The organism is Flagellimonas meridianipacifica (assembly GCF_003001695.1).
Lineage (GTDB): Bacteria > Bacteroidota > Bacteroidia > Flavobacteriales > Flavobacteriaceae > Flagellimonas > Flagellimonas meridianipacifica.
Genome location: NZ_PVYX01000001.1, coordinates 1,960,828 through 2,076,170 on the forward strand (window position 1 = coordinate 1,960,828; position 115,343 = coordinate 2,076,170).

109 protein-coding genes, 1 tRNA gene and 2 riboswitches (2 of these 112 only partly in view) are annotated in these 115,343 nt (G+C 39.4%); of the genes, 84 read left to right on the plus strand and 26 right to left on the minus strand.

What is annotated here, in order from left to right:
• Positions 1 to 1,616, plus strand: partial view of a sodium-translocating pyrophosphatase gene (locus CLV81_RS09015; protein ID WP_106144684.1) — the 3' portion only. 781 nt of this gene lie to the left of the window's left edge; the window shows 1,616 of its 2,397 coding nt (coding positions 782-2,397); its start codon lies beyond the left edge, outside the window; the stop codon is at positions 1,614 to 1,616.
• 90 nt (positions 1,617 to 1,706) lie between these two features.
• On the opposite strand, the gene CLV81_RS09020 is transcribed toward CLV81_RS09015, so the two are convergent.
• The 4 genes from CLV81_RS09020 to CLV81_RS09035 all read right to left on the minus strand — a co-directional run bounded on the left by CLV81_RS09020 (position 1,707) and on the right by CLV81_RS09035 (position 5,372).
• The gene (locus tag CLV81_RS09020; RefSeq protein ID WP_106144685.1) at positions 1,707 to 2,411 is read right to left on the minus strand and encodes an energy transducer TonB; all 705 of its coding nucleotides are present in this window, start codon (positions 2,409 to 2,411) and stop codon (positions 1,707 to 1,709) included.
• Between the two features lie 117 nt (positions 2,412 to 2,528).
• On the minus strand, positions 2,529 to 3,143 hold the full coding sequence (locus CLV81_RS09025) for a deoxynucleoside kinase (protein ID WP_106144686.1): 615 nt from the start codon (positions 3,141 to 3,143) through the stop codon (positions 2,529 to 2,531).
• A 97-nt stretch (positions 3,144 to 3,240) separates the two neighbouring features.
• Positions 3,241 to 3,918: a response regulator transcription factor gene (locus CLV81_RS09030; protein ID WP_106144687.1), complete on the minus strand. Its 678-nt coding sequence runs from the start codon at positions 3,916 to 3,918 to the stop codon at positions 3,241 to 3,243.
• Positions 3,915 to 5,372 carry a sensor histidine kinase gene (locus CLV81_RS09035; RefSeq protein WP_106144688.1) on the minus strand — a complete coding sequence of 486 codons (1,458 nt, stop codon included), beginning with the start codon at positions 5,370 to 5,372 and terminating at the stop codon, positions 3,915 to 3,917. Before CLV81_RS09035 ends, CLV81_RS09030 begins: the two co-directional genes overlap by 4 nt.
• Before the next feature lie 123 nt (positions 5,373 to 5,495).
• Between CLV81_RS09035 and CLV81_RS09040 the strand changes: the two genes are divergently transcribed.
• The 24 genes from CLV81_RS09040 (at position 5,496) to CLV81_RS09155 (ending at position 37,109) form a co-directional block, all read left to right on the plus strand.
• The gene (locus CLV81_RS09040) at positions 5,496 to 6,392 is read left to right on the plus strand and encodes a GLPGLI family protein (RefSeq protein WP_106144689.1); all 897 of its coding nucleotides are present in this window, start codon (positions 5,496 to 5,498) and stop codon (positions 6,390 to 6,392) included.
• A 9-nt stretch (positions 6,393 to 6,401) separates the two neighbouring features.
• On the plus strand, positions 6,402 to 9,086 hold the full coding sequence (locus CLV81_RS09045) for a TonB-dependent receptor (RefSeq protein WP_106144690.1): 2,685 nt from the start codon (positions 6,402 to 6,404) through the stop codon (positions 9,084 to 9,086).
• Between the two features lie 169 nt (positions 9,087 to 9,255).
• Entirely contained in the window at positions 9,256 to 10,512 is a 1,257-nt protein-coding gene (gene metK, locus CLV81_RS09050) for a methionine adenosyltransferase (RefSeq protein ID WP_106144691.1), read from the plus strand.
• A gap of 73 nt (positions 10,513 to 10,585) precedes the next feature.
• A complete protein-coding gene (locus CLV81_RS09055; protein WP_106144692.1) occupies positions 10,586 to 12,520 on the plus strand; it encodes a CocE/NonD family hydrolase in 1,935 nt (644 codons plus the stop codon).
• 90 nt (positions 12,521 to 12,610) lie between these two features.
• Positions 12,611 to 12,723: riboswitch (SAM riboswitch) on the plus strand.
• Positions 12,724 to 12,875: 152 nt separating this feature from the next.
• On the plus strand, positions 12,876 to 14,150 hold the full coding sequence (locus CLV81_RS09060; RefSeq protein WP_106144693.1) for an O-acetylhomoserine aminocarboxypropyltransferase/cysteine synthase family protein: 1,275 nt from the start codon (positions 12,876 to 12,878) through the stop codon (positions 14,148 to 14,150).
• A gap of 21 nt (positions 14,151 to 14,171) precedes the next feature.
• Positions 14,172 to 17,558, plus strand: coding sequence for a bifunctional aspartate kinase/homoserine dehydrogenase I (gene thrA / locus CLV81_RS09065; protein WP_106144694.1), 3,387 nt, complete (start codon positions 14,172 to 14,174; stop codon positions 17,556 to 17,558).
• 2 nt (positions 17,559 to 17,560) lie between these two features.
• Positions 17,561 to 18,727 (plus strand): trans-sulfuration enzyme family protein, encoded by a 1,167-nt coding sequence (locus tag CLV81_RS09070; protein ID WP_106144695.1) that lies wholly within the window; start codon positions 17,561 to 17,563, stop codon positions 18,725 to 18,727.
• Between the two features lie 43 nt (positions 18,728 to 18,770).
• Positions 18,771 to 19,181, plus strand: a complete 411-nt coding sequence (locus CLV81_RS09075) for an RrF2 family transcriptional regulator (protein WP_106144696.1) — start codon at positions 18,771 to 18,773, stop codon at positions 19,179 to 19,181.
• Between the two features lie 166 nt (positions 19,182 to 19,347).
• Positions 19,348 to 19,971 carry a phosphoadenosine phosphosulfate reductase domain-containing protein gene (locus tag CLV81_RS09080; RefSeq protein WP_106144960.1) on the plus strand — a complete coding sequence of 208 codons (624 nt, stop codon included), beginning with the start codon at positions 19,348 to 19,350 and terminating at the stop codon, positions 19,969 to 19,971.
• Positions 19,972 to 19,977: 6 nt separating this feature from the next.
• Positions 19,978 to 22,068, plus strand: coding sequence for a HEPN domain-containing protein (locus CLV81_RS09085; RefSeq protein ID WP_106144697.1), 2,091 nt, complete (start codon positions 19,978 to 19,980; stop codon positions 22,066 to 22,068).
• Position 22,069: 1 nt separating this feature from the next.
• Positions 22,070 to 22,870: a uroporphyrinogen-III C-methyltransferase gene (gene cobA, locus CLV81_RS09090; protein ID WP_106144698.1), complete on the plus strand. Its 801-nt coding sequence runs from the start codon at positions 22,070 to 22,072 to the stop codon at positions 22,868 to 22,870.
• A gap of 9 nt (positions 22,871 to 22,879) precedes the next feature.
• Positions 22,880 to 23,941, plus strand: a complete 1,062-nt coding sequence (locus CLV81_RS09095; protein ID WP_106144699.1) for an NAD(P)/FAD-dependent oxidoreductase — start codon at positions 22,880 to 22,882, stop codon at positions 23,939 to 23,941.
• Between the two features lie 128 nt (positions 23,942 to 24,069).
• A riboswitch (SAM riboswitch) is annotated at positions 24,070 to 24,174 on the plus strand.
• A gap of 67 nt (positions 24,175 to 24,241) precedes the next feature.
• Positions 24,242 to 25,243: a homocysteine S-methyltransferase family protein gene (locus CLV81_RS09100; RefSeq protein ID WP_106144700.1), complete on the plus strand. Its 1,002-nt coding sequence runs from the start codon at positions 24,242 to 24,244 to the stop codon at positions 25,241 to 25,243.
• 18 nt (positions 25,244 to 25,261) lie between these two features.
• Positions 25,262 to 27,943, plus strand: a complete 2,682-nt coding sequence (gene metH, locus CLV81_RS09105; RefSeq protein WP_106144701.1) for a methionine synthase — start codon at positions 25,262 to 25,264, stop codon at positions 27,941 to 27,943.
• A 3-nt stretch (positions 27,944 to 27,946) separates the two neighbouring features.
• Complete coding sequence (metF, locus tag CLV81_RS09110; RefSeq protein WP_106144702.1) at positions 27,947 to 28,900, plus strand: methylenetetrahydrofolate reductase [NAD(P)H]; 954 nt, start codon at positions 27,947 to 27,949, stop codon at positions 28,898 to 28,900.
• A gap of 19 nt (positions 28,901 to 28,919) precedes the next feature.
• The gene (locus CLV81_RS09115; RefSeq protein ID WP_106144703.1) at positions 28,920 to 30,023 is read left to right on the plus strand and encodes an acyloxyacyl hydrolase; all 1,104 of its coding nucleotides are present in this window, start codon (positions 28,920 to 28,922) and stop codon (positions 30,021 to 30,023) included.
• A gap of 30 nt (positions 30,024 to 30,053) precedes the next feature.
• Positions 30,054 to 30,854 carry a head GIN domain-containing protein gene (locus CLV81_RS09120; protein WP_106144704.1) on the plus strand — a complete coding sequence of 267 codons (801 nt, stop codon included), beginning with the start codon at positions 30,054 to 30,056 and terminating at the stop codon, positions 30,852 to 30,854.
• A 4-nt stretch (positions 30,855 to 30,858) separates the two neighbouring features.
• Positions 30,859 to 31,938 (plus strand): serine hydrolase domain-containing protein, encoded by a 1,080-nt coding sequence (locus tag CLV81_RS09125; RefSeq protein WP_106144705.1) that lies wholly within the window; start codon positions 30,859 to 30,861, stop codon positions 31,936 to 31,938.
• Between the two features lie 59 nt (positions 31,939 to 31,997).
• Positions 31,998 to 32,228, plus strand: a complete 231-nt coding sequence (locus CLV81_RS09130) for a thioredoxin domain-containing protein (protein ID WP_106144706.1) — start codon at positions 31,998 to 32,000, stop codon at positions 32,226 to 32,228.
• A gap of 35 nt (positions 32,229 to 32,263) precedes the next feature.
• Positions 32,264 to 32,989 (plus strand): hypothetical protein, encoded by a 726-nt coding sequence (locus CLV81_RS09135; RefSeq protein WP_245911965.1) that lies wholly within the window; start codon positions 32,264 to 32,266, stop codon positions 32,987 to 32,989.
• Between the two features lie 3 nt (positions 32,990 to 32,992).
• Positions 32,993 to 33,256, plus strand: coding sequence for a DUF2024 family protein (locus CLV81_RS09140; RefSeq protein ID WP_106144707.1), 264 nt, complete (start codon positions 32,993 to 32,995; stop codon positions 33,254 to 33,256).
• Positions 33,257 to 33,308: 52 nt separating this feature from the next.
• On the plus strand, positions 33,309 to 33,917 hold the full coding sequence (locus CLV81_RS09145) for a MarR family winged helix-turn-helix transcriptional regulator (protein WP_106144708.1): 609 nt from the start codon (positions 33,309 to 33,311) through the stop codon (positions 33,915 to 33,917).
• A gap of 72 nt (positions 33,918 to 33,989) precedes the next feature.
• Complete coding sequence (locus CLV81_RS20855) at positions 33,990 to 34,709, plus strand: response regulator transcription factor (RefSeq protein ID WP_106144962.1); 720 nt, start codon at positions 33,990 to 33,992, stop codon at positions 34,707 to 34,709.
• Between the two features lie 63 nt (positions 34,710 to 34,772).
• On the plus strand, positions 34,773 to 37,109 hold the full coding sequence (locus CLV81_RS09155; protein ID WP_106144709.1) for a TonB-dependent receptor domain-containing protein: 2,337 nt from the start codon (positions 34,773 to 34,775) through the stop codon (positions 37,107 to 37,109).
• Here the strand turns inward: CLV81_RS09155 and gldA are convergent.
• Positions 37,102 to 37,995 carry a gliding motility-associated ABC transporter ATP-binding subunit GldA gene (gene gldA, locus CLV81_RS09160; RefSeq protein WP_106144710.1) on the minus strand — a complete coding sequence of 298 codons (894 nt, stop codon included), beginning with the start codon at positions 37,993 to 37,995 and terminating at the stop codon, positions 37,102 to 37,104. The two genes, CLV81_RS09155 and gldA, sit on opposite strands and share 8 nt — an antisense overlap.
• Before the next feature lie 364 nt (positions 37,996 to 38,359).
• Here gldA and CLV81_RS09165 point away from each other — a divergent pair, with 364 nt between their 5' ends.
• The 5 genes from CLV81_RS09165 to CLV81_RS09185 all read left to right on the plus strand — a co-directional run bounded on the left by CLV81_RS09165 (position 38,360) and on the right by CLV81_RS09185 (position 43,069).
• The gene (locus CLV81_RS09165) at positions 38,360 to 39,190 is read left to right on the plus strand and encodes a prephenate dehydratase (RefSeq protein ID WP_106144711.1); all 831 of its coding nucleotides are present in this window, start codon (positions 38,360 to 38,362) and stop codon (positions 39,188 to 39,190) included.
• A complete protein-coding gene (locus CLV81_RS09170) occupies positions 39,187 to 40,329 on the plus strand; it encodes a pyridoxal phosphate-dependent aminotransferase (protein ID WP_106144712.1) in 1,143 nt (380 codons plus the stop codon). Before CLV81_RS09165 ends, CLV81_RS09170 begins: the two co-directional genes overlap by 4 nt.
• Positions 40,330 to 40,332: 3 nt before the next feature.
• Positions 40,333 to 41,193, plus strand: a complete 861-nt coding sequence (locus CLV81_RS09175) for a prephenate dehydrogenase (protein ID WP_106144713.1) — start codon at positions 40,333 to 40,335, stop codon at positions 41,191 to 41,193.
• Positions 41,194 to 41,201: 8 nt separating this feature from the next.
• A complete protein-coding gene (locus CLV81_RS09180) occupies positions 41,202 to 42,284 on the plus strand; it encodes a bifunctional 3-deoxy-7-phosphoheptulonate synthase/chorismate mutase type II (RefSeq protein WP_106144714.1) in 1,083 nt (360 codons plus the stop codon).
• A 110-nt stretch (positions 42,285 to 42,394) separates the two neighbouring features.
• Complete coding sequence (locus tag CLV81_RS09185) at positions 42,395 to 43,069, plus strand: head GIN domain-containing protein (protein WP_106144715.1); 675 nt, start codon at positions 42,395 to 42,397, stop codon at positions 43,067 to 43,069.
• A gap of 55 nt (positions 43,070 to 43,124) precedes the next feature.
• Here CLV81_RS09185 and CLV81_RS09190 read toward each other — a convergent pair whose 3' ends face one another.
• Complete coding sequence (locus CLV81_RS09190) at positions 43,125 to 43,565, minus strand: hypothetical protein (RefSeq protein ID WP_106144716.1); 441 nt, start codon at positions 43,563 to 43,565, stop codon at positions 43,125 to 43,127.
• A gap of 98 nt (positions 43,566 to 43,663) precedes the next feature.
• On the opposite strand from CLV81_RS09190, the gene rsgA reads away from it, so the two are divergent.
• The 8 genes from rsgA to rlmN all read left to right on the plus strand — a co-directional run bounded on the left by rsgA (position 43,664) and on the right by rlmN (position 52,891).
• A complete protein-coding gene (rsgA, locus tag CLV81_RS09195; RefSeq protein ID WP_106144717.1) occupies positions 43,664 to 44,611 on the plus strand; it encodes a ribosome small subunit-dependent GTPase A in 948 nt (315 codons plus the stop codon).
• Between the two features lie 2 nt (positions 44,612 to 44,613).
• Positions 44,614 to 45,066, plus strand: coding sequence for a D-aminoacyl-tRNA deacylase (gene dtd, locus CLV81_RS09200; RefSeq protein WP_106144718.1), 453 nt, complete (start codon positions 44,614 to 44,616; stop codon positions 45,064 to 45,066).
• 218 nt (positions 45,067 to 45,284) lie between these two features.
• Positions 45,285 to 47,063, plus strand: a complete 1,779-nt coding sequence (locus tag CLV81_RS09205) for a DUF3857 domain-containing protein (RefSeq protein WP_146129867.1) — start codon at positions 45,285 to 45,287, stop codon at positions 47,061 to 47,063.
• A 2-nt stretch (positions 47,064 to 47,065) separates the two neighbouring features.
• Positions 47,066 to 49,012 carry a transglutaminase domain-containing protein gene (locus CLV81_RS09210; RefSeq protein WP_106144720.1) on the plus strand — a complete coding sequence of 649 codons (1,947 nt, stop codon included), beginning with the start codon at positions 47,066 to 47,068 and terminating at the stop codon, positions 49,010 to 49,012.
• A gap of 3 nt (positions 49,013 to 49,015) precedes the next feature.
• Entirely contained in the window at positions 49,016 to 49,342 is a 327-nt protein-coding gene (locus tag CLV81_RS09215) for a nucleotide pyrophosphohydrolase (RefSeq protein ID WP_106144721.1), read from the plus strand.
• Positions 49,343 to 49,408: 66 nt separating this feature from the next.
• The gene (locus CLV81_RS09220) at positions 49,409 to 50,638 is read left to right on the plus strand and encodes a 3-phosphoshikimate 1-carboxyvinyltransferase (RefSeq protein ID WP_106144722.1); all 1,230 of its coding nucleotides are present in this window, start codon (positions 49,409 to 49,411) and stop codon (positions 50,636 to 50,638) included.
• An 85-nt stretch (positions 50,639 to 50,723) separates the two neighbouring features.
• The gene (gene queA / locus CLV81_RS09225; RefSeq protein ID WP_106144723.1) at positions 50,724 to 51,773 is read left to right on the plus strand and encodes a tRNA preQ1(34) S-adenosylmethionine ribosyltransferase-isomerase QueA; all 1,050 of its coding nucleotides are present in this window, start codon (positions 50,724 to 50,726) and stop codon (positions 51,771 to 51,773) included.
• A gap of 77 nt (positions 51,774 to 51,850) precedes the next feature.
• Entirely contained in the window at positions 51,851 to 52,891 is a 1,041-nt protein-coding gene (rlmN, locus tag CLV81_RS09230; protein ID WP_106144724.1) for a dual-specificity RNA methyltransferase RlmN, read from the plus strand.
• Between the two features lie 3 nt (positions 52,892 to 52,894).
• Here rlmN and CLV81_RS09235 read toward each other — a convergent pair whose 3' ends face one another.
• A complete protein-coding gene (locus CLV81_RS09235) occupies positions 52,895 to 53,389 on the minus strand; it encodes a DOMON domain-containing protein (RefSeq protein ID WP_106144725.1) in 495 nt (164 codons plus the stop codon).
• 99 nt (positions 53,390 to 53,488) lie between these two features.
• Here CLV81_RS09235 and CLV81_RS09240 point away from each other — a divergent pair, with 99 nt between their 5' ends.
• From CLV81_RS09240 to CLV81_RS09255, 4 genes are all read left to right on the plus strand, one after another.
• Positions 53,489 to 54,466 carry a polyprenyl synthetase family protein gene (locus CLV81_RS09240; protein ID WP_106144726.1) on the plus strand — a complete coding sequence of 326 codons (978 nt, stop codon included), beginning with the start codon at positions 53,489 to 53,491 and terminating at the stop codon, positions 54,464 to 54,466.
• Positions 54,467 to 54,585: 119 nt separating this feature from the next.
• Positions 54,586 to 55,146 carry an RNA polymerase sigma factor gene (locus CLV81_RS09245; protein ID WP_106144963.1) on the plus strand — a complete coding sequence of 187 codons (561 nt, stop codon included), beginning with the start codon at positions 54,586 to 54,588 and terminating at the stop codon, positions 55,144 to 55,146.
• Between the two features lie 10 nt (positions 55,147 to 55,156).
• Positions 55,157 to 55,888, plus strand: coding sequence for a hypothetical protein (locus CLV81_RS09250; RefSeq protein ID WP_106144727.1), 732 nt, complete (start codon positions 55,157 to 55,159; stop codon positions 55,886 to 55,888).
• A gap of 78 nt (positions 55,889 to 55,966) precedes the next feature.
• Positions 55,967 to 57,037, plus strand: coding sequence for a porin family protein (locus CLV81_RS09255; protein WP_106144964.1), 1,071 nt, complete (start codon positions 55,967 to 55,969; stop codon positions 57,035 to 57,037).
• A 58-nt stretch (positions 57,038 to 57,095) separates the two neighbouring features.
• Here CLV81_RS09255 and CLV81_RS09260 read toward each other — a convergent pair whose 3' ends face one another.
• On the minus strand, positions 57,096 to 57,341 hold the full coding sequence (locus CLV81_RS09260) for a zinc-ribbon domain-containing protein (protein WP_106144728.1): 246 nt from the start codon (positions 57,339 to 57,341) through the stop codon (positions 57,096 to 57,098).
• Between the two features lie 24 nt (positions 57,342 to 57,365).
• Entirely contained in the window at positions 57,366 to 57,896 is a 531-nt protein-coding gene (locus tag CLV81_RS09265; protein WP_106144729.1) for a DUF4442 domain-containing protein, read from the minus strand.
• A 144-nt stretch (positions 57,897 to 58,040) separates the two neighbouring features.
• Between CLV81_RS09265 and dnaG the strand changes: the two genes are divergently transcribed.
• Positions 58,041 to 60,014, plus strand: a complete 1,974-nt coding sequence (gene dnaG, locus CLV81_RS09270; protein ID WP_106144730.1) for a DNA primase — start codon at positions 58,041 to 58,043, stop codon at positions 60,012 to 60,014.
• 54 nt (positions 60,015 to 60,068) lie between these two features.
• Here the strand turns inward: dnaG and CLV81_RS09275 are convergent, their stop codons facing one another.
• Together CLV81_RS09275 and nadE are read right to left on the minus strand one after the other, a co-directional pair.
• Positions 60,069 to 60,698: a response regulator gene (locus tag CLV81_RS09275; RefSeq protein WP_106144731.1), complete on the minus strand. Its 630-nt coding sequence runs from the start codon at positions 60,696 to 60,698 to the stop codon at positions 60,069 to 60,071.
• Positions 60,699 to 60,861: 163 nt separating this feature from the next.
• Complete coding sequence (gene nadE / locus CLV81_RS09280; protein WP_106144732.1) at positions 60,862 to 61,650, minus strand: NAD(+) synthase; 789 nt, start codon at positions 61,648 to 61,650, stop codon at positions 60,862 to 60,864.
• 66 nt (positions 61,651 to 61,716) lie between these two features.
• On the opposite strand from nadE, the gene gldB reads away from it, so the two are divergent.
• Both gldB and gldC read left to right on the plus strand, forming a co-directional pair.
• Positions 61,717 to 62,709, plus strand: coding sequence for a gliding motility lipoprotein GldB (gene gldB, locus CLV81_RS09285; RefSeq protein WP_106144733.1), 993 nt, complete (start codon positions 61,717 to 61,719; stop codon positions 62,707 to 62,709).
• Entirely contained in the window at positions 62,710 to 63,045 is a 336-nt protein-coding gene (gldC, locus tag CLV81_RS09290) for a gliding motility protein GldC (protein WP_106144734.1), read from the plus strand.
• A 2-nt stretch (positions 63,046 to 63,047) separates the two neighbouring features.
• On the opposite strand, the gene CLV81_RS09295 is transcribed toward gldC, so the two are convergent.
• Positions 63,048 to 63,353, minus strand: coding sequence for an antibiotic biosynthesis monooxygenase (locus CLV81_RS09295; RefSeq protein ID WP_106144735.1), 306 nt, complete (start codon positions 63,351 to 63,353; stop codon positions 63,048 to 63,050).
• A gap of 74 nt (positions 63,354 to 63,427) precedes the next feature.
• Between CLV81_RS09295 and CLV81_RS09300 the strand changes: the two genes are divergently transcribed.
• Entirely contained in the window at positions 63,428 to 63,814 is a 387-nt protein-coding gene (locus CLV81_RS09300; RefSeq protein ID WP_106144736.1) for a GTPase, read from the plus strand.
• Here CLV81_RS09300 and yihA read toward each other — a convergent pair.
• Positions 63,811 to 64,419 (minus strand): ribosome biogenesis GTP-binding protein YihA/YsxC, encoded by a 609-nt coding sequence (gene yihA / locus CLV81_RS09305; protein WP_106144737.1) that lies wholly within the window; start codon positions 64,417 to 64,419, stop codon positions 63,811 to 63,813. The two genes, CLV81_RS09300 and yihA, sit on opposite strands and share 4 nt — an antisense overlap.
• Before the next feature lie 2 nt (positions 64,420 to 64,421).
• Positions 64,422 to 65,186, minus strand: coding sequence for an alpha/beta fold hydrolase (locus CLV81_RS09310; RefSeq protein ID WP_106144738.1), 765 nt, complete (start codon positions 65,184 to 65,186; stop codon positions 64,422 to 64,424).
• Positions 65,187 to 65,437: 251 nt separating this feature from the next.
• Between CLV81_RS09310 and CLV81_RS09315 the strand changes: the two genes are divergently transcribed.
• The 22 genes from CLV81_RS09315 (at position 65,438) to CLV81_RS20560 (ending at position 89,359) form a co-directional block, all read left to right on the plus strand.
• The gene (locus CLV81_RS09315) at positions 65,438 to 65,893 is read left to right on the plus strand and encodes a division/cell wall cluster transcriptional repressor MraZ (protein WP_106144739.1); all 456 of its coding nucleotides are present in this window, start codon (positions 65,438 to 65,440) and stop codon (positions 65,891 to 65,893) included.
• A complete protein-coding gene (gene rsmH / locus CLV81_RS09320) occupies positions 65,886 to 66,788 on the plus strand; it encodes a 16S rRNA (cytosine(1402)-N(4))-methyltransferase RsmH (protein ID WP_106144740.1) in 903 nt (300 codons plus the stop codon). The genes CLV81_RS09315 and rsmH overlap by 8 nt, the downstream gene beginning before the upstream one ends.
• A gap of 28 nt (positions 66,789 to 66,816) precedes the next feature.
• Positions 66,817 to 67,134, plus strand: a complete 318-nt coding sequence (locus tag CLV81_RS09325; protein ID WP_106144741.1) for an FtsL-like putative cell division protein — start codon at positions 66,817 to 66,819, stop codon at positions 67,132 to 67,134.
• Positions 67,134 to 69,143 carry a penicillin-binding protein gene (locus CLV81_RS09330; RefSeq protein ID WP_106144742.1) on the plus strand — a complete coding sequence of 670 codons (2,010 nt, stop codon included), beginning with the start codon at positions 67,134 to 67,136 and terminating at the stop codon, positions 69,141 to 69,143. Before CLV81_RS09325 ends, CLV81_RS09330 begins: the two co-directional genes overlap by 1 nt.
• The gene (locus CLV81_RS09335; RefSeq protein WP_106144743.1) at positions 69,140 to 70,603 is read left to right on the plus strand and encodes a UDP-N-acetylmuramoyl-L-alanyl-D-glutamate--2,6-diaminopimelate ligase; all 1,464 of its coding nucleotides are present in this window, start codon (positions 69,140 to 69,142) and stop codon (positions 70,601 to 70,603) included. Before CLV81_RS09330 ends, CLV81_RS09335 begins: the two co-directional genes overlap by 4 nt.
• A 4-nt stretch (positions 70,604 to 70,607) precedes the next feature.
• Entirely contained in the window at positions 70,608 to 71,828 is a 1,221-nt protein-coding gene (gene mraY, locus CLV81_RS09340; RefSeq protein WP_106144744.1) for a phospho-N-acetylmuramoyl-pentapeptide-transferase, read from the plus strand.
• Positions 71,829 to 73,163 (plus strand): UDP-N-acetylmuramoyl-L-alanine--D-glutamate ligase, encoded by a 1,335-nt coding sequence (gene murD / locus CLV81_RS09345; RefSeq protein WP_106144745.1) that lies wholly within the window; start codon positions 71,829 to 71,831, stop codon positions 73,161 to 73,163. It abuts the gene before it with no gap.
• Positions 73,164 to 73,167: 4 nt separating this feature from the next.
• On the plus strand, positions 73,168 to 74,373 hold the full coding sequence (locus tag CLV81_RS09350; protein ID WP_106144746.1) for an FtsW/RodA/SpoVE family cell cycle protein: 1,206 nt from the start codon (positions 73,168 to 73,170) through the stop codon (positions 74,371 to 74,373).
• Positions 74,360 to 75,448, plus strand: a complete 1,089-nt coding sequence (murG, locus tag CLV81_RS09355) for an undecaprenyldiphospho-muramoylpentapeptide beta-N-acetylglucosaminyltransferase (protein ID WP_106144747.1) — start codon at positions 74,360 to 74,362, stop codon at positions 75,446 to 75,448. The genes CLV81_RS09350 and murG overlap by 14 nt, the downstream gene beginning before the upstream one ends.
• Positions 75,445 to 76,797, plus strand: a complete 1,353-nt coding sequence (gene murC, locus CLV81_RS09360; protein ID WP_106144748.1) for a UDP-N-acetylmuramate--L-alanine ligase — start codon at positions 75,445 to 75,447, stop codon at positions 76,795 to 76,797. The genes murG and murC overlap by 4 nt, the downstream gene beginning before the upstream one ends.
• A complete protein-coding gene (locus tag CLV81_RS09365) occupies positions 76,787 to 77,506 on the plus strand; it encodes a cell division protein FtsQ/DivIB (RefSeq protein WP_106144749.1) in 720 nt (239 codons plus the stop codon). Before murC ends, CLV81_RS09365 begins: the two co-directional genes overlap by 11 nt.
• Positions 77,507 to 77,509: 3 nt before the next feature.
• Entirely contained in the window at positions 77,510 to 78,835 is a 1,326-nt protein-coding gene (gene ftsA / locus CLV81_RS09370) for a cell division protein FtsA (protein ID WP_106144750.1), read from the plus strand.
• 44 nt (positions 78,836 to 78,879) lie between these two features.
• Positions 78,880 to 80,835, plus strand: coding sequence for a cell division protein FtsZ (gene ftsZ, locus CLV81_RS09375; RefSeq protein WP_106144965.1), 1,956 nt, complete (start codon positions 78,880 to 78,882; stop codon positions 80,833 to 80,835).
• Positions 80,836 to 80,937: 102 nt separating this feature from the next.
• Entirely contained in the window at positions 80,938 to 81,390 is a 453-nt protein-coding gene (locus CLV81_RS09380; protein WP_106144966.1) for a GatB/YqeY domain-containing protein, read from the plus strand.
• 7 nt (positions 81,391 to 81,397) lie between these two features.
• Positions 81,398 to 81,471: transfer RNA gene (locus tag CLV81_RS09385), tRNA-Arg, on the plus strand.
• A gap of 226 nt (positions 81,472 to 81,697) precedes the next feature.
• Entirely contained in the window at positions 81,698 to 82,516 is an 819-nt protein-coding gene (locus CLV81_RS09390) for a LytTR family DNA-binding domain-containing protein (RefSeq protein ID WP_106144751.1), read from the plus strand.
• A 155-nt stretch (positions 82,517 to 82,671) separates the two neighbouring features.
• A complete protein-coding gene (locus CLV81_RS09395) occupies positions 82,672 to 83,946 on the plus strand; it encodes a M20 metallopeptidase family protein (RefSeq protein WP_146129868.1) in 1,275 nt (424 codons plus the stop codon).
• Positions 83,943 to 85,613, plus strand: a complete 1,671-nt coding sequence (locus tag CLV81_RS09400) for a S41 family peptidase (protein WP_106144753.1) — start codon at positions 83,943 to 83,945, stop codon at positions 85,611 to 85,613. Before CLV81_RS09395 ends, CLV81_RS09400 begins: the two co-directional genes overlap by 4 nt.
• Before the next feature lie 104 nt (positions 85,614 to 85,717).
• Complete coding sequence (locus CLV81_RS09405) at positions 85,718 to 86,182, plus strand: VOC family protein (protein ID WP_158259106.1); 465 nt, start codon at positions 85,718 to 85,720, stop codon at positions 86,180 to 86,182.
• A 272-nt stretch (positions 86,183 to 86,454) separates the two neighbouring features.
• Positions 86,455 to 88,218 (plus strand): tetratricopeptide repeat protein, encoded by a 1,764-nt coding sequence (locus tag CLV81_RS09410; protein ID WP_106144755.1) that lies wholly within the window; start codon positions 86,455 to 86,457, stop codon positions 88,216 to 88,218.
• 169 nt (positions 88,219 to 88,387) lie between these two features.
• Positions 88,388 to 89,158 (plus strand): methyltransferase family protein, encoded by a 771-nt coding sequence (locus tag CLV81_RS09415; RefSeq protein ID WP_106144756.1) that lies wholly within the window; start codon positions 88,388 to 88,390, stop codon positions 89,156 to 89,158.
• Between the two features lie 60 nt (positions 89,159 to 89,218).
• The gene (locus CLV81_RS20560; protein ID WP_158259107.1) at positions 89,219 to 89,359 is read left to right on the plus strand and encodes a hypothetical protein; all 141 of its coding nucleotides are present in this window, start codon (positions 89,219 to 89,221) and stop codon (positions 89,357 to 89,359) included.
• An 89-nt stretch (positions 89,360 to 89,448) separates the two neighbouring features.
• On the opposite strand, the gene CLV81_RS09420 is transcribed toward CLV81_RS20560, so the two are convergent.
• Positions 89,449 to 91,323, minus strand: coding sequence for an outer membrane protein assembly factor BamB family protein (locus CLV81_RS09420; protein ID WP_106144757.1), 1,875 nt, complete (start codon positions 91,321 to 91,323; stop codon positions 89,449 to 89,451).
• A 20-nt stretch (positions 91,324 to 91,343) separates the two neighbouring features.
• Entirely contained in the window at positions 91,344 to 92,378 is a 1,035-nt protein-coding gene (locus CLV81_RS09425) for a hypothetical protein (protein ID WP_106144758.1), read from the minus strand.
• Between the two features lie 376 nt (positions 92,379 to 92,754).
• On the opposite strand from CLV81_RS09425, the gene CLV81_RS09435 reads away from it, so the two are divergent.
• The 4 genes from CLV81_RS09435 to CLV81_RS09450 all read left to right on the plus strand — a co-directional run bounded on the left by CLV81_RS09435 (position 92,755) and on the right by CLV81_RS09450 (position 98,314).
• A complete protein-coding gene (locus CLV81_RS09435; protein WP_106144760.1) occupies positions 92,755 to 95,751 on the plus strand; it encodes a tetratricopeptide repeat protein in 2,997 nt (998 codons plus the stop codon).
• Between the two features lie 189 nt (positions 95,752 to 95,940).
• Entirely contained in the window at positions 95,941 to 96,462 is a 522-nt protein-coding gene (locus tag CLV81_RS09440) for a hypothetical protein (protein WP_106144761.1), read from the plus strand.
• A gap of 40 nt (positions 96,463 to 96,502) precedes the next feature.
• Complete coding sequence (locus CLV81_RS09445) at positions 96,503 to 97,075, plus strand: hypothetical protein (RefSeq protein WP_146129869.1); 573 nt, start codon at positions 96,503 to 96,505, stop codon at positions 97,073 to 97,075.
• Positions 97,076 to 97,192: 117 nt separating this feature from the next.
• Positions 97,193 to 98,314: a glycoside hydrolase family 26 protein gene (locus CLV81_RS09450; RefSeq protein ID WP_146129870.1), complete on the plus strand. Its 1,122-nt coding sequence runs from the start codon at positions 97,193 to 97,195 to the stop codon at positions 98,312 to 98,314.
• 6 nt (positions 98,315 to 98,320) lie between these two features.
• Here the strand turns inward: CLV81_RS09450 and CLV81_RS09455 are convergent, their stop codons facing one another.
• The 10 genes from CLV81_RS09455 to CLV81_RS09495 all read right to left on the minus strand — a co-directional run bounded on the left by CLV81_RS09455 (position 98,321) and on the right by CLV81_RS09495 (position 105,289).
• The gene (locus tag CLV81_RS09455; RefSeq protein WP_106144763.1) at positions 98,321 to 99,223 is read right to left on the minus strand and encodes a DUF5777 family beta-barrel protein; all 903 of its coding nucleotides are present in this window, start codon (positions 99,221 to 99,223) and stop codon (positions 98,321 to 98,323) included.
• Positions 99,213 to 99,764 carry a YceI family protein gene (locus tag CLV81_RS09460; RefSeq protein ID WP_106144764.1) on the minus strand — a complete coding sequence of 184 codons (552 nt, stop codon included), beginning with the start codon at positions 99,762 to 99,764 and terminating at the stop codon, positions 99,213 to 99,215. The genes CLV81_RS09455 and CLV81_RS09460 overlap by 11 nt, the downstream gene beginning before the upstream one ends.
• Positions 99,757 to 100,194, minus strand: coding sequence for an OB-fold protein (locus CLV81_RS09465; RefSeq protein WP_106144765.1), 438 nt, complete (start codon positions 100,192 to 100,194; stop codon positions 99,757 to 99,759). The genes CLV81_RS09460 and CLV81_RS09465 overlap by 8 nt, the downstream gene beginning before the upstream one ends.
• 127 nt (positions 100,195 to 100,321) lie before the next feature.
• A complete protein-coding gene (locus CLV81_RS20565) occupies positions 100,322 to 100,495 on the minus strand; it encodes a hypothetical protein (RefSeq protein ID WP_158259108.1) in 174 nt (57 codons plus the stop codon).
• Positions 100,496 to 100,536: 41 nt separating this feature from the next.
• Positions 100,537 to 102,591 carry a lamin tail domain-containing protein gene (locus tag CLV81_RS09470; RefSeq protein WP_146129871.1) on the minus strand — a complete coding sequence of 685 codons (2,055 nt, stop codon included), beginning with the start codon at positions 102,589 to 102,591 and terminating at the stop codon, positions 100,537 to 100,539.
• Between the two features lie 149 nt (positions 102,592 to 102,740).
• Positions 102,741 to 103,037: a hypothetical protein gene (locus CLV81_RS09475; RefSeq protein ID WP_106144767.1), complete on the minus strand. Its 297-nt coding sequence runs from the start codon at positions 103,035 to 103,037 to the stop codon at positions 102,741 to 102,743.
• 12 nt (positions 103,038 to 103,049) lie between these two features.
• Positions 103,050 to 103,895 carry a DUF5777 family beta-barrel protein gene (locus CLV81_RS09480; RefSeq protein ID WP_106144768.1) on the minus strand — a complete coding sequence of 282 codons (846 nt, stop codon included), beginning with the start codon at positions 103,893 to 103,895 and terminating at the stop codon, positions 103,050 to 103,052.
• 11 nt (positions 103,896 to 103,906) lie between these two features.
• Positions 103,907 to 104,317, minus strand: coding sequence for an OB-fold protein (locus CLV81_RS09485; RefSeq protein WP_106144769.1), 411 nt, complete (start codon positions 104,315 to 104,317; stop codon positions 103,907 to 103,909).
• The gene (locus CLV81_RS09490; protein WP_106144770.1) at positions 104,314 to 104,877 is read right to left on the minus strand and encodes a YceI family protein; all 564 of its coding nucleotides are present in this window, start codon (positions 104,875 to 104,877) and stop codon (positions 104,314 to 104,316) included. Before CLV81_RS09490 ends, CLV81_RS09485 begins: the two co-directional genes overlap by 4 nt.
• Before the next feature lie 25 nt (positions 104,878 to 104,902).
• The gene (locus tag CLV81_RS09495) at positions 104,903 to 105,289 is read right to left on the minus strand and encodes a hypothetical protein (RefSeq protein ID WP_146129872.1); all 387 of its coding nucleotides are present in this window, start codon (positions 105,287 to 105,289) and stop codon (positions 104,903 to 104,905) included.
• Between the two features lie 201 nt (positions 105,290 to 105,490).
• Here CLV81_RS09495 and CLV81_RS09500 point away from each other — a divergent pair, with 201 nt between their 5' ends.
• The 12 genes from CLV81_RS09500 to CLV81_RS09555 all read left to right on the plus strand — a co-directional run.
• Complete coding sequence (locus CLV81_RS09500; protein ID WP_106144772.1) at positions 105,491 to 106,606, plus strand: LytR/AlgR family response regulator transcription factor; 1,116 nt, start codon at positions 105,491 to 105,493, stop codon at positions 106,604 to 106,606.
• A gap of 160 nt (positions 106,607 to 106,766) precedes the next feature.
• Positions 106,767 to 108,383 (plus strand): glutamate synthase-related protein, encoded by a 1,617-nt coding sequence (locus tag CLV81_RS09505; RefSeq protein WP_106144773.1) that lies wholly within the window; start codon positions 106,767 to 106,769, stop codon positions 108,381 to 108,383.
• A gap of 98 nt (positions 108,384 to 108,481) precedes the next feature.
• The gene (locus CLV81_RS09510; protein ID WP_106144774.1) at positions 108,482 to 109,024 is read left to right on the plus strand and encodes an outer membrane beta-barrel protein; all 543 of its coding nucleotides are present in this window, start codon (positions 108,482 to 108,484) and stop codon (positions 109,022 to 109,024) included.
• A gap of 8 nt (positions 109,025 to 109,032) precedes the next feature.
• The gene (locus CLV81_RS09515; RefSeq protein ID WP_106144775.1) at positions 109,033 to 110,985 is read left to right on the plus strand and encodes a thiamine pyrophosphate-binding protein; all 1,953 of its coding nucleotides are present in this window, start codon (positions 109,033 to 109,035) and stop codon (positions 110,983 to 110,985) included.
• 1 nt (position 110,986) lies between these two features.
• Positions 110,987 to 111,196 carry a hypothetical protein gene (locus CLV81_RS09520; RefSeq protein ID WP_106144776.1) on the plus strand — a complete coding sequence of 70 codons (210 nt, stop codon included), beginning with the start codon at positions 110,987 to 110,989 and terminating at the stop codon, positions 111,194 to 111,196.
• A gap of 3 nt (positions 111,197 to 111,199) precedes the next feature.
• Entirely contained in the window at positions 111,200 to 111,607 is a 408-nt protein-coding gene (locus CLV81_RS09525) for a hypothetical protein (RefSeq protein WP_146129873.1), read from the plus strand.
• Positions 111,607 to 112,638, plus strand: coding sequence for a Rieske 2Fe-2S domain-containing protein (locus CLV81_RS09530; RefSeq protein WP_106144778.1), 1,032 nt, complete (start codon positions 111,607 to 111,609; stop codon positions 112,636 to 112,638). Before CLV81_RS09525 ends, CLV81_RS09530 begins: the two co-directional genes overlap by 1 nt.
• 1 nt (position 112,639) lies before the next feature.
• On the plus strand, positions 112,640 to 113,431 hold the full coding sequence (locus tag CLV81_RS09535; RefSeq protein WP_106144779.1) for a hypothetical protein: 792 nt from the start codon (positions 112,640 to 112,642) through the stop codon (positions 113,429 to 113,431).
• Between the two features lies 1 nt (position 113,432).
• On the plus strand, positions 113,433 to 113,882 hold the full coding sequence (locus CLV81_RS09540) for a YHS domain-containing (seleno)protein (RefSeq protein ID WP_106144780.1): 450 nt from the start codon (positions 113,433 to 113,435) through the stop codon (positions 113,880 to 113,882).
• 55 nt (positions 113,883 to 113,937) lie between these two features.
• Positions 113,938 to 114,591 carry a LysE family transporter gene (locus tag CLV81_RS09545; RefSeq protein ID WP_106144781.1) on the plus strand — a complete coding sequence of 218 codons (654 nt, stop codon included), beginning with the start codon at positions 113,938 to 113,940 and terminating at the stop codon, positions 114,589 to 114,591.
• Between the two features lie 6 nt (positions 114,592 to 114,597).
• A complete protein-coding gene (locus tag CLV81_RS09550; RefSeq protein ID WP_106144782.1) occupies positions 114,598 to 115,083 on the plus strand; it encodes a hypothetical protein in 486 nt (161 codons plus the stop codon).
• Positions 115,071 to 115,343 carry the beginning of an NRDE family protein gene (locus CLV81_RS09555; protein ID WP_106144783.1) on the plus strand. It continues 450 nt past the right edge of the window, so only the first 273 of its 723 coding nucleotides appear in the window; the start codon lies at positions 115,071 to 115,073; its stop codon lies off the right edge, out of view. Before CLV81_RS09550 ends, CLV81_RS09555 begins: the two co-directional genes overlap by 13 nt.

The following is a 115,343-nucleotide window of genomic DNA, read 5'->3' on the forward strand; positions in this document are numbered from 1 at the left end:
CTTCATTTGATGGTCTTGGGGCAGTATATTTGCCTTTGGCATTGGCTGCCGTTGGAATCGTAATGTCTATAATCGGTACTTTCTTCGTTCGTGTAAAAGATGGAGGAAATCCGCAAACCGCATTGAATATTGGAGAGTTTGGTTCTGCAGGTCTAATGTTGGTAGCTTCTTACTTTTTGATAACTGGAATGTTACCTGAATCTTGGGTAGAAGGTGGAAAAGAATTTACCTCAATGGGTGTTTTTTGGGCAACTATTGCTGGTCTAGTGGCAGGTCTTGCCGTTGGTAAGGTAACAGAGTACTACACAGGAACAGGTACCAAACCAGTGAATTCCATTGTACGTCAGTCAGACACCGGAGCCGCTACAAATATTATTGCAGGATTGGGCGTAGGAATGATGTCGACTGCAATTCCAATCATCCTAATTGCAGCTGCAATTTTGGTTTCACATTATTTTGCTGGACTTTATGGTATAGCAATCGCTGCGGTTGGTATGCTTGCCAATACAGGTATTCAGTTGGCTGTTGATGCCTACGGACCTATTTCTGATAACGCTGGAGGTATTGCCGAAATGGCTGAGCTCCCAAGTGAAGTACGTGAGCGTACGGATAAATTGGATGCTGTTGGAAATACCACGGCGGCAATTGGAAAAGGATTTGCGATTGCATCAGCGGCGCTAACAGCTTTAGCGTTGTTTGCTGCCTTCATGAAAACTGCCGGGGTTACTTCAATTGATGTATCTCAACCGGATATTATGGCCGGACTTTTAATAGGAGGGATGCTGCCTTTCGTTTTTTCAGCTCTTTCAATGAATGCGGTAGGTAGAGCGGCTATGGCCATGATTGAAGAAGTACGTCGTCAGTTTAGGGATATTCCTCAATTGAAAGCAGCTTTAGAAGTAATGCGAGCTGTAGATTCAGATATGTCAAAAGCAACTGACGCTCAAAGAGCAACTTTCGATGCAGCGGATGGCGTTGCTGAATATGACAAGTGTGTTGCAATTTCAACCACAGCTTCCATTAAGGAAATGGTATTTCCAGGTCTTTTGGCCATTGCTGTGCCGGTTGCCGTTGGATTCATTGGTGGTGCTGAAATGTTGGGTGGCTTATTAGCTGGTGTTACCACTGCTGGTGTATTGATGGCCATTTTCCAATCCAATGCGGGAGGTGCATGGGATAACGCAAAGAAGACCATTGAAAGTGAAGGAAGAAAAGGTTCTGATGCGCACAAGGCAGCTGTTGTTGGTGATACCGTAGGTGATCCATTTAAGGATACTTCAGGACCATCTTTGAACATCTTATTGAAATTGATGTCTGTGGTTGCTTTGGTTATTGCACCAAGTTTGGTGAGTCTTTCTCCGGCTGATGAGGTTAGCATGATAAAAGCTGACGGAACCACCATTTCGATAACTACAGATGGTATGAAAGAATCAAAGCAGATTGAAAAACAATTGAAAGTTGAAATCAGCAATACAGTTGACGGTTCTTTTAAGGCTGTGGTAACTTCTACTACTGAAGTTGGAGAAGAGGTTGAAAAAGAGGTAAAAGAGTTTACCGCTGCAACCAAAGAAGAATTGGAAGAACTGGTTGATGAGTATAAAAGTTCGAAGAACTAAGGGTATACCTTTTTTAGATAAAATTAAAACCACGCTTTAAGCGTGGTTTTTTTATGGATTGTGTTGTCATATCGAGCGAAGTCGAGATATCTATTGCAACTTAAAAGTAATAGGAATAGCAAAAGGAACCTTAACGGGTGTTCCTCGCTGTTTCCCTGGTGTCATTTGGGGTAGTTTTGAGATTATCCGTTCCGCTTCCCTTTCCAAAAGTTGATGGGGTCCGCGCATGCGTACATTTCCAATACTACCGTCTTTTTGAATGGTGAATATCACATTCACCCTGCCATGCAATTCCATTTCTTGGGCCAGTTTAGGGTATCTAAAGTTCTTGCGAACATGTTTTTGCACCATTTCCTGAAAGCAGACACGTTTGTCATCGGCGTTTTCACAACCTGGAAATACAGGAACATCTTCGATGCTAACCCAGGGCACTTCATCTGGAATATCATCATCAATTACCTCGATATCACTCACATCTGCTATTTCGGTGTCTTGGTCCGGTTCATTAGATTCTATGACCGTTTCGACAATATCTTCCTCATCAGGGACGATTTCAATTACCGGAGGAGTCTGAATTTTTGGTGGGGGTGGAGGGGGTAGTTTTTGAATGGTAATGGGTACTTCCTCAATCAATTCATCGGTAATCTCTAACTGAGCAAATTCATCATAAGAAGGATAGTACGTTTTCCATTCCAACGCCAAATAAATCAAAGCAAGAATAGCTGCTAGACCAATGGCGAAATAAAGATTGGAGTTTCGCTCCAACTGAAGTTCACGACTTTTTTTAGTTTCCATAATACATTATTTTGTTGTTAACGTATTATGAACTTATAAGTAATTCAGTGTAACAAAAACCCTAATTGAGTGAAAGCTACTTTCTATTGAGTAAATGGAATTGAATTAGGAAATAACTCAAAACAAGCCGTGCAGTTCAGCATCAATCCTGTTGATGACTTCTCCCAAATGTTCTGGATCATCAACGAAATTTAGGTTGTCGACGTTGAAAACAAGAAGTTTGCCTTTTTCATAGGTATCCACCCAAGCTTCATAACGTTCATTCAATCGGCTTAGGTAGTCTATGGAGATGGTATTTTCGTACTCTCTGCCCCGTTTGTGAATCTGGTTGACCAAATTTGGAATTGAACTTCGCAAGTAAATAAGAAGGTCTGGTGGTTGAACCAAAGTTTCCATCAACTCAAAAAGACTTTTGTAGTTTTCAAAGTCCCTATTGGTCATTAAACCCATTGCATGTAGGTTCGGAGCAAAAATATGGGCATCTTCATAAATGGTACGATCTTGAATCACATTTTTACCACTTTCCCTAATCTTTAAAATTTGACGGTACCGACTATTTAGAAAATAAATCTGCAGGTTGAAGCTCCATCGCTCCATCTGGGTATAAAAATCATCCAAATAGGGATTGTCCACTACATCTTCAAAATGGGCGTCCCATTTATAATGCTTTGACAATAAATTGGTTAAAGTGGTTTTTCCTGCTCCAATATTTCCGGCGACGGCAATGTGCATCCTAGGTCGGGTTTAAAAGTTTTTTAAAAAGTCGGAGGTCGCAATATACAAAGTATATTGAGTTGGAGGAAAGATTTCAGTTGAAATGAAGCTTAGCTTAACAAATCAATTTATAGCCCAATCCACGGATGTTGATTATCTGTATGTTTTCGTCCTTTTTCAACTTTTTTCTGAGCTTTGTGATAAAAACATCCATGCTTCTTGCATTGAAAAAATCATCATCACCCCATAGTTTTTTGAGAATTTCCGAACGGTCCAAAACATCATTTTGTTTTTGGATGAGATGGTACAACAATTCTGCTTCTTTATGTGTCAAACTTTGCTCTTCTTCTCCAAGAATCAAAAGTTGTTTCGTATAATTAAAGGTAAACTTGCCCAGAAGTATATTGTCCTTTTGTTGTTTTCTGGATCTATGTAGAAGCGCATGAATCCGGACAATGAGTTCTTCCATGCTAAAAGGTTTTTTTAAGTAATCATTTCCACCTATTTCAAAGCCATTGACCACATCCTTGGTTTGTGATTTGGCCGTTAGAAAAATAATGGGTATTTCCATATCATTTTTTCGAATTTCCTCGGCCAAGGTAAAACCATCTTTTTTTGGCATCATGATATCCAATACCAAAAGTTCGGGTTTGTATTCTAGATAACTGTGGTATGCTTTGGTTCCATCTTCACACAGAATAACTTCAAAGTTTCGGGTCTCCAAGCTTTCTTTCACAATTTGTCCCAGGGCCGGCTCATCTTCGGCCAACAATATTTTGATTGGACCACTCATAGTATAATTTTGAAAATGGTATGGGTTGGGTCTGGAACCAAGAATAGACTTCCAGCATGCTTTTCAATTATCTTTTTGGAGTAATAAAGACCTATTCCAAATCCTTTTACATCATGACGATTTCCCATAGGGATACGATAGAACTTATCGAATATCTTGTCCCTTTGTTGTTTCGGAATTCCCTTGCCATCATCAGAAACAGTGATCTCAATTTGGTCTATTGTTGAGTTCAGAGCCAATTCAATACGATTTCCTCCATACTTAACTGCATTGTCCAATAAGTTGGTGATGACATTTTCAAAATGGAAAGCATCAATTTCTTTGATGAGTTTGTTGGAATTGCTCTTGAAAGCAAGCTCTTTGTCCGTGATTAGTTTGAGTCTATCCAAAACGTTATCCAATAAAGCAACTAAATCATGAGGTTCCTTTTCAAGTTCAATACGGTCGTTGTCCAAAGTGGCAGTTTCCAGTAGCTTTTCAACCATTGAATTGAGTTTTTTTAACTGCTGTTGAGAAATCTCGAGATACTTTTCTGTTTTTTGTGTATCCCGTAAGGCATTGAAATTTTTTATCCCTTCAATAGCGGTTGAGACTGTAGCTATGGGGGTTTTAAACTCGTGGGTAATGTTACTGATTAAATCATTCTTTATTTCGGATAGCTGCTTTTGTTTTTTGATGGTCCTTAAAAGATAGAAAAGACTGTAAACAATACATCCTGAAAGGAGGAAAGACAGTACAATACCCATTAGACTCTTTTTCAATACCGAAAGAACGGGATTGTTATGTTTTAATTCAAGTTTTTGATAATCAAGTAGATAATTAGATTTTGAAACAGTGGTAATGGCATATTTCTTGGCATTTCCTCTTGAAAAACTGTTCAATAAAGAGTCATCCTCAAAATGGTTCAATTGATAAGCCAAATCAATTTCCTTTTGTTTCAAATCTTGGTTCAGCAGGCTGTCCAGTTTTCCAAGATCTAGGGTTTGAATTGAAGCAGATGTAATTAATCGATTGAACAACTTTCTAAAAGAACCAGAGCTGTCCCTCATCTTCTGTCTAAAAAAATGCATTCTGGGAAATCTTCGAGGTGGTCTACGCCGGCGTATTCTAATTTTTGCGCTATCTATTCTCTCCAACATTTTTCCAATGGCAACTTTACCATCATTTGGCGGAACATCAATGTTGATGATGCTATCACTTTGAATAATACTTACAAAATCACCTTTTTTTTGGATGTTTAGGGTGTCGGTATCCAAAAAGGTGAAAAAATCAGCTTTGGCCAAATTGGCATAATAGGCCTCAACACTTGAATCAAAACTATTTTGCACCTCATTTTTGAGAGCCAACTTATTCGTTTTGTAATTACCGATATTCCAATACACCTGTATGGCAATTGTCGCCAAAATGGTAAACGAAATTAGGTACAGGATATAACCAAATTTTTTGTTTTCCATATTCCAAATCTATTAATATGAATTGAGGTTTTGGGCCGGTTAACACACGTTAACACTAGTTAACCAAGCATCTTGCGATTACATTTCATATTTGTGACAAGTTCAATCAAGAAAAACAAAAAGATGAAAACTAAAAGACTTGTTATAAGCTTAATCCTGTTGAATTGTCTGATGTGCGCCGCACTGGCTCAGGATTTTCAGGGCAAGGCATTTTACCAAACAAAAACCAATGTTGAAGTAAATCTTGACGATCGTGAAATTCCCGAAGCGATGAAACAACGTATACGAGAACGTATTAAAAACAGAACGGAACAGAGTTTTGAACTCGAGTTTGATAGGACAACCTCTGTATATACCCAAGAAAAGAAACTTGAAGCTCCAGGAACACAATCCGGTGTTAGAATGGCTTTTGCCGGTATGGGTGGTGGAGAATACTATAAAAATATCCAAAATCAAACCTATGCCAACCAGACCGAAATGTTTGGAAAAATGTTCTTAATAAAGGATAGTTTGAATACTTGGGAATGGAAATTGGGTGCTGAAACAAAGCAAATAGGCAATTACACATGTTATAAAGCTACGGCCATTAGGCAAATGGACGAAGAAATGGTGACTCGCATGCGTCGTGTCTTTGATGGAAACACTGATTCAAGCAAGGAAAAAACCAAAGATTCTACTTCTCAGGGCAACGGCAATTCCATTTTAGCTAGAATTGAAGAACCTGAAAACGTGGAAATAATCGCGTGGTACGCTCCAGAAATACCTGTTAGTCAAGGCCCTGGGCCATATTGGGGTCTGCCAGGCCTTATTTTAGAGGTCAATGACGGTAGAACTGCGATTCTGTGTTCTAAATTGGTTCTTAATTCCCAAGAGAAACTAAAAATCGAAGCGCCTAGTAAGGGTAAGGAGGTAACCCAAGAAGAGTATGACCGTATTCTGGCTGAGAAAATGGAGGAAATGTCAGAACGGTTTCGTTCAGGGGGGCGTGGAAACGGGGCAAGAATCATGATTCGGGGATAAGTATTTCAAATGAATTTGAAACATATTTTGCTGCCAATTTGTTTGGCCTGGTCGTGTATTGCTTTCAGTCAAGGATTGACTGTTTCTGGAAAAGTAACCGATAGCCTGCAAAACCCCTTGGATGTAGCCAACGTAGTGGCCATTAATAAGAAAACGAACACTCTTGATGGTTTCGGAATAACAACACCGGAAGGAAAATTCAAAATCAACGTAAAAAAGAATACCGAATACACCCTAAAAATTAGCTTTTTGGGTTTTGAAACCAAGGAAATCCCAATTCAAACCCAAGAGGAGGACATTTATCTGGATGTAGCCTTGTCTTCTAAACCTGAAAACTTGGATGAGGTCGAATTGATCTACGAAATACCAATTACCATACAAGGGGATACTATAGTGTACAACACGGATTCTTTCGTATCCGGTACGGAAAAAAAACTAGCCGATGTCCTCAAGAAGCTTCCAGGAATAGAGGTCAATGACGATGGTGAAATTGAAGTGGAGGGAAAGGCAGTGACTAAAGTCATGGTAGAGGGTGATGATTTTTTTGATGGAGATTCAAAACTGGCTTCAAAAAATATTCCAGCCAATGCTCTGGATAAAGTAGAAGTTCTTCGTAATTACAACGAAGTTTCACAATTAAGCGGTCTTATGAACAATCAGGATAATATTGCCCTAAACATTAAGCTGAAAGAGGGCAAGAAAAAATTCTGGTTTGGCGAAATCACGGGTGGTCTTGGCCCGGATGAGCGATATGTGGCCCATCCTAAATTGTTCTATTACAGTCCCGAATTCAGTCTAAACGTTCTAACTGATTTGAATAATGTCGGAGAGGTTCCTTTTTCCCTTAGAGACTACTGGAATTTTACTGGGGGTGCTAGAGGTAATATCCGACCAAATACAGGTACTTTATTTAATACAAGTACATCGGGGCTTGGTTTGAGCATTACCCAAAACAATAGGGCAAGTTCCATAGACAGTAGGTTTGGTGCGGTCAATTTTAGTTATAAGCCATCAAATTCTTGGCGAGTGTCGGGGTATGGGATATTCTCCAATACGAATACCTTGTTGGAAACCATGGCTAGGCGAACCTTCATATCAACCAATGAAATTGAAAATACACAAACCGTTGCTGATCAAAGTACCAGTTTGGGTTTGGCAAAATTTACTTCCAATTATAAGCCCTCCAATAAATTACAGTGGGATTATGAGGTTCTGGTACGGACTGTTGATGATGAAGAAGATGTCTCCACACTTTCCGTAGCTGATATCAGTGATACAATTTTTGAGAATCAAGAACAAAATCCATTGACAGTAACTCAAAACTCAAATTTGTACTATACGCTGAACGATAAGAACATTTTTGCCCTAGAAACTCAATATGAATATTCTGATGAGGATCCATTCTATAATGCGATTCGTGATGTGCAGCCTTTTGTGGGAATTGTTCCCGTGGATATGCAGCAGAATAGTTTCAATATTGGGCAAAGACAATACACCCAAACCAATCGAATAGATGCAAAGCTGGATTATTTTTGGGTGTTGGGACCAAAAAGTAATCTTAACTTTACTTTTGGAACCATCCAAAGTAGTCAACGATTCAACTCTTCCATTTTTCAGGTTTTGGATTCTGGGGACCAAAACACCTTTGGGAACGAAGAGCTGGGAAATACCGTAAAATTTAGCTTTTCAGATTATTATCTGGGAGTTCATTACAAGTTGATTTCAGGTAAGTTCACCTTTAACCCGGGCTTTCATATACACGATTATACGGCAAGAAATGAGCAATTGGGTACAGAAGTGGTGGACACTATGTTCAATATTGTGCCTGATGTGTTCATAAACCTTCAACTTAAACAATCGGAAAGCCTTAGATTCACCTATACCATTCAACGTGAGTTTTCGGATATCAATCAATTTGCAAGAGGGTATGTGTTTACTAATTATAATGCTTTATACCAAGGTAATAGGGATTTGGAAAGTGCCCTGTTTCATACAGCGCAGCTAAACTTTTTTAGCTTCAGCATGTTCAATCAGCAGAATATTTTTGCCAATCTCGTTTATTCCAAACGAATTGATGCATTTAAAACTAATACCGGAATTGTCGGAATCAATCAGGTGAATACAACAATTAATTCAAATTTGGATGATGAAACTTTAAGCGGAACAGGAAATTATCAAAGGACATTTGGTAGAATAAAAGTTAGTGGTCGAAGTACTTTGGCATATACCAATACCTTTAATATTGTGAATGATATGCCACAAAATTCAAGGTCATTCACTCAGGATTATGAGGCATCTTTGGGTAGTAGTTTTCGGAAAGCCCCTAATTTGGAGTTAGGATATCGATATACAGTGAATCGCTATAATACTTGTGGAATTGAGACCACATTTTTCACCGATAGACCATTTGCAAGATTGGATATAGCGTTCCTCAATGGTTTTGTTTTATTGGCGGATTACGATTATTATTTCTACAGAGATAGAAATCAAACCATTGAAAACGAGTATGGCTTTTTAAATGCCTCCCTATCGTATCAAAAACCAGAAAGTAAATGGGAGTTTAGTATTCAGGGGACGAATTTGACCAACAATCAGGATTTGAATCAAGATACATTCAACGATTTATTTTTTAGAACTACAGAATACTCCGTTCAACCTAGATATATCCTGCTTAAGGTAAAATATGATTTATAGTGTACTTAGAATTTGGAATAGTTTTTTTGCAGGTTTTGGCTTTTACCATATTTTTGCCACGCAAAATGAGGAAAGATTTGACTGATTGCAACCTCGAAAAAAAATGCTAAAAAGTGAAGTGTACTTCTTCAGGGCATTCGTCAAATCTTTCAAATAAAACAAATTCTGAATGCCATATTTATTTACATCCGAATCCGTAAGCGAAGGACACCCAGACAAAATCGCAGACCAAATCAGCGACTCCCTTTTAGATAATTTTTTAGCCTTTGACCCTGAAAGCAAAGTAGCCTGCGAAACACTGGTGACCACCGGACAGGTAGTACTTGCAGGGGAGGTGAAAAGCAACACCTATTTGGATGTTCAGCATATTGCCCGTGATGTAATCAATAAGATAGGATATACAAAAGGTGAGTATCAGTTTAGCGGGGATTCATGTGGTGTAATCTCTTTGATTCATGAACAATCACAGGATATCAACCAAGGAGTTGATAGAGGCAACAAAGAAGAACAAGGTGCTGGGGACCAAGGAATGATGTTTGGTTATGCCACAAAGGAAACTGAGAACTATATGCCTTTGGCCCTAGATATCTCACATAAGATTTTACAAGTTTTGGCGGATATGCGTAAGGATGGAAAGGAAATTTCATATTTGCGTCCGGATGCCAAGGCCCAGGTTACTATTGAGTACTCAGACGATAACGTTCCACAAAGAATCGATACCATTGTAGTTTCTACCCAACATGACGAATTTGATTCCGATGAAAAAATGTTGGAGCAAATCAAAAAAGATATCATCGAGGTGGTTATTCCCAAGGTAAAAGCGCTTCTTCCTTCAGAAATTCAAGATTTGTTTACTGATGGCATTACCTATCACATCAATCCAACAGGAAAGTTTGTTATTGGTGGCCCTCACGGCGATGCAGGACTAACTGGGCGTAAAATTATTGTGGATACCTATGGAGGAAAGGGTGCCCATGGAGGTGGGGCTTTTAGCGGAAAAGACCCAAGTAAAGTAGACCGAAGTGCCGCCTATGCAGCGCGACACGTTGCCAAAAACTTGGTTGCCGCTGGGGTAGCCAATGAAATTTTGGTTCAAGTAAGCTATGCCATCGGAGTAGTAGAACCAACATCCCTTTTTGTGGACACCTATGGTACAGCCAATGTGGATATGAATGATGGGGAAATTGCAAAAAAGGCTTCGGAATTGTTTGATATGCGGCCATTCGCGATAGAGGAGAGGTTAAAGCTTAGAAACCCAATGTACCTGGAGACGGCTGCTTATGGTCATATGGGAAAAACCCCGAGGACAGTTACCAAGGTTTTTGAATCCCCTTACAATGGGAAGGTAGAAAAAGAAATAGAACTTTTTACTTGGGAAAAATTGGATATGATTCAAGAAGTAAAAGCTGCTTTTGATTTATCCTAGATACGCTTTTTCTCAGCCTAATAGGAATTAGATTTCTTTGTAGTTTTAGGCAACTCAAAAATTCAATTTGAACATGAAGTTTACTTTGCGCTTTTTTCTTACACTACTTTTAGTTTCAGCTGTTATCTCTTCTTGTAAGAAAACCATCCAAAAAGGGGTTGTAGAAGAAAATTATGTTGCCCAAAATTATACGAAAAAAGAAGTCGATATAGAAATGCGGGATGGTGTGAAATTGCACACTACCATCTATTCTCCCAAGGATACCTCCAAAGAGTATCCCATCTTGATGCAGCGAACTCCATATAGCTCAAGACCCTACGGCGAGGATCAGTTCAGGAAACAAATCGGTCCCAATATTCATTTAATGCAAGAGGGAAATATCATCGTGTATCAAGATGTGCGGGGTCGGTGGATGAGCGAGGGGCATTACGATAATATGAGAGCCTATATTCCCAATAAGCAATCGAATGAAGACGTGGATGAAAGCTCGGACACGTATGATACCATTGAATGGCTCGTGAACAATGTGGAAAACAACAATGGAAAAGTTGGGGTTTGGGGCATTTCTTATCCTGGTTTTTACGCCACATATGCCACTGTGGATGCCCATCCTGCCTTAAAAGCTGCTTCACCCCAGGCATGTATTGGAGACTTCTTTTTTGATGATTTTCATCATAACGGGGCTTATTTGTTGAGTTATTTTAGGGCAACATCCCTCTTTGGGACTCCTAGGCCAAACAACGATAGTCCCATTGACACGGCTTGGTATACCCTACCAGATATCGGGACTGAAGACCAGTATCAGTTCTTCTTGGATTCAGGGTCTTTGGAGAACCTGAATTCCTTTTTTGAATATGAAACTGCCGACACACCAAAAATAAGACCGGAAGGTTTGACAGATGATTTTTTCTGGAATGAATTGAAAGAGCACCCCAATTATGATGAGGTGTGGCAAAGTAAAGGACTCATTCAGCACTTAAAGAATGTGAAGAGTCATGTAGCAACCATGATAGTTGGAGGATGGTTTGATGCAGAGGATTTATATGGCCCCTTGGAAACCTACAAGAACATCGAAAAATATAACGAAGGAAATTACAATACCATGGTTTTTGGACCTTGGGACCATGGCGCTTGGGCGAGGAGAAAGGGTAGAAACGCTGTTGGGAACTATTATTTTGGGGATTCAATTTCCGAGTTTTTCCAAGAAAAAATTGAAACCAAGTTTTTCAACCACTTTCTAAAGGGTGAAGGTGATGGCAACACGGGTTTGCCCGAAGCCTATGTTTTTGATTCAGGTAGCAAAGAATGGGCTACTTTGGAAACATGGCCACCCAAGCAAAGTGTAAAAAAGACATTCTTCCTTTCAGAAGATCAAAAATTGACCGAAGGGCATGATGGTACTTCGGGGATAAAATTCATTAGTGATGTGAAAAAACCGGTGCCTTATTCTGAGGATATAAAAACTGTTTTCACTCCAAGAAAATACATGACGGATGACCAAAGGTTTGCTGCACGTCGTTCTGATGTGCTGGTTTTTGAGACCAAGGTAATGGAAGAGGACTTCACTCTGGCGGGAGATATTTTGGCCAAATTAAATGTGGCCACTACAGGTACAGCGGCAGATTGGATAGTTAAAGTGATAGATGTACATCCTGAAGATGTTGAAACCAACGAAGAAATGCAGGACCATTTGAAACTATCTAATTACCACCTAATGGTGCGCAGCGAAGTGATGCGAGGTCGTTTTCGCAACAGCTTTTCAGAACCTGAGCCTTTTCAGCCAAATAAAAAGACCGAAGTAAACATCAAACTACAAGATGTTTTCCATACCATAAAAAAAGGTCATAAACTCCAAATTCAAATACAGAGTACTTGGTTCCCATTGATAGATTTAAATCCGCAGACCTATGTGGATAACATTTTTAAGGCCAAGGAAGAAGATTTCAAGACACAAACACATACTGTCTTTACAGATTCCAGTATTGAATTTTCGGTTTTAGAACCTTAAAAAGGTCGATTTGTTATTTTTTCGATAAAGATTAGGATTTTAGAAAAATCTAACTTAATCTTTGTATCACAAGTTCAAACACGTATTGAATAGTTATCAAGAAAGGTGGAGGGAATAGACCCTATGAAGCCTTAGCAACCCTTGTTACTTTACAAGAAGGTGCTAAATTCTATCCTTGTCCTGAACTTGTTTCAGGATCTCAGGACGGCAACGACCGAAACTGGAATAGGAATAGATAACATCAATCGATTTTTTCGATTCACTTTCTTATAACTTTTTGATTTTGCTTTTCTACTTCGTTTGTAGGGAAGGTTTGGCTTTTTTAATCGATGGAATTAATTAAAAAACTAAAATCATGAGTGAACACAAATTAGCGACCAATGCATTGCATGCAGGTCATGACACAAACCATACACAGGGTACTAGGGCTGTACCTATTTACCAATCTACCTCCTACGTATTCAATGACACGGACCATGCTGCAAACTTGTTTTCGTTGGCGGAATTAGGTTTCATTTACACCCGTCTAAATAACCCTACAAATCAAGTTTTACAAGAAAGACTTGCCGCCATTGAAGGAGGTATAGGCGCTGTGGTTTTCGCTTCTGGAACAGCAGCTATTTCCACAGGATTAATGACGCTTTTAAAAGCGGGAGACCATATTGTAGCGTCAAGCAGTTTGTATGGGGGAACATTCAACTTATTGAATGTGACATTGCCTAGATTGGGGATTACCACAACTTTTGTGGATGCTTCGGACCCGTCTAATTTTGGAAAGGCGGTGCAGGATAACACAAGGGCCTTTTTTGTGGAATCCTTGGGTAACCCAAAATTAGACGTTCTGGATTTAAAAGGAATTTCCAAGGAAGCAAAAGCGGCCCAAGTCCCTTTTATTGTGGACAATACGGTTGCGACTCCTGGCTTGTTGAATCCAATTGAACATGGAGCAAACTTGGTGATTCATTCACTGACGAAGTACATCAACGGTAATGGTACGGCCTTGGGAGGTGCTATAATAGATGCAGGTACCTTTGATTGGACCAATGGTAAATTTCCCGAGTTTACTGAGCCTTCAGCAGGATACCACGGTCTAGTATATAGTGAGGCATTGGGAGCTGCGGCATTTACATTTAAACTAATTTTAGAAGGTCTACGTGATTTTGGAGGGGCTCTAAGCCCTACTAACGCATTTCAGATTATCCAAGGATTGGAAACTTTACCCGTCCGAATCAAACAACATAGTGAAAGTGCTTTGGCATTGGCGCAATGGTTGCAGGATAGGGAAGAAGTAGCTTGGGTAAATTATCCTGGGCTTAAAGGAAACAAGTATTACGAATTGGCCCAAGAATATTTGCCCGACGGACAAAGTGGTTTGGTGACCTTTGGCGTGAAAGGAGGCTTTGAAGCAGCCAAAAAATTGACGGATGCTACGCGAATATTCTCTTTGTTGGCCAATATTGGAGATACCAAATCCTTGATTATCCATCCAGCGAGTACAACACACCAACAGTTGACGGAAGAGGAACAAGCAAGTGCTGGAGTCACACAGGACTTGATTCGTTTGTCTGTGGGGTTGGAAAACTTAAATGACCTTAAAGCCGATTTGGAACAAGCTTTTCAGGCTATATAACAATTAAATAAACAACGCTGCATGCTTCATCATTTGGATATAAAGAACTTTGTTACCCATTCGGGAAGTGAACAGGACATAAAGCTGTCTTATGAGGTCTTTGGCTTGCCACTGCACTCTGCTCCCATAGTACTGGTAAATCATGCGCTGACAGGAAACTCCAATGTTACTGGGGATACTGGTTGGTGGTCAGATTTGATTGGGGACGGCAAGTGTATTGATACCCTAAAATATACGGTTCTTGCTTTCAACATTCCTGGAAATGGCTATGATGGTTTTGTGATTGAAAACTACAAGGATTTTGTTGCTGGGGATGTTGCGAAAATCTTTCTATTCGGGTTGGAACAGCTAAAAGTTGAACGCCTTTTTGCAATTATTGGGGGTTCTTTAGGAGGAGGTCTGGCTTGGGAAATGGCTACATTGAACCCCGGAATTACCGAGCATTTGATACCGGTCGCTTCAGATTGGAAGTCTACGGATTGGTTGATAGCCAATTGTCAAATCCAAGAGCAAATTCTAACAAATTCCAAAGAGCCTGTCCATGATGCTAGAATGCATGCCATGCTTTGTTACAGAACTCCCGAATCTTTTAAAGAACGCTTCAAAAGAACGACGAACGAGGAACTTCAGGTATTCAACGTTGAAAGCTGGTTAATGCATCACGGCAAGAAGTTGCAAGAAAGATTTCAACTATCTGCCTATAAGCTGATGAACCAATTGCTCAAAACCATTGACATCACCCGAAACGGGGAAGCTGCTTTTGAAAAACTGGAGAACAGCGATACGCAGATTCATATCATAGGGGTAAATTCAGATTTGTTTTTTACCGCGGAGGAGAACAAGGAGACTTATAGGAAATTAGCATTGGCAAACACCAATGTCACCTATGGAGAGGTTCAGTCCTTGCATGGTCACGATGCTTTTTTGATGGAGTTTCAACAATTGGAAAAACTTTTAGAGCCCGTTTTCAATCAAAACAAGAAAACAGAGCGTCCTAAAATTTTGAAATTCGGTGGCAAATCATTGGCAAATGGAAAGGGATTGGAGCATGTTCTGGACATTGTGAAAAATAGGGCAAATGACGAGGAGAACATAGTAGTTGTGCTTTCTGCAAGAGGAAAGGCAACAGACGAACTGGAGAAAATGTTGAGGAACGCTTCAAAAGGTAAGGACTATGAAGAAGATTTCTCTGATTTTTCTAGTTATCAGCAAAATGGTTTAGGTAATATTGATATTACTGCAGAGTTTAAGGCAATCAAAAGGATTTTGGATGGTGTTTCGCTCACAGCGGATTACAGCCCCAAAACTAAAGATGAGCTTTTGTCATATGGTGAGTTGATTTCTGGAAAAGTAGTGACGGGCTTGCTTGTTTCAAAAGGGATTAATGCACAATTGTTGGATTCACGGGAACTGATAAAAACAGATGACGCCTTTACCAATGCAAAAGTAGATCAACATCAATCTAAAGAAAATACGATTCGGGTTTTCCAAAATCTGGACCAAGATGTGTTACCGATTGTTACGGGCTTTATCGCTTCCAATCACAATGGAGTGACCACTACCTTAGGTAGAAATGGCACCAATTATACTGCAGCTCTGTTAGCCAACTTTTTGGACGCTCAGGAACTCATAAATTATACCCATGTCGATGGAATATTTACAGCTAATCCCGATTTGGTATCAGAAGCCAAGCTTATCGATTCCATTTCATATGAAGAGGCCAATGAGCTTGCAAATTTTGGAGCTACTATTCTCCATGCAAAGACTATCGTACCTCTAATTGAGAAAAACATTCCGCTGACTATTAAGAATACATTCAACTTGGATAGTCCAGGTACTCGGATTGAAGCGAACCCCAGTGATGAAGGTATCAAATCGCTTTCCATACAGGAGGACATGTCGTTGGTCTATTTGGAGGGTAGGGGACTACTTGGTAAAGTAGGTGTTGATGCGCGAATTTTTAAAACCTTGGGACGGAACAATATCAATGTCGGGATAATTTCGCAAGGTTCTTCCGAACGGGGAATCGGTTTGGTGGTGGATGCCTCGAAGGCTCAAAAGGCAAAAAAAGTGCTTGATGAGGAATTTGAAACAGATTATAGTTTTCAGGATATCAGCCAAATTTCTGTAAATAAGGATGTTTCAGTCATTTCCATAATAGGAATGGATTTGGGGAACTTTCATAAACCCTTTAATGCTTTAATAAAAAATCAAATAACTCCACTGCTTTTCAATAATACGGTTACAGGACGGAATGTGAGTTTGGTGGTGGAAAAATCCGACTTGCATAAGGCATTGAATGTAATCCATGGACAAATTTTTGGGGTATCCAAACGAATCAATTTAGCTGTTTTTGGTCATGGTAATGTGGGAGGTACATTGATAGACCAAATTTTAAACTCAGAGGAAAAAATAGAATCAAGGAAGGGAATTGATCTAAAGATTTTTGCGGTTGCCAACTCCAAAAAGGTCATATTGGATTCCAAGGGAATAGACAAGCAATGGAAAGAAAAACTAAAGCAACACGGTGAAGCATATACCATAGAAGATATAATTGAATATGCTGAAAACAATCATTTGGAGAATTTAATTGCTGTGGACAATACGGCCAGTGAGGCTTTTGTATCCCAATACGAAAAGCTTATCGAGCATGGCTTTGATTTGGTTTCTTCCAACAAAATCGCCAACACTTTGGATTTTGATTTTTACAAATCCATCCGAAACAACCTTGGGGAGAACAAAAAACAGTATTTGTACGAAACCAATGTAGGTGCCGGTTTACCTTTGATAGATACCATTAAATTATTGCACCTTTCTGGTGAGAATATCACCCGTATTAAAGGAGTTTTTTCAGGGTCTTTGAGTTATATTTTTAACACATTTTCCGAAGTGGATGTTCCCTTTTCTCAAGTGGTGCTTGAAGCAAAGGAAAAAGGGTATACCGAACCTGATCCGCGTGAAGATTTATCCGGGAACGATGTGGGTAGAAAATTATTGATACTGGCTAGGGAATTAGATCTGCAAAATGAGTTTGGAGATATAGACATCAATAACTTGATACCAAATGAATTACAAAATCTAGCCCCAGATGCATTTTTAAGTAAAGTGTCGACGATGGATGAAACCTTTTCGAAAATAAAGGACCAACAATTGGATGGGCATGTGTTACGGTATATAGGTGACTTACATGGAGATTTACAAAAGGAGAAGGGAATTTTGGAAGCAAAATTGGTTTCGGTTCCCAAAGAAAGCGCACTAGGTCAAGTTAATGGCTCCGATTCCATAATAGAGATTTATACAGAATCGTATGGTGAGAACCCATTGGTCATTCAGGGAGCGGGAGCAGGTGCAGCAGTGACAGCAAGAGGGGTTTTTGGTGACATTTTAAGAATAGCTGAAAAAGCATAGTGATGAAGAACAATAAATTCGAAACAGAAGCGGTAAGAACGCAGTTGGAACGAACCCAGTATTTGGAGCATTCATCTCCACTATATCTTACCTCCAGTTTTGTGTTTGAAGATGCCGAAGATATGCGTGCCTCATTTGCTGAGGAAAAGGACCGGAATATTTACTCCAGATATTCTAACCCAAATTCTTCAGAATTCATCGAAAAGGTTTGTAAAATGGAAGGCGCGGAGAGCGGTTTTGCCTTTGCTTCAGGGATGGCGGCAGTTTTCTCAACTTTTGCAGCATTACTGGATAGCGGTGACCATATCATTTCTGCAAAGAGCATATTTGGTTCTACACATAGTTTATTCACCCAATTTTTTCCAAAATGGAATATATCCACAAGTTATTTTGATATAGACAATTTGGAAAGGGTTGAAGAATTAGTACAATCCAATACCAAGGTAATTTATGCCGAATCGCCCACCAATCCTGGAGTGGATATCCTGGATTTGGAAGCTTTAGGAATCATTGCTAAAAAGCATGGTCTGATTTTAATAATAGATAATTGCTTTGCGTCTCCGTACTTGCAGCAACCCATAAAATTTGGTGCGGATTTGGTGATTCATTCTGGAACAAAGTTGATGGATGGGCAAGGACGCGTTTTGGCGGGTATTACTGTTGGAAGCTTCGAACTCATTGACAAGATTTATCGATTTTCCAGAATCACAGGCCCAGCCCTTTCTCCATTCAATGCATGGGTCTTGTCCAAAAGTCTAGAGACCTTGGCACTTCGTGTTGATAGACATTGTTCCAATGCTTTGCAATTGGCTACTTTTTTGGAAGACCATTCCAAGGTTAACTGGGTTAAATATCCGTTCCTTAAATCTCATCCCAAATATGAACTGGCCAAAAAGCAAATGAAAGCAGGTGGGTGTGTGGTTGCTTTTGAAGTTAAGGGAGGACTGGAGGCTGGGAAAAAGTTTTTTGATGGAATACAGCTCTTGTCCTTATCGGCAAACTTAGGAGATTCCAGAAGCATAGTGACCCATCCAGCATCCACAACACACAGTAAATTGAGTGCGGAAGAAAGGGAATCTGTGGGCATTTCAGATGGGATGGTACGTGTTTCGGTTGGATTGGAACATGTTGATGACATTATACGGGACATAGAACAAGCTCTGGGATAGTTTCAGAAATAGGGTACTAGCTAATTTTCCCTATATTCGTGAGATGCTCTCCAAGAAGACAAAATACGGTCTTAAAGCCTTAACATATCTAGCTTCAATAGATAGTAAGACCCCTGTTCAAATCGCCGAGATTGCAAAACACGAAAACATTTCACAAAAGTTCTTGGAAAGCATATTGCTTACACTTCGCAGAAATGGGTTTCTTGGCTCAAAAAAAGGGAAGGGTGGAGGATATTACTTAATTAAAGACCCGAAGGATATTCAGATGACCTCCGTAATGCGCGTCCTTGAGGGACCTATAGCAATGATTCCCTGCGTAAGCCTTAACTTCTATGAAAAGTGTGATGATTGTCCGGATGAAAACAAATGTTCCGTTCATAAATTAATGCTTCAGGTTAGGGATAGCGCTTTGGAAGTTTACAGAAACAATACCCTGGCAGATCTTATTTCTTAATAGAATTTCCTAAGATTACAAGTTTCACTGAGAATTTAATAAACGCATCGTCATTTATTTAATAATCTATTAAAACTATAGGGTAAAAGTAATTTTATCGATGTTTTAACGATTTACTCTTAGAATTACCTCTATTTTTGATTATCCTAGTAAATCCATGGGAAAAATGAAATTAGACATAGATATCGAATATTACAATCGCCAATTTCGTGGCATACCGCCAGAGGAGATTATTCAATGGGCTACTGGATTGTCCGAAAAAAGAATTGTAACAACCAGTTTTGGTAAGTATTCAGCAGTATTACTAAGTACTTTTCAACGTGTTGATTCGAAGATTAATGTGATTTGGTGCGATACAGGATACAATCTGCCAGAAACCTACCAACATGCTCAGCAATTAACCAAAAGATTTAGTCTTAACTTAAACACCTATGTGCCTCTTGAGACAAGAGCTTCTACTGAGTATCGACTTGGTTTTCCAACTTCGGACCTGCCGGAACATGCCGAGTTTTCTGAAATAGTAAAGTTAGAACCGTTCAATAGAGCCCTCACGGAACACCAGCCAGATGTGTGGTTCACAAACATACGTATTCGTCAAACCGCTTTACGCAGCTCAAAAGATATTCTAAGTTTTAGTAAAGATGGTATTCTTAAGGTAAGCCCATTTTATTATTGGACCGATGAGGATTTAGACGATTATTTAATGGCTTACGATTTACCTAAGAACAGTACTTATTTCGACCCTGTTAAAGCACTGGAATCAAGAGAATGTGGTATTCATTTACAATAAAAAATTATGCAAAGCTTTAGAACAGAAATTGAAAACCCGATAGTAGAGAAGGATATTATTGAGTTGGAGAAAAAAATACGTCAATTCAAAGAAGGTCAAGTTGACGAGGAGAAGTTCCGAAGTCTTCGTTTGGCTCGAGGAGTATACGGACAGAGACAACCGGGTGTTCAGATGGTTCGTATTAAGCTACCTTATGGTAAAGTAACATCCAATCAGTTGGAACGAATCTCTGATGTGGCTGATGAATATTCCACAGGTAGGCTGCATATTACCACAAGACAGGACATTCAAATTCATTATGTGGATTTGGAACGGACTCCAGAGCTGTGGGCGCAATTGGAAAAAGATGAAGTGACGCTTCGTGAAGCCTGTGGAAACACCGTGCGTAATGTTACCGCAAGTGAAACAGCCGGTATTGACGTGGATGAACCTTTTGACGTATCTCCCTATGCACAAGCTGTTTTTGAATACTTTTTAAGAAATCCCATAGGTCAAGAGATGGGAAGAAAATTCAAGGTATCCTTCTCAGCAACAGATGCCGATACAGGTCTTTCTTATATGCATGATTTGGGATTCATAGCCAAAATCAAAGATGGGGTAAGAGGCTTTAAGGTGATGTTAGGAGGCGGATTGGGATCACAGCCCCGGCATGCGGATGTATTGTATGATTTTCTTCCTTCGGATAAAATTGTTCCTTTGATGGAAGGCGTTATTCGCGTTTTTGATAGATACGGGGAACGTAAGAGCCGAGCCAAAGCCAGAATGAAGTTCTTGCTCAAGGATATTGGTTTGGAAGGGTTTAAAGTGCTGTTGGAGGAAGAAAGACTGGCCGTACCAGTGCAGTCATATCCCATAGATTCTGAAAACTATCCAAAACCGCAATTGGCAAATCTTACCTCGGCTTTTATGGAACCTGTTGAAGGGGAAGAATTTGAATCTTGGAAATCTACCAACATTATACCCCAAAAACAAGAAGGTTATGTAGCTATTGGAATAAAGGTACTACTCGGAGATTTCTATACGGATAAAGCAAGGGAACTGGCCAAGTTGGTTCGTGATTATGCTGCTGGAGAAATCCGTCTTTCTTTGCGACAAGACATTCTTATCCCATACGTAAAAGAAGAACTTATCCCGTTCTTTTATCAAGAATTGAAAAAACTAGATTTTACAGAAGCTGGGTACAACAAGGCGTTGGACATTACCGCATGTCCCGGAACAGATACCTGTAATTTGGGTATTGCCAGTAGCACTGGAATCGCTGCCGAACTTGAAAGGGTTATTAAGGCAGAGTATCCCCAGTATATCAGCAATCCAGATGTGGTCATAAAAATTAGTGGGTGTATGAATGCATGCGGCCAGCATAATATGGCTAATATCGGTTTCCAAGGAATGTCCATTAGAACCAAGGACAAACTAGTAGCACCTGCTTTGCAAGTGTTGTTGGGTGGGGGCAATTTTGGAGATGGAAACGGGAGGTTCGCGGACAAAGTAGTTAAAATTCCAAGTAAACGAGGTCCTCAGGCACTTCGGTTAATTTTGGACGACTTCAATACAAATGGAAATGGGCTATCCTTTGCTGACTATTATGCTAAAAAAGGAGAAACCTATTTCTATGATTTTCTCAAACACCTGTCTAGTGTCGATAATTTGACTGCTGAAGATTTTATCGACTGGGGCAACGCTGAGAAGTATAAAAAAGAGATAGGTATTGGGGAATGTGCCGGTGTTATTGTTGATTTAGTGGCTACCCTCTTTTTTGAAAGTGAAGAGAAGATTGCAAACGCCGAAGAAGCTTTGCAAGCCGGGAAATGGGCGGCCAGTATCTATTACTCTTATCAATCTATGGTGAATTCTGCAAAAGCCTTGCTTACCGCAGAGAAGACTAAGACCAATACCCATTCAAGTATTATTAGGGACTTTGATAGGCTTTTTGTGGATACAGATAAGGTCATCCTTGAAGGTAGTTTTGAAGACTTGGTTTTGGAAATGAATAAAACCGCGCCTTCCAAGAATTTTGCAGAATCTTACTTAAATACTTCAAAGGAAGTTCTACGAAAATTTGAGGCTTATAGACAACTGGAACTTCAAGAAGCATAAGATGGAATTAAAAGAAAAGAAGGATTCGTTTTTGAAAAATCAAACAGGAAAGCTTTCGGTAGTTGGAGCCGGACCTGGTGATGTGGATTTAATCACCCTCAAAGGCGTAAAAACGCTTCAAGGTGCCGATGTTGTATTATATGATGCCTTAATTGATACTGAATTACTGAAATATGCTCCCAATGCTGAGAAGATTTTTGTTGGGAAAAGAAAAGGTTGCTATCGATATCAACAGGAACAAATCAATGAATTGATTGTACAGAGAGCTTCTCAAGGACTGCATGTGGTTCGCCTAAAAGGTGGAGATCCTTTCGTCTTTGGAAGAGGTGCGGAAGAAATGGAATATGCAATAGCTTTTGGTTTGGACGTAGCAGTGGTTCCTGGGCTTTCCTCATCAGTTTCCGTTCCGGCCATGCAGAATATTCCCGTTACCAAACGTGGAGCATCAGAAAGTTTCTGGGTTATTACAGGTACCACAAAAGAACACAAACTTAGCGGTGACATAGCTTTGGCAGCAAAATCCAGTGCAACTGTGGTCATCCTAATGGGCATGTCCAAATTGGGAGAGATAATGGATTTGTTTCGAAAAGAGAATAAACAAGACGTTCCCGTGGCCATAATTCAAAATGGGACCACTGAAAAAGAAAAAATAGGAATTGGAACTGTTGCTTCCATTGAGTACAAGGCAAAGGAGCAGCAGTTATCCAATCCTGCAATTATTGTTATAGGTGAAGTAGTTGCGCACCGAGAAAAAATAATGGAAATCCAAAAAGAGCAAAACGAATTAGTCTTTTCAGAATAAAGTAATAAAATGATAAAAACTGATATACTTATAATTGGAGCGGGACCAACAGGATTGTTTACTGTTTTTGAGGCCGGGCTTCTTAAATTAAAGTGCCACTTGATTGATGCATTGCCACAACCAGGAGGACAATGTTCCGAAATCTACCCAAAGAAACCAATTTATGATATTCCTGCATATCCGGAAATTTTGGCTGGAGATTTAGTGGATAGGCTTATGGAACAAATTAAGCCTTTTGAGCCAGGTTTCACTTTGGGAGAACGTGCTCAAATATTAGACAAGCAAGAAGATGGCTCCTTTGTTGTGACAACGAACAAAGGAACACGGCACCATGCCCCTGTCGTAGTGATAGCAGGAGGCTTGGGTTCATTTGAACCTAGAAAACCACAAATTGAAAATATTGCCGATTACGAAGACAATGGGGTGGCTTATATGATTAAGGACCCCGAAGTGTACCGCGACAAGAAAGTTGTGATTGCCGGCGGAGGGGATTCTGCGTTGGATTGGGCCATTTACTTGGCAGATGTAGCCGCAGAAGTGTCTTTGGTACACCGAAGAAACGAGTTTCGAGGTGCCTTGGATTCTGTTGAAAAGGCGTCGGAATTGGCCAAATTGGGTAAAATCCAATTGTTTACCGAAGCTGAAGTGAAAGCTTTGCATGGTGAAAACGAACTAAAATCAGTAGTGATTAAACACAAAGATGATTCCAAGGGGGAAACTTATGTTGAAACCGATTTTTTTATACCCCTATTTGGTCTTTCCCCAAAATTGGGTCCTATCGGTGATTGGGGATTGGAAATTGAAAAAAATGCGATTAAAGTCAATAATGCCAAGGACTACCAAACCAACGTACCGGGAGTTTTTGCCATTGGAGATGTAAATACGTATGAGGGAAAGTTAAAGTTGATACTTTCTGGTTTCCATGAAGCCGCAGTAATGTGTCAATATGCCTATCAACTCATTAATCCAGGGAAGAGATTTGTTATGAAGTATACCACCGTTGGCGGTGTTGAAGGATTTGACGGAACCAAAAAAGAAGCAAAAAAAGAAGTTGTGCAAAGTATTTTGTAACGATGAAAATTATTTGTTTTAGCTATGAGCCTCCCAAAATTTGGGAGGCTTTCGATTTTGGGGGTAATTCATTTGCTTTTGAAAACTCTGTACCTTTACTTTGCAGCTTAGTTCATGTATAAATTGAAATGTTATCAAGAAAGGTGGAGGGAATAGACCCTTAGAAACCTTAGCAACCCTCGTCTTCGAGAAGGTGCTACGTTCTATTTCGCTTATGCGGAAAAAGATGACCATAAGAAAGCACTCTTTCCATTTTTTTGATAGCATCTAAACACGTCATAGTAATGACAAAAAGATTTTATGTCTAGAATTGAAGAAATATTAAAAGAACGAATATTGGTTTTGGATGGTGCCATGGGTACCATGTTGCAACGATATAAGTTTGAAGAAGAAGATTTTCGTGGAGAACGATTTAAGGATTGGGAACACCCATTAAAAGGGAATAACGATTTACTGTCTTTGACTCAACCGGAAGCAATCGCAGAAGTACACCGCAAGTACTTTGCCGCTGGAGCGGACATTGTAGAAACCAATACTTTTTCTGGCACTACTGTGGCCATGGCGGATTACCATATGGAGGATTTGGTGTATGAACTGAATTACGAGTCGGCGCGTATTGCCAAAGAGGTTGCAAATGAATTTACGGAGCAGGAACCGCATAAGCCCCGTTTTGTAGCAGGAAGTATGGGGCCAACGAACAAAACGGCAAGTATGTCTCCAGATGTCAATGACCCAGGTTTTCGAGCAATTTCATTTGATGAACTCCGAATTGCGTATAAGCAACAAGCTGAAGCATTAATGGATGGAGGTGCCGATATTCTTCTAGTAGAAACCATTTTTGATACCTTAAATGCCAAGGCTGCGCTTTTTGCCATAGAAGAAGTTAAAGACGAACGTGGGATAGAAATTCCTGTTATGGTAAGTGGTACCATTACCGATGCTTCAGGGAGAACGCTTTCTGGACAAACAGCTCAAGCTTTCTTAATATCCATTTCCCATATTCCCATTCTTTCTGTGGGATTCAATTGTGCTTTGGGAGCAAAACAGTTGGTACCCCATTTAGAGGTAATTTCTGCTAAATCGGACTTTGCCGTTTCGGCACATCCAAATGCTGGACTTCCCAACGCTTTTGGAGAATATGACGAGACTCCAGAACAAATGCGCAATCAAATTGAAGAGTATTTGGAAAAAGGATTGGTCAACATTGTTGGAGGATGTTGCGGCACAACTCCAGACCACATTAAGGCTATTGCTGACCTTGCCAAAAAATATGAACCCAGAAAACTTATTGTTCCTGTCTAAAAAGGAATCCATCCGATAATGGAGATTACCCAAAAATATTTGAGACTAAGTGGGCTGGAACCCTTGGTCATTACCCCAGAAAGCAACTTTATAAATGTTGGTGAACGGACCAATGTGGCTGGCTCCAAAAAATTCCTTAGGCTTATTAAGGAAGAAAACTACGAGGAGGCCCTCGAGGTGGCACGCCATCAGGTGGAAGGAGGGGCTCAAATCATTGATATCAATATGGATGATGGCTTGATTGATGGCAAAGAGGCCATGGTCAAGTTTTTAAATCTTATTGTCGCAGAACCGGATATTGCTAGAGTTCCCATCATGATTGATAGCTCCAAGTGGGATATCATCGAAGCTGGTCTTCAAGTAGTACAGGGAAAATGTGTCGTCAATTCCATTAGCCTAAAAGAAGGTGAAGAGGAATTTATTCGGCAAGCTAAGTTAATAAAGCGTTACGGTGCAGCTGTTATCGTGATGGCTTTTGATGAGGTAGGGCAGGCTGACAATCTTGAACGACGTATAGAAATTGCGGAACGCTCGTATCGAATTTTGGTTGACCAAGTCAAATTCCCACCTGAGGATATCATCTTTGACCTAAATATTTTTCCCGTCGCCACAGGAATGGATGAGCATAAATTGAATGCCCTGGATTTTATTGAGGGCACTCGATGGGTTCGTCAAAATCTACCGTATTGCAGTGTGAGTGGGGGAGTTAGCAATGTATCATTTTCATTTCGAGGAAACAATACGGTTCGTGAGGCAATGCACTCCGCATTCCTATATCATGCCATAAAGGCTGGAATGAATATGGGTATTGTGAATCCAGCTTTACTCGAAGTCTATGATGATATTCCGGAAGATTTATTGAATCATGTAGAAGACGTTCTGCTCAATCGAAGAGAGGATGCTACGGAGAGACTACTTGAGTTTGCCGAAACGGTTGTTGGTAAATCCAAAGAAAGCAAGGTGGACTTATCTTGGCGCGAAGAACCTCTTCAAGACCGGATTACCCGTGCTCTGGTTAAGGGAATAGACCAATTTATTGTGGAAGATGTTGAAGAGGCCAGGCTACAAGCGTCAAAACCCTTGGAAGTCATTGAGGGTAATTTAATGACAGGAATGAATGTGGTGGGCGATTTGTTTGGCAGTGGGAAAATGTTTCTGCCGCAAGTTGTGAAATCGGCCCGGGTAATGAAAAAAGCTGTGGCACATTTGACCCCATTCATTGAAGCATCCAAGGATTCCACCACCAATTCTGCGGGTAAAATTTTAATGGCTACAGTTAAAGGGGACGTACATGATATTGGAAAAAATATCGTGAGTGTAGTCTTAGCCTGTAATAACTATGAAATTGTGGATTTGGGTGTTATGGTTCCTCCTGAAAAAATCATTCAAAAGGCAAAGGAAGAACAAGTGGATATCATTGGCTTGAGCGGGTTGATTACTCCTTCTTTGGATGAAATGGTGTTTTTGGCCAAAGAGATGGAGCGTCAAGCATTTCAGGTACCTTTGCTTATTGGTGGGGCCACCACCAGTAAAGCACATACTGCAGTGAAAATCGACCCAGTGTACAGTCATTCCGTAGTTCATGTGAACGATGCTTCCAGAGCAGTTACCGTAGTTGGCGATTTACTTCAAAAGGAAACATCCCATAGCTATAAGAAATCAGTAAAACTGGATTACGAAAGTTTCCGTGAAAAGTTTTTGAATCGAACCAAGCAAAAAGAATACTTGAGTTTGGACGAAGCGAGAGAGAATAAACTCCAAATAGAATGGAAATCCCCAGATATTGTAGAGCCTAAACAATTGGGGATTCAGGTTAAGGAAGAGTTTGATTTAAGGAAATTGGAAGATTTTATTGATTGGACTCCCTTTTTTAGAAGTTGGGATTTGCATGGAAAATATCCTAACATTCTTAAAGATGAGATTGTGGGGCAACAGGCCACTGAACTATTTCAAGATGCCCAAAAAATGCTCAAGCAAGTCTTAGATGAAAAACTACTAAAAGGAAAGGCCATTTTTGGTCTATTTCCTGCTAACCAAATAAACGATGACGACATACTAGTCCATTCGAACACAATTGAGGATAGCAAAACCATTTTCAGGACTCTTCGTCAACAAATAAAAAAGAGGGATGGGGTTCCCAATATAGCTTTGGCTGATTTTATTGCACCAAAGGAAAGTGGAATTCAGGATTATGTGGGCTGTTTTTGTGTAACGGCCGGATTCGGCACTAAAGAGCTTGCTGAAGAGTTTGAAAAAAACCATGATGACTATAGTTCTATTATGATTAAGGCCTTGGCAGACCGGTTGGCAGAGGCGTTTGCCGAATATTTACATCGAGAGGTAAGGTTAAAGCATTGGGGGTATGCAAAATCCGAAACCCTATCCAACGAGGACTTGATTGATGAAAAATACCGGGGGATTCGTCCTGCACCCGGTTATCCTGCTTGCCCGGACCATCTGGAAAAGTTGACCGTTTGGAAACTTTTGGGCGTAGAGGAAAAGATAGGAGTTGGACTCACGGAAAGTTTGGCCATGTGGCCGGCGGCAAGTGTAAGCGGATATTATTTTGCTCACCCAGAGGCCAAGTATTTTGGTTTGGGAAAAATAAAGCAAGATCAAGTAGAGGATTTTGCAAATAGAAAACAAATTTCAGTTGAGGAAGCCCAAAAATGGTTGGCTCCAAACATAGTTGAAGCATAGTTTATGAAGGTTACCGAACATATCAAAAAAGCAAAAGGAGAAACGCTTTTTAGTTTTGAAATTATTCCTCCGGTCAAGGGAAGAAGTATTCAAGAATTGTATGATAACATAGACCCATTAATGGAGTTCAACCCTCCTTTTATTGATGTTACGACTTCACGGGAGGAGTACGTGTACATTGATAGGGATGGACTCCTGGATAAAAAGCTGACTCGAATGCGTCCGGGAACTTTGGGCATTTGTGCTTCAATAACACATAAATACAATGTTGATACCGTTCCACATGTTCTTTGTGGTGGATTCACCAAAGAAGAAACCGAATACCTCTTGGTAGATTGCCACTACTTGGGTATTGATAATGTGATGGCGCTACGCGGTGACGCCATGAAAGAAGAAAAGTATTTTGAACCCACCCGGGGCGGACATAGATTCGCATCTGATTTGGTGAAACAGGTCAAAGGACTCAACAAAGGAAATTACCTTCATGAAGTAATTGAAACGGATAATTGCCCAGACTTTTGTATTGGAGTTGCTGGCTATCCTGAAAAACACATGGAGGCTCCCTCACTCAAATCTGATATTAAACGCTTGAAGGAAAAAATTGCTTTAGGTGCTGACTATGTGGTGACCCAAATGTTTTTTGATAATCAAAAATATTTTGAATTTGTGGATGCCGCTCGTGAAGCTGGAATTGAAGTGCCTATTATCCCAGGCATTAAACCAATAGCGGTCAAAAGGCATTTACATCTATTGCCGCAAGTATTCCGAGTGGATATTCCTGAAGATTTGATTGATGCGGTTGAAAATTGTAAGACAAATAAAGATGTTCGCCAGGTGGGTATTGAGTGGTGTATTCAACAATCTCAAGAATTAAAGGAGGCGGGAGTGCCCGTTTTGCACTATTATTCCATGGGAAAATCAGATAACATTAAAGCGATTGCCAAAGAGGTATTTTAATTTTCTACTTTAGCGCTTTATGAGGCGCCTACTTACCACCATCCTTGTTTTATGTTGTGCTTTTGGAATAACCCAAGAAACCAAGCCAACCAAAAAGTATGTAGTGGATGTGAGTTCTTTTTATGGTTCCATCTTACTTCATAACCCAGATATCTCGCATTTGGTTACCGAAAACCCCAGTGGCTTTGTCTTAGGTTATAGCCGAAAAAGATTTGGCAATGAATCTTGGGAATCTGAATACGGATATCCGGATACAGGTTTTTCATTTGTTTATCAAAATATGAACAACCGCACTTTAGGCGATCACTATGGATTGTTCGCCCATTACAACTTTTACTTTTTGAAACGAAATTTGCAATTCCGAATAGGTCAGGGAATTTCCTACAATACCAATCCGTACGATAGAAACCAGAATTTTAGGAACAACGCTTATGGAAGTCATCTTCTGAGTGCAACTTTGGCGATGTTCAATTATCATAAAGAAGACCTTTTTCATGGATTGGGTATTAGGGCAGGATTGACCCTTGTGCATTATTCCAATGGGAATTTTAAGGCCCCCAATACCTCTACAAATACCATGGCTTTTAATTTTGGATTGACTTATGACTTGGATAGAGGGAAAAACACACCTGAGTTGAAAAAACCAGAAAAGAGAGAGAAAATTACAGAGCCTGTTAAATACAATTTGGTTTTACGTGGAGGACTGAACGAAAGTGATGTGATTGGACTTGGCCAATACGGTTTTTGGATTTTTTCCGCCTATGCTGATAAAAGGTTGGGCCGTAAAAGTGCTATCCAATTGGGAAGCGAAGTCTTTTTTTCTAATTTCCTTCAGGAGTTGATACGTTTTCAATCTATTTCGTTTCCTGAAATGGAAGTTGATGCGGATACTGATTTTAAGCGTGCTGGAATTTTTATTGGACATGAATTATTTGTGAATAAAATGAGTGTCATAACCCAACTGGGGTACTATGTTTACTATCCTTTTGAGTTTGAAAGTAGGGTGTACAACAGAATAGGATTGAAACGATATTTCGGGAATAAATTGTTTGGAGCAGTTACTCTAAAGTCGCATGGAGCTTCGGCTGAAGCCATTGAATTTGGAGTTGGAGTAAGATTATAGAAAAATCAGATATTAGACTATAGAAGAGAGATGTTAGGTTACAGAAGACGTACATTTAATGGCAAAGTCATTTTGAGCGCAGTCGAGAAATCTATCTTGTTTCTTTTTGTACTAATTATTTCCTGCAATTCGGAAAATGCACCAGATTGTTTTCAAAGTGCGGGAGATTTGGTACGGGTTGAGGTAGACTTACCGGATTTTTCGACCATCACGGTTTTCGAAAAACTCAATTTGGTTCTGAGACAGGGAGATGAACAACGGGTTGAAATTGAGTCAGGCGAGTTTTTAGTAAATGAAATTTCGGCGGAGGTTGAAAACGGCAGGTTAGTGGTCAGAAATGATAATGGATGCAGTTTTTTTCGTGATTTTGACATATCAACCATTTATGTTACCTCTCCGAACATTTCTGAGATTAGGAGTAGCACCGGCCTTTTAATCTCTAGTGATGGGGTTTTGAGCTATCCAAGTTTGACCCTGCTGACCGAGAGTTTTATAGATTCAGAAACTGAGACCACCGATGGTTCATTTGACCTTTCTTTGGATGTTGAACAACTATCCATAGTGGTAAATGGCATTGCGTTTTTTCAGCTAAATGGGGTTACGGAAAATTTTAACGTAACCATAGCAGCAGGTGATTCAAGAATTGAAGCTGAAGATTTGACGGCACAAAATGTAAGTCTGGACCATCGCGGGACAAATGATATCTTCATAAATCCACAACAGAGCTTATCTGGTGTAATCCGGGGAACAGGGGATGTGATAAGCTTCAATAGACCCACAACCATTGATGTGGAGGAAATTTTTAATGGACGCTTGATTTTCAGAGAATAAAAATATGAGCGGTTGGTTTGATTTCCTTAAATATCTTTTGCCGGATAGGGTCGCACCAAAAGTGAAAGGTTCATCCCAATTGGATTTAATGTTTCAAAATCTAGTAGAAGAAGCTAGAATACCTGGAATGTCTATCTGTATAGTAAAAGATGACAAGACAATACTCGAAAAAGGATACGGTTTTGAAAGCTTGGAGACTAGAAATCAGGTAAACTCTAGAAGTACTGTTTTCAGAATCGCCAGTATTTCAAAATGTATCACAGGGTTGGCTTTGGGAAAAATGGTTGAGGAAGGTTTGATGGATTGGGATGCTTCTTTTTATGATTTTGTTCCCTACTACCCTAAAAAGAAGTTCGATTTCACAATTCGTCAATTGGCATCCCATACCGCCGGAATACGGGGATATAGAGGCAAGGAGTTTGCCTTAAATCAACCCTATGCGATTAAAGAAAGCATAGAAGTTTTTAAAAATGACCCATTGGTCTTTGAACCGGGTAAAGGATATCTGTACAATAGTTTTGACTCTGTGTTGTTGTCATTGGCCATTCAGGAAGCCAGTTCCATGGCATTTGAAGAGTATGTGAAAGAAAAGGTGCTGATACCCTTGCAGATGGCAAATACATATACCCCAAAGGAAGTGGAAAACTCTTCTTTTATGGATGACGATATTTCTGTGGCTGATTTCTACACCCTAAAAGGAAAAACGCCCAAAAAAGCCATAACCGTAAATAATCAATACAAACTGGGGGGAGGCGGTTACTTGTCAACCTGTTCGGATATTATAAAAATGGGGCAGTCCATTTTAAATGGAAATCTTCTTAAGGAAGAAACCTACAAACAACTCTTTGCAGCTCAAAATGTGAATGGTCAATCCGTTTACTATGGATTGGGATTTCAGGTAAGTCAAGATATCGAGGGGAGGCACTATGTGGGCCATGTTGGAAATAGCGTTGGGGCATATACCAACTTCTTTGTGTATCCTGATGAAAAGGTGGTTATTTCCATTTTAATCAATTGCACGGACCCTAAAGCTCAGGGAGGTTTAGACGAGGCAATCAAACAAATTTTCAATAAAAATTTGTAAAGTAAGGAATCCTAACTATATTTGTATTGTAATTTTGCAATAATCAAATAAGTAGAAACATGAAAAAAACAATTTTTTACCACGCAGGATGCCCTGTTTGTGTGAGCGCTGAACACGATGTTATTCAATTGATAGGTTCTGAAAATGTTGATATTGTCCATTTGGGTGAAGACAAATCGGAAATAGAAACAGCTGAGAAATTAGGAGTAGTTTCTGTTCCAGCATTGGTAACCCCTTCCCAAAATGTGCTACATATCAATTTTGGAGCGTCGATTGACGATATTAGATAATTTTTTAATCAAAATAGTTAGGAATCCTTATCATTATGAAAACAAAAACAATTTTCTCTTTAGGTACCGTCCTTATGGGAACCTTATTGAGTTCTTGCGCTCAAGAGAATCCATACAACAATGATGATTTTTCGATTAATGCGGTACAAGTTACCCATGAAAAAGATTTGGCAGTCACTGTGTGGGAGATCGCGGTAGACGGATTGGCTGGAAATACTGTGCCCAATCCTGCAGGACAGTTAGATGGAGCTCCAGTTTTGGGCTATGTTTTTCCAACGAGCTTAAGCTCTACGGATGTGGGCTTTGGAAAAGTAGAGGGAATAGTGGCATTGGCTCTAACGTCACATCCCGATTTTGATGATACCCCACTTTGGGATGAAAACAATGACTCAGACTTTGCCAATGATGGTGTGATATGGCATCCACATTGGGTGATTTTGGGTGAAGACAAACGTGTTGCTGGCGGTCTTTCCGTTATTCAATTCAAAAAAGCCGACAAAACCGTTGTTTTGCCCCCCACAAACCCAGGTATGTCCATGTATATGGATTCGCCCGGTTATCCTGTGTTGACTAAGAACAAGATTATAAAAGTGGTAGTACCCGATTACCGAATCCACAATACGACTGATTTTAAGTACGATGCCGTTACTGCTTTTATGCAGGTCAATACAAGCGATGAAAACCGACCTTTGCTAGGGGTTTATGATGTCTTTAGTGTGGCGAGTGGAGATTTGTCTTTACCATATTTAGTAAAAGAATAGGCTATGGAGGTTTCGGTATGGGATACATATGTTCCGCGAGAGGACGGTAAGGTTATGCACTTCGATATTTTGGTGCCAAGTGACTTGAAGGATACAAACACCATATTTGGGTTTGGTAAGGAGTATTTGACCTCTAAATCGTTCAAAACGGGAAAATTAAGTAGTGAGGAATGTAGATTTTGCCATATGCAATCCGCTCCTCCTGGAGTTGTGGAAGGCATTCAACTTGATGGTTATTTCATCATAGAGATGGAAAATTGTTCCTAAAATAATTAGGAATACTAACTTTGCCTGTCGGTACTATCCGACAGGCTTTTCTATGAAAAAAATGCACGTATTTGACCCAGAAAGTCAGGAAAAAGATTTAACTGCCAAGATAACTGCAGGACTAGAGCGTATTTCTCAGGCATTTAAGGTCTTGTTGTGGGAGAAGGCCAAGGAATTGGGATTGAGTCCCATACAAATTCAAATTCTGATTTTTGTTGCACATCACGATAGGCACTTGGCCAACGTAAGTCATTTGGCTCAAGAATTCAATGTAACCAAACCCACAATAAGTGATGCAATTAAAGCACTTGAGAAAAAAAATCTCATATTAAAAGACTTCTCCTCAGCAGATAGTCGTTCCTACACTATTGTTTTATCAGAAAAAGGTATTTCGGCAGTTGATGTTTCACAAGATTTTGCAAACCCTTTGTATGAACCTCTAGCAAACCTAACTGATACGGATAGAGCAACATTCTTTGACGTTCTTAAAAAGCTAATTTTTGGAATGAATCGAAGGGGTATACTGACTGTTCAGCGAACATGTTTCGGATGCCGATTTTATGACAAAGGCCAAGAAGGGCATTATTGTAATCTACTGGAGAAAAAACTCGAAGACTCAGAGATCAGACTGGATTGTCCTGAATTTGAATCCGCAACATAAGGCACCCAACACGTCTTTATGTGCCTTTTGCAAAGTATCTGGATTTTATGGAACTTTAGCAAAACCTTTCCAATGAAGGCAATTAAACTCTTAATGATAGGCACCTTTCTTTTGGTCTCTTTCAATTCCTTTGGACAGAAAACCGAAAGTATTCCCTCTAAAAAGGTCGAGAACAAACAGAAGTATGACGAGCTATCTCTGATAGAATGGAAAAAATTCAGACGGTTTGAAACCAAATTGAACATTGGTGAAAACAGCACTTTTACCCAATCAAGTCAGCTACGTTCATATGCCAAAGATTCCATTCAAATTCTTGGTGTAAAGTTAATGGCAATTAAACTTTTGGATGAAAAGAAATTGTTGGACCGGGATATTCGCGAAAACAAGGAATACTATATCACGGTCTTAGACAAGTTGAAAGAAAGTACAATATCCCCTTCGGAGTACTTGTTCTTGGAAGAAAAAATGGCTTTTATCAATCAATCTGTTCTAGAGAATGAATTGGCAATGAGCCAGTGGTTGAATGTTGGGTTGGTGCTTTTATGCATAAGTTTGATTTTAGGCTTTTTCTTTCTGAACAGGAAACATAAGCCATCGAAAAATCCCTTACTGAGCAAACAGGAAGCTACCGTTCGCAATCTTATTCTTCAAGGAAAGACCAACAAAGAAATAGCGAATGAGCTCTTCATAAGTCTAAGTACGGTAAAAACCCATATTACCCATATTTACAACAAGTTAAATGTGGCCAATCGCCAAGAGCTCTTCCAAAAAAGTACAGGTACTAGTACCTAAATCAGACCTGGATTTCTTCCATTGCGGGCTAGCTTCTCTTTAATTTGATTTCAAAATCAGGTTTTGAAGCGATATCTTTTTTTCATCTTGTTTTGGTGCTTTCAAAGCATTGTGTTTTCCCAAACAGAATACACCCTAAAAGGTCACATTAGTGACGAAAGCAATTCTCCTATACCTATTGCCGATGTTCTGCTCTATAATTCTACTCAAGAAAATCTAGTTACTTATACTACTTTAATAGATGGTGATTTTTCATTGAAAGCACCAGGAAATAAAACCTATGTTCTTGAAATATCGGCTTTGGGATATACAAAATTCTCCAAAGAAGTAAGTCTTGACAAAGATGTACACTTTTCCATTCAATTAGAGCAAAAGGCGCAGGTTTTGGAAGAGGTTGAATTGAGCGTTGTGAAGAATCCAATCACCACATTAAATAGAAATACCAAAATTGACGTACAGCATCCCATTTTTGCCACCGTTCCAGAGCCTTTGGAACTATTTACAAAACTACCTGGTGTACAAATAGCTGCAGACAGGCAATCACTTACCGTAATTGGAAAGGGGAATCCGCTAATTTATCTAAACCGACAACAGGTGGATTTTGAGGTATTGACCGGACTTTCTGTGGATGCCATTGAGAGTATAGAGCTCATACAAAATCCATCAGCCAAATACGAAGCTAGTGGAAGAGCAGTCTTATTGGTTACAACCAAGCGAGATGCTAATTCGGGTACAACGATAAGTTTTCAGGAAACGGCCTCTTGGAAGAGAAATTATAATAATTATATCTCAAGTAATGCGAGTTACTCCAAAAAAGGATTTGAGGTTCGTGGCAATTTTGGACTGAACAATTTGGGTCTTTGGGAAAGCAATACGTTTCAATTTAATGTTCCCGAAGCTAATATATTCTCTGATTATCTGGTTTTGATCCCCGGTCCTTTTAACAATAGGAGACAGATTAACTCAGGTTTGGGATTATATTTTCCCATTTCCGAACAAGACTATATCTCATTCAATTCGGTACTACGGTTACAAACAAACAAGTTTTCAATATTCACAGACTCATTTTTAGAAATTGATGAGAACCAAAGCGACATTTTAACGGATACAACTAATGATAACACACGGGATTATTTTACGGGAAGCTTGAACTTCAATAAAAGTCTTTCCAAAAACCTAAATCTTTTCTCGGGACTTCAATATTCCCAATATGTGACCACTTTAGATACTGCAATCGAAAACAACACCAATGGGGTTGACTTTATTTTGGAACAGTTAAGGGAACAGCGATATGATTTAAAGTCTTATGCCCTCCGGGTTGATTTTGAACAAAGGCTTGGAGAAGAACTGCAGTTGGATTTTGGAGTTAATTGGAACGAGGCTGGGGCGGAGGCATTCTCTGAGTTTCAAAACCTGAATCCTGGAATCACAGATGTTCTTGATTTTCAATACAAAGAGGACTTATATGCATCCTACGCTTCCATGACAGGAAATCTAAGCAAAAAAGTAAATTTTGTTTCTGGTCTGCGGTTGGAACATAACAAAGTGGAAAGCGAACTGGCTTCAGAAAGCACACCATTAATAGAACGCGAAAACACACGTCTTTTCCCTAAGGCTACCATTAAGATGTCTTTGGATAGTATTAAAACATTATCGGTTAATTATGCAAAAAGTGTGGAACGCCCTAATTTTTCAAGGACCAATACCATATCCGCTTTTATAAATCCAGTATTGGAAGGTACCGGAAACATAAATCTACAACCCGAAATCACCAATGAGATTTCCAGTACTTTTCAATATAAGAACAAGTCTATCACATTGGGTTATTTTAAAACTCAGAATCCATCAAGTTTTACCATTCAGTTTGATGAGGATGCCGGAGTAGCTATTTTATCTCTGACGAACCTTGAGAGTGAAAAAAGCTATTATGCCAATCTCAACCTACCCTTTTCTAAAGGGATTTGGACTTCAAACACATCAATTAGCCTTAACTATAACCGATTGGAGGACAATAATGCAATAATTGGCGCAAGCAAACCTTTTGTTTACGCGTACACGGACCATCAATTCAAGGTAGCTAAGGATACCACTATTACTGTTGGAGGCTGGGGGTTCACAAGAAGGAATGATGGCATCTTTGAAAGAAACTCCATGCTGGTGGCAAATGCATCCTTAGTCAAGACATTTGGTCAAGCCATACAATTTTCCTTACGATTCAATGATATCTTTCGGGAATTGAATTTTGAGGAAAGGTATACTGTTGACGGGGTTGAATCCAATGGGACTTATTTTGTAGATGGAAGAGAAGTGGCCTTGTCTTTGAAATATACCATTGGAGGTCAAACGAAGGGTAAATTCAAAAACAAGAGCGTGGATGAGAACATCGACCGAATTAACTAGTTAGTTCCGCAAACAAACTCTCCAAATTTTTGTTCTTTCGACTCAGTTGAAGTGTTTTCAGTTGATTGTCATGGGCAAAATCAAAAACCTCAGGTCGCATATCCTTTGAAGTGTTAAAACTGATTTCATAAATAAACCCCCCGGTATTCTTTACTTTCGAAACATGGGGGAGTTGGTTAAGAAGGACTTCCTCAACCCGGTAATCAAATTCTACTTCAATGATTTGTTCTTCGGTTTCCCTAAGTTCTTCAAGAGGCTTATCGGCGACCAATTCTCCCTTGTTAATTATGATGACCCTATCGCAAACGGCCTCTACTTCCTTCATGATGTGAGTGGATAGTAGAATGGTCTTTTCCTTTCCGATTTCACGAATCAATTTTCGGATTTCAATAAGCTGATTGGGGTCCAATCCCGTAGTGGGCTCATCCAAAATAAGAACTTCTGGGTCGTGTAGTAAGGCGGTTGCCAGACCAACCCGCTGACGATAACCTTTGGATAACTGTCCAATTTTTTTATTCGCTTCAGGGGTTAAGCCGGTTTGTTCTATGACTTCACTAATTCGGGATTTGGAAACTTTGTAAACACTGGCATTGTATTCCAAGTATTCCTTTACGAACATTTCTAAGTAGAGTGGATTGTGTTCTGGTAAATATCCAATGCTTTTTTGTACTGCTCTTGCTGAAGTCAATACATCATGTCCGTTCACCTTGGCTTCTCCTTCATCAGCTTTATAATAGGTCGTCAATATCCGCATCATTGTGGATTTTCCAGCTCCGTTAGGTCCTAAAAAGCCAACTATTTCTCCCTTTTTTACAGAAAATGAGATTTGATTCAGCGCTTTTTGCGCTCCAAAGGTTTTGGTAATATTTGTAACGGTAATGGACATGTTTTTCTAAATACCTTCAAAAGTACTATTTAGATTTCTCATAAATGCATAAGCCAATTGACAAATCTATTCTAAGTACACGGGAAGAATTTTTAAGAATTCCTAAAATAGCTTTGGAATGATAAAAATATTCATAAAGAAAAAACGGAATTTGAGAAGGAATCAAAAAAAGTAGTGGCAATACTTTGATTTTTAAAAGGAAAGGACAATCTTAGCCACTCAATAAAGAACAATGTCAAAGACGTATTTCTGGAACGGTTTTTATTTCTACTTCTTTTTTAAAGGAAGTACGGGACTGTTTTAGTATACGATAGGTATAAAAATCACATAAAGTCCCGACATAAAATCGGGGCTTTTTTATTGCATGAAACTTAAGGTAGCCATACAGGGAATACAAGGGAGTAACCATCACCAAGTGGCCCATGATTTTTTTGGGGATGATATTGATTTGGTAGAATGCTTGTCGTTCGATACTATGATTGACCATCTGTTGACTGGCAATGCGGATAAAGGGGTGATGGCCATTGAAAATTCTATTGCGGGTTCCATAATTCCGAATTACAATCTAGTTTACCATAACAATATCCATATTATTGGCGAGCATTATTTGAGTATTCATCATCACCTTATGGTGTTGAAGGGACAGGGTATGAAAGATGTTAAAGAGGTACATTCCCATCCTATGGCATTGTTGCAATGCAAAGAGTTTTTTAAAGAGCATCCGCAAATAAAACTTGTGGAAGATGTGGATACGGCGGAAACGGCAAAGCGAATACAAGAGCAAAAGTTGCATCACATTGGAGCTATTGCTCCTAAAGTTGCAGCTAAATTGTACGATTTGGATGTGATAGCTTCAGACATTCAGACCATCAAAAATAATGCAACACGCTTCATTGTTCTTAAAAAGATAAACAAGGTGTTGCCACCGGATGAAATCAACAAGGCGTCCCTACGGTTCATTACCGACCACAAGAGAGGAAGCTTGGCCACAGTGCTCAATGTTATGAGTGATTGTAATATGAATTTAACCAAAATTCAATCCCTACCTGTTATTGAGACACCATGGAAGTATGCCTTTTTTGTGGATGTGACCTTTGAGGATTACACTCATTTTGCAAAGGCCAAATCCTTATTGGAAATCATGTCCGAAGACTTTAGAGTATTGGGTGAATATAAAAATGCATTACTGTCATGATAGTTGCGGATAGACTCCATACGGTACAGGAATATTACTTTTCTAAAAAGTTAAGGGAAGTAAGGCAGTTGGTTGCCGATGGAAGGCCAATCATTAATATGGGAATAGGGAGTCCAGATTTACCTCCTCCCCCGGAAGCCGTTGAAGAACTCAAAAATGTCCTGTTACAGCCCAGTGCACACCAATACCAAAGTTATCAGGGGCTTCCAGAACTAAGGGAAGCAATGACCACTTTTTACCAAGAGCGATTTGATGTGAAACTTGATGCTAAAACAGAAATTCTTCCCTTAATTGGTTCCAAGGAAGGTATCATGCACATTAGTTTGGCTTTTTTGAATGTTGGAGACGCCGTTCTTATTCCCAATCCCGGTTATCCAACCTATACTTCAGTCACAAAATTGGTAGGGGCAGAGCCGTTAATGTACAATTTAAGGGAAGAAAATGGTTGGCTTCCCAATCTTTCTGAGTTGGAACAGATGGATTTGTCAAAAGTGAAGCTAATGTGGCTCAGCTATCCCAATATGCCCACTGGCGCTACCATCACAAAGCAGGCCATGAAAGATTTGGTTGCATTTGCCAAAGCCCATGACATTCTGTTGGTGAATGATAACCCCTATAGTTTCGTGCTTAACGATAATCCAACCAGTATACTTCAGGTAGCAGGCTCCAAAGAGGTGGCATTGGAATTGAACTCCTTGAGCAAAACCTTCAATATGGCAGGTTGGCGCGTAGGGATGGTTATGGGTAGTCACAAGCATGTGCTTGCAGTTCTTAAGGTAAAGAGCAATATGGATTCTGGAATGTTCTATGGTATTCAAAAAGGAGCAGTTACGGCCTTAAACAGCGGCAAAGCCTGGTTTGACCAATTGGATGAAATCTACGCAAGCAGAAGAAATGTACTATTTCAGTTGGTTGACAAGTTGGGATGTACCTACGATAAGAATGCCGCAGGGATGTTTGTTTGGGCCAAATTGCCAGCAGGTTCCAAGCCTTCTGAAGAGTTTATAGATAAGGTTTTATACGACAAAGACATTTTTATTGCCCCAGGAACCATTTTTGGCTCCAATGGAGAAGGGTATATCCGATTTTCACTCTGCGTGGAAAAGGAAAAAATTGAAGAAGCACTTAAAAGATTTTAGAAGATGAAGGTAGCGGTAATAGGTGTTGGTTTAATCGGGGGCTCTTTTGCAAAAGATATTCAACAGCTTTGGCCAGAAGCAGAAATTCACGGAATTGATTCCAATGAAATACATCTTCAAGAAGCATTGGATTTGGAAATAATCCACGAAAAATTGGATTACAACGGGCTGTCTCAAATGGACATGGTTTTGGTCACTATACCTGTTAATGCCTTGGTTGAAGAATTGCCAAAAATCTTGGATGCTTCAGGTGATGAAACTGTTGTGATTGATGCGGGTTCCACCAAAAGTCTGGTCTGCGAAACCGTGGAAAACCATCCAAAACGAAGAAATTTCTTGGCGTGCCACCCAATCGCTGGAACGGAATTTTCTGGCCCTTCTGCAGCCATTAATGGACTTTACAAAGGAAAGACCAATATCATCTGCGAAGTGGAAAAAACAGCTTTCAAACTTCAGGAAAAAGCTTTGGAATTGTTTCAGGGTATGGGCATGCGCATTCGGTACATGAACCCCGTGGCCCATGACAAACACATTGCCTACGTCTCGCATTTGTCCCATATCAGTTCGTTTATGTTGGGAAAAACGGTAATCGAGAAAGAGAAAAATGAGAGAGACATATTTGATATGGCCGGCAGTGGTTTTGAAAGTACGGTCCGTTTGGCCAAAAGCTCTCCGGATATGTGGACCCCTATTTTTGAACAAAATAAAGATAATGTTGTAGAGACTTTGGAGGAATACATTCAAAATCTGGAACAATTCAAGCAATTTCTTTTGGATGGTGACTTTGAGAAGGTTTACAATGAAATGAACAATACGAATCGAATAAAACAAATACTAAAAGGAATACCACTTACAAAACTATAAGTTATACCATGGAGAACAGTAAAGAAATGCGAAAATGGTTGGATGATATGGCTTTGCCACATCCATTGGTCATTGCAGGCCCGTGCAGTGCTGAGACTGAGGAACAAGTATTGAAAATAGCCCATGAGCTCAAAGATTCAGATGTGAACTATTACCGTGCAGGTATCTGGAAACCAAGAACACGCCCTGGAAATTTTGAGGGAGTGGGAGCCATTGGGTTAAAGTGGTTACAAAAAGTGAAGGAAGAAACCGGGCTAAAAACCGCTACGGAAGTTGCCAACAGAAACCATGTAGACCTTGCTTTGGAGCATGATATCGATATGCTTTGGATAGGTGCTCGTTCTACTGTAAGTCCTTTTATTGTTCAGGAAATAGCGGATGCTCTGGAAGGGACCGACAAGGTTGTCTTGATAAAGAACCCAGTAAATCCAGACCTTTCCCTTTGGTTAGGTGCGGTGGAGCGTTTGTATTCTGCCAATATCAAAAAGCTTGGGGTGATTCATAGGGGATTCTCCAGCTACGAAAAGACCAAGTACAGGAATATTCCGGAATGGCAACTGGCCATTGAGCTACAGACTCGTTTCCCAGATTTACCACTAATTAACGACCCAAGTCACATTACAGGAAAAAGAGACATGGTATTCGATGTTTCCCAAACCGCTTTGGACTTGAATTTTGACGGACTCATGATTGAAACTCATTTTGATCCAGACAATGCTTGGAGCGATGCCGCCCAACAAGTGACTCCAGATACCTTGAAACAAATGTTCATTGATTTAAAGATGAGGAAAGAAACCGATTTAGAGGCTGAGTACAATAGCAAATTGAGCAATCTTAGGGCTCAGATTGATGTGATTGACAATCAATTGGTTGAGACGTTGGGCAAACGAATGAAAATTTCGGATGAGATTGGAAAACTAAAGAAACAGAAAAATGTAGCGGTTCTGCAGACCAACCGATGGAATGCAATTTTGGGCAATATGATTTTGGAGGGCGAGGAGCGTGGACTTAGCGAGGAATTTGTGCTTCGAATGTTCAAGGCCATTCACCAAGAATCCATAAACCATCAAGAAAAGATTATCAATGCGTAGTCTTTTATAGAAGGAATACCAATGCCGTTCAAACTAAGTTTGAACGGCATTTTTTTTGCGTTAAGTGTAACAATTGTTTGTAGGCCTTATCTTTAGAAAAAACAGAAAACATGAAGGCACTAAGTACTCTACTCATATTGGCGTTTACGATATCAAGCTTTGGGCAAAGAACGATTGACACCGAAGTTGGAGATTTTGACAAAATCAAGGTTTTTGACCTAATTGAGGTAAATCTGATACAGTCGGATGAAAACCGTATCATGATAAAGGGCAGAAATGTAGATGACATTGTTTGGATGAACAGAGATGGGGTTCTAAAGCTTAGGATGCAATTGGATAAAAAATTTACTGGTGAAGACACTTTTATTGAGGTATACTATACCGACTTAAAAGTCATTGATGGAAATGAAGGCGCCGAAATTACATGCAATGAAATGGTAAGCCAGCATGAGATAGAGCTTAAAGCTCAGGAAGGGGCGAAAATCAAAATTGGCATGGATGTGAGCCATGCAAACATTAGGGCGGTTACCGGTGGTATTGTTGAGGCCTCAGGTTTGGCAAGAAGTCAAAGTATTGTGTTGAACACAGGAGGTATTTTTGAGGGAAGAGATCTTCGTACCTCTTCTGCCAAAGTAAAAATATCTGCTGGTGGAGAAGCAGAAGTCTTTGCGATGGAAGAAATAGATATCAGCATTAAGGCAGGAGGTGATGTGGATGTATATGGTCAACCCAAAAAAGTAAACAAGAACACCTTCGTAGGAGGAAGGGTTCGCATGGTGGATTAAGCAAAAAAAGGCTCTGATATACAGAGCCTTTTAATTTTTTCTTTTGGTAAGAACCTTACTTTTTGAAGATATATCGTGTGATGAAAATTCCTTTTCCATCTCCTTTTCCACCTTCGCTTTCAACAGCACTGGTTACAAAAGCCAGTTCCCATCCATTGGCAACCATGTCATTAATCATAGAAGTTAATAAAGCATCGTTTGCAGCAATGTTCTGAAAACGGATACCTCCTAAATTGTAAAAGTTTAACAATTTAGTTTCTTCAAAATTCTTTACACGGATTTCTCCACGTTTTGATTTGTTTCTCGTATTGTCGTCTTCGGTCTGCACACTTGTGTATTCTTTGTAATCTTTGTCTTCAAGAGCGTTCACGATACGAGACCTACCCAGACCGTTGGGAACAATGGACTCTACGCTGGTAATAACCTTAAATTGTTGCGCATTGACAGAAAATGTCGATACAAGCGCGATAGCCGCTACGAATAAAATTTTTTTCATAATAAAATTAGATATGATTGATTATTGATATGTAAACAAAGATATACGTTCAAAATCCAGTATTATTGTTTCTTTGCAAAGAAAATTTTAAACATTAAGTGCGAGGAACTGTTTATAAATCCACTGGTAGCTGGTACTCTGTAAAAACAGGGGAGGGTGTATTTTATGACTGCCGAATAAAAGGAAAGTTCCGAATACAAGGCATTAAAAGTACTAACCCAATTGCTGTTGGGGATGAGGTGGAGTTCCATCTAGAGGAAATAGGTGATGAAACCGTTGGGGTTATATCCAATATCAAGGAACGTAAGAATTATATCATCCGTAAATCGGTCAAACTTTCCAAACAAACCCATATAATTGCAGCCAATCTTGATCAAGTTTTCTTACTGATTACTTTGAACAACCCTATGACTTTTACAAGTTTTATTGACCGTTTTTTGGTTACCTGTGAAGCGTATGATATTCCAGTAGTACTATTGTTCAACAAAATGGATATCTATGATGAAGACGAAATGGTCGAGGTGAACTACCTTTTGCAACTCTATGAGAGAATAGGTTATCCTTGTATTGAAATTGCAGCCAAGGAAGGACTTAACGTGAACAAAGTAAAAGACTATATGATGGGTAAAACAAGTATGTTTGCCGGTCACTCAGGTGTTGGAAAGTCAACATTGGTAAATGCACTGGAACCCGGACTACAATTGAAGACAGCAGAAATATCCGAGCAGCACCTTCAGGGTCAGCATACCACTACTTTTGCCGAAATGTATGACCTCAGTTTTGATGCCAGAATCGTTGATACCCCTGGCATAAAAGGCTTTGGTATTGTAGATATGGAAAAGGATGAGATTGGGGATTACTTTCCTGAGTTCTTTGAATTAAAATCCGAATGCAAGTTCAACAATTGCTTGCATTTGGATGAACCCAAATGTGCCATCAAAAATGCTCTGGAAGAAGGTACTATTGCATGGAGCAGGTATCGTAGTTACGTTCAGATGGTTACAGGAGAGGAGGAAAGTTATCGTATGGATGTTCATAAAGTATAAGAATGCGTGCAGTAGTTCAAAGAGTCTCCAGAGCAAGTGTTATCGTTGAAGATAAGGTAGTTTCAAAAATAAAAAGTGGTTTACTTGTTCTTTTGGGAATCGAAGACCAAGATACTGGGGAAGATATCAAATGGTTATCCAAAAAAATAATCAACCTACGCATATTTAATGATGTTGACGGCATCATGAACCAATCGCTTCTTCAACAGGATGGTGAAGTAATTGTAGTAAGCCAGTTTACGCTTTATGCCCAAACCAAGAAGGGAAATAGACCTTCGTATATAAAAGCATCCAAACCGGATATGGCCATTCCGTTGTACAATCAATTCCTTGCTCAAATGGAACAGGACTTAGGAAAAAAAGTAGGTGCTGGTATTTTTGGGGCAGATATGAAAGTATCGCTATTAAATGATGGCCCTGTTACTATTTGGATAGATACCAAGAACAAGGAATAAAGTAGTTTTATCGAATAAGTTTTTCTTTTTTGTAGGAATTTTGGCATCTTAGAGGTAGAAATTCAACCGACTAATTAAGACCAAAATTGTTCCGCCCTTATCTAGTACTTTCACTCATTTTGTGCTTTAAATTCGTACATGCACAAAATTCCTTAGCATATTCTGAGATTCCTGAAACCTTACTCATTGGAGCTGAGGCCGTTGTAAGAAATCATGAAATGAAAGTAGCTTTGCTATCTAAGGAAGAGATGCTGGTTCACCATAATCGCGTGGTCACTGTCTTGAACGAAGAAGGTAATAAGCACATTAGGGCCTTTGCTGGCTATAATAACAGTCAAACCATTCGAAGCATCCAAGCAGAGATTTTTGATAAAGATGGCAATTCCATAAAACGTATCAAGAAAAAAGAGTTTGTTGATGTAAGTGCTGTGGATGGCGGGACTCTTTATTCGGATTCCCGTGTGCTTTACATGAGTTACCTACCAACGGAATATCCCTATACAGTAAGCTTTTCATATGAAATGAAAACGAAAAACACAGGGACTCTACCCTCATGGTATTTTATTGATGATTTTATGGCAAGCACGGAGAAGTGTAGTTACGAAATTGAGTATGCACTATCCGCTTTAAAACCCAATATTTTGGAAAAAAATTTTGAAGGCTACGCCATAACCCGTAAAGAAACACTAAATGGAATACAATATTCTGTTGCAAATATTCCAGCTTTAAGGGATGAATATTTAAGACCTTCCACTCAAAACATTTTCCCTTCACTGGTGATTTGTCCTGTCGACTTTTATTATGAAGGATACAGCGGGAAGATTTATGGATGGAAAGACGTTGGTTTATGGATGAACAATAACCTCTTAAGAGACCAGGATGAACTATTACCATCCACAAAAAGTGAAATAAACGAGCTGGTTAAGGGAGTAGAAGATTCCCTTGAAAAAGCCAGAATAGTATATAAATACGTTCAGGAAAATACTAGATATATAAGTGTTCAAGTAGGTATTGGAGGTCTAAAACCAATAAGCGCCATAGAAGTAGATAAGGTGAAGTATGGAGATTGTAAGGGGTTATCCAATTATACCAAAGCCTTATTGAAACAGGTAGGAGTTGAATCCTATTATGTCCATGTGGAGGCGGGCAAGGAAAAAATAGATTTTGAAGATGGAGTTGCTTCTTTAGCTCAAGGAAACCATGTCATTTTGGCCATACCATACAACGACAAGTACTATTGGGTAGATTGCACCTCCCAAATTCATCCCTTTGGATTTTTAGGAGATTTCACCGATGATAGAAGAGTTCTTATTATGAAACCGGAGGGAGGAGAAATTACCTATACTGATGCATATCTTGATGAGGAAAATCTACAAACCACTAAAGGAATATATTCTTTAGATGAGGAAGGAGACCTTTTGGGAAAAATGGAGATAACCACAAAGGGTATACAATATGAAGAACACTTTGGAATTCAGAATTTACCTGATACTGAGCTCGTAAAGTATTATAAAAACTACTTACGAAAAATAAATAACCTTATCCTGGGAAAGTATTACTTAGAAAACAATCAAGATGAAGTAACCTTTAAGGAAGTGATAGCTCTATCCGCATCCAAATATGCCAGTAAGACCGATGATGGTAAATTAATTTTCATACCCAATTGTTTTAACAATGTACAAAGTGTTCCCCCAAGGTACAGAAATCGCAGATTTCCAATGGAAATTCAACGGGGCTACTTAGACGTTGATGAATATATCATAAGCTTACCAAAAAACTTCGATGTCCTTTCATTACCTAAGTCCAACTCGTTTTCGGAAAAATTCGGGGAATATAGTATTGAGTTTTGGAAAGAGAAAAGTCAAATACGGGTGAAACGTAGAATTTTAATCAAATCTGGAACCTATTCTAAGCTGGATTATGATAAATACAGAAGTTTCAAAAGAAAAATAACCAAACTTGATAATTCAAAAATTATACTTAACAAAAAAACCTAACTATGTCAAAATCACTACTAATCACCATATTCGTATTGCTTGGCACCCTAAACTGTACTTTGGGGCAAGAAATAAAATTTGGAAAAGTCTCGGATAAAGAACTGACCCAGGAAAGTTACATGAATGACAATTCAGCCAGTGCAGCGATACTATACAAAAAACAAGATACCTATTTGATTTCATCCAATGGAGAGAGTAGGTTGGTAACGGAAATACATGAACGTATAAAGATATACACTAAAGAGGGTTTTGAATATGCTACAAAAGAGATTAATCTTTATAAAAACAGATCAGCAAAAGAACAGGTCAAAAAGCTAAAAGCAGTCACCTATAATTTAGAGAATGGAAAAGTTGTAGAAACTGAATTAGGCAAGGATGAAGTATTTGAAACCGACTTGAGTTACAACTACAACCAGGTCAAATTTACCATGCCAAACGTAAAGGAAGGATCCATTCTTGAATTCTCCTACAGGGTAAACTCACCCTTTATCTGGAATATAGATGAATTCCGATTCCAATATGATATTCCAGTGCATAAAATGTTTGCCTCAATAAGAACTCCGAAGGGCTTTAGATTCCGTCAAACTCCCAAAGGATATTATTCGGTTTATCCCAAAAAATACACTAGGAAAGATAACAGAATTGGTATGGACGTAGTCGTTAATGAATACACTGTAACCAACATGCCAGCAATGAAGGCTGAAAGTTATGTGGACAACATCCATAACTACAGGAGTGGTGTAATGTTTGAACTCGTTTCTGTGGAATTGCCAGGTTTTTTTAGAAGTTATGCGCAAAGCTGGAAGGATGTAGCCCAGACTATCGGCAGTTCTGATGATTATAAGAATGAACTTGACAAGACTAGGTCTTTTGACGATGAGTTAGACAACCTATTGGCCAATGAAACATCACAAGTTGATAAGATGAAAGCTATTTTTAAGTATGTAAAAAGCAATATCTCTTGGAACGGTCTGGATGGAAAGTATTTTTTCAATGGATTAAAAAAAACCCTCAAAGAAAAAAAGGGCAATGCCGCAGACATAAATCTATTGTTGGTGGCAATGTTAAGGTATGCTGGGATTGACGCTAATCCCGTAATAATAAGTACCAAAGATAATCTTATTCCATTTTTCCCAACGGTTGATAGGCTTAATTACGTATTGGCATATGCAAAAATCAATGATAAACCATACTTTATGGATGGAACTGAGGAATTTAGTGATATTAATGTTCTTCCAATTAAAGACTACAATTGGAAAGGCATTTTAGTAGATAACAACAGAAAGCAATGGAAACAGATTAATTTGATTTCCCCAGGGACTTCCTCAAATATGTACTCCCTAAATGTCGATTTGAATGAAGATGGTAGTGCAGAAGGTACTTGTAAAGCTAGGTTTGACAGGCATAGTGCTTTAAACTTTAGAAATGGATATAAGTCGAAGGATATGGAATCCTTTTTGTCTGCAAAAGAGAGTATGCTTTCTGATATTGAAATTGATGAATACAATGCAGAGAATGCTGAGAATTATGAAGGCCGTGTTGGAGAGTCCTTTAGCTTTTTCAATGACTATGGAGCGGATGAAATAGATGGAAAATTGTATTTAAAACCTTTAGGCTTTTTAGCTATGGGAGAAAATCCTTTTAAAGTTGAAGAAAGAGTGTACCCGGTAGATTTTGGCTTTCCCTTTAAAGATGTATATATGGTAAAACTCAATTTACCTGAAGGGTACAAAATAGAATCGTGTCCAGAATCAAAATCACTAAAGTTGCCTGATGGTTTAGGATTGTTTAGGTTTAATATTACACCTAGAGAGAATGAGGTTGATGTCATGGTGAATTTTGAGATTAAATCTTCAATCATTGCTCCATCGTATTACCCACTATTAAAGGAATTCTTTAATCAAGTAATAACAAAAGAGTCAGAACAATTAGTTTTGTCTAAAATCTAAAGCATGAATATCCAGGATGCCCAAAAAGCTGTCGACGATTGGATTCAAAATCACGGGGTCCGTTATTTTAATGAATTGACCAATATGGCTCAGCTAACCGAAGAAGTGGGCGAAGTGGCCCGCATCATTGCCAGACGATATGGAGAGCAAAGCGAAAAAGAATCGGATAAGGCTAAAGATTTGGGCGAAGAGCTGGCGGATGTGGTCTTTGTAGTGCTCTGTCTGGCCAATCAAACCGGCATAGACTTGCAAGAGGCATTTGACCGTAAGTTGGATTTGAAAACCAAAAGGGATCACGACCGTCACCAAAACAACAAAAAACTGAAATAAAGTGATTCCCCGAAAGGGACATTAAGTTCGTTTTTTCTAGCTTTGGTCTTCTTAAAGAATGACCATTTGAAACTTAAGCTGAACCAACTTCAAGACCCTTTTGTAAACGGGTCAATTCGGATTACAGGCTCCAAAAGCGAAACAAATAGACTCTTGCTGCTTCGAGCGCTTTTTCCCAATATTCAAATTGAGAATCTTTCCAATTCCGATGATGGGCGGGTAATGCAAAAAGGACTGCTTGCAATTAAGGGCGAAGTGGATATTCACCATGCCGGAACCGCAATGAGATTTCTTACTGGGTATTTTGCTTCCCAAGAAGGCAAAGAAGTTGTTTTAACTGGTTCATCCCGAATGAAAGAACGCCCCATACAAGTATTGGTGGATGCCCTTAAGGAACTTGGTGCGGAAATAGAATATGTAAATAAGCGTGGGTGTCCTCCTCTAAGGATTTCGGGAAAAAAGCTGATCAAAAACAAAGTGGCGCTTCCTGCAAATGTAAGCAGCCAGTACATTTCAGCATTACTTCTGATAGCTCCAAGTCTTGAAAATGGTCTGGAACTCGAGTTAGTTGGCAAAATCACTTCGGTCCCCTATATAAAAATGACCTTGAGTTTATTGGATGAATTGGGAATTTCAACCTCGTTTGAAGGGAACAAAATTAGCGTCCATCCCAAAAAGGATGTCGAAACCAAAACTATGGTTGTTGAATCCGATTGGAGTTCGGCAAGTTACTTTTACAGTATTGCGGCAATGTGTAGAGTGGGTTCCCAAATAAAGCTATCTGCATACAAGAAAAATTCGTTGCAAGGAGATAGTGTACTTCAAGAGATTTATACCCAATTTGGTGTGGAAACTTCTTTTTCGGATACTGAAGTTACACTGAACAAGGTAAGCCGGCATAAAACGGATTTTTTTGAATATGACCTTTCCAATGCTCCAGACCTGGCTCAAACCATTTCGGTTACCTGTTTGGGATTGGGGATAGGATGCCACTTAACGGGCCTCCACACCCTTCCCATTAAGGAGACGGACCGTTTGGCGGCTCTTCAAACGGAGCTGACCAAATTGGGTGCACAAGTTGATATAGATGCAGAAAGTTTGACTTTACGGTCTACGTCTGTAATCAACGAAGGAGTTCCCATTGACACCTATCATGACCATCGTATGGCCATGGCATTTGCTCCGCTGGCACTAAGAACCAATCTATTTGTAAACGATGCCGGAGTAGTTTCCAAATCCTATCCAGATTTCTGGGAAGACCTTAAGACAATCGGTTTACATATTGTGGAAGTATAACCGTATTTAATCATCAAATTACTTGACATCCCCTATCTCTGGATTGTATATTTGCCATCCTTTATAAAAATCTAAAAAAGTCTAGATGAAATTATCAAACTTCAACTTTGAATTACCTAAAGAATTATTGGCGGAATACCCTGCTGAAAACAGGGACGAGTCCAAATTGATGGTAATACACAGGGAAACAGGAAAAATTGAACACAAAATGTTCAAAGACCTTATCGATTACTTTGATGAAGGTGATGTAATGGTCTTGAACAACACCAAGGTTTTTCCAGCTAGACTTTACGGGAACAAGGAAAAAACTGGGGCACGAATCGAGGTATTCTTGCTTAGAGAGTTGAATCAAGAGCAGCGCCTATGGGATGTTCTGGTAGATCCGGCCAGAAAAATACGAATTGGAAATAAACTTTATTTTGGAGATGATGAAAGTTTGGTGGCAGAGGTAATCGACAATACAACTTCTCGAGGAAGAACCTTGAGATTTTTGTACGACGGATCTTATACGGATTTTAGAAGAAAGCTTCGCGAGTTGGGCGAGACCCCTCTACCTAAATATATCAAAAGAGATGTAGAGCCAGAGGACGAAGAGCGTTACCAAACCATATATGCAAAGCACGAGGGAGCTGTGGCTGCACCTACCGCAGGGCTTCATTTTTCCAAACACCTATTGAAGCGTTTGGAGATTAAAGGTGTTGATTTTGCAGAAGTGACATTGCACGTAGGGCTGGGTACGTTTAATCCAGTTGAGGTTGAGGATTTATCCAAACATAAAATGGATAGTGAGGAGTTGGTGATAGATGAAAAGGCGACTGAAATTGTAAACAGGGCCAAGAGCAACAAGAAAAAAGTGTGTGCCGTGGGAACCACTGTAATGCGCGGTTTGGAGAGTGCGGTATCGTCAGAACACACGTTGAATACCTTTGAAGGTTGGACGAACAAGTTCATTTTCCCTCCATATGATTTTAGTATTGCAAACTGTATGGTAACTAACTTTCACCTTCCTAAATCAACACTTCTGATGATGATTTCGGCTTTCGTAGGACATGATTTGATGAAGAAAGCCTATAAACAGGCTATATTGGAACAATACCGATTCTACTCCTACGGAGATGCAATGTTGATTATATAATCAATTAAAACAATAATAAAGTCCCGCTGAAAGTCAAGTACTTCCCAGCGGGATTTTTTGTAGCTATCTTTATCCTTGTGGAAGTTAAAAAGAAAGACATACGGGCATTGACCAAAGACCAACTTCGCAATTTTTTCGTGGATTCGGGGGATAAAGCCTTTCGTGGTAATCAGGTGTACGAATGGCTTTGGAAGAAATCCGCCCATTCCTTTGATGCCATGACCAATATTTCCAAGGAAACCCGAAGCATGTTGGAGGAATCTTTTGTGATCAACCACATCCAGGTTGACCAGATGCAAAGAAGTACCGATGGTACCATTAAAAATGCGGTTAAACTCCATGATGAGCTTATAGTGGAATCCGTTTTGATTCCCACTGAAACACGAACTACTGCATGTGTTTCAAGTCAAGTGGGGTGTAGTTTGGATTGCAGGTTTTGTGCAACTGCCCGCCTTAAAAGGATGCGCAACCTGAATCCTGATGAAATCTATGATCAAGTGGTGGCCATCGATAACCAGAGTAGGCTTTACTTTGATAGGCCCTTGAGCAATATTGTTTTTATGGGAATGGGGGAACCCTTAATGAATTATAACAATGTTTTAAAGGCTATAGACAAAATCACCTTGCCGGAAGGCTTGGGAATGTCCCCTAAAAGAATAACCGTATCCACATCTGGAGTACCAAAAATGATAAAAAAGATGGCAGATGAGGAGGTCAAGTTCAATTTGGCAGTTTCCCTGCATTCCGCGATAGATGAAATTAGAACTTCAATTATGCCGTTCAATGCCACCTTTCCATTAAAAGATTTAAGGGAGGCTTTGGAATATTGGTATGCCAAAACCAAAAACCGAATTACCTATGAATATGTGGTTTGGAAGGGCATAAATGACACTCAAAAAGATGTAGATGCCTTGGTGAAATTCTGTCAATTTGCTCCTTCCAAGGTTAACCTTATTGAGTATAACCCCATTGATGACGGGGAGTTTCAACAAGCTTCGGATTCTGCGCTTCAAATGTATCAGGATACCCTTCAGCGAAATGGGATAACGGTCACGGTCCGTAAATCCCGTGGAAAGGATATTGACGCTGCCTGTGGTCAATTGGCCAATAAGTCCTGAGAGTTAAAGTTCAACCTCCACATGTTTTCGCATTCTCGAATGATGGTCAAATTCATCTTCCATGCTATAGGCGCAAATGAGCCAAATGGTGTCGCCCTTTTTTAAATCCATGTGATATTTGTCGAAGGCTTTGGTGGGGAGGGAAAAGCTTACCCATGTTTTTTCTGAAGATTCTTTACCGCTTGCACCCATTACTTGGGATTGGGACCCCAATTGATTTACAGGTTTCGGGTTTCCAACCCCCAAAACAAAGAGATCCTCAGTATTCACCTTTCCGTCGACTACGTTGACCATAATCAAATTACTGCCAACAATGTCATTTTTGCTATTGAAACCAAGAGCAATCCAGCCGTCATCCGGAGCCGATGCGGTAAAGGTTATGGCATTGTCTTCAAACTTCCAGGAAATATCCATTTGATTTACTTTCACCTGTTGTGCGAAAGACAAGGAACAACATAATAGAACGAGGAATACGGAAGCGAAACTTTTGTAATTCATTTTCTGATTTTTTGATTGATATTGTTAAAGCTAAGGCTAGAAATAATAATTAGCTCCTAACGGCTAGTTAAAAAAATCCTGACGTATCTTTGACTTTGGATGAAAATTGTCTCGCAAATTAAGGAACCCATCGATAAAGAGATGGAGCTTTTTGAAGAAAAGTTTCATGAATCCATGTCCTCCAAAGTTGCGCTTTTCAATAGAATAACATACTACATTATAAATAGAAAAGGGAAGCAGATGAGACCGATGTTTGTTTTCCTTACCGCCAAATTATTGAATGATGGTTCCGTAAACGATAGAACATATTGCGGTGCTTCTATAATAGAACTTATACATACTGCAAGTTTGGTCCACGATGATGTGGTGGACGAAAGCCACAAACGCAGAGGATTCTTTTCCGTAAATGCGCTTTGGAAGAATAAAATTGCCGTTTTAGTGGGTGACTTTCTCTTTTCAAGAGGGGTGTTGGTTGCTTTGGATAATAAAAACTACGACCTTCTTCATATTATCTCCAATGCCGTTCGGGACATGAGTGAAGGAGAGCTGCTGCAAATTGAGAAAGCCCGACTGCTGGATATCACCGAAGAGGTGTATTACGAAATCATTCGCCAAAAAACGGCCACATTGATTGCTGCCTGCTGCAGCATGGGGGCCTGTTCTGTAAAACCGGAAACGGAGCATGTGGAAACCTTCAGAAAGTTTGGAGAACTCTGTGGAATGGCATTTCAGATAAAAGACGACCTCTTTGATTATGGTGCAGAAAAAATAGGAAAACCAACGGGTATAGATATAAAAGAACAAAAAATGACCCTGCCCCTCATCTATGCGCTAAATCATAGTGATGCGGAAAAAAGAAGGTGGTTGATAAACTCTATCAAAAACCATAACAAGAACAAGAAAAGGGTGCGTGAGGTTATCGCCTACGTTAAGGAAAAGGGAGGTTTGGAATACGCGGTTGCCAAAATGCTGGAGTTTAAAGATCAAGCCTTGTCCCTCTTGGATAAATATCCGGATTCCCAATACAAGGATTCACTTGTCTTGATGGTCAATTATGTAGTTGACCGGAAAAAGTAATAAAACAAAGTATTGATAATCAAATAGTTTCAACTTTTTACAAAAAAAGATGAAACGTTGGGCAACGCTTTCCATCCCAATTACGTCTATCTAAATAGAACACAAACTTGAAACCGCTTTTGAAAATCATAGCGCTAAACAATAATGAAAAGGCCTGGATAAAAAGGGCAGTGTCTGGTGATTCCAAAGCACAGCAAATGCTTTATGATAGGTATGCGGGAAAAATGTTGAGTGTTTGTAGGCAATATGTGAAAGATGTTCAATTTGCTGAGGATGTAATGGTTCATGCTTTTGTGAAAGTGTTCAAGAATCTTAACAGTTTTGAGTATCGCGGAAGTTTTGAAGGGTGGATTCGGAAAATCATGGTTAGGGAAAGTATTTCCTATTTAAGAAAAAGACAGTTTGTGGTTTACGATGATGGAGTTCTGGAGAATCAAGAAAAAGTGTTGGATTCAGCGTATAGCGCATTTGATGTGGAATACATCCAAAATCAGATAGACCAATTGCCCGAGGGATACAAAATGGTGTTCTTACTTTTTGCTATAGAGGGGTATAAACACCATGAGATTGCAGAGATGTTGCAAATCTCTGAAGGAACATCAAAGTCACAATTGTTCAAGGCGCGAAAAATGTTGCAGGAAAACTTAAAGTGGATGATGAAAAGTACGGGCAGGAATTAATGAAAAGGATATGGAAAAGTTTGAAAAACATATTAAGGAAAAGCTAGAGGCCAGGAAAATAGATCCTTCTGCGAAAGCTTGGGAAAAAATATCCCAGGAACTTTCTACAATTCAAAAACCAAAAAGAAAAAGAAAGTACGTGTACGCTATTGCCGCGGGATTTATAGGATTGCTTTTAGTGTTTGGAATTCTTCTTTTTAATGATGAATCAAATGAAAATGCGATTCCGATTGTGGAAGAAGACAACGTACCAAAAAAACAATTGAAAAAAGAGAAATCACCCGAATTTAAGGTGCAGCAAATGGAGGTAGCCGAGTCTCCAGAAGAAACCCCAACGGAATCTAAATACAAGGAGATTTCAAAAGAAACCTTAACTGATCCGGTCGTAGTTGAAATACAAGAAAATAAACAGTTCAATAAAGTTCCCTTAAAAGATTCATCGGTTACCATTTCGGAAGATATTATCAACAAAAAGGTAAACGAAGTAATGAACCAGGTAATAATGCTTGAGGATATGGCCAATGCTGAAATCACGGATGCTGAGGTAGATTCACTGTTACGAGCCGCACAACGGGATATATTGACGGATAAATTGCTTAATCCAGAAGGAAAAGTGGACGCCATGGCTTTGTTGACTGAAGTAGAAGACGAGTTGGACGAATCTTTTCGAGATCAAATATTTGAAGCACTCAAACAAGGTTACCTTAAGGTAAAGACTGCAGTGGCGGATAGAAATAATTAATCATCAATCAAAAAGCCTTTGTTTTCTCCTCCCCATTTTTTGGGGAGGCAGGAACCGAAGGTTCCAAAATCAATCAAAATGAGACACATTACCCTGTATTTAGCAGCTTTAATTCTTTTAATTATAAGTCAAAACCTAAACGCCCAAAAAAAGTATGAGCGTAAAATTGAGGTGCTAGAGGAACAAAAGGAAAAAATAACCAGACAGGAAAAAGAAGCCTTAAAATTGGAGGTTAAGGACATTAACAGACGTTTGGACCGTGGAAACATTAGCTTCGAAAAAGCAAATGAACTCAAAGAGGAGGCAGCGAGGAAAAGGGCACTTAATATAGAGAACAGAGTAGCCATTGTTCAAAATCAAATTGAACTCCTGAAACGGAATGAGGGAAAGACTTTGGTGCTGCTTGAACTGGATACCATTTCAGAAAAAGGAGTCCGTCTAGGGGTTGATGTCAATGGAAAACCTGCATTTTTGTTCAGGGGAAAAGACTGGAGGAGAAGAGTAAAATACGACAGAAGAACGTATTCAGATTTTGTCTTTGCGGTGGGGTTGAACAATGCGATAATAGAAGGTCAGTCTTTGGATGACTCTCCCTACAGGATAGGTGGTAGTCGTTTTTTTGAAATGGGCTGGCAATGGCGTACAAGGGTTTTTAGAAACTCTAATTTCCTACGATTCCATTATGGCTTCTCATTTCAGTTCAACGGACTTAAGGTGGATGATAATCAGTTCTTTGTTCAAGATGGTGACCAAACCAGGCTAGAAGAGTTTGAAGTTGAATTGGACAAAGCTAAGCTAAGGATGGACAATCTGGTCTTTCCTGTTCATTTAGAGTTTGGACCTTCAAGGGTTCGGGAAACCGAAAACAGTATTCGCTATTCGCTTCAAAATCAATTTCGAATTGGAATAGGTGGATATGGAGGTTTTAACTTAGGAACACGCCAAAAGTTAAAGTATAATTTGAATGGAGAGCGTATTAAAGAAAAACTAAAACGTGACTATAACACAAGTGATTTAATTTATGGTGTAAGTGGTTATATAGGATTTGACGGAATTTTACTTTACGCCAAGTACGATCTGAACCCCATTTTTAAGGACGCGTTAGTGGAACAAAACAATATCTCCCTGGGCCTTCGGTTTGATTTGTAAGAGCATAATCAAGTTAGCCAATCTGGGCGGAATTAGGAAAATCAACTCCTGATTCCGCTCAAATTTCTTTGAAAGCTATCTTCATTTCAGCGGAGAATTCTTCTTTATAGAATACCCTTTTGCAATGAGAGCATTCAACGTATTTGGATGTGTTTATTGTGAATAAGGGAATCCAAAAAAGATGAAAATAATTAGGTTGCGAGACAGCGGTTAAGGTACTCACCTGCCCACAATGGGGACAGGCAACACCATGCAGCATCTTAGTGCTAGCCTTGCCAGGACGTGTGCCAAAGAAAAGTATCATACCTTAAAGATAGCTCAAGATTGGTTAGGACTTACTTTTTGTTTTGGACCGTTTCCTTTTATAAAAGGCTTTGTCTGCCACATAGATGGTCTTCTTTACTTCACAAAACACCTTGGATTTTTCTTTGTCCATTAGCTGGGTGGTTTTTACAATGGTAATCTCATTGTCTGAGGCAACCCGTTCCTTGATGTTTTCTATTTCATCTTTGGAATATGTAAAATCCGCAAAAAGAGTTTCGCGGGCAGGTCGCTTAAAAAGGATTTCTGCAGACTTATCCCAAACTACATAGTTCTCACCCAGAATATTCATCAATTGAACCATGGGAATTGGGTCAACCGAGGAGAACATACTCCCTCCAAAAATGGAATTGACATAGTTCCTGTTTTTATAATTGATGGGAAGGCGAACGCTAATGTCCATCAAATCCTTAGAAACGGTAACAATTCGTCCCGTGCTTCTACGATACATGGGCGACAGATTAAAACCATGTTTAAAAAGAATATGTTTTCCTAAAAATTTGGAACCGACCTTGGTAAGTTTTTGGTAGATGGACATACGCTATTAATTGCCCTTCGGGGTTAAAAACTAAGATAGTAAATCTCTTTGTATGATATGTCCAAGAATTGAACAAGGGAATCTTTAAAGGTGCTGATAATTTTGATTTTTGTGTACCTTTAAAAGCTATTTTTATCTGCAGATTTGATATCAAAAACTACCATAGACCAAGTATACGAAACCGCCAGGGTTGAAGAGGTAATTGGGGATTTCGTCCAGTTGAAAAAGGCTGGCTCCAATTTTAAGGGCCTCAGTCCATTTAGTGATGAACGTACACCAAGTTTCATGGTATCCCCTGTCAAACAAATTTGGAAGGATTTTAGTAGTGGTAAAGGGGGCAATGTGGTTGCTTTTTTGATGGAACATGAGCACTTTACCTATCCCGAGGCCGTTAAGTATTTGGCTAAAAAGTACAATATTGAGATTGAGGAGACCGAACGTACCGATGAAGAAAAAGAAGAGGCCAACGCGCGCGAAAGCATGTATTTGGTTTCTGAGTTTGCACAAAAGTATTTTTCCGAAACTCTGTGGGACACGGAACCTGGGAAGGCCATAGGCCATACCTATTTTAAAGAACGGGGATTTTCCGATAACACCATTAAGAAGTTTGGATTAGGGTATAGTTTGGATGAATGGGAAGCCTTTACCAAAACAGCTTTGGAAAAATCATATCAGCTGGAGTTTTTGGAGAAGACGGGACTCACCATTGTAAAGGAGCAAACGGATGGAACCAGTAGAAAGTTTGATAGGTTCAAAGGAAGGGTCATGTTTCCCATCCATTCTATGAGTGGACGGGTATTGGGTTTTGGAGGTCGGATTCTAACCAATGATAAGAAGGCGGCCAAGTATCTTAATTCTCCGGAAAGCGATATTTACCATAAGAGCAAGGTGTTGTATGGTATTTACTTTGCCAAGCAGGCTATTGCCAAAGAAGATAACTGCTATTTAGTGGAAGGCTATACCGACGTTATCCAAATGCATCAACGGGGCATTGAGAACGTGGTGGCATCCAGCGGAACAGCGCTGACTCCTGAACAAATTCGCTTAATAAACAGGTTGACCAAGAACATTACCGTGCTTTTTGATGGAGATGCTGCTGGGCTTCGAGCTTCACTCCGAGGAATCGATTTGATTTTGGAACAAGGTATGAATGTAAAGGTCTGTTCTTTCCCAGAAGGAGAGGACCCTGATAGTTTTGCCAAGAACAACACCTATGAGGATGTGGTTCTGTATTTGGAGGAAAATGCCAAAGATTTTATCCAGTTCAAGACATCAATTTTAACGGAGGAAGCCGCAGATGACCCTATCAAGAGAGCCGATACGGTTCGAGATATTGTCAATAGCATTAGTAAGATTCCTGATCAGATAAAAAAGGAAATCTATATTCAGGAGTGCGCCAAAATGATGCAGATTTCTGAGGAGGTTTTGTACAATACCCTTGCTCAAATCAATAAAAAAGAAAGAGGAGAGGCCAATAAGAGAGTTAAGCAAGAACAGAAGGCCTTTGAAGTGGTGAAGCATGATGCGGTTGTTGAAAAAGTGGATGTACTTTATGAACTGGAAAGGAAAATCATCGAGATGCTCTTGCTATATGGAAATCGGAAGGAGGAATTTGAAGATTTGGTGCTAAAGGAAAATGAAGAGGGCGAGTTGATTTTGGAACCAGAAGTGGTTGAGGCCAAGGTGTATGAAAAAGTCTATTTAGACCTTCAGGAAGATGAGATTGAGCTGACCAACGAACAGTTTAAGAACATTTATTATCGCCTTATTGGCGATTTGAACGAAAGGGAAGAGTTTACCATAAATAGCTTTCTTGCAGGTCTGGAACAAGGCCTGGTGGGAGAGGTATCCTCCATTCTTATGGAAGAAGAACGATATACCTTGCATGACTGGGAACGAAAAGACATTTATCCAAAGGAAAAGGAAAGGGGAGTAGCCCAGTTGGTAGGTGAAACCATTCTTACGTTACGATGTAATTTGATTAAGGCCAGAATCAATGAATTACAGACAAATACCGAGGATAATACTGGTGATAACTCTGAAACCTTGGAGGAAATCATGAACTACCTTCAATTGAACAAATTACTGAACGCCAAGTTGAATAGGGTGTTGTCATAAAAAAATCCCGAAACAACATGGTGTCCGGGATTTTAATCTGGTATTGGTTTATGCTTAGTACAGCTCCAATGCTTTGGCTTGCTGTAATAAATCCACAAGATTGTCCACATTCAATTTTTTCATCAAACGGGCTTTGTAGGTACTTACGGTTTTCTCATTCAGGTTTAGACCTTCAGCAACTTCCTTGTTTCGTTTTCCACTAGCCAATAGCTTGAGTACTTCGACTTCTCTCGAGGACAGTTTTCTGAAAAACCTTCTTGGTTTTTGGGTACCTTCATCAAAAGCTAGTCGTTGGGCCAGCTCATTGGTGATAAACATGTTTCCTTCACTTACCTTTCTTACTGCAGAGATAATGTAATCCAAATCAGCAGTTTTGGAAAGATAACCAAAAGCCCCTGCTCGAATAGTGCTAAGTGCATATACATCTTCAGATTGTCCACTGTACATCAATGCCTTAACATTGGGAAACTCTTGTTTCATTTTGCGCAAGGTGGCAATCCCGTTGATTTCTGGAATGTCCATTTCCAACATTACAACGTCAGGGGTAACTTTTTCTAATACTTCAAACAGCTCGCCAGTGGTCGCAACATCTGCAATGACTTCCATGTCATCGCCAGATTCAATGACCTGCTTAATGCCAAGACGAACTATGGGATGGTTGTCCGCTATTAATACTTTTATCATTCGGTTTGGGTTTTAAGAAATTATAAGTTGATTAGTAATTATTTACTTACACGGCGTGGCGGCAAGTTAACCAATTGATGACATAAAAGTGTGATTTTTTTCTTAAAACCTTAAAATTTCTGGGGTTTTTTTCGTCTTAAGCTGGGTTTTTTCGGACAAGTTGCTATTTCAAGCTATCAGGAATTTCGCAAATAGGTATAGGAATCATCTTATGTTTATTTGCTGAATTATACCTTTTATAAATTACAAAGACCTCTTTTTCCCTACCGGTAAAATCAGATTCATTTTTCCCTTCGTCATCCATTTTCATCGCCCATTCCAACTCCGGATATGATGCTCCTATCTGGTCTTCGTCCGTTCTATGATCTCCCCAAAGCCCATCTGTTGGGGCCGCTTCCATAATATCCTTGTTCACTCCCAGTACACTTCCCAATTCATAAACTTCGGTCTTTAATAGGTCTGCGATTGGGCTTAGATCTACTCCACCGTCGCCGTACTTGGTATAAAAACCGATTCCGAAGTCCTCAACTTTGTTTCCGGTCCCTGCTACTAAGTAACCTTTGAAAGCTGCGAAGTAATACAAAGTGGTCATCCTTAATCTAGCACGGGTGTTGGCCAAAGACATAAAACGTTCTTCTTCGTTTTCCACTTTGGGCAGGGCAGCCACCAAACTATCAAACACCGGAGTGAGGTTTACCGGTTGTCGCTTTACATTTTTAAAATTGTCCATTAGCCAATTGATATGGCGGTCAGCCCGAGTCACTTGATTTTCCCCTTGATGAATTGGCATTTCTACACATAAAAGGTCCAACCCGGTTTTTGCGCATAGGGTAGATGTGACCGCGGAATCAATTCCTCCAGAAACCCCAATTACAAATCCCTTTATGTTGGCATTATTGGCATAGTCCTTTAACCAATTTACAATATGCGTAATTACCTTTTCAGTTTTCATAGCTTACTTTTTAGATTCAAAAAATTACCTTTGTGCCCTGTAAAAATAAACGCTGGCATTATAATAATGAAGGGGTTGACCAAATACTTTGAATATCAAATATCTGGCTTTTTGATTTTTGTCTTTTTTTTGTCAGTTGTAGGATGCAAAAAAGAGGATGAAACCGAAAAAAAGATAAATCAAATAGAACTGGATGTAGAGGTGCATCGCTTTGACCGTGAATTTGCTACCGCTCAACCTAACGATATACCTACCTTAAAATCAAGATACCCTTATTTATTTCCTGCACAGTTTCCTGATAGTATTTGGGAGGCTAAGCTTAGGGATACACTACAAATTGAATTGTCTGATGAGGTTGACAATGCTTTCGGCGATTTTAAACAGGAAACCAGACAACTGGAGTCTTTATTTAAACATATTTCCTATTATTTTCCCAAAGCAAAAACGCCTAAGATAATTACGCTTATCTCAGATGTTCGCTATGAAGACCGAATCATCCTGACAGATTCGCTTTTGCTTGTGGGATTGGATAATTATCTGGGCCAAGAGCATCGCTTCTATCAAAGCATTCCACGTTATGTGGCCCAAGGTTTAAATAAAGAATACCTGGCTTCCGATATAGCAAGTGCTTTTACCAAAAAGGTTTTAAAATTTCCGAGGAACAGAACATTTCTTTCAAGGATGGTCCATTATGGTAAGGAACTATATCTTAAGGATATACTTTTACCCGAAAACACCGATGCCCAAAAAATAAATTATACCGAAGAAGAGATAGAATGGGCCCAAGCCAATGAAGAACGGATTTGGCGCTATTTTGTGGAGCGGGAGCTTTTGTATAGCACTGAGTCCAGTTTGGACCGACGGTTTTTGGACCCTGCCCCCTTCTCAAAATTCCAATTAGTACTGGACAGCGAATCTCCTGGAAGGCTTGGTAGATATATGGGCTGGCAGATTGTAAGAGCTTACATGGAAAAAAATCCTAAAGTGCAGTTGGTTGATCTATTGGATATGCCGGCTGACGAATTATTTAAAAACTCAAACTACAAACCGAAAAGATAGATGGCCGTAACACATACTTCAGAAATCACATTAAAAGTTGGTCTAGACGAGAACAGGGTACCGGAAGAACTAAACTGGTCTGCGGAAGATGGGGGGATAGAAAATGAGGAGGCCAAAGCTATGATGCTATCGGTTTGGGATAGCAAGAACCAAGAGTCCTTGAAAATTGACCTGTGGACCAAGGATATGCCCGTGGATGAGATGAAGGTATTTTTTCATCAAACTTTGGTTACCATGGCAGATACTTTTATGAAAGCGACCCAAGACGAAAAAATGACCGCGACCATGAAGGACTTTTGCGACTATTTTGCGGAGAAACTGGAATTGAAGAAGTAAATCTAAAACCCTTGAAAAACCTCAAAATGAATCACTTTTTCAGGAAACTCCAATAAATAATTTTGGTCTTCGGGATAATATTTGGCTTTTTCATAATCTTCACCTGCAAAGTTTTTTATGACCTCCAGATTCTCCCAAAAAGTAATCAACTCAAAATGGGCAAACTGTTCGTCCATCCTTTTCAGAAAAAGCAATTTTATAAAGCCTTTGGTTTTTGAGTAATCTGGGACTGCTCTGTCATTCATAAAGTTTTCATAGGTTTTTGCATGTTCCAACCTTGTTTTTCCTTTCCAGATACGTGCTATCATCTTTCTGTCTTTAGAAAAATTAAAATACACTTAAATCCTCTCTTAACCATTGAAAACCATTGTATTTTTGAAACATGAATGAGAAAATTCGTGAAAAACTGGTCTTCGTATATAACGCTAACTCCGGTAAAAAAAATGCCATTGTGGATAGCTTGCACAAGGTCTTCAGTCCATCTACTTATGATTGCAATCTATGTGATATCACCTATGGTGTGATTAGCGAAAACCGAACTTGGAAGCAATTTCGAGAGGATAGTACGCATGATATGATTTTTTTGCACCGAGATGAATTTACCAAGAAATATGCATCCAAGTTTGGGGCTAAGTTTACTTTTCCCATTGTGTTGGTGGAAGGAGTAAATGGATTGGAGGTGTTTATTGGTACAGACGAACTAAATGAACTAAAATCGTCTAAAGAATTGATTCAGCTCATTAAAGAGCGAAATAAAAGTAGTGGTTAAGATGCATTGAATTCTTTATTGATGCCATCGATATATTCCAAAAGTTCCTCTCTACCCATTCTATTGCTCGATGAAGTTATAAAGTGCGGTGGAGCTTCTTCCCAAACTCCCTCCAATAGTTTTTGAAGATAGGATTGTGCCTGTTTTTCAATTACCCCAGGCTTCAATTTATCAGCTTTGGTGAAAACTATGGAAAAAGGAATTTCGTTGGAGCCCAACCACTCCATAAAATCAAGGTCTATGGTTTGCGGGTCGTGTCTAATATCAACCAAAACGAAACCACACACCAACTGTTTGCGTTTTTGAAAATACTCGGTAATATACTTTTGGAAGGTTTTTTTGTCCTTTTTGGATACTCGTGCATAACCATACCCAGGTAAATCCACCAGAAACCAATTATTGTTTATTTTAAAATGGTTGATTAACTGAGTCTTTCCCGGTCTTCCCGATGTCTTTGCCAAGCTTTTTCGCTCAGTAAGCATGTTTATCAATGAAGACTTACCCACGTTGGACCTACCAATAAAAGCATATTCAGGAATAGCGTCTTTGGGGCATTGGGCCACATTTGAATTGGACATTACAAATTCGGCCGAAGTGATTTTCATGGCTAGAAGTTACGGTTATCCAACCAAGTTTCTAAAATAGTATTGAATTCTACGGGATGTTCCATCATGGGGGCATGACCACATTTTTCAATCCAAAACAAATCGGAATCGGGTAACAGCTCATGGAACTCTTCTGCAACCTCGGGTGGGGTCACGGTATCATTTTTTCCCCAGATAATACAGGTCGGTGTTTTCATATGGGGCAAATCTTTGGACATATTGTGTCGAATGGCGCTCTTCGCAATGGCCAAGGTTTTTACCAATTTCATCCGGTCGTTTACTGTGGCAAAAACTTCATCCACAATTTCCTTTGTTGCAACTTCCGGGTCGTAAAAGACGTCTTGGGCCTTTTGTTTTATAAAATCGTAATCCCCTCTTCTGGGATAGCCATCGCCCATGGCTTTTTCATAAAGTCCAGAACTGCCTGTAATCACCAAAGCTTTGACCATCTCAGGATACAATTTGGTGTGGAGCAGTCCAATATGTCCTCCTAATGAATTTCCAAGTAAGATAACGTCCTTTAATCCTTTGAATTCAATAAACTCTTCTAAGAACTTGGCAAAGTTTTTTACCGTGGTCTTAAGCATGGGCATATCGTAAATCGGAAGTTCAGGAATCAGAACTTGATATCCTTTTGATGGAAAATGCTCAGAAACACCTTGAAAATTACTCAAACCACCCATAAGACCATGTAGGATAATTATGGGTTTCCCTTCGCCTTGCTCAATGTAGTTGAATTTGCCTTCTCGAATGATTTGGTCTTCCATCTAAAGTTAGTTGGTCTGGGAGGGCAAATATAGGCAATTCATACAACAAAGGTTTTTCTGGACAATGTATTGATGTCCCTTGAGATACTTACCGCCAATCAGAGAAATGTCTGTTTTTTCAGTTTTAACACGAAAATCCTACCATTCATCTATAAATGTGGAGAATTTATTAACAAATGTGGAGTTATGTGGATAAATGTGGAAATAAAATCTATATATTTGAGTTGTTATTACTAACCAATTGATTTCTAGTGACCCATATCATAGGACAACATGATTGCAAAGCTGATACCAAGGGAAGGGTAATGTTACCCATTTCCCTTAAGAATCAGTTGTTGCCTGTTTTGCAAGATGGGTTTGTCATCAAGAGGTCGGTATTTCAACAATGTTTGGAGCTGTATCCCAAAGCCGAATTTGATGTGTTGATGCAGAAGGTGATGAAGAAGGGTAAAATCAATAGAAAGTACGATGCCTTTGTGAGGAATTTTGTAGCGGGAATGAAGGAGGTGACAATTGATGGGGATTCAGGAAGGCTTCAAATACCTAAAAACTTGGTGGATTTTGCTGGAATCGGCAAGGAAGTGGTATTGAATGCAGTTTTTGATAAAATCGAGATTTGGGATAAGGAGAAGTATGAAAAAGTCCTTGAAGAAGGGGAAAAGGATTATGCAGATTTAGCGGAAGAGATTTTTGCTGACGATGACTAGTGAGTACCATAATCCAGTTCTTCTGAAAGAGTCAGTGGACGGATTGGCGATAAAAGAAGATGGAGTGTATGTGGATGTCACTTTTGGCGGTGGCGGGCACTCCAAGGAAATATTGAAAAGGTTGGGTGAAAATGGGAAGCTGTTCGCTTTTGATCAGGACAAGGACGCATTGGAAAATACCATTGAAGATTCCAGGTTTCAACTGATTAATCAGAATTTTCGATTTCTCAATCAATTTTTAAAGTTCTATGGCATTCGGGAGGTAGATGGAATCTTGGCGGACTTTGGGGTTTCCTCACATCAATTCGATAAAGCGGACAGAGGCTTTTCCATTCGTTTCAATGCGGATTTGGATATGCGGATGAACCAAGATGATGAGTTGTCGGCTTTCAAAGTGGTCAACTCATATTCCCAAGAAAACTTAGCATCGATTCTTTTGGGGTATGGCGAGCTTCGGAATGGCAAAGCTATTGCCAGAGCAATTGTTGCGGCAAGAGAAAATTCATCAATCAAAACAACAGAAGAGCTAAAAACGGTTTTAAGACCTTTTCTGCCCAAGGCGAAGGAAAACAAAATCCTGGCCCAGGTTTATCAAGCCATTCGTATAGAGGTGAATCAAGAGATAGAGGTACTCAAAGAGTTTCTTCTGCAGGTGCCAAACATTTTGAAAACAGGTGGGCGATTGAGTTTGATAAGCTATCACTCCTTGGAGGACAGGCTGGTGAAAAGGTTTATAAGGGATGGCAAGTTCGAAGGGGAAGCGGAAAAGGATTTTTATGGGAACGTGAATGTTCCCCTAAAAAAAGTAGGAGGATTGATTGTTCCATCAGCTGAAGAAATTGCCATAAACAATAGGGCACGAAGTGCAAAGCTTCGGATAGCCGAAAGAATTTGAAGTATAGAATTCAATTAAGGAACAGGAAATGAAAAAGGGATTATTGGACATTTTAAAAGGAAAGTTCTTGGTAAGCGGAGACGCTCCCAAGAACTGGCTTTTTCTACTATTCGCTTCTTTTTTGGCGGCCCTGATGATTTCCAGTAGCCATCGTGCCGATAAAAAGGTACATGAAATAGCAGCTCTGAATGAAGAAGTACGAAAGTTGAGAAGTGAGTTTGTTGAAGGTAGGTCTGCTGTGCAGCAAATGCGGCTTGAATCCTCCATACGGAAATCTATGGCAGAAGCTGGATTGGAACCATCAAAAAATCCACCAAAAAAAATAAAAGTAAAGTCTGAGAATTAATGGCCATTACGGAAAAAAATATCATGAATCGACTGTACCTGATAGCAGGTGCTCTGTTCATTTTTTCAATGGGCATTGTGTTCAAGTTGGTGGATATTCAAATGGTCAAAGGTAATGACTACAAGGAATTGGCTCTCAACAAGACCGAGAAGATGTTCACCATAGAGCCAAATCGAGGTAATCTTTACTCCCACGATGGAAGCTTATTGGCGGCGTCCGTACCCAAATACGAAATTCGGTTTGATGCTAAGACGGTTTCGGACGAGAATTTTGAAAAGTATGTTCCTGCTTTGTCAGATTCTTTGGCGCATTTATTCAAAAAACCATCTTCATATTACCGACAATTGTTTAGAAAGGCGCGTGCCAATGGCAACAGGTACAAATTGATTGCCCGAAATGTGGATTATTTGGATTATGTGAAGGTCAAACAATTTCCGCTGTTTGAACTGGGCCCTTATAAAGGAGGTTTTATTGAAACCCATAAGGTGGTTCGCGAGTATCCCTTGGGAAAAATGGCAGCTCGTAGCATTGGGTACGAAAGAGTGGATGAAAACGGATATTACACCCGGGTAGGCATGGATGGCGCCTTCGGAGAACTTTATTTGCGTGGCAAAGAAGGGAAAAGGCTAAAACAAAAAATTGCAAAAGGGCAATGGAAGCCCGTTGGGTTGGATAACATCGTGGAACCACAAGACGGTAGGGATGTTGTTTCGACAATTGATATAAATATCCAAGATATTGCACACTACGCTCTACTGGAGCAGCTCGAAAAATACAAGGCGGACCATGGCAGTGTGGTGGTGATGGAGACTAAGACTGGCGAGATTAAGGCCATATCCAACCTAGGAAGAACATCCGAGGGAAAGTATTATGAAAAGTTAAACTATGCTGTCGGGGAATCGCATGAGCCTGGTTCAACCTTTAAATTGATGTCTTTGATTGCAGCTTTGGAAGACAAAGTCGTGGATACCAGTAGCGTGTTTGATACGGAAAAGGGTCGGTACAAAGTGTATGACAGGGTTGTGAGGGATTCACGTTGGGGTGGCTATGGAAAAATATCACTTGCAAAGGCCTTTGCACTTTCCTCGAATACCGCTTTTGCGAAGCTGATTCATGAAAACTACAAGGAAAAACCGGAACGCTTTGTGGACCGTTTAATGAATATGAATTTGCACAACGAGCTTGGGTTGCCCATTGTTGGTGAAGGCAAACCTGTTATTCGCTATCCTGGGGATAAGGGTTGGTCGGGAATATCCTTAGCTTGGATGTCACATGGGTATGAAGTTTCCATGACACCCTTGCAAACACTTGCATTTTATAATGCCATTGCAAACGATGGGATGTTTATCAAGCCCAAATTGATAAAATCGGTCAAAGACGGTAATAAGGTCATAAAGGCCTTTGATAAAGAAGTTATCAATCCATCAATCTGCTCTAAAGAAACTGTGAAGCAAGTCCAGCAACTTTTGAAGGATGTTGTGGAAAAAGACTTTGGTACCGGTCACGATTTATACTCTCCCGAGTTTAGCATGGCAGGGAAAACGGGGACTTGCCAAAAGAACTATGTAGCAAAAGACCCTGATAAGCTAGCGTATATTTCCTCTTTTGTAGGATACTTTCCGGCAGACAATCCAAAGTATTCCTGTATCGTAGTAATTCACGAACCCGATAAAAGTGTTGGGTACTATGGGGCAGATGTATCTGGACCTGTTTTCAAATCGATGGCACAAAAAATACATACGATTTCACCTGTTGTGGATGAAGTAGATGACGATATGCCTAAGTCTGAGGAATTGGAAAAGGATTATCAACAATACTATGCAAAAGTCCGCAAGGAGTACAACCAAGTTCCCAATGTAAAAGGAATGTGTGGTATGGATGCTATTTCTCTTTTGGAAAATTTGGGATTACAGGTGGAAATAAGAGGCAATGGAAAGGTAAAAAACCAGTCGGTTGAACAAGGAACTGCATTGAATAAAGTCACGAAAATTGTGTTGGAACTATCATGATGTTGCTCAAAGACATATTATATGGTGTAAGTCTTTCCGCGGTAAGTGGAAGTACCAACATAATGGTGAATGAGGTTCATTTTGACTCACGAAAAGTGGAAATGGACGATGTTTTTGTTGCCGTTCGCGGGACAATTACCGATGGACATGAGTACATTTCCAAAGCTGTGGAATCTGGAGCTATTGCGGTGATTTGTGAAGAGTTTCCAGAGTTAATGGTAAATGGAGTCACTTACTTAAAGGTGGACAACAGTAATAGTGCCTTAGCCGTTATAGCGAGCAATTTTTATGAAAACCCATCCAAAAATCTAAAGTTGGTGGGTGTTACAGGAACAAATGGTAAGACCACCGTAACCACACTTTTGTATGATTTGTTTACAAAGGCAGGATATAAAGTGGGTCTGCTTTCCACAATACGGGTCATGATTCATGATAAGCAATATCCGGCAACACATACCACTCCAGATGTACTTTCCATAAATAAGTATTTGTCCCAAATGAATGAAGAGGGCGTGGAGTTTTGTTTCATGGAAGTAAGCTCTCACGGAATTCATCAAAAAAGAACAGAGGGGTTGCATTTTGCAGGTGCCATTTTTACTAACCTTTCCCACGATCATTTAGACTATCATAAGACTTTCGCTGAATACCGGGATACGAAGAAGAAGTTATTCGATGATCTTCCTAAATCCGCTTTTTGTCTTAGCAATGTGGATGACAAGAATGGTTTGGTCATGTTGCAGAATACCAAATCGAAAAAGTTGACCTATGCTCTAAAATCTTATGCAGACTATAGAGGTCAAATTTTGGAAAAGCAGTTTGATGGTCAGCTTCTAAAAATTGATGAGAACGAAATTTGGACGAAGCTTATTGGAGATTTTAATGCCTATAATCTATTGGCCATATATGCCACCGCTTGTGAGTTGGGCTTGGATAAAATTGAAATTCTACGCCTAATCAGCGAACTGGAAACAGTGGATGGGCGATTCCAATATTTTATTTCAAAAGACAAAATAAAGGCTATTGTCGATTATGCCCATACGCCGGATGCACTGAAAAATGTATTGATTACCATCAATGCATTGAGGACTGGAAATGAAAACGTCATCACCGTTGTGGGGTGTGGTGGTGACCGTGACAAGTCGAAGCGTCCGGTTATGGGTCATATCGCCTCAGAAATGAGCGACCAGGCGATTTTCACTTCAGATAATCCCAGAAGTGAACCTCCCATGGATATTATTAAGGAGATGGAAAATGGGGTGGAGCCTCAAAACACCAAAAAAATACTGTCCATTGAAGATAGGGGACAAGCCATTAAGGCAGCCTGCAAATTGGCCGCTAGCAATGATATCATTCTGGTAGCTGGAAAGGGACACGAAACCTATCAGGAGACCAAGGGGGTACGAACGGATTTTGATGATTATAAAGAATTGCAAAAAGCTTTGGAAAGCTTGAATAAATAATAGGATGCTATACTATTTGTTTGAATACTTGGAAAAACAATATCAACTGCCGGGAGCGGGATTGTTTCAATTCTTGACTTTCCGTTCGGCTATGGCTGTCCTATTGTCCCTATTGATTGCAATGATTTATGGAAAGCGCATTATTCTTTTCCTTCAAGCGAAACAGATAGGTGAAAGTATCCGTGATTTAGGGCTGGAAGGTCAGCAACAAAAGGCGGGCACGCCAACCATGGGTGGCTTGATTATCATCATGTCTACCTTGCTTCCTGTCATATTGTTTGCAGATATTAAAAACATCTATGTAATCCTCTTAATTATTACGACCGTTTGGATGGGTATTATTGGATTCGTCGATGACTACATCAAAATTTTCAAAAAAAATAAAAAGGGATTAAAAGGAAGATTCAAAGTGATGGGTCAAGTAGGTTTGGGACTCATCGTTGGAGCAGTATTGTATTTCCATCCCGCGGTAACCATTAAAGAAAAAGATTCCACTCGAATTACAGAGAACTTCAAAGTGGAAGAGGTATATGGCGAAGAAATAAAAGCGGTAAGGACAAATGTCCCTTTCTTCAAAAACAATGAGTTGGATTATGCAGAAATCATTACTTGGATGGGAGAAGGTTTTGAAGATTACGCTTGGCTGATTTTTATTCCCGTGGTAATCATAATTGTTACTGCGGTTTCCAATGGAGCGAACCTTACGGACGGTATTGACGGTTTGGCTGCTGGGTCATCGGCCATAATCGTGCTTACGCTGGGCATTTTCGCTTGGGTTTCTGGTAATATTGAGTTTTCCGATTATCTAGACATTTTCTACCTGCCACGAGTCGGTGAGTTGGTGGTTTTTATTGCGGCTTTTGTAGGAGCCTTGGTTGGATTCCTTTGGTACAATGCATATCCCGCCCAAGTTTTTATGGGCGATACAGGTAGTTTGACCATTGGAGGAGTTATCGCGGTGATTGCCATAATTGTTAGAAAAGAGTTGCTGATTCCTTTGCTCTGCGGAATTTTCTTTGCCGAAACGGTTTCAGTTATGTTGCAAGTGAGCTATTTCAAAAGAACAAAGAAAAAATATGGGGAGGGAAAGCGCTTATTCCTCATGGCTCCATTGCATCACCACTATCAAAAGAAATTATACCACGAGAGTAAAATAGTCACACGATTTTGGATTATAGGAATTCTATTGGCCATTATCAGCATTGTGACCTTAAAGGTGAGGTAAATGAAACGTTTGGTGGTTCTAGGAGGTGGTGAAAGTGGAGTGGGAACGGCCATTTTAGGAAAAAAAGAGGGGTATCAAGTTTTTGTATCGGACAAAGGGGAGATACAACCAAAGTATAAAGAAGTTCTTGAACATTTTGAGATTGAATGGGAGTCAGGAAAGCATTCTGGAGATAGGGTTTTTCAAGCTGATGTTGTCATGAAAAGTCCCGGAATTCCGGATAGGGTGCCATTAGTGAAGCAATTGAAGGAAAAGGGGATTCCAGTAATCTCTGAGATGGAGTTTGCTTCTCAATTTTCAGAGGCAACTGTTATAGGAATCACTGGTAGCAATGGAAAGACTACTACAACTATGTTGACCCATCATTTGCTGAAAAATGGAAGATTGAATGTAGGATTGGCCGGTAACATTGGGGATAGCTATGCTAAAATGGTTGCAGAAAAAGATTTTGACCTATATGCATTGGAAATCAGCAGTTTTCAGTTGGATGGTATTCAACAGTTCAAACCACACATTGCCATCTTGACCAACATTACTCCTGACCATTTGGACCGATATGATAATCAGTTTGAAAAGTATGTCGCTTCGAAGTTCCGAATAACAATGAATCAAACGGAAAATGATTTTTTCATTTATGATGCAGACGATCCTGTTATAGCCGAAGGACTCAAAAAATTCCCAATTCAATCCAAATTAGTACCATTTTCCATAAAGCAAAAATTGGAAACTGGAGCTTGGATAGAAGACAATAAAATAATAATTGAAATAGAACATAAAACCTTGGAAATGAGCACAGATATTTTGGCCTTGGAAGGCCAACACAACCTAAAGAACACGATGGCAGCAAGTCTGGCCGCGCTTTTGGTCAATGTACGGAAGGAAACCATTCGTCAAAGTATTCAGACATTCCAAGGGGTGCCACATCGTTTGGAGAAAGTTTTGAAAATCAATCATGTGGAATACATCAATGATTCCAAGGCAACCAATGTAAACGCTACGTATTATGCCTTGGATGGCATCAAGAAACCCATAGTTTGGATAGTTGGTGGTGTGGACAAAGGAAATGATTATTCAGAATTGATGCCTTTGGTGCGCGAAAAGGTAAAAGCCATCATTTGCTTGGGAATGGACAATACCAGAATCAAAGATGCTTTTGGAAACGTGATAGAATTAATGGTGGAGACCTATTCCATGCAAGAGGCAGTGAAAGTAGCCTATAAAATAGCAGAACGAGGGGATAGTGTATTGCTCTCACCTTCTTGCGCGAGCTTTGATTTGTTCGAAAACTATGAGGACAGGGGAAATCAATTTAAAGAAGAAATAAAAAGACTGTAAGAGGATGTTGGCATTGCTGAAAAATTTGAAAGGAGATAAAGCCATTTGGGGCGTAGTTGCTCTTTTGGCGCTCTTCTCATTTTTGCCGGTATACAGTGCTAGTACCAATTTGGTGTATGTTAATGATGACGGAACAACTTTAGGGCATCTGGTAAAACATGGGGTGCTTTTGTTTCTTGGATTTGGTATTATCTATGCGGTACACCGTATTCCAACCCACTATTTCAAAGGGCTTTCCATAATCGCCCTACCTATTGTATTGATTCTGTTGGCCTATACGCTAACCGTAGAAACCAGAATAGGCGGGGTAACCGCAAACCGATGGATTAAGATTCCATTTGTTGGTGTCAATTTTCAGACGTCCACCTTGGCATCGGTGGTCTTGATGATTTGGATAGCAAGGTATTTGACCAAGATAAAGGACACACAAATCACATTTAAAGAAAGCATTTTACCCCTTTGGCTGCCGACTGCGTTGGTGGTTTTACTGATTTTGCCTGAAAACTTTTCTACGGCTGCTATCATTTGTTTTCTGGTATTGGTGTTGTGCTTTTTAGGAGGTTACCCATTAAAATATCTGTTCTCTATGATGGGGGTTGGATTGGTTTTGGGAGGCATGTTTCTTTTTGTGCTTTTCAAGGCGCCAGAGATGCTCCCACAACGTGCAGGTACGTGGAAATCGAGAATAGAAACTTTTTGGAGCCCAGAGAAAGCAGATAGTGACGATTTGCATCAGCTTACTTTGGCGAAGATTGCGGTTGCCGAAGGTGGATTCGTCGGAAAAGGAGCTGGGAAAAGTGTCATAAAAAATATGCTTTCACAGAGTACCTCGGATTTCATTTTTGCCATCATTATTGAAGAATACGGTTTGTTGGGTGGAGGAGCCCTGATGTTTTTCTATTTGTTGTTACTGTTCCGGATTGTGGTTGTGGCGAATTCGGCCAAGACGATATTTTCAAAATTGTTGGTCATAGGGGTTGGATTGCCAATCGTGTTCCAAGCCTTTATCAATATGGCTGTGGTAGTTCAATTATTCCCAGTCACGGGACAACCTCTTCCCCTAATAAGTATGGGAGGAACGTCTATTTGGATGACCTGTATGGCCATCGGAATTGTATTGAGCGCCAGCAATAAAAAGGAAAATCTGGAGGAGGAATCTTATGATATGGATGAAAGTAACCCTTTGGAAGTATTAAGTGGGCAGCTATAGATTCATACTTTCTGGAGGGGGAACAGGTGGACATATTTATCCGGCCATTGCCATAGCAAATGAGCTAAAACGAAGGTATCCTAAAGCAGAGTTTCTGTTTGTGGGAGCAAAGGATAAAATGGAAATGGAAAAGGTGCCAAAGGCGGGCTACAAAATAGAAGGCCTTTGGATAAGTGGATTACAAAGAAAATTAACGTGGAAAAACCTAATGTTTCCACTAAAACTGATAACAAGTTTGATTAGGGCAGGGAACATAATCAAAAAATTTAACCCCGATGTTGCCATTGGCACGGGAGGCTTTGCGAGTGGGCCATTGCTTAAAAAGGCAGCTGGTCGCAACATCCCTTATGTGCTTCAAGAGCAAAACTCTTATGCCGGTATTACCAACAAACTACTGGCGGCAAAAGCAAATCGGATTTGCGTTGCTTACGATAATATGGAGCGATTCTTTCCAAAAGAAAAAATCGTGAAAACAGGGAATCCCGTTCGTGCAGATTTAGTAAGTATCGATACGGATAAGAAGAAGGCCCTTTCATTTTTTGGACTTGATACAAGCAAGAAAACGATTTTGGTTTTAGGAGGAAGTTTGGGCGCGCGTAGAGTAAACCAACTTATTGAAAGCAAACTTAGCTTTTTTGAAACTCAAGGAGTTCAATTGCTATGGCAATGTGGGAAGTTATATTCAGAGGATTATGAAAAGTATAATTCTCGAACTGTCAAGGTGAAAGCCTTTGTAAATAGAATGGATTTAGCCTATGCAGCTGCAGATGTCATTATTTCCAGAGCAGGTGCAGGTTCTGTCTCTGAATTGTGCTTAGTAGGGAAACCTGTGCTATTTATTCCTTCACCCAATGTGGCGGAAGACCATCAAACCAAAAATGCAAAAGCATTGGAAGTAGAGGATGCAGCACTGGTCTTAAAAGAAAACGAGTTAGATGAAAAGTTTGACTCTGTTTTTTCAAAGCTTTTGGCTTCTGAAGAAGAACAGGAAAAACTTGGAGCAAACATAAAAAAAATGGCCTTGCCTGAGGCGACAGAACATATTGTGGACGAAATAGAAAAACTGCTAAAGTGAACTTGAAAGATATCCATAACGTCTTTTTTATCGGTATAGGTGGTATTGGTATGTCCGCTTTGGCACTTTATTTCAAGCATGTTGGTAAGACAGTGGTAGGTTATGACAAGGTGGAGTCTCCTATCACCAAGGAACTTCAAAAAAATGGCATTTCTGTTCACTTTGAGGATGATTTGAACTTGATTCCAGAATCTTTCAAATCAAAAGAAAATACTTTGATTGTGTACACACCTGCGGTTCCCGAAACCCATTCGCAACACCAATATTTTAGAGAAAATGGTTTTGAGATTAAAAAGCGGGCGGAGGTTTTGGGTATCATCACCAAAGACACTTTCTGCTTAGCCGTTGCTGGAACCCATGGAAAAACAACAACCTCCTGCATTTTGGCTCATTTGCTTAATGAATGCGGAATGCCGATTACGGCATTTTTAGGCGGAATCTCCGAAAATTTCAATAGCAATTTTTTATTGGAGGGAACGGAATATTCCGTAGTTGAGGCAGATGAATTCGACCGCTCGTTTTTACACTTATCACCCGATGTGGCATGCATTACCTCAATGGATGCCGACCATCTGGACATTTATGGGGATTCAGAAGAATTAAAAAAGACTTTTGGTGATTTCTCAAAAAAAATAAAACCTGGAGGTATCCTTTTTGTAAAGAATGGACTGCCTTTGGAAGGTATGACTTTCGGAATTGAAGATGATTCTGATTATCGTATAGAAAATATCAAAATTGAACATGGAACCTACATTTTTGATTTGATCTCGCCCAAGGGAAGATTGGAAAAAACCCGCTTCAATCAACCTGGACGGCACAATTTGCTCAATGGATTAGTTGCCTTTGCAATGGCGGTGCATGCGGGTTGTCCGTTGCACCGTTTAGCTGGGGCTTTGGAAACTTTTAAAGGTGTGGAGCGAAGATTTTCCTATCAAATTAAAGAAGCAGGTTTGGTGTTTATAGATGATTATGCACATCACCCTACTGAAATCAACGCGGTTTTTGATGCCGTTAGTGAGATGTATCCTAGTGAGGAGGTAACTGCCGTTTTTCAACCCCATTTGTTTTCGAGAACACAAGACTTTGCAGATGATTTTGCCCGCAGTCTTGAAAAGTTTACGGTGGTACTGCTGTTGGACATTTACCCCGCCCGTGAAGAACCAATAGCGGGGGTGACTTCAGAATGGTTATTGGAAAAGATTAAAAACCCGAATAAAAAATTAGTGGATAAATCGAATCTAATTCATGAATTGAAAAAGACGAAGACCAAGATATTGGTCACCATGGGAGCTGGTGATATTGGTCTGGAAGTACCTAAAATAAAAGAAGAATTGGCGTATGCGAGTTAATTGGGACATACTAAAACTATCAGTTTTAATCCTATGTGTGATTGGACTTTATGGTTTTTCAGATTATAGGAGCAATCAAAGAGAAGTAGAAGAAATATCTGTCAACTTCTTGGGAGACAATGACTTATTTATTGATGAGGCCTCAGTTAATAAATTGTTAATACAAAATTACGGCAGCGTCAAAAATAGGACTAAAGAACAATTAGTTTTGAATACCATAGAGAAGGTAATTCAGTCCAACGATATGGTAAAAAAAGCCCAAATCTATTTCACGGTAGATGGCAAGCTTGTTTCTAAGATTGTTCAGCGAAAACCCATTGGAAGAATAGAAGGCGCATCAAAGTTTTACTTGGATGACGTTGGAAAACGTATGCCATTGTCAAAACATCATTCTGCTCGTGTTCCCATCATTACGGGAAAAATCACGGGTAAAACATTGGAAGATGCATACACAATTCTAAACTATATCAACGCGGATGACTTTCTTAGAAAAAATGTGATTGGTATCCATGTTGAAGAAGAAGGAAACTATCAACTGCGATTCAGAATGGAAAATTTTGTGGTCAATCTGGGTGGAGTGGATAATCTAAATGAAAAGTTTAAAAATTTCATGGCTTTCTATGCAAAGGCGACCAAGGACAACTCTTTGGAGAAATATGCAGTGGTAAGCCTCGAATTCAACAATCAAGTGGTTTGCACCAAAATTTAAAGTATGGAACAAGGTAATTATTCAGTTGGATTGGACATTGGAACTACCAAAATTGTGGCAATTATTGGTAAGGAAAATGAATACGGTAAAATCGAAGTTCTAGGAACTGGGAAATCAAAAAGTTTGGGAGTTCATCGTGGCGTGGTGAACAATATCACCCAAACCATTTCCTCCATTCAACAGGCAGTGGAACAGGCTGAGCTCAATGCCGGACTAAAAATTGGTTCTGTTGTAGTGGGTATTGCCGGTCAACACATTCGAAGTCTTCAGCACAGCGATTATATCACCCGCTCCAATTCTGAAGAAGTTATTTGCGATGATGATTTGGATAAGTTGTGCAATCAAGTCTACAAGTTGGTCATGCTTCCAGGGGAAGAAATCATCCATGTACTTCCACAGGAATATAAAGTTGACGGTCAATCCGAAATCAAGGAGCCCAGAGGAATGTATGGTGGTAGGCTGGAAGCTAATTTCCATGTAGTTGTTGGTCAAGTTTCTTCCATTAAAAACATTGGTAGATGCATTAAAAGTGCCGGACTGGACCTAGGGAACATTACATTGGAACCTTTAGCGTCTTCAGATGCAGTACTGAGCCAAGAAGAAAAAGAAGCAGGTGTAGCCCTAATCGATATAGGTGGTGGAACTACAGACTTGGCCATCTTTAAAGATGGTATTATCAGACATACCGCTGTAATTCCTTTTGGTGGAAATGTGATTACCGAAGATATCAAGGAAGGCTGTTCCATCATCGAAAAACAGGCCGAGTTGTTGAAGATGAAGTTTGGTTCTGCTTGGCCGGGAGAGAACAAGGACAATGAAATTGTTTCCATTCCTGGATTAAGAGGTCGTGAACCGAAAGAAATCACATTGAAAAACCTTTCAAAGATAATCCATGCCCGAGTTGTGGAAATCATTGAGCAGGTGTATGTGGAAATCAAAAACTATGGTCACGAAGAACAAAAGAAAAAGTTGATTGCCGGCATTGTATTAACTGGTGGCGGAAGTCAGCTAAAACACCTGAAGCAGTTGGTGGAATATATTACCGGAATGGATACTCGGATAGGATATCCCAATGAGCATTTAGCAGGAGATTCTGATGAAGAAATTGCCAGTCCATTATATGCCACAGCAGTGGGATTGTTGATGAATGCCATTGAAAGTCAAAAAAAGAATATGAATACCATGGATGAGTCCATGGAGGAGGAACAGGTATTGGTGGAGCATGAAGTATCTGAAGCACAGACTTCAGGCACCTACAATAAAGAGCGCAAATCTATTTTCGATAAATGGTCTGAAAAGTTGAAGGACTTTTTGGACAACGCGGAATAATAACCCTTTTGAGCAACAAAAAAATAAACAATACAAAGAACGACATGAGTAAGAGCACCGAATTTGACAACATAGCTTTTGATTTACCCAAGAACAAAAGCAACGTTATAAAAGTAATTGGAGTAGGAGGTGGTGGTAGCAATGCCATCAATCACATGTTTTTAGCCGGTATAAATGGTGTAGATTTTGTAATCTGCAATACCGATGCGCAAGCCTTACAGAACAGTTCAGTTCCCAACAAAATTCAGTTAGGTGTATCATTAACCGAAGGACTTGGTGCAGGAGCCAACCCAGAAGTTGGGGAACAAGCGGCTTTGGAGAGTATGGAAGATATCAAGGCTATGTTGGAAAGTACTACAAAAATGGCGTTTATCACAGCAGGAATGGGTGGTGGAACGGGCACAGGTGCGGCACCTGTGATTGCTAAATTGGCCCGCGAAATGGATATTTTGACCGTAGGTATTGTCACGATTCCCTTTCAATTTGAAGGTGCCATGCGAAACAAACAAGCTCAGTTGGGGATAGAAAAATTACGCTCCAATGTGGATTCTTTGATTGTTATCAATAACAATAAGTTAAGGGAAGTTTATGGAAATCTTGGATTTAAAGCGGGCTTCTCCAAAGCGGATGAAGTTTTGGCCACTGCAGCTCGAGGTATTGCCGAAGTAATTACGCATCACTATACCCAAAACATTGACTTACGCGACGCTAAAACAGTCTTATCAGATAGTGGAACCGCCATTATGGGTTCTGCCACGGCATCTGGTTCAGCTAGGGCAGGTGAAGCTATTATGAAAGCATTGGATTCTCCATTGTTAAACGATAATAAAATCAATGGTGCCAAAAACGTATTGTTGCTCATCGTTTCTGGTACACAAGAAATCACTATAGATGAAATAGGGGAAATCAACGATTATATCCAAATTGAAGCGGGGCATGGAGCCAACATTATTATGGGTGTTGGTGAAGACGACGATTTAGGTGATGCTATTGCAGTAACGGTAATAGCCACGGGTTTTCATGCTGACCAGCAGGATGAAATAGTGAATACGGAAACCAAAAAAGTATTCTACACCCTGGAAGATGAGCAAACTGCCGAGCAGGAGCTTACAACACAATCCACTTCAATACAAGACATAAAGGTACAGGCCGAGGTTGTTGAACCTACACCGGTAGTGAGGCATACTCTTGATATGGATGATGAAGTTGAAGAGGAGGTCATGGTTAGCAATCAAGGCATGGACTTAATTCCCAGTACAAAATACATAAGGAACTTCAATGTGTTTTATGAGGAAGTAGTTCCGGAAAATGTGGAGGACGACTTTGTCATTATTGAAGCCAAGAAGATTCTGAACAATATAGAGGTGGTAGACCCAGAGGTGGTTTCTCCAAAGAAAGAAGAAGACCAGTTTGCCCTTACCTTCGACATGCCCATCAATGAACCTGTGACGGAAGAGTCTGAGAATACTATAGTCTTTGATTTGGACAGTGATGTGAATGATATTGAGGTAAACGAGTATGTAGAAGTGAGTCCAGTATTGGAATTCAAGAAAGAAGGAGAGACTCGTTACAATCTTGAAGAGTACATGGAGTTGGAAACCCAATTGACAGGAGCTAAATCAGTTGCCGAGACCCATGAGCCCAAATTGGTGGATAATGAATTGGTACTTGAAAAAAAGACTTTGGAAATTGAGGGTAAGCCGGAAAATGAGAATGTACCTCAGAACAGTAAGGACCCTATGAACAGTTCCATAAATGACCTACTGGCGGAACGAGCTGATGAGCGTAGAAAAAAGCTAAAAAACTTCAATTACAAATTTCAGAACAATCGAAACAGTATTGATGAAATTGAGAAACAACCTGCCTACAAAAGACAGGGGGTTGATTTAAATGACACACCTACAGAGCAGAAAGTCTCTAGGACCACGTTGAGTGAGGATAGCAACGATGAAATGCAACTGCGTTCCAATAACTCATTCTTACACGATAATGTTGATTAGTAGTGTTTAAAAAGCATCCATTTTATATGGAAAGCTTAAACCCGGAAGTTGTAAAACTTTCGGGTTTATTTTTTTATCTTCGCAGCCCTAAACTGAATGAGAATGGGTTTGCAGGAACAAGTGATAACGGAGATGAAAGCCGCTATGAAAGCCAAAAATACTGTGGCTTTGGAGGCTTTGCGCGCCATCAAATCGGCTTTATTATTGGCAAGTACCGAAAAAGGTGCTTCCGGAGGATTGTCTGAGGCAGATGAGATAAAATTGGTACAAAAGCTGGTAAAACAACGAAAAGATAGTGCCACTATTTTTACAGAGCAGGGAAGGGAAGACTTAGCAGAACCGGAATTAGCCCAAGCCGCCATAATTGAGAAGTTTCTACCTGAGCAATTAAGCGAAGCGGATATTGAAAAAGCCGTGGTAAAAGCTATAGATTCCATTGGTGCATCCGGTATGCAGGACATGGGAAAAGTGATGGGAATAGTTTCTAAAGAATTGGCGGGACAAGCCGATGGAAAAACAATTTCCTCTATTGTAAAGGCAAAACTAAGTTCATAACATAATTGGCCCAGTAGTTCAACTGGATAGAATATCAGATTTCGGCTCTGAGGGTTGGGGGTTCGAATCCTCCCTGGGTCACGAATAAGTAGTTCGAAAAGAAAAAACGCCAAGTTTACTTGAGCGTTTTTTTGTTCGAACTATTTTCAAAGCGGAGCTTTAAAAGTATATCCAATCCTCACCTGGGATACACATTAATTGTTTCTTCAAATGTGTTTTTTTACATCCATTTTTTGATAAAAGTTTATATTCATCACTTCATAAAACTGATGAGGTAGATAGCAAAAGTGTTTTAGAAGTGTGATAAATGATTAAATTTTTAAACAAAACCACTCCTTTTAATTTCAGTTATAAAAATCAACTGGTGGTTGCACTTGTCTTAGGAAGTATACTTGCGCTTATCATGATTTTTTTGGGACCGTTTGATACTGATCGCTTTCAATCAAATTATAAGCATCTGATTTTAGGAGGCTTTGGTCTTGTATTTTCCATATGTTATTTCATTTATTCAAGGGTGGAAACGTTGAGCTATCGATACTTCAACAATAAGTGGACCATTAAGCATGAAGCGCTTTCATTCATTTGTTTGGTAATTTTCGTTAGTATTCCCATTCATTTATACAATCAGGTTTTTCTTAATGATTTTTTTATTCAAGATTTAGGAGTAAAAGAATATGTTCAGCACGGTATATGGTTTTTCCGAAGTTCCATGATTCCAATCATGCTGGTACTGTTGCCCTTTTTTATTTACTTCAGAAACAAATTTGGAGAATTGCATACTCCGGAACCTTTGAAGGAAATCGAGTTGTTCGGCACCAATAAAGGAGAAAGAATAAAAATTCAAAAGCACAAGTTGTTGTTTGTCAAATCATCTGAGAATTATGTAGAGATTTTTTACGAAAAGGATAACCGTGTGCAACATACTATTTTCAGAAACACCTTGGCCTCGATTAATGAACAAGCCCCTTTTTTACAGTATTGCCATAGGTCATATCTCGTGAATACTTCTAGCGTAAAACAGATAAAAGGCAATTCACAAAATGCAAGAATTGAATTTAATTATGATTTGGAGATTCCTTTATCAAATACCTACTATAAGCACATAAAATCCTCCCTACTGGTTTAGCCCTAAAATCTACAATTTGGGCCCTCTGCTTACTTCTTCATCAACAAAAACACCGATTCGTCACTCTTTTTAGCGATGCTTTGTTTTTTGAATTCTCTTTGGAAAGTGATTTCAAAATACAGGCATGTTTTACTGCCTTTTTAAAACAAAAAAAGATGAACCTTAAACCTGCGATTACTTGCTGTTTGCTGATGTTCTTTGCTTTAAATGGTCCCGCCAAAAAATGCTTGGACCTGAAGAACAGGATTCAGTTGTCCGACGAGATTTTTAATGAACTCGTTGCCATACGGAATGATTTGCACAACCATCCAGAACTTTCAGGAAAAGAAGAGCGGACGTCCAAAATTGTGAAAGACTATTTATTGGATTTAGGCCTAGAGGTCAAAACAAGTATTGGAGGTCATGGCGTGGTTGGAATTTTAAACGGAAACAGAAAAGGGAGGAAGATTGCTTGGCGTGCCGATATGGATGCTGCGCTTCATGCGTTCGAGAATAAGCTTAACCATAAACCCCAGGTAGCCCATATTTGTGGACATGATGTGCATACATCTATTGCCCTTGGTATTGCCAATGTGCTTTCTAAATGTAAAGATGATATCCAGGGTACATTATATTTTATTTTCCAACCAGCAGAAGAGTCTTTCCAGGGAGCAAAATCAATGATAGAAGATGGGTTGTTCGAAGAAATTCAACCAGATGAAATTTTTGGACTTCATGTTTTTCCCACTGAAATTGGTACCGTTAGTTCCAAGCCCAATGAACTGTTCGCCTATCAGAGAAGAATTAAGTTGACATTTGAAAATACTATTGACCCAGAGGCCTTCAGTGATTTCTTCCAAGAAGTATTGGAAGGATTTACGCGCTATAAAACCAATAGTGAACCTTGGTCTTTGGATTACCTAACAGACTCTCAAAAAGGTCTCGCTAATCCGAATACGATTTACAAGGATTATTTCATTTTAGGTTCAAATGTTTCCACTCGACATAAAAAAAACACCACCTCATTCGAATGCACGTATTATGAAACAGACTCCAAAAGATTGGATTCTATTTCAAAACAGATTACGAATCAGGTCTTAGATTCTGAATATGGAGAGTTTTATATCGGTACATCATTTACAGCTGAGAGACCAACAGTTATAAATGACCCAAAGTTGACTAGCGAAAGCCTGTTCATATTAGAGGATTTACATGGTAAAGAAAATGTACAACACTTTTACGGTCAGGTGCCGTATTCCAATGAAGACTTTATCTACTATCAATATGAAGTGCCTGGGGTAATGTTTCTTTTGGGAGCTTCAAACAAAGAAAAAGGAATCCATGCTTTGCCCCATACTTCGGAATTCGAAGTTGACGAGGAGGTAATAAAAATTGGAGTTAACTATTTCTCAACTTTTTTAACCGAAAAAATTAATACTAATAAATCATGAAAAAGATTAACGTAATACTATTTGCTTTATTCTGTTCACAGATATCAGCTCAAACTAAAAAAAGTCCAACTGCACAAGATTGGCAAAAGGACCTTAGGTTTTTACAAAAAACAGTGCATGAAGATTACCCCTTTTTATTTGTGAAAACTACAGAGGAAACTTTCAATGCCGAAGTTGAAAAATTGTACAACCGTATTCCTTCTTTAGAAAATCATGAAATTATAGTTGGGCTATCTCGAATTATCGCATTGTTTAAATATGGCCATATGGCTGTGGGATATAATTTGGAACCCTTCAAGTTTCACTTTCTGCCACTAAACCTCTACCAATTTTCAGATGGTATTTATGTGCAAGGGGTTCACAAGGATTACAAAGATGCCTTAGGAGCTAGAGTTTTAGAAATCAATGGTCTAAACATTAAAGAGGCCCTGGAAAAAATTTACCCGGTGGTAAGTGCGGAGAACTTTCAATTTTTTAAAGCGAGAGGGATAAATATGTTGGGAGTTATGGAAGTCATCCATGCACAGGGAATTACGGACAAGCTTCGGAATTCTGTTGAGTTTACCTTGGAAAAAGACGGAAAAACGTTTAAGCGTGAGTTCAAATCATTACCAGCGGGTGAAGTGGTCCCTTCAAGATATGGTTATATATTACAAGACGAAAATTGGTTGGATGCAAGAGATCAAAATACAACTCCTTTGTATTTAGATCAACTGGATAAGCTGTATTTTTTGGAATACTTGCCTAAAGAAAAAGCGGTATTCGTTAGACTCAGCCAAATTGAAGACGATCCGAATGAGCGTATGGAGTCTTTTTACTCGCGCTTATTTGATTTTATAGAAAAGGAAGAAGTTGAAAAGTTAATTATTGATGTAAGACTAAATGGAGGAGGCAACAACTTCAAGAATAGGTCTCTTGTTACAAAAATCATTGAGAACAAGAAGATAAATACGGTTGGAAGTCTTTTTGTTATTATTGGTAGAAGAACTTTTTCAGCATGTCAAAATTTGGTCAATGAGTTGCACAACTATACCAATACCATTTTTTTAGGCGAGCCGACATCCGAAAACATTAATTTTTATGGCGATAGCCGACCAGTAATTTTACCTAACAGCCTGCTACCAGTTTCTTTATCGTTTGCCTGGTGGCAAGATAAACCTGCATGGCAAAACGAGGAATGGTTAGCGCCGGCTATTCCAGTTGACATAAGTTTTGAAGAGTACTCAACCAACAAGGATCCTGTACTTAATGCTGCTCTGGCTTTTTCTGATAGGGACTTTAAACCCAACCCCATGCGGTTCATTACAGATTTATTCGTAAGGGGTGATATAGAACAATTGGATAAAGAGGTACCCAAAATGGTGAAAGACCCGAGATACGATTTTTTTGATTTTGAAACTGAAATTAGTAAAGCAGGGACGCATTTGGTAGGTAGTGGCAGAATGCCCGCAATTCAGGCAGGGATAGGTGTTTTTTCTTTTGTTACCCGATTATTCCCAAATTCTGCAAATGCATGGAAAAACTTGGCAGAAGCCTATTTGAAGGCAGGAGATAAAGAAAAGGCTAAGGATTTACTCCAAAAGAGTATAGTTCTGGATACAAACGGGAAATTTGGTGAAAAAGCTAAAACTTTATTAAGGGAGATAGAGAATTCTTCTAAAAATTAAAATGCGTTTCAATGGAGTAAACTAAATCCGAATTTATTCCGAATATTGTTAAAAATGGATTCTAAAAACGAAATCACTTTTGACTTCAAAAAATTAGAATGGAAATGATGAGATACGCCCATACAAATATTGTTAGTGCAGATTGGAAAAAACTTGTAGCCTTTTATGTAGAAGTATTTCAATGTCGTCTTATACCTCCAATCAGAAGGCAATCCGGTAAGTGGCTTGAGAAAGGAATGGGATTAAAAGATGCCCAGTTGGAGGGGGCACATCTATTACTTCCTGGACATGGAGAAAACGGACCCACCTTGGAGATTTATCAACACAGAACCATTGAAAATCAAAAAGCGATTTTGCCCAACAAGAGAGGATTTGCTCATATTGCTTTTGAAGTAGATAATGTGCAAGAGGTTCTTGAAGACCTTATAAAATATGGAGGAAAGTCATTTGGGGAGATTACCAAGAAAAAGGTTGATGACGTTGGCGAAATAACGTTTGTTTATGCCAGAGACCCCGAAGGAAATTTAATTGAATTACAGCACTGGAATACTCTATTACCTATGAGTTAGATAGAAATCACCCGAGATTTAAAAAAAGCAAGCAATAATCAGTGTTTCAATCAATGTGTGGAATTATGATTTGGCAGGTTTACTAGGGAATTAGGTTAAACATAAAAACTCATTTTTGTTACCATATTAAGTTCAGTTTTTAAAGACGTATTGTTCTTTAGATCATGTTTATCTTCAAGCTTACCATTTATTGTATACTCTGCTTGCTTTTAAATACTTAGGTCAGTCTTTTTGTAATTTTTTTTACATTTAATAGGAAAACTGACCATCAAATGAACCGATACATCGCAGTGTGGCTGCTTTTTTTTGGTTTTACTTTTGTTACCCATGGCCAAAAAAAAGGAATAGATAGTCTAAAAACTGTTTTCGTAGATTCCGAACTACCTGACACTCTCCGTTTTGAAGCTGGTTACAGCCTATTGCGTATGCAATTGCCTATAAATATGGATAGTGCACGCCGCACTGGAAAAGGAATACTTGCCTTGGCCAAAAAAAGCAAGGATAAGAATTGGGAGGCATTGGCCAATAAATGGATAGGGATTACACATGCTGAAAAAGGACAGTTTACAAAAGCCCACGAATACTTTTTTACAAGTCATGAACTGTTGTTAGAACTGGATGATGAAAAGGCAATCGCAACTTCATTGGGCAATATTGGCACCGTGTTTTACGAAATGGGAGATTATCTCCAGGCCCAGGATTATCTTTTAAAGTCGCTAAAACTTTCTGAAAAAGTAAAAGATAGTGGGGCGATATCCAGAGCGTTGAACAATTTGGGAAATGTGCACAATGATTTAAAAAACCCATCTGAAGCCTTGGATTACTATCATCGTAGTCTGGATATAAAAGAAAAACTGGGTCAAAGAAACCGCCTACCCGCAGCTTACAACAACATTGGTCTGGTCTATTCACTAATGGGAGACTCCAAGTTGGCCATTCAAAATTTAGATAAAAGTGTGGCCATAAGTGAAGAACTTGGAGACAAACGTTCCCTTTCAAGAGCCTATGCCAATTTAGGCATAGAGTATTCAAAACTAAAAGAGTACAATAAGGCTTTAACCCTTTTAAATGACGGGGTTCGAATTAAAAAAGAAATTCAAGATGATGATGGGCTGGCGACCACTTTGATTTACCGTGGTCTAAATCACTGGGAAATGAAGCGGTTTTCCTTAGCCGAGGAAGATTGTACGCAGGGGCTTAAAATGGCTGAAACTTCTGGAGCTCTAATTTATCAAAGTTTAGCTTGTGATTGCTTGAGCAAAGTGTACGAAGCACTTGCAAACTATAAGGAAGCCTTACGTTTCAATCAACGATTGACTATTCTTAAGGATTCATTGTTGAATAACGAAAAGGCACAAGAAATCACCAAGGCAGAAATGAACTATCAGTTTGAAAAAAAACAACTGGCCGATAGCATTAAGTATCATAAACTTCAAACAGAACAGCAGGTAGCTCATGAACGAGATTTGAACAAACAGAGTACAAAGTTTTATTACACCCTACTTATAAGTCTGGGAATTATTTCATTTTTGGGTTTTTTGTATTGGAAACACAGGCAAAACCTAAAGTTGAAGAAAGTGGAGAACGAATTGTTGAATTCCGAAATTGAATTCAAAAAAAAGGACTTGACCACACTGGCCGTAAACATTTCGAACAACCAAGAGTGGGCAGAATCCTTGGCCGTGAGGTTAGATTCTTTAAAGGCTGCTACCGGAAGAAAAAGGTTGAAGGAACTCCAACTTCTTGAAGAAGAAATAAAGAACAAGATATGGGTGAATAAAAACAGTGATGACTTTTATCAAAAAGTGGATGCACTGAGCAGTTCTTTTTATAATAGACTTCACGAAAAATTTGAAGGCTTGACCAAAACCGAGGTGCGTTTGTGCTCTTTTATTAAGCTTGATTTGAACACCAAGCAGATTGCCACACTTCAAAACATCAACCCTGCTTCTGTAAAAATGAGTCGAAATAGGCTTAGAAAAAAGCTTGGTCTATCCCCAGAGGATGATTTATCGGAATTTTTACGCGCGTTTTAAATAATTATGTAAATAATTGATTTTGAATTACTTAAAAATGTTTTTGTAGCTTTTGTAACCCATTTGTAATCCCCATAAAGGGACTGTGTAACCCTTTTGTAACCATTCATTTTTCTTTTGTAGAGCCTTACCGTGACTAGGTTTGCTCCGAATTAAAAATCTAATAGTCATGAAAAAAGTAAGCATGTTTTTGTATTCCGTAATCGCCTATGCGATTGCCTTCGCATCCATTTTATTTTGGATTGCATCGGTGGGTAACCTAATTCCTGGTCTGGGAATTGATAGGGAGCCACAAATGTCACCCCTAATCGCCATTCTCTACAACTTGATGTTGATATCTCTTTTTGGAGTCCAGCACAGTGTTATGGCCAGAAAATGGTTTAAGGAGCTATTCGCTAAATATTTCCCTAGACCTATTGAACGCAGCACCTTTGTATTGTTCTCCGGATTGTTACTATTCAATTTAGTGTACAACTGGCAGCCCTTGGGAGGAACCATATGGGAAATAGGTCCAGACAGTATGTGGTACTATGTTCTGTACGTACTGTTCTTTATGGGGTGGGCGATTTTGTTCATCAGCTCTTTTTTAATCAACCATTTTGATTTGTTTGGATTACGCCAGACATTTTTAGAGTTACAGAACAAGCCCTATACGCAATTGAATTTCAAAATTATTTCGTTCTATAAGTATGTTCGTCACCCATTGTATTTTGGAATGTTGTTGGGCATGTGGGCCACACCGTTAATGTCTATAACCCATTTGACCTTTGCCATAGCCATTACCGTTTATGTGGTTATTGGTACCAGCTATGAAGAAAAGGATTTGGTCAATGAATTTGGCGATACATATAGAGCTTACCAGGCCAAAAAACCAATGCTCATTCCGTTCACAAAACGGGCAAGAAAAGGGGTAAAGTCTTCAATACCAAATAACATATAATCAAAATAATCATCAATCATAAAAATGAATCGACAAAATAACCCAATCAACAAATGCAAAATGAAAACAAAATCAAATTATAAAATGCCTATGTTCTTTGGATTTTATTCTGGTACGGGAATAAAGTCAAGCCAAGGCGCGAACTACCTAAAGGTAGATGAGCGGGCATGTTCCAAACTCGATGCTATCTTTTGGGACTAGATAAGTTCAATTTCAATAAAGAACAGCACATTTCCAATTGAAGGTTAAGGTCGGACAGATTGAATCTGTCCGATTTTATCATTTTTGAATCAATCAATTGAAAAAGGCTGTGCTACCAAAAAGGTTTCCACGGTTTTGAATTTTACAAGGGGTACTCTTCTGGATTTACTTAGATTATATTTTTCCGGGTTCATACCAACGCCATGATGATAGATTACTCCGCGTTTGTAATCAATTAGGTTCCATAATCCATATTCCAGAAATTGAGGTGACAGAAGGAAATCTTTCTTTTTTCCCGAGTATAAATCGACAACACTCACACTAACATATTGGTCATCAGTTTTGTAGTATTTCAGATTGGGTCGAAAAACATAATTTTCTGATAAAGCCGAAGTATACACATCCAAAATACTTTTTCTATAATACTCTTGCTTCCGTATTTCAGCTTGAGTGGCATTGGCTTGCATAAGCTGTTCCAGGGCACTTCCAAGCTCTAAGATTGCAAAACTTAAACTTAAACCAGCCTGCATTCTTGCCATACTGGAATACATTCTAGAACGATATCTTGCCATATTAGCCTTATATTCAATGCCTGGTCGTCTTTGTGAACGGTATTTAAGAAAATCTGAATAGTTCTTATCGGACATTTTCTGATAATAAGCACGTTGGTTGGAGGCCATCTGGGCCGCGCCACTGTTCTCGTAGTTCTGCATTCTTTCCAAATCTTTTTCCAGCTTAGGCAAGGAACTATCCAATCCGTTGTAGTGTAAATTGATATCTATTGGAGAAAAGCCATGCTTATATATCAGTTTTCCGGTGTTTTTATCATATCCGGCAAGAATCAATTCACCGATAAAAGCTACCCGGTCTTTATTGATTCTTAAGGAAACGGGGAAACTACGGCCCGTTCGGGTAATGGATTTATTAAATATCGGTTGTCCTGTTTCCGCGTTGACAGCAAATAAAGTTGCTGAACTAGCAAAATAGAGTAAATCGTCATTTTCTATCAGATTGCTCGTAAGGGCTTCTTTTTGTTTTTGGCTCCATTTAATCTTTCCATCCTTTTTTGATACGGAGATTAAATGAAAATTTGAGGTTTTGTCTTCTCCTCGAACATAAAGGTGATTAGTTTGCGAGGTAAGGTTGGTTGGGGTCATAGTTTTAGGCAACTCCATTTCCCAGAGCAATTCACCACTTGTTTTGGAAAAACATGATAGATGGTTTTCTGAATTGACCAAAAAAAGATGTGTTTCGTCTAAACTCGGAATAAGGGGTGATACTTCTCCTATTTTTTTTGCACCAAAATCCGTTTCCACTTTGCCAGTATCTATATCAACCACTGTGATAGTATCGGAAAAAACAAAAGCTTTTCCCCCATCCAGCAATACAAAGGGTTGCTTGTTCCATGAAGTCGTTATTTCAGTTTCCCATAGCGATTCACCATTTTTCAAGGAAACAGCTGCAAGGACAACTACATCCTTTTGGGCGCTGTAATTGATAAAGATTTCAGTATTGGTCTCCAACACAAATCCATAGTTGTTAGGGTAGTCTCTTTGCCAAAGTAGTTTTCCTGTGTCCAAATCCAAGCAAACAAAAGAGGTCTTTTTCTTTTCCTCTCTTTTGAGCACAATAGAGGAGTTTGAAACCCAAAAAGTACTGTAACTCCCTTTTTCACAAGTATATTGCCAATTGATTTTTCCTGTATTGGAGTCAATCATCATATAAGATGAAGAACGTAGTTGTGGCGTATTTTCTATCAGACCAAGCAAAAGTTTGTTTTCATCAACAAGTTGCATGTTCTCTAAAAGCTGATGGCCCAAAGGTAGTTGAAAGAGAACCTTGGATTGTACTGTCGCTCGCTTCAAAATGTTCTCATCCGTAGTGGACATCCACATTTCTCTTTGAGAAAAAAGGAGTTGTGAGAGCAAAAAGAGGAAAACTATTAAACTTATTCTTGATTTCATCCTAGAAAAGATTGTTGTATCTAGTTAGCTGAATTCGCGATAGCCAATAAATCTTCTTCAATCTTTGTGCTGTTTAGATTTCCGGTACTTACAAAGTAGACCAAAAAGTGTTTTTTCACTTTGTGTACCATCGTCATTGCTTTCATTTTAACCTCTTTTCCTTCATTAATAACGATACCGTCATATTCGTAGAGGTATCCCTTTTTCTTTTTGCCCAAGACTATCTCCTTGCTTTGTACCAATTCGGATTCTGACAGAGCGTTTTTCCCAACATCAAAAGCGACCTGATTGGCTCTTTTTATGTTCCAAATAATACCTTTTAGGCCCATGACAAAGCCACCAGCCGCTAAATCTTCATTATTGAATTTTCCAATGATATTTTCGGCATCGCTTCTGCTTTTTTTCTGATTCATCCATCCAGGGGGAAGTGTAAAAGAAATGCCATCATATACCACACTGGTAGGTTCCAAGGAAGTTTCATCCAAAGAATCTTTTAAAATTTCTTGTACTGATAGTTCAAGGGTTTCTTCATGGGTAATACCGCTAGCATCCTGGGATGGCATTCGTATACTATGTAAAGTGTTTTCAATAAAACCCATGGATTTTTTGTAGCTGGAGTCATTGAGAACCGAGATAAGGGACAAGGTATTTTCCTCAAGGGCTATGGCATAGGCAATCCCTATCAGTTTTACTACTATTCCTTCTGTCGAGTAATCTCCTTGATAGGTTGTTTTGATAACCTTATTGCCATTGATCAGCATTTGTTTTGTCTTTTCCAAAGGAACCAGATTTCTAAGGCCTGAACCACTAAGGTTTTCAACTGAGGTTTTGTATGCGGAATCAATATCGTTTGTGTTTTCGGTTTTTTGGGCAATTATTGAATACCCTGCGTTCTTGAATTGATAAACTAAGGCATTTTGTTGTTCCATACCTTTAAGACCATCGTATAAATCCATTATAAATTGACCTTGTGGATCTTCATACAATTCTTGGGCATTTGTACAAAAACCAATGCAGAGATAACTTATCAATATTAGTGCTTTCAACTGTTTCATGATGATTGAATTAGTGTTTCAGCTAATGTATTTTAAGTGGTTCCTTTTGATTGTCAACCTTGTTACACATTTTGACAATTTGGTTACTTCGGGTATGCATGATATTCCAATGAAAAGGATGGAAGCGGGTAACAGTTATCAGCATATTTGTCCATAAACACAAAAGCTTGGAATATCAGAGGTTTTGTTCTTTTGGTTTTACATCGATTTAATTCAGAAATAAGGGTATAAAGCCGTAACTTAAAAGGGTTGAACCCAAGATTTGATGCTTGGTCAAAATTGATTTGCGCTATCACCTGTCTCATGGAATTTTATTCTTTTCCATGATATGCTGAAAAAGCAGATAGCGATGTTATTAATTAGCAAATAACCAGCTATGACCCGATATCTGTGTTTTGTATTGGTTCTTTTGTGCTTTGGGGCACACGCACAGGAAGCTAAGAGAGACAGCTTGGTAAAACTTCTTGCACGGGATTTAACGGATACTACTAGGGTAAATGCCCTTATTGAAATGGCAAAAATTGAGGTGGATGCCAAGAATAAGAGCTCAGCCGATTCACTGTTCCAATCAGCCCTAACCATAGCTCGCCAAATGAATAGGATTGATGACAAGGCAAAAGCTTTTGAGAGTGTTGGGCATTATCAACTAAAAACAAGAGCTTATGATTCTGCAGTAATCTATTACAAAAAAGCACTGGAAATTGATAAGGAGCAAAACAACATATTGGCTCTGGCCCGTAATCATGATAATGCAGGTACCGCATATTTTTATAAAGGGGACTACAACCAAACCCTATATCATTTTTTGGAACGACTTTCCTATTGTGAACAGTTAGGTGATTCAACCTGCGTTTCTGCTGCGAGTAACAATTCCGGTCTGGTGTTGATAAATCTAGGTCGCTATGAAGATGCTATTTCGTATACACTTAGAAGCTTGAAAATTGATGAGGACTTAGGGTATAAACAAGGTATTCTTTCCTCCCAAATGAGCTTGGGAAACATCAATTATTACCTCAAAAATTACGATAAGGCCATTGAGTACTATCTTGACATTGTGGCAACTTGCGAGACCATGGAAAATCAGGAACTTAGAATTTCCCACGCCTACAACAATATTGCATCCATTCATTTTCAACAGAAGGAATTCAAGAAAGCAGCGGAGTTCTATAAAAAGAGTTTAGTACTCGAAGAAGAATTTGGCAACGAAGGTGGTATTGCATTAAAGTATAATAACCTCGGTTCGGTCCACAAGGAATTGAATGAATATAGCACTGCAGAATCTTATTACCGTAAGGCCCTGTCGATGCGTGAGGAATTGGGTGACCTATATGGAATGAGTTCCACTGAAAACAATTTAGGACAACTTTATCTGGCAAAAGGTGTTCCAGCCATAGCACTCGGGTTTTACCAATCGGCTTTAGGCCATGCCGAGCAAGCAGGATCTTTGGAAGCTTCAAAAATTGCTTACGAGGGAATTGCCAAATCATATAAGAATCAAGGGCGATACCGATTATCGCTGGAATCCTATGAGCACTTCTTAAGGTTAAACGATAGTTTATTGAATGCAGAAAAAACCAAGAAAATAACAGAATTGGAGGCGCGCTACGATAGTGAAAAGAAGGAAAGCGAAATTGCTCTACTGAAAAAAAATGAGGAACTGCAACAAGCCCAACTTGTGCAGCAAGAAGCGAGCCTACGAGCCAATAAACTCCTACGAAACATTTTGTTTGTTGGTGTTGCGGTGTTGTTGATAGTGGTTTTTTTAATTGTGTATGGTTACAAACAAAGGCTTGCAGCAAAAGAGCTCGTCGAAAAGAATCAACGTGAAACCGAGGCTATTCGTTCACGTTTCTTCGCTGGTATTTCCCACGAATTTAGAACTCCCCTTACCTTGATTTCAGCTCCGGTCGTGCAACTTCAAAAAAAGTATCAAAACGAAAAGGAAACCTATGGGATGCTGGGACTCATCCATCGGAACGCTGATCGGCTTCTAAAGTTAATCAATCAGATATTGGACCTTTCTAAATTAGAGGAGGGTAAACTACGTCTACATGTGGCAAAAGACAGTATAATTTCCTGGTTACGAGTAATCTCGGCCTCTTTTACCTCATTAGCAGATAGTAAGAATATCACGTTCACCCAAAGTTTTCCCGAAACGGATATCATCTCCTTTTTTGATAAAGAGAAGATAGAGCAGATTCTTTCAAATTTGCTGTCCAATGCCTTAAAGTTTACCCCAAATGGAGGGAAGGTTGCATTACTGGTAGAGCAAAATGGTCAAGACCTCAATATTGAAGTTAGAAATACAGGACCACAAATTTCAGAGGAAGACAAAACCAAAATTTTTGAACGTTTCTATCAATCGGATATACACGATAATTCCCAGGGGACGGGAATTGGACTTGCTCTGGTGAAGGAACTTACTGAACTGCATCATGGCTCGGTTGCGGTACAATCCAACAAAAAGTATACTACATTTAGCCTGTTGCTGCCATTAAATGATGATTCCTATGCTACAGAAATTAAGGTTGAACCAAAAGACGTAAGCCCTAAAAACGGTACACCGGAAGTGGGTTTATCCGAAGAATCATCACTAGACCCTGCAAACCAAACCGACTTACCCATAGTACTTTTGGCAGAGGATCATCGTGACCTTCGAAGCTATGTTAGTGGGCAATTGAGTGACATGTATTCTATAAAAGAAGCTCAAAATGGGCGTATGGCTTGGGAAGTAGCAGAAAAAGAATTGCCTGACCTCATTATCACAGATTTGATGATGCCAGAAATGGATGGAGAGGCCTTCTTAGAAAAAATACGGGGTGATTCAAAGACCCAGCATATCCCCATTATTATGCTAACCGCTAGAAAAGAGCAGGAAAGTAAATTGAAGACCATTGGAAAAGGGGCAGACCATTTTCTCACAAAGCCTTTTGAAATTGAAGAACTCAGAGTAAGAATTAAAAGTCTCTTGGAACAAAGAAAACGCATACAGGATTATCATAAATCTCAATTCTTGACGAATCCAAAGGCAGAGGCCATTACCTCTAGTGATGATCGTTTTTTGCAAAAGGTAGGGCATATCCTTGCCAAAAATCTGGACAATAGTTCATTTTCTGTAGATGAATTTGCTGATAAAATGAGCATGAGCCGCGTACAACTATATCGTAAAATGAAAGCTACTATTGGGTATAGTGTATCTGATTTTATTAGGCAATATCGATTGAAAAAAGCCTACGAATATCTGAAAAGTGGTAAGGGCACGGTGTCCGAGATAGCATACGACGTAGGATTTAACAATTTGTCATACTTCACCAAAGCCTTCAAAGAGGCGTACAACCTCAAACCCTCTGAAATGCTTCAAAAAACAAGTTGAAAGAAGAGTACTGACTCAATTCCTTTTGAAACCAATGATTCTTTTTTGTTGTAGAGGAACATGCTGTATCAAAACTTGAATAGTGATTCATTTTGTATCCATGTAACCACTGTATTAAAGATGGTAACCTCCTTGCTACCTGAACCAATAGTACATTTCTAGTTTTGATTATATCAAAAACTAGGTATTATGGACACATATTTTACAGTATTCAAAAGCATTTGGAGTAAAGATGGATTGAACCGTCTTTTAATCGTTACGATTACGTCGTTATTTGTTTTGGGATGTAGCAATGACGACAATGGGGACGAGTTTGATTATTCTTTGGAAGGTGACAACCTATCCATAGCTGACATCACTGGAAATTGGACTGCAACGTTTGCTGAATTTGAATTGCTTTCCGACTCAAATAGCACTATAGAACTTGTTTCGCAAGGGGGTAATGTAACATTGAATATTCAAAGTAATGGAAGATTTACCTCCACAATTGGTTTTCCTGGAGAAGCTGCCGAACAGTTTTCTGGACAATTGGGATTCTTTGAGTCTCTTCTGGTCCTTTTGGATGATGAAGATGAACCCGGAGATGAGGCTTTTTTAAATATCAACTTGACATCTGATGATGTGCTGGAAGTAGATGGTATCCTAGAGTTGGATTTTGATTCTGACGGTAGCTTTGAAGATACCTTCGTCGATTTAAGGATGGTAAGATAGACCATCATCCTACAAGTAAAAACTCAACTAAACCTTAAAAATGAAAAATACAAGCACAACACTAGGACTATTATTAAGTGTATTTGCCATTATATGCTTGAAGGCCCAAGACAAAAAGACAAACGAATATGGCTTCTCAGTAGGACTACTTACAGGAGGGGATGTCTACGTTGCTGAGTTAGACCAAAACTTCGATTTAGAAAGTGGTGTTTCTATACTAGGTTTCTACGATTTTTTTATTACTGATGGGTTTGCGGTAGGTTTAAACGGAAGCATAGCATTGCCTTATTTGGCACTAATTGATGAAAATGTGACGTTTTATGAGTTGGCCCTCGCATTGAAACCTAGATTTTCACTAAGTGACAAAGTATCCTACAAACCGGGATTCAATTTGGGCTATAGGCTAATTACTTCAGATGAATTAAGTGAGGACGGAGGGACAATTGAAGGTCTTGGCCTAAACCTTACCAACGAACTTCAATTTCATATCTCTAATAGTTTTACACCTTTTTTGGATGTCGGCTTCATTACTCAAGCGGCTGGTGGTAATGATGAGTTCAACACAACCTTTTCTCCCTTGATCGTTATTCGTGGCGGTTTGGTATTCAATTAAAGACTTTGAGTTAGCGTTTTAAGTTTAGTTTAGGTAGCATTCCAGGAAGAGCAATACTTCCTGGGATTTTCTTTTTGTTTCACACAATTCATAACTTGGAGAACATATATTCTCGAGATGAAAAAAACATTTCTTTTATTGTTTTTGGTTTCTTTCACATGTTTCTGTCAGGATTATGAAGTCAAAGATTTTAGCTCAGCAAAAGAGGTAAGGGCATTCGCAAAATTTGAACCCAAAGAAGGAGTTTTGTTGTTTGTTGGCCAGGAATTGGAGGCGGTTGGCGGGTTGGAAGAATATAGTGATGGGTACTTGAATCATTTTCCAAAACCGGCAGGATGGACCACATATACGAATATGAGTCCTGGAGAGTATTCATTTGGTCTTCGATTTGAAGGATTGGATGGACTATGGGAGAATGCAGATTGGGGGGACAATGTTTACAATGCCCATATACAACATTTGGATTCAGATTACACCAATATGATTATGGCAATTGGGTTGAGTTTTATTAATCATGAAGAAAAGGTTGCGGATGGGACCCATGACAAGTATATTGATAGGTTAGGTAATTTTTTGCTATCCATAAATAATCGTCCTGTTTTTTTACGAATTGCCTACGAATTCGACGGTGACCCTTGGAACCATTATGATAGGGAAACTACCGTTAAGGCCTATCAACGAATCGTGGATAAGCTTCGCGCTAGAGGAGTAAACAATGTGGCCTATGTATGGCAATCCACAGGCTATATTTCAAATCAAGAACAGTTGGAAGGATGGTATCCAGGCGACGATTATGTAGATTGGTGTGGTGTATCCTTTTTTAATCGCTGGAAAGAGATTGAAATGTTTGAGTTTGCCCGAAGAAAGGGGAAGCCGGTGTTTATTGCTGAAGCCACCCCGACTATTTCCGATTACGGCGGAAAGCTCTACGGAATTACCAAAGAAACTCAGCTAAGCAATCCCAAACAGGCAGAAGAGGCATGGCAAAAGTGGTTTTTACCTTTTTTTAGGACCATTGAAGAAAATGCGGACGTAGTCAAGGCTGTACATTATATAAATTGTCACTGGGACTCCCACCCTATGTGGAAGGAAAATCCAACGTTTAAGGGAATAGACGCTCGCTTGCACCTAAGTGATAGTGTTAGCAAAAGATGGTTAGAACGAATTTCAAAATCACCCTTTATTCTTTCTTCGGAAAACTTATATCAACTGATAGGAACAACTGCCAACAAAGAATAGTCCGTTTTATTTCACCCTTTTTACCTTATTCTGCTTCAGGTGTAAAAGAATAGTGGCACTGAACCCAAAGAAAAAATTACCATCACGAGTATTAAAGTTATTACGTGTTTGCGTGATGAAGACATCATCGGCAATGTTATGGGAATTTGTCATGTAGAACTGGAGCATAAGGTCTGTCAGCTCCCAATTGACTCCCAAAGAAAAGGCATCAAACGTAGTTGAAGATTCAATGGGATTGGCTAAGTAATAGTATTCTGACGTAACGGAAACATGTCCTCCAATCCGATATCTACCCCCAAAACCCAATGCGAAATGGTTGGTTGGATCTTCTGGATCTATTGTAGAGTTTCTGTGAATAAAAGTAGGGGATAGCTGAAGCGAAAAATTCCTTGTGAATTTTCTTGCCAATAATAGCTGGGTTCCAAAAGACAGTTTTTCGGAAAAAGAACCCGTTTGATTAATAGACCTGCCGGGATTGGTCTTTAAACTGGCATTCTGAAAAAGTGTAATGGAAATAGGTGAGCCTTTTCCTGTTTTTTGATAGACCAATCTATATTTTCCGTAAGCATCAAAAATACCATCAAAAGTGGTAACCCCGACTCCTAGTGTAAATCTATCTGTAAATGCATAGGAGGTGCCAAACCTTGAAGTCACCCTATCTGCAACAAAGGCCTGTGTTTCCTGTGGAATGTTCCAAAATCGCGTATTCGCGGAAATTTCCAGTCCTCCTTGTTTTCGTGTCTCCACAGATTGTCCAAGACCAATGCGTGTAGCTTTAAAGGTAGCTTGTATTGGGTAACTGGTTTCTTCTTGTTCTTTTTCCAAAGATTCCAACAGACTTTGGGAATACCCCATATTGGATATTGCCAAAGTACATAAAACCACTAAAGGATATATCTTAATTTTCATAGGGCAGATATTCTTCAAATCTAAAATTAACTTCTATGGTCTTTGAAATATTTCCTGCAACTATGGGAGGAATTTTGATTTTGAAATCGGCTACCGTTAAATTGAAGGTCCCGGAAAAACTGATTTTATCTTGGTCGTTTTCAATTTTTGTCTTTATCTCTAATTCTTTAGAAACCCCATGGATGGTAATGTTGCCCTTAATAAGTTTGGTTTGCTCTTGAGGTAATGGTCGTTCCAAATCGAGGATTTTACCTTCAAAGGAACATTTCGGGTAGATGTCGGACTCAATATAGCTTTCATTGAAGTGTTCCTGCATGAGTGCCTTTTTGAATACAAAAGCTCGCATAAGCATGCTAATGGCCACTTCTTTAGAAGTAAAATCCACGATACTCAGTACCTGATTGTTGGTAGCTTCAATATCTTCCACGGAGGTGTGTGAAAAAAAACTCACCTGTCCCTGTTTGGTAATAATTCGTTCCCCAGCTTGCCCAAGACAGAGTTGGGATAGGGATAAGGCTAGAAGTAAAAGAAATCTATTCATCTGTTTTTTTTACCAGTACGCAATTCAATAAAACAGCATCCATTAAGAATCCCTTGCAAATACCTTTAAGAACAACTGAATCACCTTTGGACAATGTTTGTACTTGTGCGACCTGATCTTCTTTCATATCGCACATTATGCACATATATTCTCCACTGCCCTGCAATAATACAGTATATCTATTGTTCAAAAAAGTAACTTCCTTTACAATACCTTCTACTTCAAGGGTTTTTTCTACATAAGTGGCATTTGCCAGTTCTTCATTGGATAGAAAGGAAGCCACTAAATCTTTGGATGTAACATGAAGTTCGGCCTCTGTGGAAACACCGTTTTCATTGGGCTTTTTTTGTATGGTATCATTTACATAGCGCAATAAAAACAAACCCAATAGTAGGATTATGAATAATATGAGGCTTTTTCTTAAGGTCATGCTATTTCATCAATAGTTTGTGAAATGCGTTATTAGGATGTTAGTTGTACAAAAATAACCCACAGAAGCGACATCTGTATGATATCATCTCCTGTGGGCAGTAAACAACTAAACTGGAAAACTAATATTAAACATAGCAATTCATTTCCCTTTCGTAGTTGACCAAGCCCTCGCGGGGTGTTGACTCATCAATATTCTCATAATCGTCATCATAGTCGTCATCACATGAGAATACAGAAGTCAGTAATACCAGGGCCATGGTCTTTAACAGAATAGTTGCTGTGAACTTTACTTTTTTCATGATGTTGTTGTTTTAAGGTTAGATATTATTTGTGAATTGCTTTACTGAAGAATGGCACTATTGGATAAACCCAGTGTCGGAGTAGTATCTTCATCCCAATCATTGGAAGTGAATCCTTCACCGTCATAAGCGATGCTTGAACCAGCTGCCACGTTAGGTACAAATCCACCGGCATTCCAAATACCAGCTTCTACTGCAACAGATTCACGTGCATTTCCAGCGGCGCCCCATTGTACAAAGCTTCGGATGTTGGCAGCATCTCCAAAACTGTCATTATTGGCATAGAGACCTAAACCTCCTGCATTGTCAGGAGCAGAAAGAGACACTGGAGAGATGACCAAAAACTCACCCGGATTCAAGCTTACGTTACCACTTACAATATCTGTAGCAGCCGCATCACCGATTCTGAAGTATTGACCAGGGCCAAGGCACATCCAATAGTTGGAAAGATCCACAGCTACATTGCCATTGTTATATAGTTCAATCTCATCGTCTATTAGGTATTCCACCTCATTTATAATTACTGATCTTTTTTCTAATGGTTCTCTGAATACATTAGCATCTCCAAAAGTTTGGGTAGAGGTGCCTTCCCAATCATTAGAGGTAAAGCCTTCACCATCATATGCTATACTTGAACCAAAGGGAACATTGGGCACAAATCCACCAGCATTCCAAATACCTGCTTCTACTGCAACAGATTCACGTGCATTTCCAGCAGCACCCCATTGTACAAAGCTTCGGATGTTGGCAGCATCTCCAAAACCGTCATTATTGGCATATAGACCAAGTCCACCTGCGTCATTTGATGCTTCAAGTGATACCGGAGAGATAACCAAAAATTCACCTGGCGCCAAGTTTACGTTACCACTTACGATTTCAGTTGCTGCTGCATCTCCAACTCTAAAGTATTGACCAGGACCAAGGCACATCCAGTAGTTGGAAAGGTCTACGGTTTCTGTTCCATTATTATAAAGCTCAATAAGGTCATCAACTAAGTATTCCACTTCATTGATTACAATAGATCTTACTGTAGGAGCAGTAAAGATATTGGCAGCACCAAAGGTAGTCTCAGTGGTTTCTGACCAATCCGAAGCGCTAAAACCTTCACCATCATAAGCAATACTGTTATCTGCACTGCCTACAACTTCTACATACTCACCTTCTGTCCAGATATTCGCGGCTACGGCAACATTTTCTCTTGGGCTTCCAGGAGCACCCCATTGAACGAAAGAACGGATGTTTACAGGATCACCAAAACCAGCATTGTTCGCGTATAGACCTATTCCACCTTCTGCGTTTGGCATTTCATATGCAACAGTTAAAAACGAACCTGGTGTCATGTTCACGTCGCCTTCAGTTTGGAGGTCCCCAATTCTTCTGTAGGTCCCTGGGCCAAGACATAGGAAATAATCGCTTACATCTACATCAATAGCTCCATTGTTGTATAGTTCGATGGAGTCGCCCAAATAAGCAACTTCGTTCAATATTATCGAAGCACTTTGAACTGGAGCATTGAACTCGTTTTCAGCTCCCAATGAAGGTGTTGTAGTTTCGGACCAATCCGAAGCACTGATTCCTTCACCATCATAAACGATACTGTTATCTTCATCTTCTACAACCGGTATAAATTCGCCTTCTGTCCAGATATTGGCCTCAACGGCAACATTTTCCCTCGGACTTCCAGCAGCTCCCCATTGTACGAAAGAACGAATATTGGCGGCGTCTCCGAAACCATCATTGTTGGCATATAGACCTATTCCACCTTCTTCATTGGGCATGTCATAACCAATTACCAAGTATTCTCCAGGTGCTAGGTCAACATTTCCTTCGGTTTCCAAATCACCAATTCTTCTGTAGGTGCCTGGGCCAAGACATAGGAAATAATCGCTCAAATCTACGTTTATGTCTCCATCGTTAAAGAGTTCGACAGAACCTTCCAAATAAGCTACTTCGTTAATTACTACCGAAGCACTTCCAGTTGGATCTGGGGGAGTTGGATTGTCCACCACAGGATCATCAATAATAATTTCGGTGTCATCTTCGGAACAACTCCAAGTCATGGCAAGCAGGGCCATTACAAATACATACTTTTTCATTTTAATTGTTTTTAAGGTTTAATGAATTACGGCTACAAAGCAACCAAGACGGGGGCTTCATAGCATTATAAATGTTGGTGAAAGGGAATATTTGACTTTAAAAGGGAATACTTTAACGGTGACCTTTTAATTAGCTATCCACCTTTCGATTAATTTTTAGTTAGATAATCTTGATTCTGAACCTGAACTTTCTCGCAGTTACAAAACGTGACGTTTAAGTTGTCTGTAACTTTCTCACCTTCTTCAGGGCAACCCAGTTCGGTGAGTACATTAAGGGCTTTTGAAATCTCATTGGCCCGAATGAAATTGAATACAATCAGCGAATCCATGGGATATAGGTTTACATTCGTAATGTCCTTTATGTTCAGTAGGGCGTCTTTTATTTTAATAGAGCATCGATTACAGAATGCTCTTTGTACCGGTATTCTCGCAATATTGGTTTTCATATTTCTTGCCTTTTAGAATACCCTTGAAAGATTGAATCCAAAGAAAATGTCTCCTTCCGACCAATCGCCAGTTGCTTGTCCGAGAAAACCATTGGTATTCATCGGTTGAGCATTTGTAAAATGTAATTGGAACACATGTCCCCCCGTTTCAATATCAAAACCTACTGAAAGCGGATTGTTGAAAGGAGAGTTTGAAGCTCTATTTAAATGCAGTCCATAGTCAATATTAAGCGACACCCTTTTGGAGATTTTATGTCTACCACCAAATCCAATAGCGTATTGGGAATTCTCTTGTTCATCCAATTGGACCAAATTCTCATGAAAAAAAGTAGGGATCAGTTCCAGTGAAAAGTTTTTATTGAACTTTTTTACAATCAGGAGTTGGGCGGTGTATCCCAAACGATTTTTAAATTCAAGACCGGGCAAGTTGGCGTCATCCAAAGCACCATTTATCAGTAGGGTTCCGAACCCTACCAAGGTAAATGGAGAACCTTTCTTTTTTTGACGTATCAATCTAAGTTTTATGGAGCTCTCATAGGTTTTCAGAAAAGAACTGCGGGAAACGCCAATGTTTATCCCATCTGAAACACCATAGATAAAATTGAGTCGTGTAACTGCCTGGTCCAATCCGAAGAAATCTTCAAAACCAGGTTTAATGGAACCAAATCTATGGGAAACCACAAAGTACAGTTCCTTTTTTGATACCATTTTGGTGGACTCAAAGTTTACAATTTTAAGCCCCTTAAATGCGGCACTTTCGTAATCGTTGACCTCTTTGTTGTCTATTTCAGACAGAAGGTCGTGCTGTGTAAACCCTAATAAGGGTATTAGGAAAATGATGATATAAATTATTTTCATTTTGTTTGTTTTTATTGGTTATTGATGAGGATGGCTTGATCTATTTTTACTATTTCAAGCAGGTCGTCAAATCCTACACAGCGACCTTTTATTGTAATGTTAGATCCATTGTCAAATACCCCTTTCACTTGCTGAAGCGTATCAAAGTCAACCTGTACTTTGTTATCAATGAATATGGTGTGTACCTGTTCTATCTCGGTTATGGACCCGTTCACTTCCACTATCTTATCTGCTAGGTTTTCTAGGGAAGTATTTGGATTGGTGAACTTTTCATGAATTTCAATAGCTGACAAGGAGCTTATAGCCCTTTCTTCAGCAATGTTTCTATGAGGTTTGTACATGTAGTTGAGAGCTAAAAATGCGAATACCACAACTATAAGAACCCCGGATAAAATGATGGAAATACGTTTCTTGGCTTTCATTTTTTGATAAGGTTAAAGTTGATCTGTACCAATACTTCTTTGGCTATCTTGTTTCGTACAATTTTGGGAATACTGATATCGAAATCTTCGGGTTTGACTTTAAAACCGCCTTCCATCACAATGGAATCGTCCTTTTTATAAATCAATAAATCCGTACGAATGTCTTTTTCTTTTCCATGCAATTTCATTTTCCCATCCACTGAAACTTGAGAAGGCGTTTCAGAAAGCTTTGAGGCATCAAAATCTATCAGCTTGCCTTTAAAAGTGGCCTTGGGATAGGTGTCGGATTCAATGTAGTTTTCATTGAAATGCTCTTGCATCAATGAGTTTTTGAATCGAAATCCCTTTACCAAAGCCAAGGAGGCAATTTGATTGGTTTCAGAATCGAATATTGCCGTAGCGGATTCAGTTTGCGCCTTTACTTCTTCAAAAAGCTTTTCTGACGCTTCAAATACAATTTTCCCTTTTTTGTCAATGTATTTGCTCTGGGCGTTGGCTGTGTAGCCACCCAAGATTGAAATGGCAAATACTAGAATTAGTGTGTTTTTAAGATTTTTCATTGGTGTTTATTTTTGGATTACGTTTTTACTCTATCAACCCATCCTCAATCCATTGATTGATTAGGTCGATTGATGCTTGAGGGATTCTCCCTGCAGGTGGCATAGCTCCCGGTTGCCCAGTTTGTAGTGAAACTGTGCGAAGTACACCGCCATTTCTGGAACTAACTTGCTGGAAAGTGACCAGAGCGAAAGGAGCACCATTTCTAGGGGGACTTGAGTGGCATCCTAGACAATTGTTGGCAATGATGGGTTGGATGTCTGCAGTAAATGTGACCGCGTCAACAATTTCATCATCATTGACATCGTCAACATTTTCTGGAATTGGGTCCAGTAAATCACTTTCGCTGTCATTTGCACAGCTAAAAATCAGAAGCGATACCAGAGGTAAAAAGAGTTTAATTACGTTTTTCATCTGTTGGAATTTAGAATTGGACTTCGTTTTTTGTTTGCCCAAAACAATTCCATATCAAGGGGTTAAGAGAACAAAATGTTGGTGAGAGGGAAAATTTGGATTTAAAAAGGAATAAAAGGGAAGTTATCTAGCTAAATATATTGTGAGGTTTATGAGAAACTTATCTCTTATCTTAGTCGTTTAAAATTTTCTACCTCAACCATGCGTAAAGACCGACTTTATTTTTTTACGTTTTTGGCCATTACGGCTATTTTCATATTAATTGCTGGAGTGTCTGTTCGCTCTTTTATCAAAGTAAGCGCAAGTCAACTTCTGGAAGCTCAATTGGAGGCCAGTAAGAGAGAGGCGAATGAGGTGGCAAAATTGATAGGTTTTCAATTGGAAAATGGGGTGGATAAAGAGACCATTATAGAAAATGTACAAGAAAGCATCGAAAATACGAATACGGAGAATGGTTTTATCTGTATGTTTGATTGGTCAGGGCGAGAGGTGTGTCACCCAGATATTACTCAGGTAGGACAACAAGTAAACCCGGACCAATCCTCAATTTCTTCAGTTAATGGCGAAATGAGTCCGGAAGATTTGTATGATTTACTTACCAGTAAACGGACCTTTGGAGGTATTCGAAGCTTTGAAGATGGAGATGAACTGCAATCGGAAATCATTTATCTGAATCCAGTGCCAAATTCGGATTGGATTATTGCAGCTCATGCCAATACGGATAAAATAACGGAGCAGATAGATAGTCTCCGGACTAAATTCTATACCATATTTAGTATTATGGGTTTCTCCATTGTACTTTGTTCTGTTATAATGGTGCGATTGATAGGTAGCTCTTATGAGAAAAAATTGGAAGCCAAGAATCAGAAACTGGAAGATGAGGTAGTAAATCTCGTCAAATTGAATAAGGACTTGGATAATTATCAACAAAGGGTAATTGAGAGCGCTCCAGAAGCACAAAACACACAAACAGATAAGGGAAAGAAGCGTATTTTAACCTATGTCCGCAATGAGCTTCGCCCTATTTCCACAGATGATATCGCCTATATTTTCATGGAGAGCACGATTACCTACGTGGTCTGTTTCGATGGAAGCCAATCCACATCCAACTCCAGTTTGGACGACCTTTTTTCCAACCTTGATGAAACCCATTTTTATAGGGCAAATAGGCAGTTTATCGTAGCTATATCGGCTATAAGCAAGATTATAAAATATGGGAATAACCAGCTTAAGATTTTGGTGGACCCCAACTCAGAAGTTGATATCATCATAAGTAAAAATCGTGCTGCTGAGTTTAAACAATGGCTTAACTCCTAGAAAAACAATTTCTTATTTTCAATTTTGGTCTAAAGGTGCTTGCTTTCTGCGCTTTTTTGATTCAGGTGACGACTTTAAGAAAATTTTAGCATAACTTAAGGCGTAATGTTAAAAAATAGAGTTCGACTGAACTCGTAACAACCTGACAACAAACTTTATAATGCAAAGTAACCTTATCGAAATCGCCAAGATTTCAGAGCTAAAGGAAAAACAACCTTTTTACGCCTTAGTCAAAAACACAGATTTAGTAGTCATCAAACACGAAACTGGAATTTCAGTTTTGTATGGACGTTGTCACCATAGGGGGGCATTGCTTGCAGATGGCCATATTGATGGAAAGAATTTGATATGTGGGGTCCATGGATGGGATTATCGCTACGATACGGGTATTAGTGAATATAATAATGAAGAACAACTTCATAAGTTTCAAGAATTCGTTGAAGATGACTCTCTAAAAATTGATGAAAATGAGATAGAGGCTTTCGAACTAGAACACCCTCAGCCGTTTGACCGTGATGCTTATTTGGGAACCTATGCGGACACCCATCCCGAGGATACAGAGCCATACACCGGTTATATCAAGGAATTGGCGAGAAATGGTCTCAAGAATCTGGGGCACCACGGTTTTTCTGCCTCTATGGGAGTGGACAGAAACACATTGCCCAAATGGAGTGACATACAGTTTTTACCAGCTCAATTGGCTACGCGTCCTTTACTGGACCATGAAGAAGTAGCCACCAAAGTGGTTATTGGGCCCAAAGCTAAAAGGCCTTTGGTTTTGGACATTCCACTTTTTGTAAGTGATATGAGTTTTGGGGCGTTATCGCGAGAAGCAAAAATAGCCCTCTCCAAAGGCGCGGAGATGTCGGGAACGGGTATTTGTTCTGGGGAAGGCGGGATGTTACCAGATGAACAAAGGAACAACTCCCGATATTTTTACGAATTGGCTTCAGCTCAGTTTGGTTTTTCATGGGATAAACTGGATAACGTTCAAGCATTTCATTTCAAAGGCGGGCAAGGTGCAAAAACAGGAACTGGAGGCCACCTTCCTGGAAATAAAGTAAGTAAGGAAATCGCTCAGGTAAGAGGGTTGGAAGAAGGTCAAACGGCTATTAGTCCAGCCACATTCCCTGATTTTCATGGAGTAAAGGATTTCAAAGCATTCGCTGATAAAGTCCGGGAACGTACAGGCGGTATACCTATAGGATTTAAGATTGCGGCAAGTCACATAGAAAAGGATATCCAATTTGCTTTGGATGCAGGTGTCGACTATATCATTTTGGATGGTCGAGGAGGAGGAACTGGTTCGGCACCTACTATCCTACGGGATAATATAAATGTACCTACCATACCTGCTTTGGCACGTGCTCGAAAGTATTTGGATAAAATTGGGGTTACCAATGTATCTTTAATTATTACCGGAGGTCTTCGAATAGCCGAAGATTTTGCCAAAGCCATGATGATGGGAGCGGACGCCATTGCGGTATCCAATTCTGCAATTCAAGCCATAGGTTGTCTGGGTATGAGGGCTTGTGGTAGCAACAATTGCCCAGTTGGCATAGCCACTCAAAAAGAACATCTACGAAGCAGGTTGATTATTGATGCTTCGGCCAAACAACTCCACAACTATTTTACGGCGACCAATGATTTAATCAAGGTTATAGCACGTTCTTGTGGGTATGACAATATAACCAAGTTTAACCATAATGATTTATCCACCTTTAACAAGGAAATGCACGAGTTGACAGGAATCAGATACGCAGGGGTTCTCCAATAAATCCAAACAATATTGTTTATCCCCTATGTCATGGTGATGCTCTTCAATCCTAGTTTGAGAATTGAATGCTTGTTAGAAAACTTTTAATATAGAATTAAATGCAAAGATTTGTCTTTTTTATTGTGGTTTTTATTCTGTCAAGTTTTCATTTACAGGCTCAAGTAGAGCCTCCTACAATAATGCCCGGACTTTCAGGGGTCTATTCTTCTGAATTGGAGACTCTAGGCTGGAATGCTCGATTATACTATGCCACAGATCATCACTTTTGCTTCGGTCCGGAAGTATCATTTTTCAAAAGAGATATTGAAGAGGGTGAAATCACTTTTTTTGAAGCGAATGCAAACCTTCATTATATTTTGGATTTGGGTGGGGGTTTGGGGTTCTATCCTCTTTCGGGATTTAATTATTCGGTAGAAACAGAAACGGAAAATATTACCTCATTTCAAGAAGAGAATGTTGAAAGAGCTTTTGGGTTGAATGTTGGAGCGGGATTTCACTATGCCAAAGGAAGACTGCTCTTTTTCACCGAATACAAATATGTGATTAGTGATTTGGACGATCACTTTTTTACCCTCGGGTGTTTGATTAACTTTTCCTTATCCCATAAAAACAAAAATACACAACACCATCAATCGAAATAAACTTTACTATGGATGAAAAAAAACGTATCTGGTACAAAGTGCTCGACAACAAAAAAGAGCTTCCCGAAGGTCGGGTGAAAACTGTAACTGCTGCACATAAGGGTATTTGCTTAACTCATTTTGAAGGTAAGTTTTCTGCGCTGGACAATAGATGTCCGCATCAAGGTGGTCCTTTGGGAGAGGGGTCCATTGAAAATGGTATGCTACGCTGCCCATGGCATGGTTGGGATTTCCATCCATGTACGGGACTACCTCCTGGAGGTTATGATGATGGTATTGAAACATTTGAGGTAAAAGAAGAAGGAGAAGCCATCTTTGTTGGAGTGCCTGAAGAAGCCGAACATGAAACTACGGTTTCAGATATTATGGCTGAAACCATGGTAAACTGGGGTGTGACCAAGGTGTTCGGTATGGTGGGACACTCCAATTTGGGTTTTGCGGATGCTATGAAACGCCAAGAACAAAAGGGAAAACTCAACTTTTATGGAATCCGTCATGAAGGAGCTGCTGCTTTCGCAGCTTCCGCATATGGAAAGCTAACCGGAAAACCGGCAGCTTGTTTTTCTATAGCGGGCCCTGGAGCAACCAATATGTTTACTGGAATGTGGGATGCCAAGGTCGATAGAGCTCCCTTATTGGCCTTGACCGGTCAAGTGGCCACCCAAGTAGTGGGTACAGGTAATTTTCAAGAAGTGGACTTGGTTCAGGCTTTTGGTAGTGTGGCCGAATTCAATCACAGGGTACAGAGTGATTCCAAACACAGCGAATTGATGTCACTTGCTATTAAACATGCAATTTTGAAACGGGATGTATCGCATCTTACCTTTCCGGATGAGGTTCAAGAGCGAAAAGCCAAGCCTAATGCAAAACCACAGACTCCCGAAAAAAGAATAACCTCACTGGAAATTGCGCCTCCAAAGGAATCAGTGAAAGATGCTGTAAACCTTATAAAAAAATCAAAACGGCCCGTAATAATCATAGGTCATGGAGCTAGGGCACATAAAAAAGCTATTATTAAGTTTGCTGAAAGTCTCAATGCCCCTGTTGTTACAACCTTTAAAGGAAAGGGCTTAATTCCTGATAACCATCCTTTGGGTGGAGGAGTTTTGGGCAGAAGTGGCACCCCCATTGCTTCTTGGTTTATGAATGAATCAGATGTGTTGATTGTTTTTGGAGCTTCGTTTTCCAATCATACGGGTATAACTCCCAAAAAGCCCATAATTCAAGTTGATTTTGACCCCTTGGCCTTGAGTAAGTTCCATAAGGTGGAAGTGGCCGTTTGGGGAGAAATTTCAAGAACCTTGGAAATATTTGAATCCGAATTGGAGGATGGTGTCGACACCATTGACCAAACCAATGAAATCGCTGAGCGTTGGAAGATTTGGAGAAGTGAAAAGGCGAAGCGATTATTGGAAACTTCGGATGATGGAGTTAGTTCCATAGCTGTTTTTGATGCTATGGACCAGCTTACCCCGGAAGATGCGGTAATGTGTGTGGATGTGGGTAACAATGCCTACTCTTTCGGTAGGTATTTTGAGTCCAAAGAACACGATTTTCTAATGTCTGGCTATTTGGGCTCCATAGGTTTTGCACTTCCCGCTTCAATTGGAGCATGGACCGCTGTTGGGAGTTCCAGACCGGTGGTGGCGGTTGCAGGCGATGGAGGTTTATGTCAATATTTGGCCGAAATCACCACATTGGTAAAATACAATATGCCTGTAAAGCTGATTGTATTGAATAACCATGAGTTGGGTAAAATTTCAAAAGAGCAGCGAGCGGGAGAGTTTGATGTATGGAAAACCTCACTTTCTAACCCAAATTTTGCAGACTTTGCAGTATCCTGCGGTGCTTGGGGAAAACGTGTAGAGAAACAAGAAGACCTTATGAAGACAATGAAATCACTTTTTGAACAACCCGGACCTGCCGTTTTGGAAGTTATCACGGATGTAAATCTGATTTAACATGGAGACAGCAATACTTACATTTCTGATTATCCTTCAGATTTACTTTTTGGCAGGATTGGCATTTGGAGTTTACTTCATTCTTTTCGCAAAACGAATCGACCCCTTAATGGGAAATAGTAAAAAGGTTATCAGGCTATTGCTTTTTCCTGGTGTAGTGGCCACATGGCCCTTTCTTATAAAGCGGCTGTTCCAGAACAAAAACGAATAAGAAATGGATTATCGATTACGAACAAGACATAAATGGATGTGGATGATTTTGACCCCCACATTGGCGATTTTCCTATTTCTTTCTGCAATAAACCTTGACTTTTTCTCTTCATCGGAAAACCTTTATATGGCTGAGGTTAAAGGAAATGTGGTTGAGGAAATTGAGAATGCCGAAATGAAAGTTGTACTATCCAATACATCTGAGCAGTATTTGCTAAACATTTGGCTTAAGTCTCCTTTAAGAGCTACATCTTCGGTGGTGTACGAAATTAATGGGAAAGGAGAAAAAGGTGAAGTGCTCGGCCAATTGCAGGGAATAGGGAGTTACTCATTTCCCAGTACAGGAATTATCAGGGGCTTTATCGTGATGGATGAAATAAAGAACCAACAAATTCTAAAATTGGAATTCTAATGGGACTGGACTATAAATTGGTGCTTTGGAACAAGCATAAGAAAAAGTATGACAAGATTTTTGCCTTGTCCATAGTGTTGTATTTGGTGTTGTTCATAGTACTTACCTTACTCTTGAACCCCGAAGGAACAGCAGAAACTTTGATAATACGGGCTTTTGGGTCTTTGGCAATTCTAATGTTGCATATCATTTTAATTATTGGCCCTCTCTGTCGGTTAAATCCACAATTTCTTCCTATTCTATATAATAGAAGACACTTGGGAGTAAGCATGTTCTTAGCAGCTTTGATTCATGGAACCTTTGCCATTATTCAGTTTCATACTTTGGGAAATACAAATCCAATTGTTTCTGTTTTTACTTCAAACCTGGACTATGGCTCCTTGACCAATTTTCCTTTTCAGGTTTTAGGATTTTTAGCATTACTCATTTTGTTTTTCATGGCCTCTACGAGTCATGACTTCTTTCTGAAAAATCTATCTCCTAAGATTTGGAAAGGGCTTCATATGATGGTCTATGTGGCCTATGCCTTAATTACACTCCATGTTTTTTTAGGGGCTTTTCAGCAAGAAACATCACTACCAACCATTGGAATAATGTTAGTGGGATTTATTCTGGTTTCTGGATTACACCTTACTGCTGCATTCAAGGAAACAAAAAACGATAACATAAAGAAAAAGAAAGAAGAAGATGGCTGGTTAAAGGTTTGCCAGGTAAGGGAGATAATGGAAAATAGAGCCAAAATATTTACAGTGAATCAAGAGCGCGTGGCAATTTTTAAATACCAAGGGAAATTATCGGCGATTCATAATGTATGCAAACACCAGGGAGGTCCTTTGGGAGAGGGTAAAATTGTGGACGGATGTGTTACCTGTCCTTGGCATGGTTACCAGTATTTACCTCAAAATGGTCAGTCACCACCTCCCTTTACAGAAAAAGTGGCGACTTATGAGTTAAGAGTGCAAAATGGATGGGTTTTTATCAAACCAGAAGCTTTCCCAGAAGGAACTGAAGTGGAACCTGCAAAAATCTAAAATGAAACAAAAAGACGAGTTTTATATCGGGTATGTAGAAGATTCTGTAGGAAACCTAACCAAGAAAAGCCTGAAGAACTTTGTTCTATTCGGAATAGGGTTTCTTATTTTGGGAGCACTGTTATTTGGAATTTTTCAGAATACGGCCAGTAACAGTTCTTTTGATTTCGATTCTGCAACCAAGGTTTCGGGCGTTTATCATGAAATGCCCTATCCCATGCTTCAAGTAGAATTGACTGAGGGTATCTATAAGAATGTTGTGCTTTTGGGCTTTGGAAAATTTGGACCAAACCCTTATTTGAAGGATATCCGTAATCAAGAAGGAGACTTGGAAGGCAAACATCTTACCATTGAAGGAAATTTGATTTATTACAATGGTAAGACCCTATTACAAATTGATGATGGCCAAAAAATAAGTCTCACCAATTCCAAACGCACTAAGTCTATTTCTACAGAATCATTGGGTGCCATTAGTGTTGAAGGTGAGATAGTTGACCCCAAATGTTATTTTGGAGTTATGAAGCCCGGCTATGGTAAAATTCATAGGAGTTGTGCTGCACTTTGCATTTCTGGCGGTATCCCTCCAGTGCTGGTTTCAGATGACCCAAATGCAATATCAGATTATTTTTTATTGACTGATTTGAAAGGAAATCCCATTCATAAAGACATACTACCGTATATAGGCCAACCTTCAATCTTAAATGGATTGGCTGAAAAATTGGGAGATTGGCACATTTTACGTATTGACGTTTCCCAAATTAGAAAGTTGAATAAAGAATCATCAATTTATTGATATGAAAAAATTTGTTTCCTTAACGTTTTTATTTATGGGGCTGTTGGTTTCGGCCCAATCCATCGATTACAACACTAAAAAGGGCTACGCCGCCAATGGGTATGATGTGGTTTCTTATTTCGAAGACAAAGCCGTAGAAGGTAAAACTGAGTTTAGCACAAAGTTTGATGGGGTTAGCTATAAGTTTTCATCTCAGGGAAATTTGGATATGTTCACCGCCAATCCTGAAAAATATGCTCCTCAATACGGCGGGTATTGTGCCTATGCAGTAGCTGTTTCCGGTAAAAAAGTGAGCATAAATCCTGAAACTTTTGAGATAAGGGACGATAAATTGTACTTATTTTACAACAAGGGAAAAACCAACACCTTGGAATTTTGGAAAAAAGAGTCACCTGTTGAACTCCAAGCCAAAGCTGACGTGAATTGGGAAAAAATTAAAAACAAAAAGTGAGACTATCGGAAGTGTAATTCGTAGTTCCTCCGTTTTTGGATAAGCAGGGTATTAGATGAGAAAAAGTCTAAAGGTTTTATTTTCAGGTTTTTCAATAAGTTTCCTTGGAGCTTTGCCTTTGGGCACTTTGAATTTGACCGCGTTTGATATAGCGGCATCACAAAGTGTTGTTTCAGCTATTTGGTTTGCCATTGCAGTGGTATTGGTGGAATTGGTAGTTGTTCGATTGGCGATTTATGGAAATGAAAAACTCACGTTAACCGATAGGGTTAGCAATTACCTTTTCCCTTTGGGAATCATATTACTTCTGTATTTGGCGATACTCAGTTTTATGGATGCAAGCCAAGTCTCAGAAACAGGACCACAGTTTACTGCACTTCCAGAAATAGGCTCTTCATTTGTTTTAGGATTATTATTAAGCGCACTTAACCCCTTGCATTTTCCTTTTTGGATGACATGGACCAAGGTTTTGTCAACAAAAGGAGTTTTGGAACGCTCCAGTAGATCTTACTCTTTTTATATATGGGGTATTGGGGTAGGTTCCATTATTGCACTTCTGATTTTTATTTTTTTAGGCAAATATGTATTCAGTAATTACCAAGACTATAGCAAAGTGACCAATCTTTTTATGGGGCTGTTATATCTGGGATTTTCACTTTATCTTACGTTCTTGTTGATTAAAAAACGCCTTAACCTTAAATTACAATAAACCTTCATGTTCATTTCATCATTAAATACTTTAGAACAATTCAAGCATATATTGCAACAACTCCCAGCGGATTGTTATAATTCTCCTTGTGCAACACTCTCCAATTCCAGTATAGGACAACATACAAGACATGTTATTGAGCTTTATTTATGCCTTATCAACGGCTATGAAACGGAGGATGTTTCGTATGATAGAAGGGAGCGTAATCCAAGAATTGAAAATGAGGTTTTATTTGCCATAGAGCAACTGGAATTCATTCAAGAGAAATTGGAAAAACCGAATAAAACTTTGAAGGTTACGTACGAATTGGCTGGTGAGGATAATACTTTGGATTCCAATTATTATCGTGAAGTGATGTATAACTTGGAACATGCCATTCATCACCACGCTCTTATAAAGGTCGGAATTCAACACTTTACGGAGTTGGATTTACCTGAATCATTTGGTGTGGCACCATCAACTATGCAATATAGAAAGGCATGTGCACAGTAAGCTTCATTGCAAATAAGGGAAACTATTATATCACTTCCAATAGGGACGAACACATTTCCCGTCCCACGGCTTTTAAGCCAAAACGAGAAATCGTGAACGGTATGGACCTTTTGTTTCCAAAAGATCCCAAAGCTGGAGGTACTTGGTTTGCCATTAATGAAATGGGACATGCGGGAGTGTTGTTGAATGGAGCTTTCCAGAGGCATAAATCATTGGGGAACTATAGAAAAAGTAGGGGTTTGGTCCTTTTGGATATTATG

What these genes read in the sequence shown, in the direction of transcription:
- CLV81_RS09020 (WP_106144685.1), bottom strand. Translation starts at nt 2,411, where the DNA reads ATGGAAACTAAAAAAAGTCGTGAACTTCAGTTGGAGCGAAACTCCAAT.
- CLV81_RS09025 (WP_106144686.1), bottom strand. Translation starts at nt 3,143, where the DNA reads ATGCACATTGCCGTCGCCGGAAATATTGGAGCAGGAAAAACCACTTTA.
- CLV81_RS09030 (WP_106144687.1), bottom strand. Translation starts at nt 3,918, where the DNA reads ATGAGTGGTCCAATCAAAATATTGTTGGCCGAAGATGAGCCGGCCCTG.
- CLV81_RS09035 (WP_106144688.1), bottom strand. Translation starts at nt 5,372, where the DNA reads ATGGAAAACAAAAAATTTGGTTATATCCTGTACCTAATTTCGTTTACC.
- CLV81_RS09040 (WP_106144689.1), top strand. Translation starts at nt 5,496, where the DNA reads ATGAAAACTAAAAGACTTGTTATAAGCTTAATCCTGTTGAATTGTCTG.
- CLV81_RS09045 (WP_106144690.1), top strand. Translation starts at nt 6,402, where the DNA reads ATGAATTTGAAACATATTTTGCTGCCAATTTGTTTGGCCTGGTCGTGT.
- metK (WP_106144691.1), top strand. Translation starts at nt 9,256, where the DNA reads ATGCCATATTTATTTACATCCGAATCCGTAAGCGAAGGACACCCAGAC.
- CLV81_RS09055 (WP_106144692.1), top strand. Translation starts at nt 10,586, where the DNA reads ATGAAGTTTACTTTGCGCTTTTTTCTTACACTACTTTTAGTTTCAGCT.
- CLV81_RS09060 (WP_106144693.1), top strand. Translation starts at nt 12,876, where the DNA reads ATGAGTGAACACAAATTAGCGACCAATGCATTGCATGCAGGTCATGAC.
- thrA (WP_106144694.1), top strand. Translation starts at nt 14,172, where the DNA reads ATGCTTCATCATTTGGATATAAAGAACTTTGTTACCCATTCGGGAAGT.
- CLV81_RS09070 (WP_106144695.1), top strand. Translation starts at nt 17,561, where the DNA reads ATGAAGAACAATAAATTCGAAACAGAAGCGGTAAGAACGCAGTTGGAA.
- CLV81_RS09075 (WP_106144696.1), top strand. Translation starts at nt 18,771, where the DNA reads ATGCTCTCCAAGAAGACAAAATACGGTCTTAAAGCCTTAACATATCTA.
- CLV81_RS09080 (WP_106144960.1), top strand. Translation starts at nt 19,348, where the DNA reads ATGAAATTAGACATAGATATCGAATATTACAATCGCCAATTTCGTGGC.
- CLV81_RS09085 (WP_106144697.1), top strand. Translation starts at nt 19,978, where the DNA reads ATGCAAAGCTTTAGAACAGAAATTGAAAACCCGATAGTAGAGAAGGAT.
- cobA (WP_106144698.1), top strand. Translation starts at nt 22,070, where the DNA reads ATGGAATTAAAAGAAAAGAAGGATTCGTTTTTGAAAAATCAAACAGGA.
- CLV81_RS09095 (WP_106144699.1), top strand. Translation starts at nt 22,880, where the DNA reads ATGATAAAAACTGATATACTTATAATTGGAGCGGGACCAACAGGATTG.
- CLV81_RS09100 (WP_106144700.1), top strand. Translation starts at nt 24,242, where the DNA reads ATGTCTAGAATTGAAGAAATATTAAAAGAACGAATATTGGTTTTGGAT.
- metH (WP_106144701.1), top strand. Translation starts at nt 25,262, where the DNA reads ATGGAGATTACCCAAAAATATTTGAGACTAAGTGGGCTGGAACCCTTG.
- metF (WP_106144702.1), top strand. Translation starts at nt 27,947, where the DNA reads ATGAAGGTTACCGAACATATCAAAAAAGCAAAAGGAGAAACGCTTTTT.
- CLV81_RS09115 (WP_106144703.1), top strand. Translation starts at nt 28,920, where the DNA reads ATGAGGCGCCTACTTACCACCATCCTTGTTTTATGTTGTGCTTTTGGA.
- CLV81_RS09120 (WP_106144704.1), top strand. Translation starts at nt 30,054, where the DNA reads ATGTTAGGTTACAGAAGACGTACATTTAATGGCAAAGTCATTTTGAGC.
- CLV81_RS09125 (WP_106144705.1), top strand. Translation starts at nt 30,859, where the DNA reads ATGAGCGGTTGGTTTGATTTCCTTAAATATCTTTTGCCGGATAGGGTC.
- CLV81_RS09130 (WP_106144706.1), top strand. Translation starts at nt 31,998, where the DNA reads ATGAAAAAAACAATTTTTTACCACGCAGGATGCCCTGTTTGTGTGAGC.
- CLV81_RS09135 (WP_245911965.1), top strand. Translation starts at nt 32,264, where the DNA reads ATGAAAACAAAAACAATTTTCTCTTTAGGTACCGTCCTTATGGGAACC.
- CLV81_RS09140 (WP_106144707.1), top strand. Translation starts at nt 32,993, where the DNA reads ATGGAGGTTTCGGTATGGGATACATATGTTCCGCGAGAGGACGGTAAG.
- CLV81_RS09145 (WP_106144708.1), top strand. Translation starts at nt 33,309, where the DNA reads ATGAAAAAAATGCACGTATTTGACCCAGAAAGTCAGGAAAAAGATTTA.
- CLV81_RS20855 (WP_106144962.1), top strand. Translation starts at nt 33,990, where the DNA reads ATGAAGGCAATTAAACTCTTAATGATAGGCACCTTTCTTTTGGTCTCT.
- gldA (WP_106144710.1), bottom strand. Translation starts at nt 37,995, where the DNA reads ATGTCCATTACCGTTACAAATATTACCAAAACCTTTGGAGCGCAAAAA.
- CLV81_RS09165 (WP_106144711.1), top strand. Translation starts at nt 38,360, where the DNA reads ATGAAACTTAAGGTAGCCATACAGGGAATACAAGGGAGTAACCATCAC.
- CLV81_RS09170 (WP_106144712.1), top strand. Translation starts at nt 39,187, where the DNA reads ATGATAGTTGCGGATAGACTCCATACGGTACAGGAATATTACTTTTCT.
- CLV81_RS09175 (WP_106144713.1), top strand. Translation starts at nt 40,333, where the DNA reads ATGAAGGTAGCGGTAATAGGTGTTGGTTTAATCGGGGGCTCTTTTGCA.
- CLV81_RS09180 (WP_106144714.1), top strand. Translation starts at nt 41,202, where the DNA reads ATGGAGAACAGTAAAGAAATGCGAAAATGGTTGGATGATATGGCTTTG.
- CLV81_RS09185 (WP_106144715.1), top strand. Translation starts at nt 42,395, where the DNA reads ATGAAGGCACTAAGTACTCTACTCATATTGGCGTTTACGATATCAAGC.
- CLV81_RS09190 (WP_106144716.1), bottom strand. Translation starts at nt 43,565, where the DNA reads ATGAAAAAAATTTTATTCGTAGCGGCTATCGCGCTTGTATCGACATTT.
- dtd (WP_106144718.1), top strand. Translation starts at nt 44,614, where the DNA reads ATGCGTGCAGTAGTTCAAAGAGTCTCCAGAGCAAGTGTTATCGTTGAA.
- CLV81_RS09205 (WP_146129867.1), top strand. Translation starts at nt 45,285, where the DNA reads ATGAAAGTAGCTTTGCTATCTAAGGAAGAGATGCTGGTTCACCATAAT.
- CLV81_RS09210 (WP_106144720.1), top strand. Translation starts at nt 47,066, where the DNA reads ATGTCAAAATCACTACTAATCACCATATTCGTATTGCTTGGCACCCTA.
- CLV81_RS09215 (WP_106144721.1), top strand. Translation starts at nt 49,016, where the DNA reads ATGAATATCCAGGATGCCCAAAAAGCTGTCGACGATTGGATTCAAAAT.
- queA (WP_106144723.1), top strand. Translation starts at nt 50,724, where the DNA reads ATGAAATTATCAAACTTCAACTTTGAATTACCTAAAGAATTATTGGCG.
- CLV81_RS09235 (WP_106144725.1), bottom strand. Translation starts at nt 53,389, where the DNA reads ATGAATTACAAAAGTTTCGCTTCCGTATTCCTCGTTCTATTATGTTGT.
- CLV81_RS09240 (WP_106144726.1), top strand. Translation starts at nt 53,489, where the DNA reads ATGAAAATTGTCTCGCAAATTAAGGAACCCATCGATAAAGAGATGGAG.
- CLV81_RS09250 (WP_106144727.1), top strand. Translation starts at nt 55,157, where the DNA reads ATGGAAAAGTTTGAAAAACATATTAAGGAAAAGCTAGAGGCCAGGAAA.
- CLV81_RS09255 (WP_106144964.1), top strand. Translation starts at nt 55,967, where the DNA reads ATGAGACACATTACCCTGTATTTAGCAGCTTTAATTCTTTTAATTATA.
- CLV81_RS09260 (WP_106144728.1), bottom strand. Translation starts at nt 57,341, where the DNA reads ATGATACTTTTCTTTGGCACACGTCCTGGCAAGGCTAGCACTAAGATG.
- CLV81_RS09265 (WP_106144729.1), bottom strand. Translation starts at nt 57,896, where the DNA reads ATGTCCATCTACCAAAAACTTACCAAGGTCGGTTCCAAATTTTTAGGA.
- CLV81_RS09275 (WP_106144731.1), bottom strand. Translation starts at nt 60,698, where the DNA reads ATGATAAAAGTATTAATAGCGGACAACCATCCCATAGTTCGTCTTGGC.
- nadE (WP_106144732.1), bottom strand. Translation starts at nt 61,650, where the DNA reads ATGAAAACTGAAAAGGTAATTACGCATATTGTAAATTGGTTAAAGGAC.
- gldB (WP_106144733.1), top strand. Translation starts at nt 61,717, where the DNA reads ATGAAGGGGTTGACCAAATACTTTGAATATCAAATATCTGGCTTTTTG.
- gldC (WP_106144734.1), top strand. Translation starts at nt 62,710, where the DNA reads ATGGCCGTAACACATACTTCAGAAATCACATTAAAAGTTGGTCTAGAC.
- CLV81_RS09295 (WP_106144735.1), bottom strand. Translation starts at nt 63,353, where the DNA reads ATGATAGCACGTATCTGGAAAGGAAAAACAAGGTTGGAACATGCAAAA.
- CLV81_RS09300 (WP_106144736.1), top strand. Translation starts at nt 63,428, where the DNA reads ATGAATGAGAAAATTCGTGAAAAACTGGTCTTCGTATATAACGCTAAC.
- yihA (WP_106144737.1), bottom strand. Translation starts at nt 64,419, where the DNA reads ATGAAAATCACTTCGGCCGAATTTGTAATGTCCAATTCAAATGTGGCC.
- CLV81_RS09310 (WP_106144738.1), bottom strand. Translation starts at nt 65,186, where the DNA reads ATGGAAGACCAAATCATTCGAGAAGGCAAATTCAACTACATTGAGCAA.
- rsmH (WP_106144740.1), top strand. Translation starts at nt 65,886, where the DNA reads ATGACTAGTGAGTACCATAATCCAGTTCTTCTGAAAGAGTCAGTGGAC.
- CLV81_RS09325 (WP_106144741.1), top strand. Translation starts at nt 66,817, where the DNA reads ATGAAAAAGGGATTATTGGACATTTTAAAAGGAAAGTTCTTGGTAAGC.
- CLV81_RS09330 (WP_106144742.1), top strand. Translation starts at nt 67,134, where the DNA reads ATGGCCATTACGGAAAAAAATATCATGAATCGACTGTACCTGATAGCA.
- CLV81_RS09335 (WP_106144743.1), top strand. Translation starts at nt 69,140, where the DNA reads ATGATGTTGCTCAAAGACATATTATATGGTGTAAGTCTTTCCGCGGTA.
- mraY (WP_106144744.1), top strand. Translation starts at nt 70,608, where the DNA reads ATGCTATACTATTTGTTTGAATACTTGGAAAAACAATATCAACTGCCG.
- murD (WP_106144745.1), top strand. Translation starts at nt 71,829, where the DNA reads ATGAAACGTTTGGTGGTTCTAGGAGGTGGTGAAAGTGGAGTGGGAACG.
- CLV81_RS09350 (WP_106144746.1), top strand. Translation starts at nt 73,168, where the DNA reads ATGTTGGCATTGCTGAAAAATTTGAAAGGAGATAAAGCCATTTGGGGC.
- CLV81_RS09365 (WP_106144749.1), top strand. Translation starts at nt 76,787, where the DNA reads ATGCGAGTTAATTGGGACATACTAAAACTATCAGTTTTAATCCTATGT.
- ftsA (WP_106144750.1), top strand. Translation starts at nt 77,510, where the DNA reads ATGGAACAAGGTAATTATTCAGTTGGATTGGACATTGGAACTACCAAA.
- ftsZ (WP_106144965.1), top strand. Translation starts at nt 78,880, where the DNA reads ATGAGTAAGAGCACCGAATTTGACAACATAGCTTTTGATTTACCCAAG.
- CLV81_RS09380 (WP_106144966.1), top strand. Translation starts at nt 80,938, where the DNA reads ATGGGTTTGCAGGAACAAGTGATAACGGAGATGAAAGCCGCTATGAAA.
- CLV81_RS09390 (WP_106144751.1), top strand. Translation starts at nt 81,698, where the DNA reads ATGATTAAATTTTTAAACAAAACCACTCCTTTTAATTTCAGTTATAAA.
- CLV81_RS09395 (WP_146129868.1), top strand. Translation starts at nt 82,672, where the DNA reads ATGAACCTTAAACCTGCGATTACTTGCTGTTTGCTGATGTTCTTTGCT.
- CLV81_RS09400 (WP_106144753.1), top strand. Translation starts at nt 83,943, where the DNA reads ATGAAAAAGATTAACGTAATACTATTTGCTTTATTCTGTTCACAGATA.
- CLV81_RS09405 (WP_158259106.1), top strand. Translation starts at nt 85,718, where the DNA reads ATGATGAGATACGCCCATACAAATATTGTTAGTGCAGATTGGAAAAAA.
- CLV81_RS09410 (WP_106144755.1), top strand. Translation starts at nt 86,455, where the DNA reads ATGAACCGATACATCGCAGTGTGGCTGCTTTTTTTTGGTTTTACTTTT.
- CLV81_RS09415 (WP_106144756.1), top strand. Translation starts at nt 88,388, where the DNA reads ATGAAAAAAGTAAGCATGTTTTTGTATTCCGTAATCGCCTATGCGATT.
- CLV81_RS20560 (WP_158259107.1), top strand. Translation starts at nt 89,219, where the DNA reads ATGAAAACAAAATCAAATTATAAAATGCCTATGTTCTTTGGATTTTAT.
- CLV81_RS09420 (WP_106144757.1), bottom strand. Translation starts at nt 91,323, where the DNA reads ATGAAATCAAGAATAAGTTTAATAGTTTTCCTCTTTTTGCTCTCACAA.
- CLV81_RS09425 (WP_106144758.1), bottom strand. Translation starts at nt 92,378, where the DNA reads ATGAAACAGTTGAAAGCACTAATATTGATAAGTTATCTCTGCATTGGT.
- CLV81_RS09435 (WP_106144760.1), top strand. Translation starts at nt 92,755, where the DNA reads ATGACCCGATATCTGTGTTTTGTATTGGTTCTTTTGTGCTTTGGGGCA.
- CLV81_RS09440 (WP_106144761.1), top strand. Translation starts at nt 95,941, where the DNA reads ATGGACACATATTTTACAGTATTCAAAAGCATTTGGAGTAAAGATGGA.
- CLV81_RS09445 (WP_146129869.1), top strand. Translation starts at nt 96,503, where the DNA reads ATGAAAAATACAAGCACAACACTAGGACTATTATTAAGTGTATTTGCC.
- CLV81_RS09450 (WP_146129870.1), top strand. Translation starts at nt 97,193, where the DNA reads ATGAAAAAAACATTTCTTTTATTGTTTTTGGTTTCTTTCACATGTTTC.
- CLV81_RS09455 (WP_106144763.1), bottom strand. Translation starts at nt 99,223, where the DNA reads ATGAAAATTAAGATATATCCTTTAGTGGTTTTATGTACTTTGGCAATA.
- CLV81_RS09460 (WP_106144764.1), bottom strand. Translation starts at nt 99,764, where the DNA reads ATGAATAGATTTCTTTTACTTCTAGCCTTATCCCTATCCCAACTCTGT.
- CLV81_RS09465 (WP_106144765.1), bottom strand. Translation starts at nt 100,194, where the DNA reads ATGACCTTAAGAAAAAGCCTCATATTATTCATAATCCTACTATTGGGT.
- CLV81_RS20565 (WP_158259108.1), bottom strand. Translation starts at nt 100,495, where the DNA reads ATGAAAAAAGTAAAGTTCACAGCAACTATTCTGTTAAAGACCATGGCC.
- CLV81_RS09470 (WP_146129871.1), bottom strand. Translation starts at nt 102,591, where the DNA reads ATGAAAAAGTATGTATTTGTAATGGCCCTGCTTGCCATGACTTGGAGT.
- CLV81_RS09475 (WP_106144767.1), bottom strand. Translation starts at nt 103,037, where the DNA reads ATGAAAACCAATATTGCGAGAATACCGGTACAAAGAGCATTCTGTAAT.
- CLV81_RS09480 (WP_106144768.1), bottom strand. Translation starts at nt 103,895, where the DNA reads ATGAAAATAATTTATATCATCATTTTCCTAATACCCTTATTAGGGTTT.
- CLV81_RS09485 (WP_106144769.1), bottom strand. Translation starts at nt 104,317, where the DNA reads ATGAAAGCCAAGAAACGTATTTCCATCATTTTATCCGGGGTTCTTATA.
- CLV81_RS09490 (WP_106144770.1), bottom strand. Translation starts at nt 104,877, where the DNA reads ATGAAAAATCTTAAAAACACACTAATTCTAGTATTTGCCATTTCAATC.
- CLV81_RS09495 (WP_146129872.1), bottom strand. Translation starts at nt 105,289, where the DNA reads ATGAAAAACGTAATTAAACTCTTTTTACCTCTGGTATCGCTTCTGATT.
- CLV81_RS09500 (WP_106144772.1), top strand. Translation starts at nt 105,491, where the DNA reads ATGCGTAAAGACCGACTTTATTTTTTTACGTTTTTGGCCATTACGGCT.
- CLV81_RS09505 (WP_106144773.1), top strand. Translation starts at nt 106,767, where the DNA reads ATGCAAAGTAACCTTATCGAAATCGCCAAGATTTCAGAGCTAAAGGAA.
- CLV81_RS09510 (WP_106144774.1), top strand. Translation starts at nt 108,482, where the DNA reads ATGCAAAGATTTGTCTTTTTTATTGTGGTTTTTATTCTGTCAAGTTTT.
- CLV81_RS09515 (WP_106144775.1), top strand. Translation starts at nt 109,033, where the DNA reads ATGGATGAAAAAAAACGTATCTGGTACAAAGTGCTCGACAACAAAAAA.
- CLV81_RS09520 (WP_106144776.1), top strand. Translation starts at nt 110,987, where the DNA reads ATGGAGACAGCAATACTTACATTTCTGATTATCCTTCAGATTTACTTT.
- CLV81_RS09525 (WP_146129873.1), top strand. Translation starts at nt 111,200, where the DNA reads ATGGATTATCGATTACGAACAAGACATAAATGGATGTGGATGATTTTG.
- CLV81_RS09530 (WP_106144778.1), top strand. Translation starts at nt 111,607, where the DNA reads ATGGGACTGGACTATAAATTGGTGCTTTGGAACAAGCATAAGAAAAAG.
- CLV81_RS09535 (WP_106144779.1), top strand. Translation starts at nt 112,640, where the DNA reads ATGAAACAAAAAGACGAGTTTTATATCGGGTATGTAGAAGATTCTGTA.
- CLV81_RS09540 (WP_106144780.1), top strand. Translation starts at nt 113,433, where the DNA reads ATGAAAAAATTTGTTTCCTTAACGTTTTTATTTATGGGGCTGTTGGTT.
- CLV81_RS09545 (WP_106144781.1), top strand. Translation starts at nt 113,938, where the DNA reads ATGAGAAAAAGTCTAAAGGTTTTATTTTCAGGTTTTTCAATAAGTTTC.
- CLV81_RS09550 (WP_106144782.1), top strand. Translation starts at nt 114,598, where the DNA reads ATGTTCATTTCATCATTAAATACTTTAGAACAATTCAAGCATATATTG.